The organism is Streptomyces siamensis, from assembly GCF_039543605.1.
Classification (GTDB): Bacteria; Actinomycetota; Actinomycetes; order Streptomycetales; family Streptomycetaceae; genus Streptomyces; species Streptomyces siamensis.
This window is the reverse complement of record NZ_BAABKB010000003.1, coordinates 1-114,100: the sequence shown is the minus strand read 5'-3', so window position 1 is coordinate 114,100 and position 114,100 is coordinate 1. Positions and strand designations below refer to the sequence as shown.

The window sequence follows — 114,100 nt, the reverse complement described above, 5'->3', positions numbered from 1 at the left end:
GTCGTCCCGGACGGCTTTCACGCCTTGCCGGTCGGGGTCTCCGCCAGCGAACGGGCTGCGGCCGCCGCGGAGTTCGTGCGTGGCCTGTATCCCGGTGGGGACAGTGAGCTCTGGCAGTCGACGACGCCGTACTACGAGCTCGTCACGGAGGCGATGGCCACGGCAGGACTCGCCTACTCCGCCTTCGGCCTCTTCGGCCTGGAGGAACAGGGTGTGGCCCACTGCTCCTTCACCGTCGCCGCCTACGCCTCCGACCACGCGGACCCGGACATCGCCGCTCAGGGCATCCTGGCGGTTCTGGCCTCCGACCCGCTCAACGACGCCCGTCGGCTCGACCTGCCCTGCGGGTCGGCCGTCTCCTGCATATCCGTACGCGAGTTGACCCTGAGCCCCGAGGTGACGGCCGGCGGCACGGAGGTCACGCTGACCACCGGGCAGATTCAGATCCACATCCCGTTCCCGACAGGTCCCTACACGGCCGTCGTCACGGTCGACACCGCCGCGATGGAGTACTGGGGCGAGTTCTGCGACATGACCACGGCCGTCCTGCAGACCGTGTCCTTCGCCGACACGGATCAGGAACCGCACCCGGCGCCGGACACCACCGCACCGCAGCGGACGGTTCAGCTGTGACCAGGGGACTTTGAGATCCGGCCACAAGCCGTCGACACGTCGCGCCTGAGGACGCACGCGTCGCCGGCGACCTGTCGCCGGCGTTCCGGGACGAACGCGGGGCGCATCGATAGCGGCCGCGAAGGGTCGCCCCCGCTGCCGAGCTCTCGGCGTCAGCCGTGCGCCCGTGCCCGACGTGTCGGAGACGGGCACCCATCAGAAACGGACAGTTGCCTGATTCGCGCACATTCGGCGCCTCCTGAAGGGCCTTTCGGAGACAGCTCGGCCTGGCGGAACCATCGGGCACACCTATATCGTCGTGGCTCTTGACCATACCTTTGTCATCCGAGGGGCCCGACTTGGAGCACCGCCCTTTGCACGTTGCTGCCGCGCTCGTTGCGACCACGACCGGACAGCCGGCCGCCTCGGACAGCGACGAAGCCGACGGCCTGCGAGAGAAGGGGTCTCAGTGGCAGAGCCGGACCTGACGGTCGACTACGACTTCCTCGCGGAGTCCGAGCGGAAACTCGGCCAGCTCCACAGGACGTTCAAGGACATCGAGAACCGTCGCGACGACATGCACCGGCACTGGGGCTCGGATGCGGTGGCCGATGTCATGGTCGACTTCGTCGACAACTGGGACGACTACCGGACCAAGCTCATCGAGAGCATCGAGTCGGTCGGCAAGCTCGTAGCCGGCACCAAGAAGGCCTTCGAGGATCTCGACGACGAACTGAGCAAGCGCGACGAGAAGAAGCCGAAGAAGTGACGACAGCGACATCCGAGCGACGCCCGGCCGACTGGCAGCCGCTGCGCGACACGGACCCGGTACCCGGCGACCCGGAAGAGATCCGTGCCGAGGTCCGGCACATGGTGTCGGTCGCCAAGAAGCTCCGGGACCAGGCCAAGAACCTCCAAGCCATCAGCAAGGAGGACAGGCTCAGGGGAAAGTATGTCGAGCGCCTGCGCGAGGACTCCTCCACGCTGGAGAAACACATGCGGGAGGTGGCCGGCCGCTACGAGCGAGTCCACGGCCATCTGACCACGTGGGCGAACGAGCTGGAGGACTTCCAGTCCGATGCCGACCGCGTGCTGCGCCGGGCCAAGGAGAAGCGGGACGAGATCGAGGCGGAAAGGGCCAGGGATTCCGGCTCCGGCGACAAGGGCGACCCGAAGCCGTCCGCGGGCGAACCCGGCGAAGACCCCCTTGAGACGTACCGGAACCAGCTGGACGCCATCACCGGCGAACGCGACACCCGTGCCGACCACCACGCGCGCAAGATCAGGGACGAGATCGACGACGTCATCGAGGACTCCGTCTGGGACAACATCAAGGGGTGGTTCCACGACAACGCGGACTGGATCAAGACGGTCCTCGACGCCCTCGGCTGGATCGCCACCATCGCCGGCATCATCGCCATCTGGATTCCCGGCCTGAACTTCCTGGTTCTCGGGATCGCCCTGCTGACCATCCTGGCCAGATCCGTGCTGGTCGCCTCCGGTGACGCGTCCTGGACCGATCTGGCCTTCGACATCGGTGGCCTGCTCCTGATGGGCATCGGCCGTGGCGGCATCAACATGCTCAAGGGCGCGAACAAGGTGACCACCGCCGCCGCCCAGAGCAGCCGGACCGCCGGGCTCAAAGCCGGACTGCGGTCCCACAAAGGGATGCTGAACGATCTGAGCAGGGCCATGGCGGGTGCTCAGGACGACGTCTCCCGCAGGTTCTTCTCGGACCTGCGCACCTTCACCCTCAAGAAGATCTCCCGGGACACAGGGCTGGTGGCCAAGGGCCCGACCCCGGTGTCCACGGTCTCCAAATGGCTGCACCTGGGGGACGACGAGGCGGCGGGGCTGTTCGGACAGTTCCGGGCGAACAAGGGAGTCTTCCCCGGGTCCGTGTCGGGCGGTGGCTCCGCACTCGGGCATCTGGGGTACGGGGCGTCCATGGGCGCCGCGTACGCGGGCATGGGCGTCGACGTCATGGACAAGTCGTTGAGCAAGAGCGACTCCGTCGGCTGGCTGAACGAGCACGGACTCCTCCCCGGCGACAAGCCGTACAACGACGGCTACAACACCTGGAAGGAGAGCGGCTGGATGCCCGCCGCGGACACGCACTGGTGAACGCTCGCGTGCGCACATGGAACGACGCCGGACGCGACAGAGAAAGGAGGAGGGATGGCTGAGTCCCTCCGCGAGCAGTTGGGCACCGGCCCGAATTTCCGGGTACGGGTGACCATCATCGGCGCGCTGGTCTCCATCGCCCCGCTGATCGTGGTCTCGCTCCTGATCCCCGATGCCGGCCGCGACGTCCTGTTCCCGGTCTACTGGGCCCTGTTGACGAGTTGCCTGCTCCATCTTCTGTGGATCCTGATCAAGAATCCCACGCCCAGCAGGAGGCCGCCGCTGCTGACCCGGGATCTCGCCATGGGATGGTCCCTTCTGCTTCCCAGCCTCATCAGCTCCTTCTGGCCGGGGATCGTCGCATCCCCTCTGTTCACCGTGCTGGTCGGCGTCACCTGGATCGCCGAGAAGATTCGGAACCGCAGTGTCGCTTCCTGAGCCCCCAGTGGAATCCGCCTGTGCCCCGAGCGGGTTCAACATCGTCCCGCCGCCCGGATGGGACACCGTTCCACTGCGCAACGGCACGAGCGAGGCCATTCAGCGGATCGTAGGGAAATCCGTGGCACAACTCCCAGCCGGATTCCCGAAGGACGACATTCCCAAGGCACGTCTGCGGCTGACCAAGGAGTTGAAGCAGACCGTCCGGCAGGCACGGAAGTCGCACGGACTGACGCTGTATCTCCCCGTCGAGCGCATGCACGGAATCATCATCCCGGCTTCGTTCGTCGCCTCGGAGCCGCTGGCGGCACCGACAGGCGACGTCGCGCCCGAAGCCGTACTCAGAGATCTCGCACGTGACGCCGAGGACGCCTCCGTTCGCGAGGTCGACGGGACGGCGGCCGTACGGACCCTGCGGCGGCTTGCTGCCGATCCGGACAACGGAGTCGAGGTTCCGACCTGGCGGGTGCAGTACACCGTGCCGATTCCGCACAGTGTCCCCGCTCAGTGGCTGACCTTCTCCTTCAGCACGCTGATCGCCCCCGACATGGGCACCGAATTCGCCGAGATCCTGGTCGAGCTCTTCGACGCCGTGATGACGACTTTCCGTTGGAGCTACGCATGATGATCGTAGAGACCGATGCCGATCCAGCCCTGTGGTTTCCCATGCCGCTGGGAGGCAGCAGATCCGAGTTCGGGCAATGGATGGACCTCCACCTAGATGCCGGTGCCCTGCTCCATCGGCGCAAGCTCACTTGGCGTGAGAAGCGGCAGACGAGGAAGTTCCTGGAAGGCTCGGCCACCATGCTGCGCGACCGCGTGCAGGCCGACCAGGCGTTCGTCTTCGGTGCCATGCCACTCCAGGCCGCGCCGTTGGTCTTCTTCACCAAGCAGTTCGCCTGCGACGAGGAGCACAGCGACCTGCACTTGAGCATGCTGGCCGAGCCCGATCCGGCGACCGCCGCCGCCGGCCGGCGCGTGGAGACGGTCCCCTTCGTCTCCCCTCACTTCGGCGAGGGTCTGCGCAGCCTGTGCAGTTGGCCGGGTCCCGACGGCGGTCTGATGCTCTCGGTCGCGTACGCGTGGAACGATCCGGAACACCGGATCGATCTGGTCCTCAAGGGCCACTACGACGACCCGGCGCTCCTCGAAGCCTCCTTCGACGCCATCGACGAATTCGCCAGAAGCCTCCACCTCAGCAACGAGCGATGACCGTCCGGTGGGCCGGGCGGGGGCCGCTGCTGAAGCCGATCCACGACGTGCGGGGCGTGAGTGGGGGCAGCGAGTCCCCGACGGTCGCCGCACCGGGCCGGGGTCCTTCGATGGGACCACGGACGCGCCGGGACACCACAAGTGCCCCGTCGCGCCCACGAATCGCCCCGGACGCGCGGCGCTACTTCCCCTTGACGCCCTTGGCCAGCTGGTCGTCCAGGTCCTCGTACGCCTTCGCGGCGTCGTCGAGGAACTTGGCCATGCCCTTGAGGCCCTCCAGGGTGTCCTTCATGCCCTTGGTGAACTCCTTGAAGGAGTCGTCGAAGGCCTGCGAACCCTTCGCGGTGGTGTAGCCGTCCGCGACCAGGGTGTCGATGTAGCTGTCGAGCCCGTGGAGCTTGTCCTCCATCTTCTCCTTCTCGTGGCCCAGACGCTTCGCAGCGTGGCGCATCTTCTCGTATGTGATGTCTGCGTCTTTGCCGCCGGCCATGTGGCGTCCTCCATGCTTCAACTCGCCGCAGGGCCAACCCCCGTGGCTCCTGATGCGGATGATGCGATCTTCCGCACTGAGCAAGCAGCTTACTTACGGCGCTTGCAGGAGCACACCCCGGTTCTGTCACGGGCGCGCTCCGGCCTTGTGCGGGCGGGCGCCGCATGGCCCGTGACCGGCGGCGGGTCTTCAAGGAGCCCTCACACGGCTCGTTGCCTGCGGGAAGGCGGGAGCGGCTATCGTCGTGGGCACTGTGGCCGGCGTTCCGGGAGCGGCCTCAGGTGGCTGGGGAGGACGAGAGTGCGCCTGACTCTGACCGTCGTCGATCCGCTCGGCGGTGCCACCGCCGACGTGGTTCTTGATGCGGATCCCGAGTCCTCGGTGGGGGACATCGCCAAGGAGCTGGCGGCGCACGTCGGGTACAGCGGTGGCGCGCAGATCATCCCGATCGGGCAGCACCAGGCCGCGAGCGGCGGGGCGCCCGTCGCGTACGTCGACGGGTATCCCGTCGATCCCGGCGCGACGATAGGGACCTCGCCGCTGCGCGAGGGCGCCGTCGTCAGCCTGCACGACCCCGCCGGGTGCCTGCCGGGCGAGCCGTCCGGGCTCGTCGAGCTGAGGGTCGCGGGCGGTCCGGCGGCCGGCGCGGTGCACCGGCTCGGGATCGGCCGGTACGACATCGGCAGCGGGCCCGCCTCCTACATCCGCGTCGACGACCCGGAGCTCCCGCAGCGGGCCCTGACGCTGTCCGTGGCGACGGACGGGACCTGCAAGGTCGCCGTGCACGGGGACGCGAAGGACAAGGAGGGCGTCACCCTCGACGGATCGGCCGTCGAGGAACGCGACAGTGACGAGTGGCCGCTCGGCAGCCAGATCGCCGTCGGCAACACCCTTTTCGAACTGGACCGTTACACGCCGCCGAACGCCGCCCTGAAGTGGTCGGACGACGGTGCGGGCCTCGACTACAACCGGCCGCCCCGGCTGCACCCGCCGGAGCGGGAGACCAAGTTCCGGCTGCCCAGCCCCATTCGTGACTACGAGGCCCGGCCGCTGCCGTGGCTGATGGCCGTGACCCCGCTGGTCGGCGCGGTCGTCTCGGTGATGATCTTCGGGCGCTGGTACTACCTGATCATGGCGTTGCTCAGCCCCCTGATCATGTTCGGCAACTTCTTCATGGACAAGAAGCAGGGACGCAAGTCCCATGCCAAGCAGGTCAAGGAGTACAAGGAGCACAAGGAGCGGATCGAGAAGGACGCCCAGGAGGCGCTGGTCGCCGAACGGCTCGACCGGCGGCAGGCCATACCCGACCCGGCGGCCGTCCTGTCGCTGGGCACCGGGCCGCGCACCCGGCTGTGGGAGCGCCGGCGCACCGACGCGGACCATCTGCTGCTGCGCGTCGGGACCGGCCGGCTGCCCTCCGAGGTCGTGCTCGACGATCCGGAGCAGGACGACCACAGGCGTGAGGTCACCTGGACCATCGAGGACGCTCCGGTCGCGCTCCCGCTGCGTGAGCGCGGGGTCGTCGGTATCGCGGGGCCCGGCGATTCGGCGCAGGCACTGGGGCGTTGGGCCGTCGCGCAGACGGCCGTGCTGCACAGCCCGCTCGACGTGCAGTTCTACGTACTGACGGAGAACAGCGGCCGGGAGGGCTGGGACTGGGTGCGGTGGCTGCCGCACAGCCGGCCCTCGGGCGCCCAGGACGCCAACGTCCTCATCGGTACGGACGCGGAGACCGTCGGCGCCCGCATCGGCGAGCTGACGCAGCTGCTCGACGCCCGGCAGAAGGCGGCGAAGCAGAACGGCAACAAGGCGTCGTTCAACGACCCCGACATCGTCGTCGTGTGGGACGGTTCGCGTCGGCTGCGTTCCATGCCGGGTGTGGTGCGGCTGCTGCGTGAGGGTCCCGCCATGTCGATGTACGCGATCTGTCTGGACGCCGAGGAGCGTTTCCTGCCCGGCGAGTGCCAGGCCATCGTGATCGCGGAGCCGAAGCCCGAGGAGCACACCGTCCCGCAGCAGCGGGTCGCGCCGGGTGCCCCGGCGGCCCCCGGTGGTTTCCCTTCCTTCCACGCCTGGCACGCCGCCGACGCCGACGACTCCGCGGCGGGCCCGGAGCAGGCACTCGAACTGCGGCTGCGCGTCCAGCAGACCGGCGTGGCGCGGGTCCGCGACGTACGGCCGGACTTCGTCTCGGCGGCCTGGTGCGCTCGGCTGTCGCGTGCCCTGTCCCCGCTGCGCGACATCAGCGGCGAGACCGAGGACTCGGCGCTTCCGGGCGCCAGCCGGCTGCTCGACGTGCTCCAGTTGGAGCCGCCGACCGGTGACGCGATCACCGCGCGCTGGCGGATGGGCGGTCAGTCGACGATGGCGGTCATCGGCGAGTCGTACGACGGCCCGTTCGGCATCGACATGCGCCGGGACGGCCCGCACGGTCTGATCGCGGGCACCACCGGTTCCGGCAAGTCGGAGCTGCTGCAGACCATCGTGGCGTCGTTGGCCGTGGCGAACACGCCGGAGAACATGACGTTCGTCCTCGTCGACTACAAGGGTGGCTCGGCGTTCAAGGACTGCGTCGAACTCCCGCACACCGTCGGCATGGTGACCGACCTCGACGCCCATCTCGTGGAGCGTGCCCTGGAGTCGCTGGGCGCCGAGCTGAAGCGGCGCGAGCACATCCTCGCCGCGGCCGACGCCAAGGACATCGAGGACTACCAGGACCTCGTGCGCCGCGACCCGTCGCACGCGCCGGTGCCCCGGCTCCTCATCGTCATCGACGAGTTCGCCTCCATGGTGCGTGACCTGCCGGACTTCGTGACGGGCCTGGTGAACATCGCCCAGCGGGGCCGCTCGCTGGGCATCCACCTGCTGCTCGCCACGCAGCGGCCGAGCGGTGTGGTCTCCCCCGAGATCCGGGCGAACACCAACCTGCGGATCGCCCTGCGTGTCACCGACGGCGGCGAGTCCAGCGACGTCATCGACTCCCCCGAGGCCGGGCACATCTCCAAGAGCACCCCGGGACGGGCCTACGTCCGCCTCGGGCACGCCTCGCTGGTGCCGTTCCAGTCGGGCCGTGTCGGTGGCCGCCGTCCCGGCGCCGCCGATCCGGCGGTGCTCGCCCCGTGGGCGGGCCCGCTCGACTGGGAGGACCTGGGCCGGGCGGCGCTGGTGAAGCCGAAGGCGCAGCAGCGCGAGGAGGAGGAGATCACCGACCTGAAGGTGCTGGTGGACGCGGTCCGCCGGGCCAACCAGGCGCTCGGCATCCCCGCCCAGCACAGCCCGTGGCTGCCCGCGCTGTCCGACACCCTGCTGCTCGACGAGATCCCGGTGCCGGCCTTCTCGGGCGGACCGGGCAAGCTGCCGCCCGCCCCGTTCGGTGTGGAGGACCTGCCCGCCGACCAGGCCCGCCGTCCCGTCGTCGTGGACTTCGCCTCGTTCGGTCACCTCCTCGTCGGCGGTGCGCCGCGCAGTGGCCGCTCGCAGATCCTGCGGACCCTCGCGGGTTCGCTGGCGCGGACGCACTCGGCGGCGGACGTGCACCTGTACGGCATCGACTGCGGCAACGGCGCCCTGAACGCGCTGACCCGGCTGCCGCACTGCGGGGCCGTCGTCAGCCGTAACCAGACCGAGCGCGTGGTCCGTCTCATCGCCCGCCTCAAGAGTGAACTCACCCGCCGTCAGGACCTGTTGGCCGACAAGGGGTTCGCGGACATCGGCGAGCAGCGGGCCGCGGTGCCGGAAGAGGAACGGCTGCCGCACATCGTGGTGCTGCTCGACCGCTGGGAGGGCTGGCTGCCGACGCTCGGCGAGTACGACCACGGTGACCTGACCGACCAGCTGACCGCGATGATGCGGGAGGGCGCGAGCGTCGGTCTGCACATGGTGATGACGGGTGACCGCCAGATCCTGTCGACCCGCATCGGCTCGCTCACCGAGGACAAGTACGGTCTGCGGCTCGCGGACCGCTCGGACTTCTCGCTGCTCGGCATCAACGCCCGCAAGGTCCCCGAGGAGATCCCGCCGGGCCGCGGCTACCGCAACGAGCACGGCACGGAGACCCAGTTCGCGCTGCTCTGCGAGGACTCCACCGGTCAGGGGCAGGCCGCGGCGATCGCCGCGATCGGCGAGGCCGCGACGGCCCGTGACGCGGATCTGCCGCGCTCGCGGCGCCCGTTCCGCGTCGACGTCCTGCCCACCCGGATCTCCTTCACCGACGCCTGGGAGATGCGCGACCCGGAGGCCTCCCGCTCCAGGCTGTGGAGCCTGGTCGGCATCGGCGGCGACGACATCATGGGCTTCGGTCCGGACCTCGCGCAGGGTGTGCCGACGTTCGTCATCGCAGGTCCGGCCAAGTCGGGCCGCAGTACGACCCTGATGAACATGGCGAAGTCGTATCTGGCGCAGGGCGTCCGCATCGTCGTCGCCGCGCCGCGCCCTTCGCCGCTGCGTGAGCTCGACGGCGTGGACGGCGTGCTGAAGGTCTTCGACGAGGACGACATCGAGAGCGACGACCTGCGCGAGGCCATCGACTCGGCCACCGTGCAGGAGCCCGTCGTGGTCCTCGTCGACGACGGCGAGGTGCTGGAGGACTGCGACGCCGAGACCGTGTTCAAGCGGATCGTGCAGCGCGGCGCGGAGCGTGGTCTCGGCCTGGTCATCGCCGGTGACGAGGACGACGTGTGCAGCGGCTTCTCCGGCTGGCAGGTGGAGATGAAGAAGGGCCGCCGCGGAATCCTGCTGTCCCCGCAGGACTCCTCGGCGGGCGAGCTCATCGGCATCCGCACGAACCGGAGCATGGTCGGCGGCCCGGTGGCCCCGGGCAAGGGCCTGCTGCACCTGGGCGACGGCGAGCCGCTGACGGTCACGACACCGATGTGATCCGCGCGGGCCCGGCCCGGGGAGTCCCCGGGCCGGGTTCCGGGCTCACACCGCGGGCAGGGCGTAGATCTCGAATCCGTGCGTCACCAGGAGACGGTTGCCCGAGAGGGCGACCTGCCAGGGTTCGCCCGGGGTCTTGTTGTCGCTGTAGACCCAGCGTGACGTGCCGGTCTTCGCGTCCATGGCGAAGATTCCGCCGCCGTCGACCGGGCCCGAGGCCCCGTACAGCGTCGCGCCGGCCTTCAGGAACGTCTCCGGGGCCTCGTCGGCGCCCGGGTCCTCACAGAGCCAGATCTTCTTGCCGGTCTTGAGGTCGACGGCCCAGACCCCGTCGTCGTAGTCGCAGGCGTACAGCACGCCGTCGATGGCCGTCGGGTTCATGAAACCGCGTCGGCCGTTCGGGGACAGTGTCCACCGGGTGTCGCCGGTCTCCAGGTCCACCGCGGTCAGCTGCTCGCCCGGGAGAAGGACGAGCCCTGCGGCGACCGTGGGCGTCCAGCTCCAGTCGTCGCCGACCTTCTTGCTCCACAGCTGATCGCCGGTGGCGGTGTCGCGCACGGTGAGGTTGTACTTGGAGTCCGTGTAGACCAGGTACTTCCCGTGGACCGCGCCCTCGACGTCCCAACTGCGGGTGCCCCAGTCCCGCTTCTGCGACCACACCTTCCGGCCCGTGGTGTGACTGATGGCCGCGACACCCGTGCGGTAGTCGGTGGCGCTGCGCGAGTCGCTGAGGTCCGTCGCCACGACGTAGACGTTCTTGTCGTCGACGGCGATCGTGCTCTCGATCTCCAGCTCCTTGCCCAGCCGGCTGCGCCAGGTCTCCTCTCCCGTGGTCAGGTCGCGGGCGACGAGCGCTCCGTCGTAGTCGCCGTCGGCCAGAAACACCTTGCCGTCCGCCACGAGCAGTTTGGCGCCGGCCCGGCAGGCGCCCGTGCGGGACCACCGTGTCCTGCCCGTCTTCACGTCGTACGCCACCAGCGGGTCGCCGCTGATCAGCAGCATGCTGTCGTGGATCAGCAATGGCAGGGCGTCGCTCGTGCTGTCCTCGGCGACCGACCTGTGCCACAGCGGCTGCGGGGCCGTCCCCGCCGGAGGAGTGGTGAACTCCTCCGCCACCGGCTCGCCCGAACCTCCCCCGCCCTTCGCGCCCGGGGAACCCTCGTCGGAGCCCGTGTCCCGTGACAGCCACCAGGCGGTGCCGCCGCCGAGGACCGCGACACCGGCGACGCCGGCCGTCAGGCCGAGGAGGCGGCGCCGGGAGGGTGCCGGGGCGGACGGGGGCGTGCCGAGGGCGACCGTGCCGGGGAGGGGGGTGCCGTCGCCGGGACCGGCGGGGACGCCGCCTGCCGGGGTGCCGTACGCGGGGGCGGGGGTGCCGTGGGCGGGCGGGTAGCCGTAGCCCGGCACCGGCGTCCCGGCCGGGGCGGGGGTGCTCTGCGCGGGAGTGCCCGGGGCCGGTGTGCCGCCCTGCATCGCCGGTGGCGGGCCGAAGACCGGTGCCGTGGCGGGGGCCTGTCCGGGAGCCGGCGCGTCCGGGGCCTCCAGGTCCAGGATGCCCGCCGCGTGTGTCGCGATGGTCGAGGCGACCGCCGACGGCAGCCAGTCGGTCAGCACGCTGCCGATGCCGCCCGGTGCGAGGGCCGCCACGAGTTCCCCGGGGGCGGGCCGCTGGTCCGGCTCCTTCAGCAGGCACGCACGGATCAGGCCGAGCAGGGACTGCGGTACGCCGGTGAGGTCGGGCTCGCCGTGGACGATCTGGTAGAGCATGGCCGCGTGGGAGGCCGCGCCGTCGCCGAAGGCGTTGTGGCCCGTCGCCGCGAAGGTCAGGACGGCGCCCAGCGAGAAGACGTCGCCCGGCGTGCCGACGTCGCGTCCCATGGCCTGCTCGGGGGGCATGTAGCCGGGCGAGCCGACCACGACTCCCGTCTGGGTCATGCGGTTTCCGTCCACGGCCCGCGCGATGCCGAAGTCGATGACACGGGGGCCGTCGGCGGCCAGCAGCACGTTGGACGGCTTGAGGTCGCGGTGGATGAGGCCGGCCGCGTGGATCTCCTGGAGGGCCGTCGCGAGGCCCGCGCCGAGCGCGCGGACGGTGCGCTCGGGCAGCGCGCCGTGGGCGTCGACCACGTCCGTGAGGTCGGGGCCGAGCACGTACGAGGTCGCCAGCCACGGCAGCGGCGCGTCCGGGTCGGCGTCGACGACCGGAGCGGTGTGCCGGCCCGAGACGGCACGGGCTATCTCCACCTCGTGCTCGAAGCGGCGGCGGAAGTCCGCGTCCGCGGCCAGGTCGGGGCGCACCACCTTCACCGCGACCGTGCGCCCGCCGGGTGAACGGGCCAGGTACACCCGTCCCATGCCGCCCGCGCCCAGTCTTCGCAGCAGCCGGTAGCTCCCCAACTCCCGCGGATCGTCCGGCTGCAGTGTCTCCATGGTCGGGCCTTCCCCGTTGTCGACGCCCTGAACGGCGTCCCGTCGCTGTGTGGTTGCGAGCGGTGCGGTGGTGTTCGCTATCGCAGACACAGTAGTGACGGGCGGGGCGGACGGGACGGGCAGGGCCGCCAGGTGCTTCGTTCGGATCAGCTCGGGTCCGCGCCGATCCGAACGAAACCCCCTAGTCGACCTTGGACATGCGGGCCACCGGGTCCCCCGCCTCCGAGTTGTCCGTCTCGTACCTGAGGTCGTCGCCGACGGGGGTGAGCCGCACCTCGTGCCGGCCCTTCGTGCACACGTCGCGGTTGGACTTGCTCGCGACGCTCGTCGCGACCAGCTGCTGCCTGCTGACCTTCTTCAGCACGAACACGGCGTCACAGATGCCGCCGATCTGGTCGGTCTGCCGGAAGGTGCCCAACTCCTCGCCCACGTCGGCCTGGTGGAGGGTGACACGGAAGGTGCCCATGGGGAGAGTGCCGCCGAGGGCGAGGGCGTCGCCCTCCCAGGTGCCGAGGTAGGCGGCGGGGACGGTGCCGGGGGCCTCGCCGGCGTCCGGGCCGGACGGGCGGGGGGTCGCGCTCGCGGTCGCCGCGGGACCGGTCTGCGCCGGGCCCGCACCCTGGTCGTTGGTGGCGTCGCCGCCGCCCGGCATCAGGTCGAACAGGAACGCCGAGCCCACCGTGACCGCCGCGAGAGCTCCCGCGACGGCCAGCGCGACGGTGCAACTGACCTTGCGTCCCCGTCCGTTCGCACCGGTGACCGAGGTCGCGGCGACGCTGACGGAGACCTTGCCGGGGTGGCCGGCGGAAGGGGGCGTCCCCGCGGGTGCGGCGTCCTGCGGCTGCCCCGGGCGCTGCTCGGGCAGGTGTGCCGGCCCGGGAGGCATGGTGGGCGGCGGCCCGAATCCGGCGGGCGGCGGCCCGAAACCCTGCGCGGGTGGCCCGAACGCCCCGCCGCCGGAGGGGGGACCGCCGTCGGCGGTCGCCGGGCCCGACGAAGCGGGCGCGCCCGTGGCGGAGCCCTGACCTGTCGGAGCGGACGTCCCCGGAACAGACGCCACCGGGGCGGAGGCCTGCCCGGGCCAGGAGGGCGCCGCGCCCGCGGCAGGGGCATCCGTGGCGGAGGCTGTGCCGGACGCGCCGCCCACCGAGGGGCTGCTGAACCCCACCGGCCCGGACGGCGGTGCGGTGTCCACCGCCTCCAGGTTCAGCAACTGCACGGCGCTGCGGCTGACTTGCTCCACCAGCGGTCCGGGCAGCCAGCCCGCCGTCACGAGCCGGGCCGCCCCGTCGGGGGCCAGGCGTCCGGCCACCTCGTCCGGGGCCGGGCGCGCGGCCGGGTCCTTGGCCAGGCAGGCCGCCACCAGTTCGCGCAACTCCCCCGGTACGGCGTCCAGTCGGGGCTCCTCGTGCACCACCTTGTAGAGGAGGGACGCGGAGGAGTCGCCGGGGAAGGGGGGTTCGCCCGTCGCCGCGTAGACGAGGACCGCGCCCAGCGAGAAGACGTCCGCCGCTCCGGCGACGCCTTTGCCGAGGATCTGTTCGGGCGACATGTATCCGGGGGAGCCGACCGAGACGCCCGTCGAGGTCAGGGAGGCGGTGCCGTCCGTGGCACGGGCGATACCGAAGTCGATGAGGAGGGGGCCGTCGAGGGTGAGCAGGACGTTGGACGGCTTGACGTCGCGGTGCACCAGACCGAGCGTGTGGACCGCCGACAGCGCCTCGGCGAGGCCGGCGCCCAGCACCCGTACCGAGTGCGGGGGAAGGGGGCCGCGGCCGTCCGTGACGGCGGTGGCGAGAGAGGGACCGGCCGCGTAGCCCGTGGCGACCCACGGGACGGACGCCTCCGGGTCCGCGTCGAGGACGGGCGCCGTCCACGCGCCGCCCACCCGTCGCGCGGCCTCGACCTCGCGGCGGAAGCGGGCGCGGAACTCCTCGTCGAGCGCGAAGTGCGGGTGCACGATCTTGACGGCGACCGTGCGGCCGCCCGTGCTGCGCCCCAGGTACACGCGCCCCATGCCGCCGGAGCCCAGCCGGCCGAGCAGCCGGTAGGGCCCCACGACGGTGGGTTCGTCGGCTCCGAGCGGCTGCATGGCGTCATCCCCTCCCCCGTACGCTCTGGACGCACTGCCCAGCAGCGTAGTTCCGTACGCGCCCCGGGCCCCGCCGCGCGGGGCCCGGGGACTCGGCGGACTCAGGCCTCCAGCAGCCGTACGTCCACGTCGGCCGGGAAGCCGGTGGTCGCGCCGACCCGGCGGGCGAACTCCCGTACGGCCTCCAACTGGGGGCCGCCGAACCGGAAGTCGAGCGTCGTGAAGTACTGCTCCAGTACCTGCTCGTCGAAGGCCTCCCAGCGGGCCGCCTGCTCGGCGACCTTGGTGACCTCGACGAGGGAGAGGTCCCGGGAGGACAGGAAGGCCTCGTGCACCTTGCGCGTGACGACGGGCTCGCGCTCCAGGTAGTCGCGCCGGGCTGCCCACACGGCGAAGACGAACGGCAGGCCCGTCCATTCCTTCCACAGGCTGCCGAGGTCGTGCACCTCCAGGCCGTACTTCGGGCCGTCGAGGAGGTTGGCGCGCAGGGCGGCGTCGCCGATGAGCACGGCGGCGTCGGCCTCCTGCATCATCAGGCTGAGGTCCGGCGGGCACGTGTAGTACGACGGCTGGACGCCGATCTTCTCGGCCAGCAGCAGCTGGGCGAGGCGCACGGAGGTGCGGGAGGTCGACCCGAGTGCGACCCGGGCGCCGTCCAGCTGGTCCAGCGGGACCTGCGAGACGATCACGCAGGACATCACCGGGCCGTCGCAGCCGACGGCGATGTCGGGGAAGGCGACCAGTTCGTCGGCGTGCTTGAGGAACTCGACGAGCGTGATGGGCCCGATGTCGAGATCGCCCTGCACCAGCTTCTCGCTGAGCTTCTCCGGGGTGTCCTTGGTGAGCTCGAAGTCGAGGAGCGTGCCCGTTCTCGCGAGCCCCCAGTACAGGGGCAGGCAGTTCAGGAACTGGATGTGGCCGACGCGCGGCCGGGTGCGAGAATTGTCCACATCGCGAGGCTAGCCCCCATGGGGTACCGTGCCGGCTTCAGGGTCCCCGGCGTATGCCGGAAAGTCCCTCGACCCCTTCTGTCAACCCTCGTGACACCGCTTCGTCAACCCGCTTCCCACCTGGGTCAAACATTCGGGTGACGTGATCTTGCCCTCTATTGCTTTCGGCTGCCTGCGTGCTAGGCTCGGCCGCAAGTTGCAGTTTGGTTTCCCTTGCAGTACAGAGCCTGCGGAGCATGTGACCGCGGGCTCTAGTCGTTTTCAGACGTATGCAGTTGTTTACACAATCGCAGGTTCTGGAGCAGGGCAACCCTTTGGGCCCAAGGAGGGCTTATGGCTACCGGAACCGTGAAGTGGTTCAACGCCGAAAAGGGCTTTGGTTTCATCGCCCAGGAAGGCGGCGGCCCGGACGTCTTCGTCCACTACTCCGCGATCAACGCGAACGGCTTCCGTTCGCTCGAGGAGAACCAGTCGGTTTCCTTCGACGTCACGCAGGGCCCGAAGGGTCCGCAGGCGGAGAACGTCACCCCGCTCTAAGCCTTCGGCTCCATGAGCCCGATGCTTTGATCCGGACCTGAGAGCAGTACCCAAGGAGCCCCGTGCCGTTCGGCAACGGGGCTCCTGCCTTTTCCCCTCCGCTTTCCCGCCCCCTCCGCTTTCCCGCCCCCTTCGCTTTCCCGTCCTTTCCCGCCGGGCGGGCCGGAGCGCCTCACACGTGCTGCATGACCAGGACGAAAGCCGTTCCGTCCGCAAGCGCCTCGTACGCGTGCGGAACGTCGCCCCGGTAGGACATGTAGTCACCGGCGCCGAGTTCGACCGTCTCGCCGCGCGGCCCCGCCGCCAGCCGTCCGGCGCCCACGATCAGATGCTCCACCGTCCCCGGGATGTGCGGGTCCGACTCACGGACCGCGCCGGGTTCCATCCGCAGGTGGTAGATGTCCCGCCGGGCCCCCGGAGGGCTCGCCGAGAGGAGGGTCGCCGCGTAGTCGGCGCGCTCCGAGTGGACGGTCGGCCCCTCGCCCGCGCGGATCACCTGGACGGCCGGCGCCGGCGGTTCGACCAGCGCGCTGAACGGCACGCCGAGCGCGACGCCCAGCGCCCACAGTGTCTCCACGCTCGGATTGCCGCCCGCCGTCTCCAGCTGGGACAGCGTGGACTTCGCGATCCCGGCGCGTTTGGCCAGCTCGGAGAGGGAGAGCCCGGCGCGGGTCCGTTCACGGCGCAGGGAGGCCGCGATCCAGTCGAGGGGAAGGCGGCTCGGGGGGCCATCGCGTCCGTCGGCCGGCTCGGTCATGATGTTCGCTCCATCGGTACGATCGTTCGGCTTGACGAACAGGTCCGTCACTGTTCATTGTAGAAAACATGCGTTCGCTTCTCCGAACATCCGCCGGTGCTCCGCCCGTCCTCGATCCACGGCTGCTGCGCGACGTCGGCCTGGTCTGTCTCGCCGGCGGGATCGTCGGGGTCTCGTTCGGGGCGATCGCCGTCGCGGGCGGGCTGCCGGTCTGGGTGCCGGTGGTGATGTCGCTGATCGTGTACGCGGGCTCCGCCCAGTTCAGCGCGGTGGGGATCCTGCTGGCCGGGGGCGGACCGTTCGCCGCGGCAGCCACGGGCCTGCTGCTCAACACCCGCACGGCGGCCTTCGGTCTCGCCGTCGCGGACGTCATCGGCCGCGGGCGCCTGGCGCGGCTGGCCGGCGCCCACCTCGTCACCGACGAGACGGTCGCCTTCGCCCTCGCCCAGTCCGACCCGGCCCGCCGCCGGGCCGCCTTCTGGATCTCCGGCCTCGGTCTGTACATCTCCTGGAACCTGTGCGTCCTCGGCGGCGCCCTGGCCGGGGGCGCGCTGGGCGACACCGCGCGGTACGGCCTCGACGCGGCGTTCCCGGCCGTGCTGGTGGCGCTGGTGCTGCCCGCGCTGCGCGAGGACACGGACGTTCGGCGCGCCGCGCTCGCCGGAGGGGCCGTGGCCCTGGCCCTGACGCCCTTCGTCCCGGTCGGCGTGCCGGTGCTGCTGGCGCTGACGGGCCTGCTCGCCTTCCGGAGGCCGGCGTGAGCGCGACGGTCGCCGCGATCCTGGCGCTCGCCGTCGGGACGTACGCCTTCCGGCTGGTCGGCCCCCTGCTCCACGGACGGGTCGAACTGTCCGCACGTGTCCGGCACTTGCTGTCGTCCGCGGCCGTGGTCCTGCTGGTCGCGCTGCTCGCCACGGGGGCGTTCACCGAGGCCCGGGGGTTCGCGGGCTGGGCCCGGCCCCTGGGAGTGCTGATGGGCGGGGTGCTCGCCTGGCGCCGGGCGCCGTTCGTGGTGGTGGTGCTGGGGGCGGGCGCCACGACCGCGGCCCTGCGGGCGGCGGGGCTGGGCTGACCGCGCCCCCCGGCCCTCACTTCGCGTACAGGCTCTCGATCGCGTCGGCGAAGTCCCGGGCGATCGCTTCCCTGCGCAGCTTCATCGACGGAGTCAGATGGCCCGCCTCCTCGGTGAAGTCCCGCGGCAGGACGGTGAAGCGGCGGATCGACTCGGGCCGGGAGACGAGCCGGTTGGCGTCGTCGACGGCACGCTGGAGGATCGCGAGCAACTGGGCGTCGTCCGTGAGGAGTTCCGCGGGGACGGCGTGCTTGCCGTTCATCCGCCGCCAGTGGGCGACGCCCTCGGGGTCCAGCGTGATCAGGGCGGAGACGTACGGGCGGCGGTCGCCGACCACCATGCACTGCGCGATCAGCGGATGGGAGCGCAGCCAGTCCTCCAGCGGTGCCGGAGCGACGTTCTTGCCGCCCGCGGTGATCAGGATCTCCTTCTTGCGGCCGGTGATGGCCAGATAGCCGCCGTCGTCGAGCTCCCCCAGGTCTCCCGTCGCGAACCAGCCGCCCGGCGCGGCGTCCACCACACCGCCCGCGTGCGGGTCCCAGTAGCCGCGGAAGAGCTGGCCGCCGCTGAGCAGGATCTCGCCGTCGGCGGCGATCCGCACCCGGGTGCCCGGCAGGGGCCAGCCGACCGTGCCCAGCCGGGGTTTCTGCGGTGGGGTGACGGTGGCAGCGGCGGTGGTCTCGGTGAGGCCGTACCCCTCGTATATCTCGATGCCGGCGCCCGCGTAGAACGCGGCGAGCCGGCGGCCGAGCGGGGAGCCGCCGCAGATCGCGTGACGGACCCTGCCGCCCAGCGCGTTGCGGATGCGGCGGTAGACCAGCGGGTCGTAGAGGGCGCGGGCGGCGCGCAGGCTGCGGCTGGGGCCGGGGCCCGTGCCGTGCTGCCGCGCCTCGACCGCCTCGCCGTAGCGGCGCGCTATCCCGGCCGCCCGGTCGAAGGAGGCGCCCCGGCCCATGCGTTCGGCCGTCGCGCGGCCGGTGTTGAAGACCTTCTCCAGGACGTACGGGATGGCCAACAGGAAGGTCGGCTTGAAGGAACCCAGGTCCGCGAGCAGGTCCTCCGTCTGGAGGCTCGGCGCGTGGCCGATCTTCACCCGTGCGCGCAGACAGGCGATCGCGACCATGCGCCCGAAGACGTGGGACAGGGGCAGGAAGAGGAGCGTCGAGGCCGCGTCGGAGGTCTTGGCCTTGAAGATGGGGTGGAGGAGTTCGATCGCGTTGTCGACCTCGGCGAAGAAGTTGCCGTGGGTCAGGACGCAGCCCTTGGGGCGGCCGGTCGTGCCGGAGGTGTAGATGAGGGTGGCGAGGGTGTCGGGCCCCAGCACCCCGCGGCGCACGGTGACTTCCTGGTCGGGGATCTCCTGGCCGAGTTCCGCGAGCCGCTCCACGTGCCCCTTCTCGAAGACCCACATGTGCCGCAGGTCGGGCATCCGGTCGAGTTCCGGGCCGAGTGCGGCGGCCTGGGCCACGGACTCCGTGGCGAGCGCGACGGCGCCGGAGTCCTGGAGGATCCACCGGGTCTGGAAGACCGAGGAGGTCGGGTAGACGGGCACGGTCACCAGCCCGGCGGCCCAGGCGGCGAAGTCGAGGAGCGTCCACTCGTACGTCGTGCGCGCCATGATGGCGATGCGGTCGCCCGGTACGAGCCCTTCCGCGATCAGCCCCTTCGCCACCGCGAGGACCTGCGCGGCGAACTCCGCGGCGGACACGTCCTTCCAGGTGCCGTCCTGCGCCTTCCGGCTGAGGACCACGTCGCCGGGCGCCGCGTCCGCGTTGTCGAAGGGGATGTCCGCGAGGGATCCGTGCCGCATCTGTCCGACCAGCGGGGGGACGGAGACCTCGCGCACCACGCCGTCCAGCCGCCTGATTTCGGGCTCCATGAGGGGAGGTACGGGGGAGTACAGGCTGGGCACGGGGCGGCTCCTTGTCGACCGGGGGCCAAGGTGGCGTGAGGGTCGCGAACCCTCATACGGCCCTGGGAGACGGGCGGTTCACGAGAGGTTTCGCGCGGGGCGCGGGGGTGTTCACGGGGAGGGGGGACGGGGGCGCGGAGTGGCGGCAACCACGCGAGACGGGGATCGTACGGCTCCCACGTGTGGGGTTTGTGGGGCTTTGGGGAGGGCGCGGTGCGAGTTACCCCTGGTATCCGAGGTTTCTCCCAGGCCCGGCCTTCGCTTCTGCGCTTCGGATACGTCTTCCGCCACAACACCCCTCCGCGTCCACATCTCCTCCACCACTGCGTGCCGCGGCTGCCCGCGACCGGACCGATGACGGGGCAGGCCGGCGCCGGCGGCGCGGGCCTGTCCGGGGGACGAACCGGCGCGGGCCGGACAGACGGCCCCTAGGGGGTTTCCAGAATGGCGGTGACGCCCTGGCCGCCCGCCGCGCACACGGAGATGAGCCCGCGCCCCGGCGCGCCCCGTTCCGCGAGGAGCTTCGCCAGCGTCGCCACGATGCGGGCGCCCGTGGCGGCGAAGGGGTGGCCGGTGGCGAGCGACGAGCCCGCGACATTCAGGCGGGAGCGGTCCACCGGCCCGAGGCCTCGCTTCTCCCATGCGGCCAGGGTGGCGAGGACCTGGGAGGCGAACGCCTCGTGGACCTCGACGAAGTCGAAGTCGCCCAGGGTGAGTCCGGCGCGTTCCAGCATGCGCGGAACGGCATGGGCGGGGGCCATCAGCAGACCGTCCTCGCCGCCCGCCACGTCGCCCCCGACGAAGTCGACGGCCGCCGTCTCGTACGCGGTCAGGTACGCGAGCGGCGCCAGACCGCGCGCCTCGGCCCACTCGTCGCTCGCGAGGAGGACCACGGCGGCGCCGTCCGTCAGGGGGGTCGAGTTCCCCGCCGTCATCGTCGGGTGGGGGCCGTCGAGCCCGAACACCGGCTTGAGGGCGGCGAGTTTCCCGGTCGTCGAACCGGGCCGCAGGTTCTGGTCGCGCTCCAGCCCCCGGAAGGGCACGACGAGGTCGTCCAGCAGCCCGCGTTCGTACGCCGCCGCCAGCCGCTGGTGGCTGACGGCCGCGAGTTCGTCCTGCGCCTCACGCGTCACGCCCCACGCGCGGGCGGTCACGGCGGCGTGCTCGCCCATGGACAGGCCGGTGCGCGGCTCGGCGTTGCGCGGGACGTCCGGGACGAGATGGGAGGGGCGGATCCGGGAGAGCGCGCCGAGCCGCGCCCGCACCGACTTCGCGCGGCGGGCTTCGAGGAGGATGCGGCGCAGCGCGTCGTTGACGCCGAGCGGGGCGTCGCTCGCCGTGTCGGCGCCTCCGGCGACCGCGGACTCCGTCTGACCGAGGGTGATCTTGTTGGCGGCGGCGACGACGGCCTGGAGGCCGGTGCCGCAGGCCTGCTGGATGTCGTAGGCCGGGGTGCGGGCGTCGAGCGTCGAGCCGAGGACCGTCTCGCGGGCGAGGTTGAAGTCGCGGCTGTGCTTGAGGACCGCCCCGGCGACCAACTCCCCCACCGCGCCGGGATCTTCGAGCCCGAAGCGCCGGACGAGACCGTCGACCGCCGCGGTCAGCATCTCCTGGTTGGAGGCGGTGGCGTAGGGGCCGTCGGACCGGGCGAAGGGGATGCGGGTGCCGCCGACCACGGCGACGGGGCGGGTGCGCGCGAGTCCTGGTGCCGGTCGGTCCTGCCGCGGCCGGTCCGGCTGCGGCCGGCCGGGCGTCGGGGGTTCTTGGGGGCTCATCTCGACCTGTTCCTTGCCCTTGACGTAGCCTTACCCTCGGTAACCTTACTCCAGAGTAAATTTACGCCCGAGCTGGGAGTTGGACAATGGCCGACCGCTATCTGAGCTTCACCGGCACCGCGCCCGGTCGCTTCCTGACCCGTCGGCTCGGGCTGCCGCAGCCCGCCGCGCTGCACCGCTGGTCGGCCGGACGCCCACTGCTGGAGGGCGGGTTGCTGCACCTCACGGCGGGCAGGCCGGGCCTCGACGGGCTGGCCGGCGTGCTGGCCCGCACGATGGCGCACGCGCAGACCGCGGACGGCCTCCTCGTGGACTCCGCCCCGCCCGCGGACGGGAGTTCCGGCAGCGGGGGCGACCGTCCCGCCGCCGTCGTCCTCGACGCGACCGGTGTCGCCGACGTGGACGCGCTCGCCGAGGTGCACGCGGCACTGCACCCCGTGCTGCGCTCGGTCGCCGACAGCGGCCGGGTGGTCGTCCTCGGGGCGCCCCTCGACCCGGCCGACCACCGGCAGGCCGCCGCCCAGCAGGCCCTGGAGGGCTTCGTACGATCGCTCGGCAAGGAGATCGGGCGGGGCCGTACGGTGACACTGCTGCGGCTCACCGACGCAGGCACCGCCGAGTCGACGCTCCGCTTCTTTCTGTCGCCCAGGTCCGCCTACGTCAGCGGCCAGGTCGTCGAGGTGACCGCGCCGAGGCCGGACGACAGTCCGGCCGGGGCACCCACGGACCCGGATCGGCCCCTGACCGGACGGACCGCGCTCGTCACCGGGGCCGCGCGGGGCATCGGCGCGGCCGTCGCCGAGACGCTGGCACGGGACGGCGCGCGGGTGGTGTGCCTGGACGTGCCGGCCGCCGGGGCCGGGCTCGACGCGCTCGCCGCGCGCCTCGGGGGTCTCGCGCTGCCGCTCGACATCACCGCCGCCGACGCGGGGGCGCGTATGGTGGCCGCCCTGCCCGACGGGCTGGACGTGCTCGTGCACAACGCGGGGATCACCCGCGACCGCAGGCTCGTCAACATGACCGCGGAGCGCTGGAGTTCCGTGCTCGACGTGAACCTGGCGAGTGTGCTGCGCACGACGGACGCGCTGCTCGACGCCGGGACGCTGCGGCCGGGCGGGCGGATCGTCGCGACCGCCTCGATCGCCGGGATCGCGGGGAACGCCGGGCAGACCAACTACGCCGCGTCCAAGGCGGGGATCGTGGGGCTGGTGCGGGCGCTGGCGCCCGGGGCCCTGGCGGAGCACGGCGTCACGGTGAACGCGGTGGCTCCCGGATTCATCGAGACGAAGATGACGGCGGCGGTGCCGCTGTTCATCCGCGAGGCCGGGCGCCGGATGAACTCCCTGGCGCAAGGGGGACTTCCGGTCGACGTCGCCGAGACGACGGCGTGGCTCGCGCATCCGGGATCGGGGGCCGTGAACGGGCAGGTCGTCCGGGTGTGCGGGCAGAGTCTGCTCGGCGCATGAGGGCACGCCCGGGGCCGGCCCGTCCGACGGCCGCACCCGGGAACCCGACGGCCTCCTCCCCCCGACCGCACCCCGGGGCCCGACGGCCTCCCCCCGACCGCACCCCGGGGCCCGACGGCCTCCCCCCGACCGCACCCCGGGGCCCGACGGCCTCTCCCCGAGAGCAACTCCGCGCTCCGGCCGCCCGTCCCCTCCTCGGCCCGAACGCCCCGTCCCCGAACGCCGGACCGACCGCGATCCCACTGGAGCCCTCATGGACACCCGCACGCTCACCTCCTCACCGGCCCTCCTCCCGGCACTCGCCCGGGGTGCGCTGCTCTCGCCCCTGCGGCGGCCCCGGTCCGACGCACCCGTGCCGTCGACCCGGCTCGTCCTGCCCGGGGTGCGCGTCGATCTCGCCCGGCTGGCCGCCTACGAGCGGGTGTGCGGCTTCGCTACGGGATCGCGGGCGCTGCCGCCGACCTATCCGCACGTGCTGGGCTTCCCGCTGGCCATGCGGATCATGGCGGGCCGGGGATTCCCGCTTCCGCTGCTCGGCCTCGTGCACACGTCGATCGAGATCACGCAGTGGAGCGCGCCGCCCGTGGCGGCCGAGTACGAACTCGCCGTGCACGTCGAGCGGCTGGTGCCGCACCGACGGGGCACCGAGGCGCGGGTGCTGACCGAGGCGCGGGTCGACGGCGGACTGGTGTGGGAGTCGAGGAGCACGTATCTGGCACGGCACCGTCGACGCGACGGGGACACGGCTCCCGAAGCCGCGACCACTGACCCTAGCGGCACGGGCGGCCCGAGCGGCACGAATGGGGCGGGCAGCGCAGAAGGCACGAGCGGCACGCCGGGCCCGTCGCTTCCCTCACGGGCCGAGTGGCGGCTGGCCGGGGACGTCGGGCGCCGGTACGCGGCCGTGTCCGGGGACCGCAACCCCATTCACCTGCACCCTTTCACGGCCCGCCTCTTCGGCTTCCCGCGCGCGATCGCCCACGGCATGTGGACCGTCGCCCGCTGTCTCGCCGAGTACGGGCCGCAGGGCGAGGTGACGGTGCGCGCCGATTTCAGGGCGCCGGTCCTGCTGCCGGGCACGGTGACGTACGCCGCCGAGGGCCCGGCCTTCGAGCTCCGGGGCGAGGACCGCGTCCACCTCACCGGCGAGGTGCGCCCGGCCCTGTGGTGATCAGTCCTGCGGCGGCGGGGACCAGGGACGGCCCTCCATCATGTTGCCGAGGCCCGACCAGGCGAAGTTCATGAGCGTGGCCGCGGCCTGCTTGGCGGAGATGCCGGGGGCGGCGTTGGCCCAGGCCGCGAGGGACTCGGCGGCGCCGACCAGGGCCTCGGCGAGTCCGGCGACCTCCCGTTCGGGCAGGGACGGGTCGCGGTGCGCCTCGCGGGCGGCGACGACGATCAACTGGGTGACGAAGACGACGAGTTCCTCGCGCATCGCCAGCACCTCGGCGGCGAACGGCTCCCCGTGCGTCCGGGCCTGGAGGTGCAGGACCGCCCAGCCGTCCGGGTTCTCGGCGGTGTGCGTGAAGAACGCCCGCAGCCCTTCCCAGAGTTGACGGTCGGCGGGAATGCCCGGCCGGACGCCCGCGCGGACGGCATCGGTGAGCGCCTTGGCCTCACGGCGGATACAGGCGGTGAAGAGGTCTTCCTTGGAGTTGAGGTACAGGTACACCAACGGCTTGGACACGCCCGCCAGATCGGCGATCTCGTCCATCGAGGCGGCCCGGTACCCGCGCTGACCGAAGGTCCGTACGGCGGCGTCCAGCATCTGCTGTTCGCGCACCGCACGCGGCATCCGCTTGTTCTTCACAGCACCCATGCGGGCAAGCGTACGATCGGCCGCCGCCGGGGCGGACCGAACGGAGCGCGAAGACCGGCCGCCGGAGCGGACCGCGCGGGGTCCTAGGAGGGCTGGCCCTGCGCCCCGCGGGCGGCGTCGTCGGCGATGTCCTCCTGGCCGCGGTTGCGTTCCAGGTTGGCCTTGGCGCGGTCCACGCGTGCGACGACCTGGGCCGAGGCGCGGTCGCGTTCCTTGCGCAGGACGACGAAGCTGATCGGCGCGGAGATCACCAGGGCGAGCAGGACGACCCACATGAAGTTGGAGTCGCCGAGGCCGCGGGGGGCGATCCCGGAGTAGACGAGGCCCCAGACGACCACGAGGCAGCCCGCGAAGATCCCAAGGCGCATCAGTGTGTAGCGGAGCATGTCCATCCACTCTTCCGTTCCGAGGGCGTCCTCCCGGCCCGGGCGGGGCCCGGAACCCGGGAAAACGTCCCAAAGGTCACCGTCCAGTGAAGCACGAGCGGACGGCGATCTTTCCGGGGGGTCCGTCTCAGGCCGCGAGCCGCGGCAGGGGCCGCAGCATCGTGATGTCGTCCCGGTCGTCGCCGGGCGCGACCCGGATGGCCTCGGGGACCCGGCCGACCTCCTTGTAGCCGCAGGAGGCGTAGAAGTTCTCCAGACCGAGGCCGCCGCGGCAGGTCAGCCGTATCGCCTCGACGCCGTCGAGGCCGGACGCGGCGTCCTCGGCGGCGGCCAGCAGGTCGCGCCCGTACCCCTTGCCCTGGTGACGCGGGTGCACCATCACCGTGTACAGCCACACCCAGTGCCGCATGAGCCGGTGGGTGTTGTGCGTGAGGAACGCCGTCGCGGCGACGGTGCCGTCCTCGTCCCGGCCGACCAGCAGCCGGGTGCGGCCCTCCACCATGGCGACGAGGTGCTTCAGGAGTTCGGGCCGTATGTCGTCCCGGGCGACGGGCGGCACGAAGCCGACGGAGCCGCCGGCGTTCGTGACGTCCACCCACAGGTCCAGCAGTTCGTCCCGCAGGGCGGGGGTCGTCGCGGGATCCAGTTCGAAGCTCAGTGCCACGTGCGTGTCACACCCGCATCGGCTGGGGCGACTCCCGGCGCGCCGGGTCGGGACCGTCGTACTCGCGGATGATCTCGTACCGGGTGTTCCGCTCCACCGGGCGGAAGCCCGCGTCGCGGATCAGGTCGAGGAGGTCCTCACGGGTCAGCTTGTTCGGCGTGCCGTAGTTGTCCGCGTCGTGCGTGATCTTGTACTCGACGACCGAGCCGTCCATGTCGTCGGCGCCGTGCTGGAGGGCGAGCTGGGCGGTCTGCACGCCGTGCATCACCCAGAACACCTTGACGTGCGGCACGTTGTCGAAGAGGAGACGGGACACGGCGAAGGTCTTCAGCGCCTCGACCCCGGTCGCCATCTGGGTGCGCGCCTGGAGACGGTTGCGGACCTTGCCGTCCTTCATGTCGACGAAGTCGTGCTGGTAGCGCAGCGGGATGAAGACCTGGAAGCCGCCCGTCTCGTCCTGGAGCTCACGCAGGCGCAGCACGTGGTCGACGCGGTGGCGGGGCTCCTCGATGTGCCCGTACAGCATCGTGCACGGGGTCTTCAGACCCTTCTCGTGCGCGAGCCGGTGGATGCGCGACCAGTCCTCCCAGTGGGTGCGGTGGTCGACGATGTGCTGCCGGACCTCCCAGTCGAAGATCTCGGCGCCGCCGCCGGTGAGGGACTCCAGACCGGCGTCGATCAGCTCGTCGAGGATCTCCGAGGCGGACAGCCCGGAGATCGTCTCGAAGTGGTGGATCTCCGTGGCGGTGAAGGCCTTCAGCGAGACGTCGGGCAGGGCCTTCTTCAGCTCGCTGAGCGACCGCGGGTAGTAGCGCCAGGGCAGGTTCGGGTGCAGCCCGTTGACGATGTGCAGCTCGGTGAGGTTCTCGCTCTCCATCGCCTTGGCGAGGCGGACGGCTTCCTCGATGCGCATCGTGTACGCGTCCTTCTCGCCCGGCTTGCGCTGGAACGAGCAGTACGCGCAGGACGCGGTGCACACGTTCGTCATGTTGAGGTGACGGTTGACGTTGAAGTGGACCACGTCGCCGTTCTTGCGGGTGCGCACCTCGTGGGCGAGCCCGCCGAGCCAGGCCAGATCGTCCGACTCGTACAGCGCGATGCCGTCCTCGCGGGTCAGCCGCTCACCGGCCCGGACCTTGTCCTCCAGCTCGCGCTTGAGCCCGACGTCCATGCTCTTACCTCTCCTCGTGACGAACCGTGACAACCGTACTCCCCCGACTTCGCGGCGGGATCGGCCCCCATCAGGTGCTTCGCGCCCTACTCCTCCTCGGGCAGCTCGCCCACCCGGTTCTCCCACTTGGTGGAGAGGACGATGGTCGTACGGGTGCGGGAGACTCCCTTGGTGCCCGACAGGCGCCGGATGGTCTTCTCCAGGCCGTCCACGTCGCTCGACCGCACCTTGAGCATGAAGGAGTCGTCGCCCGCGATGAACCAGCAGTCCTCGATCTCGCCGAGGTCCCGCAGCCGGCGGGCCACGTCCTCGTGGTCGGCGGCGTCGGAGAGCGAGATGCCGATCAGGGCGGTGACGCCGAGGCCGAGCGAGGCCGAGTCGACCGTCGCGCGGTAACCGGTGATGACACCGGCCGCCTCCAGCCGGTTGATGCGGTCGGTGACGCTGGGTCCCGACAGACCGACGAGGCGCCCCAGCTCCGCGTAGGAGGCCCGGCCGTTCTCCCTCAGGGCCTGGATGAGCTGCCTGTCCACCGCGTCCATGCGATCGATAGCCTTCCGCTGAAGAGTTCTGAAAAGTCCTGAATCGAACTGCCTGTACTGAATTGCCTGTACTGAACTGCCTGTACTGATCCGTCTGTGCTGATCCGTCTGTGCTGGACGAACCGCCTGGTGCGAACCGTCCGTGCCGCGCTGTCCGTGCTGATCCGACCGAGCCGTACCGTCCGAAGCGAGGTGCCTGCGCCTGCCGCGTGGGTGGTGCGGCCGTCTCAGGTGGCGCCGCCGCGGGAGCCGCCGCCGAGTTCGCCCTCCCACCGGCGGTACAGGTCGTGTTCCACGCCCGCCGCGTCGAGGACCCGGCCGGCCACGAAGTCCACCAGGTCCTGGATGTGCGTGGCCCCCGCGTAGAAGGCCGGTGAGGCCGGCAGCACGGTGGCGCCCGCGTCGTCCAGGGAGACCAGGTGCCGCAGCATCTGGCCGTTCAGCGGGGTCTCCCGGACGGCGACGACCAGCTTGCGCGACTCCTTGAGCGTGACGCTCGCGGCGCGTTGCAGCAGGTCCTTGGAGAGGCCGAGGGCGACCCCCGCCACACAGGCGGTCGAGGCGGGCACGATGAGCATGCCCTTCGCCGGGTACGAGCCCGACGAGGGGCCCGCCGCGAGGTCCCCCGCGCTCCAGTGGCGTACGCCGTCGACGCTCACGTCGAAGGTGCCGGGCTTGCCGTCGGCGCCCCGGGCCAGCCACTCGCGCAGGTCGTCCCGCCAGTGGGCGTCCCGGAAGGGCAGGCCGGTCTCGTCCAGCAGTGTGAGCCGCGAGGCCCTGCTGACGACCAGGTCGACGCTCTCCCCGGCCGCCAGGAGCGCACGCAGCACCGCGGCGGCGTACGGCGTACCGGAGGCGCCCGACACCCCCACGATCCAAGGCCGGCGCTGCGTCTGTCCTGGCTTCATGATGTCGAGCCTATCCGGCCACTGCCCGGTTTCAGACCGTGAGCCCGCGCACCAGCAGATCGAGCAGGGCGCAGACGAACAGGGCGATGCCGATGAATCCGTTGACGCTGAAGAACGCGCGGTTCAGGCGGGACAGGTCGTGCGGCTTGACGATGGAGTGCTCGTAGAGGAAAGCGCCCGCCACGATCACCAGGCCGAGCCAGAAGAACGCGCCGGCGCCGGTGGCGACGGCGTACCAGACGAACAGGCCCGTGGTGACGGCGTGGCAGCCGCGCGCGCCCCAGATCGCGGCCGGGATGCCGAAGCGCGCCGGTACCGACATGACGCCGATCTCGCGGTCGGTCTCGACGTCCTGGCACGCGTAGATCAGGTCGAAACCGCCGATCCAGATACCGACGGCGAGACCGAGGACGACGGCCTCCCAGGACCATTCGCCGGTGATCGCGAGCCAGCCGCCGACCGGGCCCATGGCCTGGGCGAGGCCGAGGATGGCCTGCGGGAAGTTCGTGAACCGCTTGCCGTAGGGGTAGACCACCATCGGGATCACCGCGACGGGGGCGAGGGCGAGACAGAGCGGGTTGAGCAACGCCGCCGAGCCCAGGAAGATCACGACGGCGATGAGGGCGCCCGTCCAGGCGTGCTTGACCGACATCGCGCCGGTGACGAGCTCGCGGTGGGCGGTGCGCGGGTTGCGGGCGTCGATCTCCCGGTCGATGATCCGGTTGACCGCCATCGCGAAGGTCCGCAGACCCACCATGCAGACGGTGACCAGCAGCAGCCGGCCCCAGTGGATGTTCTTGTCCCACTGGAACATCGCGGTGAGGGCGGCGATGTACGCGAAGGGCAGCGCGAACACCGAGTGCTCGATCATCACGAGGCGCAGGAACGCCTTGGTGCGGCCCGGCTGCGGGATCGCCGCGGAAGCTGAACTCACAGGCCGTACTCCTTCCAGCGGCGGTCGACCTTCGCCGCCGTCTCCGGGTCGGAGAGGACCATCTCGGGCCAGCCGCCGTCCCGGGTGTAGCCCTCCTCGGGCCACTTCTTCGTCGCGTCGATGCCCGCCTTGCCGCCCCAGAACTGCTGGTAGGAGGCGTGGTCGAGATGGTCGACCGGGCCTTCGACGACGCTGAGGTCGCGGGCGTAGTCCGTGTTGCCCAGCGCCCGCCAGGCGACCTCGTGCAGATCGTGCACGTCACAGTCCGCGTCGACGACCACGATGAGTTTGGTGAGGGACATCATGTGGGCGCCCCAGACGGCGTGCATCACCTTCTGGGCGTGTTTGGGGTACTTCTTGTCGATCGAGACGATCGCGCAGTTGTGGAAGCCGCCCGCCTCGGGCAGGTGGTAGTCCACGATGTCCGGCACGATGATCTTCAGCAGGGGCAGGAAGAACCGCTCCGTCGCCCGACCGAGCGGCCCGTCCTCGGTGGGCGGACGGCCGACCACGATCGACTGGAGCAGCGGCCGCTTGCGCATGGTGACGCAGTCGATGGTGAGGGCCGGGAAGGGCTCCTGCGGGGTGTAGAACCCGGTGTGGTCGCCGAACGGCCCCTCCGGGAGCATCTCGCCCGGCTCCAGCCACCCCTCCAGGACGACCTCGGCCTGCGCCGGGACCTGGAGCGGCACGGTCTTGCAGTCGACCATCTCGATCCGCTTGCCCTGGATGAACCCGGCGAAGAGGTACTCGTCGATGTCACCGGGCAGCGGGGCGGTCGAGGCGTACGTCACGGCCGGCGGGCACCCGAAGGCGATCGCGACCGGCAGCCGCTCGCCGCGGCGGGCCGCGACCTGGTAGTGGTTCCGGCTGTCCTTGTGGATCTGCCAGTGCATGCCGATGGTGCGCTTGTCGTGGCGCTGGAGCCGGTACAGCCCGAGATTGCGGATGCCGCTCTCCGGGTCCTTGGTGTGCGTGAGCCCCAGGTTGAAGAACGAGCCGCCGTCCTGCGGCCAGGTGAACAGGGCCGGAAGGGTGTCGAGGTCGACGTCGTCGCCGCGCAGCACCACCTCCTGCACCGGAGCGTCCTTGACCTTCTTCGGCGGCACGTGGGTCATCGCGCCGAGTTTCCCGAAGGCCTCGCGCACCCCGACGAAGCCGTGCGGCAGTTCGGGCCTGAGCAGTCCGCCGATCTTGTCGGAGATCTCGCCGTACGACTTCAGCCCGAGGGCCTTCAGCAGCCGCCGGTCGGTCCCGAAGACGTTCATCGCGAGGGGCATCGCGGAGCCGCGCACGTTCTCGAAGAGCAGCGCGGGCCCGCCGGACTTCTGCACCCGGTCGACGATCTCCCCGACCTCCAGATACGGGTCGACCTCGGCCTTGATGCGCTTGAGGTCGCCCTCGCGCTCCAGCGCCCGGAGCAGGGAGCGAAGATCGTCGTAAGCCATGTGTCCAAGTATCGGCCACCGGCTACCCTGTGCCCGTCACCGGGGCCCCTGTGCCGCCCCGCAACTGCTCACTGGGGGTTCGTTCGGGCATGGTCAGGTATCTGCCGTTCCTTCTGGTCCTGGCACTGTGGATCTACGCGTTCATCGACTGTCTGAACACGCCGGAGGAAGAGGTCCGTGGCCTGCCGAAGGTGGTGTGGGTGATCATCATCCTGCTCTTCGGCGAGGTGCTGGTCGGTCCCGTCGCCTGGTTGGTGGCCGGCAGGACCCGCCGGGCCCCGGCGGGCGGTTCCACCCCGTCGGAGTGGCACCGCAACGCCCGCACCCAGTACGTCGCCCCGGACGACAACCCCGAGTTCCTCAAGTCCCTGAAGACGGAGAACGCCAAGGACGAGGCACTCCTGAAGGACTGGGAGGCGGACCTGCGGCGCCGCGAGGAGGAGCTGCGCCGCCGTGAGCACGGCGAGGAACCGAAGGACAGCTGATGGAACTGCGGCTGCTGGTCACCTTCGAGAAGGTCGCGACGGTACTGAGCTTCACGCAGGCGGCCGCCGAGCTGAAGTACGCCCAGTCCAGCGTGACCGGTCAGATCCGTGCGCTCGAGTCCTCGCTGGGCACGGAGCTGTTCGACCGGCTGGGCAGCCGTATCCGGCTGACGGAGTCCGGTGAGCGGCTGCTGCCCTACGCCCGGCAGATCATCGAGCTGACCGAGGAGGCCCGGGCCGCGGTCGTGGGCGCCGAGGAGCCCTCCGGTGCGCTGACCGTCGGCACCATGGAGTCGCTGACCTCGTACCGGCTGCTGCCGCTGCTGGAGCTGTTCCACCACCGCTACCCGGGGGTGCGGCTGTCGCTGCGCACGACGATCGGGGACGAGACCCGTCAGGCGTTGCGGCAGGGCGCGTACGACGTGGGCTTCCTGATGGAGGAGGAGACCCGGCACGCGGGGCTGGACGTCGCGGTGCTGGCGGTGGAGCCGCTGGCGCTGGTGGCGGCGCCGGGCCACGCCCTCGCGGGAGTGCCGGCCGCGCGGACCGCGGATCTCGTCGGGCAGTCGCTGCTGGCGACCGAACCGGGCTGCGCCTACCGGGACCTGTTCGAGCGGGAGCTCAACTCCCTCGAACCGGCGGGCTCCGGGGTGTCCTTCACGGAGTTCGGCACGATCGAGGCGACCAAGCGAGCCGCGGCGGCCGGCCTCGGGATCGCCTTGCTGCCCGAGGTGACGGTCGCCGCGGAACTCGCGGAGGGAACGCTGGTGCGGTTGCCGTGGGAGGCGCCGTTCACGCTTCGGACGCAACTGGCGTGGCGGGCCGGGAAGCGGCTTCCCGGTCATGTGCGGCTGTTCGTGAAGCAGGCGCGGCGGCTCGTGTCCGAGGAAGGGTGACCCGCAGGCTCGCGGTCACGATCAGCGGGACACCGAGAGCCTGCACCAGCCCGATGTGGTGCCCGTAGACCACCCAGTCCATGACCATGGCGACGGCCGGGTACGTGAAGGCCAGCACGGCGATCTTCGCGGTGGGGAGCTTGGCGTACGCCGCGTACATCAGCACGTACATCAGGCCGGTGTGGATGATGCCGAGGCCGACCAGCCAGCCCCAGTCCGCGCCGGTGCCCCGCATGGCGCCGAAGTCGGCGAAGGGCAGCAGCAGCGGGATGCCGACGAGGACCTGGACGAGGGCGATGAGGTGCGGGCGGACGCCCGTGATGCGCTTGGTGACCAGTGTGGACAGGCCGTACAGCAGCGCGGCGAGGAGGGCCTGGCCGACGCCGAGGAGGTAGGTGCCGCCGCTGGTGAAGTCGGCGGGGGTGACGCCCGAGACGAGGACGAGTCCCGCGAAGGCGACCGCCACCCAGCCGATCTTCGAGGCGGTGAGCCGCTCGCGGAAGAGCAGGGCGCCCAGCAGGACCACGTAGAACGGCTGGGTGTGGTACACGACCGTGGCGACGGAGATCGAGGTGTTCTCGTACGACTGGAAGAGCAGGACCCAGTTGAAGACGATGAACACCCCGCCGAGTGCGGCGAGTCCGAGGGTGCGCGGGGTGAAGCCGTGGCCGCGGAAGTAGCCGCGGGCGAGGGCGTAGCCGCCGAGGGCGAGCGCCCCGAAGAGCACACGGAAGAAGACCACGTTGAAGGGGGAGGCTCCGGACTCCACGACGAAGACGCCGAGGGTCCCGGAGAGCATCATGGCGGCGGTGAGCTGGGCGGTGCCCTTGGTCTCGAGTGTGCTCCTGGAGGTCATGGACACGAAGGTAGGAGCGGGTGCCGGGGTGGGGCCACGGGCCAGTGGGGCGTCCTGCCGATGGCCCCATCGGGGGCGTCGATGAGTCCTCGTCGGGGCCCGGCGCCGGTCGCCGCCGTGGCTTCGACAGCGGTGCCGCGCGGGCCGGGGGCTGACTGCCGCGTGCCCCTCTCCCCCTGTGCTCCGGCGCCGAGAGAGCGGCGGCGGTCCGCCCGTTCCCCCCACCGACGGGCGGACGCGCCGTCGTCAAGGTCGAGTCTGGGCGACTGGACAGTAGAATTGGAAGCAGTTTCTAGAAACTTGCTCTAGAAATGACCAGGAACCGCACAGCAGGAACCGCACCAGTACGAGGACGGCCATCCGATGACCCCCAAGCAGCATCGCGGCGAGGTCACGGCCGACCTGCTCCTGGATGCCGCACTGCGCGTCTACGCCGCCGCGGGCGAGCAGGGCCTCACGGTCGGCGCGGTCACCCGGGAGAGCGGTGTCAGCCTCGGCAGCCTCTACCACCACTTCGGCAGCCTGGACGGCCTGCGTGCCGCCCTCGCCCAGCGCTGGCTGGGCCGGCTGCTGGACGCCATGGTCACGGCCCTGCGCGGCGCCGACACCGCCCGCTCGGGCATCGACGCCCTCGTGCGGTCCTATCTGTCGTTCGTCCGGGAACACCGGGACGCGGCCCTGCTCCTGCACTCCTCGGCCGCCGACCGGCAGAGCTTCGCCCAGGGCAAGGAACTGCGGGACGCGCAGGAGGCCCGGCTGTCCCCCTTCGCCGCGTGGATGAGCAGCCACATCGCGTCCGGCGAGGTCGCCGCACTCCCGGCGGCCCTCGTCGAATCACTGGTCCTCGGGCCCGTCGTCGCCGTCGCCCGCCGCTGGCTGTCGGGCATCGACGACGTCGACCTCGACGAGGCGGCGCGGGTCCTCCCGGAACGGATCTGGCGGTCGGTCAGCGCAGCGCCGCGGTGAACGCCGCCCACGCGGTCCGGGTGATCAACAGGACCGGTCCGTCAGGGGTCTTGCTGTCACGGACGGGGACGAGACCGGGGGTATCGGGGGCCACTTCGACGCAGTCGCCACCGTTGTCGCCGCTGTAGCTGCTCTTGATCCAGGTCTCCGCGTGCGGCTCGTGACTGCCCATGGCACTCGTACCCCTCCATCGCGTCGCCGATCAGAGCGGCGGACTCGCGAGCTGACGGAGTGTCCGCCCTGAGCACATCATAGGTCTGGCCGTGGCGCGTACAGACGGCCGGATCGTCGCTGAAATGGCCGCGGTCCAGGGATTCCGAGTAAACCCACTCGTGCCCGTCGGGCAGCCTGATCAGCGACATCGAGGCGTTGGGACGCACGACTCCGCCGAGGCCCGCCGGGGCGACCTGGATGTGAATGTTCGGGTGACCGCCGACGCGCAGCAGGTGCGCGCACTGGTCCCGCATGACCGCCGCGTTTCCCACCACGTTGCGCAGGCAGCTCTCGTCCAGCACGACGGCGTAGTAGGGGCCGTCGGTGTCCAGGAAGCGCTGTTGTCGGCTGAGCCGTGCCCGCACCCGCTCCTCCACTTCCTCCGCGCTCGCAAGGCGGCGGCCGTACAGAGCCCGTACGTAGTCCTCGGTCTGCAACAGGCCTGGAATGACACGCTCTTGATAGGCACGCAGGGCGACTGCCACAGCATCCATCTCCGCCCGGCGCCGGAACCAGTCCGGATGCTCCACCTGCGGATACCAGTCGATACGGCCCCACAGCCGCGTCAACACCCCGCCTGATCCCAGCAGTTCGTCGCACCGCTTGGCGAACGTGTCCTGCGGTACCCGCGTCCCCGCTTCGACGCGGGCCACGTGGGACCGGTCGCAGGGGATCTCGCGCGCGAGGCCTTCCTGGGTGAGGAGCGCGGCCTCGCGGAAGTGCTTCAGCACCTCGCCGAACACGGCGGCGGTGCTGGCCGCCGCCCCTCCCTCCGCATTGCGTCGGCTCACGGCGTCCCCCTCCGTGACAGTGGGCCACTGTCACGCGTCCGGCATTGATACCGACCGTTCCCCTCCGCGACGCTCGATACACACAGGGTGACCGATCGGTGCGGAGCGAACATGGCCGGGCAGACGAAGCAGTGGGAACCGGGAACGATCGTCCACGACCCGCGGACGGGCAGGGTGGGCGAATACCGCGGCCAGGCGGGCCCGTACGCGATGCTGCGGCCCGTCGGTGGCGGCCGGGAGTGGGAGGCGGACCCGGCGCTGATCCGGCCGGCGACGCCGGAGGAGCGGCTCGGCGCGGGCGTGCGGGCGGCCAACGCCCGTTCCGCGCAGGCCACGGCCAGGCGCCGCGTCTTCCGGTACGTGCCGTACGTGATCGTGCAGGACGCGACGGCGGAGCCCGAGTACGAGGCGCGCTGCGTCTCGGGGGACGAGGCCGACTGCGGCGCGGGGTCCGGCCCACGCCCGCACCCGGCCGAGGTCGAGGAGTGGCAGCGCCTGCACACCCAGGACACCCGGCACACGCGCTACCGGCGCCATTTCGCGGACTACGCGGTCCTGGAACCGGCCGAACCCGTCGGCGCGACGCTCCCGCCGACCGTCGTCACGGGCCCGCCGCCCGGACAAGGGCAGCACCCCGGTGCGCCTCAGCCGTCCTGAGCGTCCCGCAGCACGAGCGCGAGGAGGCCGGGGAAGCGGGTGTCGAACTCGTCGCGGCGCAGCCGGTTGACGCGCTTGGGTCCCTCGTCGCGCTGCTCCACGAGTCCCGCGCCGCGCAGCACCGCGAAGTGATGACTGAGGGCCGCCTTGCCGACGGGCACGTCGAAGCTGCCGCAACTGCGGCTCCACTCCGGGGAATCGGCCAACTCCCGTACCAGCGTGATGCGTACGGGGTCGGCGAGGGCGGCCAGGGCGGTCTGCACGGAGACCTGGCCCGGGTGGGTGTGCTCGGGCGCGGCCCGATGACTGGTGCCGGTCCGCTGCGCCACGCCGTGCTCCTCTCGTCGCCCCTTGCAGAGTGTTCGATGAAAACCATACACTCCCGAGTGTTCGCTTTTCGTTGAACACTGGCGGAGGGGTGTGCCATGCGCGCGGTCGAGTTCGAGGAGTACGGCGGTCCCGAGGTCCTTCGGGTCGTGGAGACGCAGGTCCCGGAGCCGGGACCCGGGCAGGTGAGCATCGACGTCGCGTACACCGGCGTGAACTTCGCCGACCTGAAGGCGAGGTCCGAGGGCTACCGGGTGCCGGGGCTCCCGTTCGTGCCCGGACTGGAGGTGTCGGGCCGGATCAGAGCGGTCGGGGCCGGCGTCGAGGGACTGACCGTCGGCCAGGAGGTCGCCGCGCTGACGGAGGGCGGCGCGTACGCGGACGTGACCGTGGCCGACGCGGTGACCGTGTTCCCGCTCCCGGCCGGGGTCGACCTGCGCACCGGCGCCACGCTCCCCACGGTCCTGCCGACCGCCTACGCCCTGCTGCACACCGTCGGCCGACTGCAGCCCGGCGAGACCGTGCTCGTGCAGGGCGCGGCGGGCGGTGTCGGCACCGTCCTGGGGCAGTTGGCGAAGGCGGCGGGCGCCGGGACGGTGTACGGCGTGGTGTCGGCCGCCGCGAAGGCGGAGTACGCCGCCGAGCAGGGCTACGACGAGGTCTTCGTGGGCTCCTTCACCGACGAGGTCCGCGCGGCGACCGACGGCCGCGGCGTCGACCTGGCCCTGGACCCGGTCGGCGGCGACACCCTGCGCGGCAGCCTCGCCTCCCTCGCCCCCTTCGGCCGCCTGGTCTCCTACGGGAACGCCGGCGGCGCGGAACCCTGGACGGTGGGCCAGCCCGAGCTCTACCCCACCGGCCTGTCCGTCGCGGGCTTCTCCATCCTCGGCCTGGCCCGGACGGCCCCCGCCGCACTCCGCGAGATCGCCCAGAAGGCCTTCCGTACGGTCGTCGACGGCACGGTGTCCCTGCCGGTGACGGCGGAGTTCCCGCTGAAGGACGCGCCGGAGGCGCACCGGCTGATGGGGTCCCGGACCAGCACCGGGAAGCTGCTCCTGACGGTGGCCGACTGAGCGCCGCGCCGACGGCGCGTCCGGTCCGGCGGAGTGAGCGGCATCGGACCGGCCCGGGTCCGTTGCCGGCGACGCGGCGACCGCACGGGTTCGAGAGCCCCGGAGAGGACCGAACGGAGGCGAGCATCGCGAGGCGAAGAAGGCACCGGGCGTGCAACCGTTCGGGACCGGCAGAAGTCTAGCGATCGCAGGGCTGTTCACCTGGAAGACACCGTTCGTTCGCCCGCGTCCCGACAGAGGTTCCCTCCATGCCGATGCCCCCACGCAACCGTCGCACCTCCGGTGCCGCAGTCGCCGCCCTCGGCGCTGCCGGCCTGATCATGCTGGCCGCGGCTCCCGCCGCCTTCGGCGATGAGAGCGCACCCGAATTGGTCGTCGGAGGCGTCAAGCCGATCGGCGGGGTGAAACCGGGGAGCGTCTTCGATGTGCCGGTCACCGTGGCGAACAAGGGCACCGTGGCGGCGGAGAAGGTGTGGGTCTCCTACGGCGTCACCCGGGGACTCGACTTCGCGGAGGTTCCCTCCAACTGCCGGGTACAGCATGTTCGGTCCTACGACGAGATGCCCGAGAGATGGATCGCGGCGTGCGCGTTCGACCAGGCGGTGGCGCCGGGCGCCGTCTACACGCTGGAGAAGCCTCTCCGCGTCAAGGTGCTGGACCGCGCGCTCAACGACGGGCTGCTCCTGCGGGTCGGGGACGCCGATCCCGGGGTCGACGAGAACGGCTATCCGCCGGTGCAGGGAACCGCACCGGCGGTGAAACTGATCGGGGGACCGGCCGGGGGCGCGGGGTCCGCACGAGTCGTCGATGTGCCCGTGACCGCCGTCAACACGGCCGACTACCAGGTGACGGGCGCCGCGTTGAAGGGGAGCGTCGGTGACACGGTGACGATGAAGGTGACGTTCACCAACGCCGGGCCCGCCTGGTGGCAGCCCAGGCCGGGCGATCGGTCCGTCAGTGTCAAAGTCACGCCTCCCGCCGGAACGTCGGTCGTCAAGCGCGGCCAGTTCTGCCGGGTCGAGGGCAAGCGGTACTCCTGCGGCATGCGGTCCCTGTACGAGGGCAGCGGGGAGACCTACACCTTCGAGCTGAAGATCGACAAGCGGGTGGCGGGCGCCAAGGGTTCGGTGGCGCTGAGCACCGAGCCGCGACCGTTCGACCCCAACAAGGCCAACGACAAGGCCGACATCACGCTGGACGTCACGGGTGGGGACTCGACGGGCGGTTCGACGGGCGGGTCGACCAACGGCTCCACCGGCTCGACCGGCAGCTCGACCAATGGCTCGACCGGCAGCTCGACCAATGGCTCGGACGGTTCGACCGGCGGGTCGTCGTCGACGGGCGGATCGTCGTCGACCGGTGGCGACGGGGCGACGACGAACGGCGGCAACCTGGCAGAGACCGGCTCCTCGACCCTGCCGATCGCGGGCGCGGCGGCAGCGGCGGTGCTCACGGGTGCGGGCGCACTCCTCGTCGTGCGCCGCCGCCGGACCCAGAGTCCGAGCTGACAAGCGTCCGATGCGCACGGTGGTACCCGCCCCGGGCCTCCGGTCCGGGGCCTCCGCGCTGCCCTGACCGGTGGCGCCTCGGCGCCGGCCGGGCGGTCCGGCCGACTCCGGAGATCGATCCGCCCTCCGTCGACGGGCAGCGCTCGGTCACACCTCATCCCTTCGGACCGCCTCCGTAGACGATCGGCCGACGACGGGCGCCCCGGACGGTTCCCAGACTGGGTGCACGACCAAGGGCATCGGGAGGCGCGATGGGAACGCGGGGGATCAACAGGGCACGGTTCCTGGGGCTGGCCGCGGGGGCCGGGGGCGCGGTGGCGCTGTCGGCGGGGGCCGCGGGACAGGCCCGGGCAGCCGCGGCGGCCCCGGCCGCGGCAGCGGGCCGGCGGGGGCGCGGGCTGTCGTACCGGGGAGTGGTGTACGAGGTCGGGGAGGGCGAGACACCGGCGACCGGGTGGAGTGCCCGGCGGATGCGCGCGGATCTGCGGGCCGTCGCCCACGACTTGCACGCCGACTCCGTCAAGGTGACCGGGGACGGCGTCGAGCGTCTCACCGCCACCGCGGGCGAGGCGGCGGAGCGCGGGCTCGGCGTCTGGCTCGAACCGACCCTCGGGGACGTGCCCGAGCGGGACATCCTCGACCACCTCGCGGAGACCGGCGCCTTCGCCGAGCGGCTGCGCCGGCAGGGCGCCCGGGTGCACCTCAGCGTGGGCTGCGAGTTCCTGCTGTACGTCCCCGGGATCGTGCCCGGCGCGAACATCCTGGAGCGGGTGGAGAACCTGCTCAAGGGCAACTACGACCCCGTACGCACGGCACGGGAACTGCGCCGGTTCACGGCGCGGGCCGCGTCGACCGGCCGGTCCGTCTTCGGCGGACGGCTCACCTACGCCGCCGCGCAGGACGAGGACGTGGACTGGCGGCAGTTCGACCTCGTCGGGCTCGACTACTACGGCCACTTCGGGCGGCGCGACCAGTACGTCCGCGATCTGGCCCGCTACCGCCGCTTCGGCAAGCCCGTCGCCGTCATGGAGTTCGGCTGCTGCACCTTCCGGGGCGCGCCGGAACTGGGCGGCATGGGCTGGGACGTCGTCGACCGCACGAAGGAGCCGCCCGAGGTGCGGAAGGGCCTGGTACGCAGCGAACGCGCCCAGGCCGCATACCTGACGGACGTACTGGCGGTGTTCGAGTCGATGGGGCTGTACTCGGCGATGGCGTACACCTTCGTCTCCCCGGACGCCCCGCACCGCCCGCACGACCCGCGCCACGACCTCGACATGGCGAGCTACGGCCTCGTCAAACCGATCGAGAACCGTCCGGGCGACCCGGAGTCCGGCTGGCACTGGGAACCGAAGGAGTCCTTCCACGCGTTGGCCCGGCAGTACGCGCGGTCCCGCGACCGCTGACCGCGGCCCGCCCGGCTGTCGGACGGCCGGGCGGGTTCGCGCCGTACTCCCCCAGGTGGAAGGCTGCTTCCGCCGCCGTCCACCCCGGGGACGAGGAGGCTCCCGCGCAGTCGGCCTCCGGGAGGGCCCGACACCGTCGTGCAGGTGGAGCCTCGGCCCACGGGGAACACGGCAGCATGGAAACCCCGTCCGAACCTCATGCTCAGGAGTTCTCGTGTCCGTTCCTGCCGGTGCCCGTCCGATGCGTCTGGCGCGCGGAGCATCGCCGTGGCTCGCCCCGACCGTGGCCACCGCGGCGCTCAGTCTCGTCCGCGCGCGCCGCTCCGGCGCCGCCAAGGCCGTGGCCGTGCCCGCCACCGCGCTCGCGGCCGGCATGCTGTGGTTCTTCCGCGACCCCGAGCGCGAGATCACCCAGGGCCGCGTCATCTCGCCCGCCGACGGTGTGGTGCAGAGCATCATGCCGTGGAAGGACGGGCGCACCCGCGTCGCGATCTTCATGAGCCCGCTCAACGTCCACGTCAACCGCGCGCCGCTGTCCGGCACGGTGACGTCGGTCGAGCACGTCCCCGGCGGGTTCGTTCCGGCGTTCAACAAGGAGAGCGAGAACAACGAACGCGTCGTCTGGCACTTCGACACCGAGCTCGGTGACATCGAGATGATCCAGATCGCCGGCACGGTGGCCCGCCGCATCGTCCCCTACGTCCCCGAGGGCACCAAGGTGGAGCAGGGCGAGCGGATCGGCCTGATCCGCTTCGGCTCGCGCGTCGACATCTACCTCCCGGAGGGTGTGGAGCCCGCGGTCGAGGTCGGCCAGAAGACCACGGCCGGCATCACCCGCCTCGACCGCGACTGAGGGCGGTCCGCGACCGGCGGCGCTGCACGACCACGGCGCGGCGCGACCGGCGGCGCGCGGCGTCGTTGCCCCGGCGTTCCGGCCACAGGAGAGTGGGGGCATGGAGCGCATCGATCAGGCACGGGCGCGCGCGTGGCTCGCCGTCGCCCTCGCGGAGGCCCGCTCCGGGCTCGCCGAGGGCGGCATCCCCATCGGGGCGGCGCTGTACGGCGCGGACGGCACCCTGCTGGGCCGCGGCCACAATCGCCGGGTCCAGGACGGCGACCCCTCGGCGCACGCCGAGACGGCCGCCTTCCGGGCCGCGGGACGGCAGCGGTCCTACCGCGGGACGACCATGGTGACCACGCTCTCGCCGTGCTGGTACTGCAGCGGCCTGGTCCGGCAGTTCGGCATCTCCCGGGTCGTCGTCGGCGAGGCGGAGACCTTCCACGGCGGCCACGACTGGCTCGCCCGGCACGGTGTGGAGATCGTCGTGCTGGACGACCCGGAGTGCGCCGCGCTGATGCGCGCCTTCATCGAGGACGACCCCGCACTGTGGAACGAGGACATCGGTGACTGACCCGAAGGCCCCGGCCGGCCCGCGCATCCCCACCATCGACCTGCGCCCCTGGCTCTCCGGAGACTCGGACGCCCGCGCCGCCACCGCCCGCACCGTCGACGACGCCCTCCGCACGGCGGGCTTCCTGCTCGTCACCGGGCACGGCGTCGACCCGGCGCTGCGCGCCCGCATCCGCGCCGCCGCCCGCGCCTTCTTCACCCTGCCCGCCGCCGCGAAGCAGCCGTACGCCGCCCGGGTCGGGGGGCGCGGCTGGCTCGGCCCGGGCGCCGAGGCCAACGCCTACGCGGAGGGCACCGAGACACCGCCCGACCTCAAGGAGTCGCTGACCTTCGCCACGCACGAGCCCTTCGAGGACCCCGAGGTCAACGCCGAGTGGTACGCGCCGAACGTCTGGCCGGCCGAGGTCCCGGAGCTGCGGGAGCTGTGCGAGGAGTACCTGGCAAGGATGGGCGAGCTGGAGAACCGGCTGCTCGTCCTGCTCGGTGAGGCCCTGGGGCTGGCACCGGACTTCTTCACCCGGCACATGGAGCACCCGACGTACGGCTTCAACATCAACTGGTATCCGGGGACGGAGGTGCTCGGTGAGCCCGAGCCGGGCCAGTTCCGCATCGGCCCGCACACCGACTTCGGCACGGTCACGATCCTCGACCGGCAGGCGGGCCGGGGCGGTCTCCAGGTGCACACGGACGAGGGAGGCTGGCAGGACGCGCCCTTCGAGCCGGCGGCGTTCACCATCAACATCGGTGATCTGATGGCCCGTTGGACGGGCGATCGGTGGCGTTCGGGGCGCCACCGGGTGCTGCCGCCGCCCTCGGACGCACCGGCGGAGGAGCTGATGTCGCTGGTCTACTTCGGCGAGTGCACGCCGGGGACGCTCGTCGAGTCCGTCCCCGCGCCCGTGGGCCGTGTCGTGTACGAGCCCGTCGACTCGCATGTCTACCTGCGCGAGAAGCTGAACTCGATCACAGTCGGCTGACCGGCGGACACTTTTCGTAACCCAACGGACACCGTGCGCCCTATCCCGAACCAACTCCCCCTTTTTACACGGGTATTGATACACCTCACAGCAGCACATCGGACCGGACCGCGCCAGGGGGAGATGCGGTGCACACAGGGCTGCACGGCCGGGGAGCGCTGTTCGACACCGATCCGCCCGGACTCGCGTCCCGGCTCGTCGGTCTGCGTCCGTACCAACTCCGCTCGACGCCGTACGAACACCCCGGCGAACCGCCCTTCGTGGTGTTCACGGGCGGGCGCGGGCTCGGCAAGAGCGCCGTGCTGCGGGAACTGCGCGACGCCTATCGCGGGCACACGCCCGTCGCGTTGATCGACGGCGAGGACCGCCAGTTCGCCGCCCCGCCGCCCGAGCGTCCGGCGGAGGCCTGGTCACCGGTCGGACAGGCGCTCACCACGATCGCCGAACAGCTCGCCGAGCCGGTGACGGGCGCCGGGCGGATCGGTTTTCCGAGACTGGCGGCGGGTCTGCTCGCCGTGGCCGCGGGCGGCTGGAGCAACCGCGACGTGCCGCGCATCCGGCAGGAGGCGGAACGCATCCTGCTGCTCAACGAGACCGGCACGTGGCTGTCGGGCTTCGCCGGACGCTGGGTGAGCAAGGTCATCTCCAAGCTCGTCGCCTCGATGAGCGGCACCGGCCCGGTGGTGGAACCGATCATCGAGGCGACCCTGGAGGCGTTCGCCGAGGGCGTCGCCCCGGCCCACCGCCGGCTGCGCAAGGCCGCCACGTGGTACCGGGACTACCCGAACGCGGGCGGCAGCCCCAAGCTGGCCCTCATCCTGCTGTCCCGGCACTTCCGGGCGGGCGGCGACTCGCTCCGGCACGCCGAACGCCATCTCGTGCGGGCTCTGCTCGCCGACCTCGACGACGCCTACTCGGGCGTCATGCAGCGTTCGCACCGGCGCGGGCGCCCCGTCGTCCTCATCGACAACGTGCAGGAACCGGCGGGCCTCGGCCTGCTGGAGCCGGTCCTGCGCGACCGCGCCGAGGGCATCGCCGACCAGGTCGTCTTCTGCGCGGCGCTGCGCGGCTACGCCCACCCCGCCCTGCGCAACGCGGGCCGCCGCACCCTCCCCGAGGAGGCCCGGGAGAGCGGCTGGGAGCCGGGCACCTCACCGTCCTCGCGCGCGTTGCTCGTCTCCCTGCCGCCGCTGACGCCCGACGACACACTGCACATCGTCGACACCGTCGCCCAGGGCACGTCCCCGGCACCCGGCGCCACGGACGTGCCCCCGCACCTCCCGCACGCCACCCACCGCCTGACCGGCGGCAGTCCCCTCGGCATCACCCTGCTCGCCGGCTCGGCACGCCAGAACCTGCCCCAAGGAGCCGACTCCCTCGGCCAGTTGCTCACCGCCGACGTCGCCCTGCACGAGGACCGGGACGGCCGCCCCACCTATCAGGAGCTCCTCGCCCACCTGGTGCCCGGCGGACGGCTCGACGAACTGACCGTGCTCGCCGCGGCGCACGACCGCGACTCGGCATGCGTGCTCGCCGAGGCCCAACTCCCTGAGGACTTCGGCGCGTCGGGCGTCCTCGACCTGGAGGAGCGGCTCGCCGCGGAGGGCTGGCCGACGGCCTCCGGACAGTTCGTCGGCGATCCGTTCCTGCGCGCCCTGCTCCTGCTGCGGCTGCACCACGGCGACCCGGACCACGCACGCTGGCGGGCCGCGCACCGCACCCTCGTCGACCACTACCAGGACACCGGCGAGGCGCCCGCGCAGGACGCCGCCCGCTATCGGCTGCACCACGAACTCGCCCTGGGCGATGCCGACTCCGCGGTGGCTCATCTGCGCGACAGCTTCCCGCGCACCGACACCCGGGCCTGGCTGTCGTCGCTGCTCTTCGTCGCGTCCGCGCCGTACTTCCACCCGCACGACCCGGACGGCCGGGACTTCGACGGCCACGACCACCGGGCCTCCGTCGCACTCGGCCACACCGACGCGGCGCAGCGGCCCCCGGACAGCGTGGACGCCGTGCTGCATCTGCGGGTGCGGCGGCTGCTGCACGCCGTCTGGCAGCTGACCGACCCACTGGTCCTGCCGGACCCGAAGGTGACCGAGCGGCTGCGCTTCGAGCTGGAGCAGCTGTCGAACCTGCGGCCGGCGGGCAACGCCCTGCTGTGGCGGGCCTCGCGGGACTGGCCGGCGGACGCCCGGGCCGGCCGGCCCTTCCGCGTCCCGGGCGACGACGACGAGATCGGGAACGGAGGCAGGTGATGGCGCGTGTGTGGACGTGGCTGCGCGAAGACCTCTGGGAGATTCGTTTCCGCCGGTATGTCGCGCTGACGCTCGTGGCCGCCCTCGTGGGCCTCGGCGTGTGGGGCGGCATGACGGCCGCCAAGGAGAACCGCTCCTGCGCACCGGGAGTCGTCCAGCCGAAGGGCAGCGACGAGTGCGTCGGCGTCTCGTGGACGACGTACGCCTTCGGCCGCCCGCGGTTCGCCGAGACCATCCGGGCGATCAACCGGGAGAACCACCGCCTGTCCCCCGGCAGTTACGTCACCGTAGCCCTGCTCGAACCCTTCACCGCGACCGACGCGGACAACCTCGGCGACGTGCTGCACGAACTCCAGGGCGCCTATCTGGCCCAGTACCAGGCCAACCACGACACGACCGGCCTCAAGCCGAAGATCCGGCTGGTGCTCGCCAACCCCGGTGCCGGCGGCGCGCACTGGCGGCACACCGTCGACCAGTTGGAGCGCATGACGAAGGGCCCCGACCGGCTGCGCGCGGTGACCGGGGTCGGTCTGAGCACCGACAACAACAAGAAGGCCGTCCAGGAGCTGACCCGCCGGGGCATCCCCGTGATCGGCAGCTCGATCACCGCCGACGACCTCGCCAACGGGCAGGACGGCAAGGACCCCTTCCCGGGGCTCGCCCGCGTCTCCCCCACCAACACCGACGAGGCCCGCGCCCTCGCCTCGTTCGCCAAGGTGTCGGCCGCCGACGCGTTCCTGGTCTACGACCGGACCGGCGACCCGTACACGCGCACCCTCCAGCGGTCCTTCGAGAAGATGCTCAAGGGCTCCCGCTACGAGGCACAGCCCTTCACCCCGCCCGCCGACCGCAGCAAGGAGGGCAGCACCGCCAATGTGTTCGCGCAGGTCAGCAACATCCTGTGCAACACGCCGAAGACCACGGACACCATCCTCTTCGCCGGCCGGCACACCCAACTGCGGCAGTTCATCAACGCGTTGGGGGCACGCGGCTGCGTCGACCGCCGGTTCACGGTCCTCACCGGCGACGAGGGCTCGTACCTGGCCGGGGACAAGGACCTCGACCCGGCCGCCCTCAAGGACCCCCTGCTGACCGTGCGGTACACGGCGCTCGCCCATCCGGACGCCTGGCCGAAGGACGGCGCGAGGACCGGCGGCAGTGCGGCCGACGCCAAGGTGCTCCGGGAGCTGCTGGCGAGTGCCGCGCGCGAGCCGGCCGGCCCCATCGGGAAGGTCGGCCTGGACGACGGCCAGCTGATCATCGCCTACGACGCCATGCGGCTCGCGGTGCACGGCATCCGCGGGGCGTCACCGACCGGCAAGGTCCCCGCGCTGCGGGACGTGGGGCTCCAGTGGCCGCAGGTGAAGGGCACACAGCTGCGGGTGAACGGGGCGAGCGGATGGATCTGTCTGGACGCCCACGGCAACCCGTACGACAAGGCCGTGCCGATCGTGGAACTCACCCCGGACAGCCGCACCCGCTTCGTGCGGATCGCCTGGCCGGAGGGGAAGCCACCGGCGAAGGAGTGCCTGCCGCCGTCGTAGGGGCGGCGGCGCGGGGCGCGCCCCGGGCACCGGGACGCGGCGGGTCCTGGGGCCTGTCCGACAATTCGCGGCGTCGCCCCGAAGGGCGGGCAGGCGGGATGTCAGACAGATCCTAGGCGCCGAGCTGCCGGGCCAGGCGTTCGAAGCGGGCCCGCCACTCCGGGTCCCGCTCCGCCTCGGTCTCATGGGTGAAGCGGACCGTGGTGCCCTCGGGCACTCCGTGCTCCAGATGGAACCGGACCCGGCCGCGCCCCTCGACGGTGTACTCCGCGATGCGCTCGACGTCCCAGGCGGTGATCCGTCCGGCGCCGAGCCCGCTCAGGGTGACGGCCCCGCCGAGCCGCGGCTCGAACGGATCGGCGGCGGCCAGCCATCCGCGCAGTCCCGCGGGGGTGGCCAGCGCCGCCCAGACCTTTTCCACAGGCTGGGGAAGACGCAGCAGGAAGTGCAGGACCCGCGCGTTCCCCCGCATCTCGGTGGCGCCCTCTTCGATCGGTGGCCGCTCGATGGGTTGGGTCATGACTCCAGCGTGGCCCGTGGCGGCCGGATCCGCACGCGTGACCACCCCTGACCTGCGTTTTCTTCGCTCAGGGTGCCCGGTCGGCCGCTTCGGGGCGGCCGGCCGGGCGACGCCGGCTAGACGCCCGCGTAGGAGTGCTTGCCGCTCACGAAGATGTTCACGCCGTAGTAGTTGAACAGCCAGCAGGCGAAGGCGATCAGGGCGATGTACGCCGCCTTGCGGCCCTTCCAGCCGGCCGTCGCACGGGCGTGCAGGTAGCAGGCGTAGGCGACCCAGGTGATGAACGCCCACGTCTCCTTGGGGTCCCAGCCCCAGTAGCGGCCCCAGGCGTCGCCCGCCCAGATGGCGCCCGCGATGATCGTGAAGGTCCACAGCGGGAAGACGGCGGCGTTCACGCGGTAGGAGAACTTGTCGAGCGAGGCCGAGGCGGGCAGCCGCTCCAGCACGGAGGTCGCGAAGCGGCCGGGCTTCCCGCCGCCGGCCAGCTTGTTCTCGTACGAGTCCTTGAACAGGTAGAGCAGCGTGCCGACGGCGCCCACGTAGAAGACGGCGCCGCACAGGATCGCGGTCGAGACGTGGATGTACAGCCAGTACGAGTGCAGGGCCGGGACCAGCTGGTCGCTCGCCGTGTACAGGACGGTGACGGCGAGACCGAGGTCGAGCAGGACCGAGGTGACCAGGAAGAGGCCCATCCAGCGCACGTTCTTCTTCAGGGCCAGCAGCGCGAGGTACACGCCCACCGCGACCGTGGAGAAGGTGATGTTGAACTCGTACATGTTGCCCCACGGCGCACGCTGCACCGACAGGGCTCGGGAGAGCACACCGGCGGCCTCGACGGCCCAGGCGAGCACGGTGAGGGACACCGCGATCCGGCCGTAGAGGTCGCCCTGCTCGTCGCCGCCGTGCGCGCCGGGCCCGTCGGGCACGTCGCGGGCGCCGGCCGCGGAGCGGGTGACGACCTTCGGCCGCTCCAGCACGGCGGTGCCGCCGGCCGTCTGCACGGTGACCGCGGGGGCGGTCGCGGCGCCCGCGCCCTGCTCGCCCTTGGCGGTGAGCGCCTGCGCGGTGCGGGCGACCTTGCTGCGGCTGCCGAAGAGCCACTCGGCGATGTGCGCGAAGAAGGCCAGGGTGTAGACGGCCATCGAGGAGTAGATCAGCACGTTGCTGATGTGAGCGAGATGTTCGTTGGTGGCGGTGGCGAGAGTCACTGCTTCTCAGCCCCTTCGGCGGCAGATACGGCGTGCGGGTCGGGGGTGTCCTGATCGGACCCGGGCGTGTCCGGGCCGGGTTCGGGGGCGCTGGGCGCCTGTTCGTGCACGAGCGCGGCGAGGTCGCCGAGCTCCTCGGGGAGCTTCGCGGACTCGCTGCGGCCGAGGCCGGCCATCTCGACGACGGTGACGCCGTCGGTACCGGTGGTGGCCCGCACCCAGACGCGGCGGCGCTGGATGAACAGGGATCCGGCGAGGCCGAAGATCGCGACGAAGGCTCCCACCAGCGCCCAGTCGCTGCCGGGCTGCTGGGTGACCTGGAAGCCCGCCCACTCCTTGATCCCCTTGTCGAAGGTGATCGAGCCGGCGCCGCCGGGCAGCTTCATGGTCTCGCCGGGCAGCAGCCTCGCCTTGAGGATGCCGCCCTTCGCGTCCTTGAACTGCTTCATCTTGGAGGTCTCGAGCTGGTACACGTTCTGCGGCAGGCCCGAGTCGACCCCGAGGCTGCCGTGGTAGGCGTTCAGCGCGAGCACGGGGAAGTCCAGCGCGGGGAACTGGGAGAACATGGTGCCCTTGCCGGCACCGGCGAACGTCGGCACGAAGACGGCGGAGAAGCCGAGCTGCTCGCTGCGGCCCTGCGCGTTCCGGTAGCCGTCCATCACCTTGATCGCGCCGACCGAGGTGACGTTCCCGTCCTGCGGCAGCAGCGGCACGGGCTGGTGGAAGACGACCTCGCCCTTGCCGTCCCGGACGGTGACGACGGGCGCGTAGCCGTGGCTGACCAGGTAGACCTTCGAGTCGCCGATCTCCAGCGGCTCGTTGACCTTGACGGTCTTCTTCTTCGGCTTGCCGTACGCGCCCTCGCTGTAGGTGACCTCCGCCTGGTACGTGCGCGGGGTGCCCTTGTTGGGCCCGGTCCGCTCGTAGGTGCCGGTGAAGCTCTTCAGGTCGAAGCTGAACGGCGTCAGGTCGTCGCTGCTGAAGAGATTGCCCGACTTGAAGTCGTCGTACTGGAGCAGCGTGTTGGAGAAGCCGTCGCCCTCGACGATCAGCTTGTTGCCCTCGGACTTGAAGAGCTGGCCCCAGGCGAAGGCGACGAGCATCACGACGAGCGCGATGTGGAAGAGCAGGTTGCCGGTCTCGCGCAGATAGCCCTTCTCGGCCGCCACGGCGTCGCCGTCGAGGTGGGCGCGGAACCGCCGCTGCTTGAGCACCTTGAGCGCGGCCTCGCGGACCTCCTCGGGCGCGGCCTCGGTGCGCCACGTGGCATACGCGGGAAGCCGCGTCAGCCGCTTCGGGGCGCCCGGCGGACGACCCCGCAGCTGCCCGACGAACTGCCAGGTGCGCGGCACGATGCAGCCGATGAGCGAGACGAACAGCAGGATGTAGATCGCCGAGAACCACACCGAGCTGTACACGTGGAACAGCCCGAGCTTGTCGTAGACCGGCCCCAGCAGGCTGTGCCGGTCCTTGAAGGCGGCCACCTTCGGCGCGTCGGTCCCGGACTGCGGGATCAGCGAGCCGGGGATCGCGCCGAGCGACAGCAGGAAGAGCAGGATCAGCGCGACCCGCATCGAGGTCAGCTGCCGCCAGAACCAGCGGGCCCAGCCGATGACCTCGCGTCCGGTCCAGGTGATCCAGCCGATGGCGCCGGGCGCCCGCGAACCACCGAAGGAGCCGGGCATCGCCGTCTCCACGGGCGCGGTGGACAGCTGCGAGCCGGCCGCGCCGAGCTCGCCCGCCACGTCCGCTTCCGTCGTCTTGCCGGTGTCAGTGGTGCTCATGGGTCAGATCCCTACCGTGAAGCCGTCGGACCAGGTTTGCATCTGCTGCACGATGCTGTCCCACGCACCGGTGAGCAGGAGCAGGCCGGTCACGATCATCATTCCGCCGCCGATCCGCATCACCCAGGTGTAGTGCCGCTTGACCCAGCCGAAGGCTCCGAGCGCCCTGCGGAAGGCGACCGCGGCCAGGACGAAGGGGATGCCGAGCCCGAGGCAGTACGCGACGGTCAGTATGGCGCCCCGTCCGGCGCTCGCCTGGTTCGCGGCGAGGATCTGCACGGAGGAGAGGGTCGGGCCGAGGCAGGGGGTCCAGCCGATCCCGAAGAGCGCGCCGAGCAGCGGCGCTCCCGCGAGACCGGCCACCGGCCGCTTGTGGAAGCGGAATTCGCGCTGCGTCAGGAAGGGCATGCCGCCCACGAAGAACACGCCCATGAGGACCATGAGCGCGCCGAGCACCTTGGACAGGACCGCCTGGTACTCGTGCAGGGTCGAGCCGAAGTAGCCGAAGAGCGCGCCGCCGGAAACGAACACGACGGTGAAGCCCAGCACGAACAGGCTCGCGCCGACCGCCATGCGCCCGCGTCTGGCCTCCGCCAGGTCGGTGCCGCTGACCCCGGTGACGTAGGAGAGGTAGCCGGGGACCAGCGGCAGCACGCACGGGGAGAAGAAGGAGACGAGCCCCCCGACCACGGCGATCGGGAAGGCGAGCAGCAGCGCGCCGCTGTAGACCGTCTCGTTCCTGCCGGTGGACTCGGCCAGGGACATGGCGAGGAGGGACACGTCAGGTCACTTCTCCGCGAGCACGGGGTCGAGCATCTTGCGCAGGTTGTCCTCGCTGAGCGCCTGGAGCGTCCGGGCGGCGACCTTGCCCTCGCGGTCGATGATGAGGGTGGAGGGGATCAGCTGCGGGTTGAGCGTGCCCTTCTTGAAGCGGAGCATCAGCTTGCCGGTGGGGTCGAACAGGCTCGGGTAGCTGACGCCGTGTTCCTTCTCGAAGGCGAGGGCCGGGCCGGTGCCGGCGTCGCGGGTGTTGATGCCCACGAACTCCACGCCCTGATCCTTGGTGTCCTGGTAGACCCGCTCGAAGTTGGCGGCCTCGGCCCGGCACGGCCCGCACCAGGAGCCCCAGACGTTGAGGACGACGACCTTGCCCTTGAAGTCGCGGACGTCGAGCTGCTTGCCGTCGACGGTCTTGCCCGACAGGTCCGGGATCGCGGTCCGGTGGCCCTTGGCCGCGGTGTCGACGCCGTTCTTGCCGGCGACGAAGTTGGTGTTGCCCGCTCCTCCCGACGTACCTCCGGAGGTGCAAGCGGACAGGACGAGCGCGGCGACGGCGGCCCCGGCGGCGAGCAGGGCGACGCGGCTGCGGGTGCGGTTCGGGCGCCGGTCGGCGCGGCAGGCGGCACTCATGTGAAAAGTTTCGCATGCCCGTTTCGGGGATCTTCCGCACCCCCCTTGCGGGCGGAAACCCGCATATCAGGCGGCCTTTCGGGCTCCTCGTCGACGCCCGTGCGGGTGCCCGCACCCGCACGGGTGCGATTGCCCCGGCTTGCGCCGTTTCAGGTGTCGCTGTCCGTGTCGGCCCCGGAGCCCCGGCCCGAATCCTTGCCGACGTCCCGCAGGAACGTCTTCCAGCCGCCCGCCGGCCGCTCCCCCACCTCCAACGACCGGAGCCTGGCGAGGACCTCGGGCCGCTGCACGTCCAGCCAGTCCGCGAAGTCCCGGAAGGAGACCATGCGGACGTCCTCGCCGTTCTCCCGCTGCCGGGCGACGTACGTGAAGGCCTGCTCGACGGCGTCCATGTAGATGCCGCCGTTCCACTCCTCGAAGTGGTTGCCGATGAAGAACGGGGCGCGGTTGGTCTCGTAGGCCCGCTGGAACCCGGAGATGTAGGACTGGGCGGCCTGGGTGCGCCAGGCCGGGTAGTTGTACGACGGCGCCCGGGTCGTGTTGACCGACTGGTTGGCGAGGATGTTGTAGTCCATCGAGAGGACCTCGAAGGTGTGCCCCGGGAAGGGCATCTCCTGGAGGGGCAGGTCCCACAGGCCCTGGTTCTTCCGCGGCCAGCGCTGGCGGCCGCCGGGCGAGGAGGCGTCGTAGCGCCAGCCGAGCCTGCGCGCGGTGGGCAGCAGGTTCTCCTGGCCGAGCAGGCACGGGGTGCGTCCGCCGACGAGCTCCTTGTCGTAGTCGAAGGGCAGTGGAGGCAGATCGGTCCAGCCCGTGTTGGTCCGCCACTCCTTCACGAAGGACTTGGCCTGTTCGATCTCGCTGCGCCACTGGGAGGGGGTCCAGTCGGCGACCGAACCGGAGCCGGCGCAGAAGTGGCCGTTGAAGTGGGTGCCGATCTCGTGGCCGGCGAGCCAGGCGCGGCGGACGAGCTTCAGCGTCTGCCTGATGTGGTCGTCGGTGAGGTAGCCGATGTCCGAGGCGCCCCTGAGGTTGTTGGGCGGGTCGTACATGCGCTTCTTCGACTCGGGCAGCAGGTACAGCCCGGAGAGGAAGAACGTCATCCGGGCGTCGTACTTCTCGGCGAGTCCGAGGAAGCGGTCGAAGAGGCCGGTGCCGACCTCGCCCGCGCCGTCCCAGGAGAAGACCACGAACTGCGGCGGGGTCTCGCCGGGCTCCAGGGGCTCGGGCCGGTCCGGCCGGCCCGGCTGCTCGCCGGTGAAGGCGGTGGAGCCGTCGCCGATCGGCTTGGCGGCCTGCCTCGGGGCGCCGGGGTGTCCGTCACCCCGGGAACCGCCGCCCCCGCCCGGAGCGTCCTGAGAGGCGGTACCGCACGCGGCAAGTCCCAGACCCGCCGCGGCACCTGCCCCGAGGCCGATCATTCCCCTCCGGCTGATGTCCCGCATGCGGTCCCCATTTCATCGCGCCCTCTCAGCTGGCTCTCAGCTGGCACTCCATGAGAGGGCACGACGAAGACGGGGGTTCAGTCCCACACGCACGTATTTATGTGATTTTACGAAGATACGCTCATATGGCAGGACGCCTTGGGGAAACGACGGGCCGTCAGGCGCCGAACGCCTTGCCCGCGCCCTTCACCGGCTTCGCGCCCGCGAGGAGATGCGCCGGCACGAGGTCCCTGGCGGGCTCGGTGTAGCCGACGGAAACGATCTTGTCGCCCCGGTAGGTGAACGTCGTCAGGGACGCCAGCGTGCACTGCCGCTTGCGCGGGTCGTGCCACAGCCGCCGCCGCTCGACATAGCTGCGCACGATCCAGATCGGCAGCTGGTGGCTGACCAGCACCGCCTCGTGCCCGCGTGCCGCGTCCTTGGCCGCGTCCAGCGCGCCCATCATCCGCACGACCTGGTCGACGTACGGCTCGCCCCAGGACGGCTTGAACGGATTGACCAGGTGCTTCCAGTTCTCCGGGCGCCGCAGCGCACCGTCCCCGACACCGAAGGTCTTGCCCTGGAAGACGTTGTCGGCCTCGATGAGCCGCCCGTCGGTCGCGAGGTCGAGCCCGTGCGCCTTCGCGATCGGGGTCGCCGTCTCCTGCGCCCGCTCCAGGGGTGAGGCGACGACGTGGGTGACATCGCGGGACGCCAGGTGGTCGGCGACCCGGTCGGCCATCTTCCGCCCCAGTTCGGACAGGTGGTAGCCGGGCAGCCGCCCGTACAGCACCCCGTCCGGGTTGGCGACCTCGCCGTGCCGCATCAGGTGGACGACGGTGATGTCCGTGGTGTTGCCGTTGTCACTCATGCACTGGCCTCCGCCGCTGCCCGCGCCGCCGCCGGAAGGGCGTCGGCGATCCGCTGAACCGCCTGCTCGTCGTGCGCCGTCGACACGAACCACGACTCGAAGGAGGACGGCGGCAGGTACACGCCCTGCGCCAGCATCGAGTGGAAGAAGGCGGTGTACCGGAAGGACTCCTGCGCCTTCGCGTCCTCGTAGTCACGCACCTCCCGCCCGGTGAAGAAGACGGAGAACATGTTGGAGGCGCTCTGCAGCCGGTGCGCGACGCCCTCCTTGGCCAGTGCCTCGGACACCAGCGTCCGGATCTGCTCGGAGACCGCGTCGACCTTCTCGTAGGCGGCGTCGTCGAGCAGTCGCAGCTGCGCGAGACCGGCGGCGGTGGCGACCGGGTTCCCGGACAGCGTGCCCGCCTGGTAGACCGGCCCGGCCGGCGCGAGGTGCGCCATCACGTCGGCACGGCCGCCGAAGGCCGCGGCGGGGAAGCCGCCGCCCATCACCTTGCCGAAGGTCATCAGGTCGGGACGCACGCCGTCGACCCCGTACCAGCCGGCCCTGCTCGTGCGGAAGCCGGTCATGACCTCGTCGGAGATGAACAGGGCGCCGTTCTTCGCGCAGGCGTCCTTGAGGCCCTGGTTGAAGCCGGGCCGGGGCGGCACGACGCCCATGTTCCCGGGCGAGGCCTCGGTGATCACACAGGCGATCTCGCCGGGGTGCGCGTGGAAGGCGGCGTTCACCGCTTCGAGGTCGTTGTACGGGAGGACGATCGTGTCGCCGGCCTGGGCGCCGGTGACGCCCGGGGTGTCGGGCAGCGCGAAGGTGGCGACGCCCGAGCCCGCCGCGGCGAGCAGCGAGTCGACGTGCCCGTGGTAGCAGCCGGCGAACTTGATCACCTTGGAGCGCCGGGTGAACCCGCGGGCGAGCCGGATCGCCGACATGGTCGCCTCGGTGCCGCTGGAGACGAGGCGGACCTGCTCGACGGGCTCGACCCGCGCGACGATCTCCTCGGCGAGCGCGACCTCCCCCTCACCGGGAGTGCCGAAGGACGTGCCGCGGGAGACGGCTTCCTGGACCGCCGCGATGACCTCGGGCCGAGAGTGTCCGAGAATCATCGGCCCCCAGGAACAGACGAGGTCGACGTACTCACGACCGTCGGCGTCCGTGAGGTACGGACCCGCACCGGACACCATGAACCGGGGCGTACCGCCCACGGCGCGGAAGGCCCGCACGGGAGAGTTCACGCCACCGGGCGTGACGGCCGCCGCACGGTCGAATAGGGCCTGCGAGGCCGGTGCTTCGTAGGGATAGGGCAGTTCGGTCATGACCTGCGACGTCTCCGACTCCGGGGGGCTAGTGACCTCCTCAGGGTAGGCCAGGCTCCGAGGGCGGCCGTGAGGGGAAGAGCACGCGGGCGTGAACGCGGGAACCCGGCACGACGTACGGCTTCTCGTAGGCGTCCCCCGACGGCTCCCCCTCCCGGGAAGCCGTACGGGACCGCGTACGTTGCAGGTACGCAAGGTCCCGGAATCGCGGGGATCCGGCGGGCCGGTGCCCGGCAGGAGGACCGGGCGGTGCCCCCGGCCATCTGCAAAACTGGGGCCCGGCAGGGACAGCTCACAGGAACGGTGGTGTTCAGGGGCCGCGAAGATCCCGCGGAACAGGTGTTTCAGCGCACGTTTCGGCGTGCGGCCGTGGGGGAGGTCACTGTCACGATGATCGGGTTGCGTGGCGGGGGTCGCGCGCCTTAGAAAAGCAGTCGGGTGGAGATATGCATCGCGGTGGCGGACTGGGCGAGGGGACCGACGACCTCGGGCCTAGGCGTGCCCGGCGGGGAAGGCACCGGCGCGAAGCGGAGGAAGCGGCCGAGGCACGCAGGACCCAGGGATCGCAGGGATCCCAGCTATCTCCGGGAGCGCAAGGTGAGCCCGAGCGGAGCGACCGCGGGGTCGATCGGCTGAGGGCCGGGAGCGGGAATGGTGGCCGGGTGGGGGTGACGTACAAATACTTCGGCGCGCCGGACGGCGCCACGGCGGCACGTGTCCCGATCTCGATGCGCCCCGAAGAACTCGGCGGCGACGAACTCGGCATGAACGGCATGTTCACCAAGATCAAGCCGGAGACGATGGCCGCGATGGTCCTCACCGGCATCGAGGGCGTCCCCCTGCACAAGGTGCCGCCCCTGGAACTCGTCGTCCTGCACCCCGACTACGCCGTCGTGAAACTCCCCATGACCGTCGTGGACCCGCTGCGCGGCATCGGCGAGGAAGCGGTCGGCGCGGCCGCCTTCATCTGGTCGACCGTCCCGGACCGGGGCGGCCCCCGGGACGCGTTCAACGTGTACCAGCTGCTGCACGAGTGGCAGGACTTCTCCCACCGCCTGCACGAGGCAGGTCACCAGCCGTACTGCCTGGTGTGGCCCTGAGCCTGTCGCAGTGGGCTCGTGGGACGTCGCCGGACACCGGCCTCCCGGGCCCCGTCGTGTGCGCGCTGCGTGCGCCGGCCGTCCGCGGACATGCCGATGCGGCGCAGGCCTGCCTATCGTCGAAGAGGGAGACCGCGGCGGACCACCCTCGGCCGGTCACGTCCTGACGAGCGAGTGCGTGCGGCCCGTCCCCGGCCCCACACCGCTACGAAGGGCTGGATCATGTCTGCTTCCACCGCTTCCGCCTCCACCGGCACCCTGCGTGCCGCGCAGGTCTCCGAGCCCGGCGGCACCCCGGAGCTCGCCCAGGTCGCCGCACGGGAGCCGGGTCCCGGGTCCGTGCGGATCACCGTCGAGGCCTGCGGGGTGTGCCACTCCGACCTGCTGATCGCCTCGGGCGCGCTGCCCGGGACCACGTTCCCGGTCACGCCGGGTCACGAGATCGCCGGCCGGATCGACACCCTCGGCGAGAACGTCACCGGCTGGCAGGTCGGGGACCGGGTCGCCGTCGGCTGGTACGGCGGGAGCTGCGGGCACTGCGACGCCTGCCGCAGCGGCGACGCGGTCATGTGCCCCGAACTGGCCGTCCCGGGCGTCGCCTACCCCGGCGGGTACGCCGACTCGGTCGTGGTGCCCGCCGTCGCCCTCGCGGCGATCCCGGACGAACTGACCGCGGTCGAAGCGGCACCGCTGGCCTGCGCGGGCGTGACGGTCTTCAACGCCCTGCGCCACACCACCGCCGGCCCCGGTGACACCGTCGCCGTACTGGGCCTGGGCGGCCTCGGCCACCTCGGTGTGCAGTTCGCGCAGAAGATGGGCTTCGACACCGTCGCCATCGCGCGCGGCCAGGAGAAGAGAGACCTGGCGCACAAGCTCGGCGCCGCCCACTACATCGACAGCACCGCCGAGGACGTCGCCGAGGCGCTCCAGGCGCTCGGCGGGGCCAAGGTGGTCCTGGCCACCGTCACGAACGCGGACGCGATGTCCGCCACCATCGACGGGCTCGGGCGCCACGGCGAACTCGCCATCGTCGGCATCTCCCCCGAACCGCTCCAGGTCAACGGGCTGCAACTGCTGCACGGGGCGCGGAAGGTCTACGCCCACGCCTCCGGCGCCGCCGTCGACACCCAGGACACCCTGCGCTTCGCCGCCCAGAGCGGTGTGCGCGCCTGGACCGAGGAGGTTCCACTGGAGGAGACGGCCGCCGCGGTCGAGAAGATGACGAGCGGTCAGGCCAGGTTCCGCATGGTGCTCACCACCGGCCACTGAGGCACCCGAGCGCGCGGTCGGGCACCTCCCGCTGCCCACGACTCCCTGACGGTCCGCCACACGCCATGCAGTACGTTGGCGGGCCGGGTCGGTGAAGCGCCGGGGGAAGGGCCTGACACGTGCGGGGACGAAGGCTGGACGACCGCTACGAACTGATCGAGCTCATCGGCTCGGGCGGCATGGGCGAGGTCTGGCGGGCCAGGGACGAGCAGTTGGACCGCGAGGTGGCGGTCAAGATCCTCCGTGCGGCGGGGGACGACGAGGCCGAGCGGACGGAACGACTCGGCCGGTTCCGGCGCGAGGCCCGGGTCGCCGCCGCCCTCGACAGCCCGCACATCGTCACCGTGCACGACCACGGGACGGACGGCGAGAGCCCCTACCTGGTGATGGCGCTCGTCGAGGGCCGCACGCTGGAGCAGATCCTGCGCGACAGCGGGCGGGTGCCGGTCGAGGACGCGCTGCGCTGGACCGCCGACGTGTGCCGGGGCCTGAGCGCCGCGCACCGTGCGGGTGTCGTCCACCGCGACATCAAGCCCGCCAACATCATGGTCACCGGCGAGGGCACGGCGTCCACCGCCAGGATCGTCGACTTCGGCATCGCGCGGTTCACCGAATTCCGCGCCACCGACGCGCGGTTGACGCACACCGGCCGACTTCCCTTCGGCAGCGTCCAGTACATGGCGCCCGAACGCTTCCGGCAGCTCCGGGGCGACGGCCGCACGGATCTGTACGCGGTGGGCTGCGTCCTGTTCGAACTCCTCGTCGGCAGGCCTCCGTTCGTCGGGGACGCGGCGGGCATCATGTACAACCACCTGCACGACGAGCCGCTGCGACCGAGCCGGGCCCGCGCCGAACTCGGGCCCGCCGTGGACCGGTTGGTGCTCGACCTGATGGCGAAGGACCCGGACGACCGGCCCGCGGACGCGGACGAAGCGCTCGCCCGGATCGAGGCGGTGGCGCAGCCGTCCGCCCCTGCCGCCGCGGAGCCGCCCCCGGCACCGGCACCGGCCCCTGCCGCGAATCCGGACCCGGAACCGGGTCCGGTCCCGGAATCGGCTCCGGCTCCGGCGGCTCGAAGGGCCGACGGCGCGAGCGAACCGGCCCCCGAGGACGCCGGGCCGCCGTCGCCCGCCGCACGGCCGTCGGCCCGGCACGTCGTCAAGGACTTCGACGAGCGGCGCGGAACACCGTCCCCGTGGACCCCGGCGGCCCCACGCCGCATCACCCGCCGCACCGTCCGGCTCGCGGTCGCCGCCGCGCTCCTCGCCGTCGGCGTCCCGGCCGCCATCGCCCTGAACGCGTCGTCCTCGGACCGCCCCGAGCCGCAGGGCCAGGGCCACCCGTCGGCCCCCGGAGGAACCTCCGCCGCCCCGACGACGTACACGCTCGGCGTCGGCTACGCCTGGGGCGACGACGAGGACGGCCGGGTGCCCGAGATCCGCGCCCGTGTCGTGCGAGCCGCCCTGAAGGAGGCCGAGCGCAGGGCGAAACGGAAGATCCCCGTGCGCGTCGTCGCGGTGGAGGACTACGGGCAGACGCCCGCGGAGAGCCTCCTGGAGCAGCACCCGGGGATGATCGCCATGGTCGGCGACATCGGGGACTTCGCGAGCGCCGAGGTGGACTGGTCGCCGCGCATGGCGATGGTCGACACCTGCGAGTCCGGGGGCGACCCGGACCACGAGTACGCCCTCCCGGCGGCCGAGTACGAGGCGGGGCGCCAGGCGGGCCGCTATCTGACCGGGGCGTACGGCGCGGGCCGGGTCGTGGAGACGTCGAAGAGCTACTGGGACACGGACACCGACAAGGACACCTTCGGGCACGGGCTGCGCGCCGCCGGGCTCACCGCGCTGCCGCTGCCCTCGCAGAAGGGGACCGAGGACATGAGCCGGAGCCGGATCGAGCGCGATCTCGGCACGGCCCGGCCGGACGCCCTGGTCGTCTCCGACCTGCGAGCCGGCGGCGGTGAGGAGAACCTCGTGCCCGCCGCCCGCGGGCGCGGCACGCCCGTCGCCGTCCACGACGTCTACGGATCCGCCTGCGACGTCTCCTCCGACCTGGAGATGTTCGCCCGGCAGGACCGGCAGCTGGCGGACGGAAGCCTGCGCTTTCGCACCTTCAACGACGAGCGGCAGAAGCCCGACTGCACGGACTTCCCGAAGCTGTGCACCGACTCGGCCGAGTTGCGCGCCCTGCTGAAGCACCGCGGCACGGCGGAGCTGTACGACGCGACGCTCGCCGTCGCCGCGGGCATCGACCGGGTGGCCGGGGAGGACGGGGAGGACGGCGACAGGCCCGCCGCGGACCTCGCCCGCACCCGGCTCCGGAGTGTCCTCGAAGACGTCGAGATCGACGGGCTCCTCGGGCACTACGCCTTCAAGGGCCACCAGGCGACGGCCCGTCCGGTGTGGGTCGACCGTCTGGTCGACGGCCGGTGGAAGCAGCTGGGGACCGTCCGGCGGCTCACCGGCTGACACCCCGCGGCAGGGCCGCCGGTGTCCTGCCACGACGACGCGCGTGGTCGTCAGAGTCCCGTCAAGGAAGGCCGCGCCCGGCCTCCCGTGGCTCTACCGTCGCTCCCATGGAACGCGGCAACGACGCGGTCGACGCATCCCCGCCACCGCCCACGGCGAACGGAACGGCACCCGAGACGGCCTTCGACCGGCACTGGTCCCGGGACCTGCTCACCTCGGTGCGCTGCTCGGCGCTGCTGCTCGGCCTGCTGCTCCTGGTCGACGGGGGCGCCGGCACCCTGACCGGTCCGCGCGCCGCCCTGTGGGTGGGCCTGGCGGCGCTGCTCTTCCTGGTGCTCTTCCCCACCCGGGTGTCGGCGGGCCAGGGCTGGCTGGTGTCGCGGCGGCTGCTGGGCGCGCGACGGGTGCGCACCGACGAGCTGGTGTCGGTGCGCTGTCTGGACGGGGTCGGTCAGCGCCTCGTGCTGCGGGACACCTTCGGCGTCCGGGTGGAGATCGACCCGCAGGTCCTGATCTCCAACCCCCCGCTGTGGCACCGGCTGGACGAGGATGCCCGGCTCTCCGCCCGCCGCGGCTCGCTGACGTGCGGGGCGACCGCGCTGCGCCGCATGGCGGAGAGGATCGACCGCGAGACGGCGCGGACGGTGTTCGAGGTGTCCGGGCTCGACTGAGGTCCGCCCGCCGGCCACCGGCCCGGCCGGTTGCTCCGAATGCACGACGGCGGCGGGATCCTAACGGGTCGCTTGCCGCCCGACGGCGCCGTCAGGCTCCCCGCGGGCCCCCGCCCCCCGGCTTACGCTCCGGCCGTGCTCAACGTGACGGCGATCCTGAAGCGGCTGGTGATCGGCCGGGCCATGCGCAGCGAGGAGCTGCACGAGACGCTGCTGCCCAAACGGCTCGCCCTGCCGATCTTCGCCTCGGACCCGCTGTCGTCGGTGGCGTACGCGACCCAGGAGATCCTGCTCGTCCTCACGCTCGGCGGGCTGACGTACCTGCACTTCACACCGTGGATCGCGGCCGCGGTCGTGGCGTTGATGACGGTCGTGGTGCTGTCGTACCGCCAGGTGGTGCACGCCTATCCGAGCGGCGGCGGCTCGTACGAGGTGGTCTCGACGAACCTCGGCCCGTCCGCCGGTCTGGTCGTCGCGGCCTCGCTCCTCGTCGACTACGTGATGACGGTGGCCGTGTCCGTCGCCTCCGGGGTCGACAACATCATCTCGGCCGTCCCCGGGCTCGTCGGCCAGCGCGTCCCGCTCGCGATCCTCTTCGTCGCGCTGCTCACCGCGATGAACCTGCGGGGCGTGCGCGAGTCGGGGCGGGCGTTCGCCACGCCGACGTACCTGTTCATCGGCGGCGTCCTGATCATGGTGATCACCGGACTGGTCCGCTACCTCTTCGGGAACGCGCCGGTCGCCGAGAGCGCGCGGTACGGCATCAGTCCCGCGCCCGGCGACGCTCATCTCGCCGGTCTGGCCCTGCTGATGCTGGTGCTGCGCGCGTTCTCCTCCGGGTGCACGGCGCTGACCGGTGTGGAGGCGATCTCCAACGGCGTACCGGCCTTCCGCAAGCCGAAGCCGAAGAACGCGGCCACCACGATGGCGGCGATGGGTGTCACCGCCATCGCGATGTTCGCCGGCGTCACCACCCTGGCGATGGTCTCCAAGGTGCACATCACCGACGACGCCTGCCGGCTGACGGGGCTGGACGGCGACTGCTCGTCGTACACCCAGCGCACGGTGATCGCGCAGATCGCGGCGGCGGTCTTCGGCGGCGAGCACAGCGTCGGCTTCTACGTCATCCAGGCGACGACGGCACTGGTCCTGATCCTGGCGGCGAACACCGCCTTCAACGGCTTCCCGCTGCTGGCGTCGATCCTCGCCCAGCACCGCTACCTGCCCCGCCAGCTGCACAACCGGGGCGACCGGCTGGCCTTCTCCAACGGCATCCTGGCCCTGGCACTCGTCGCGGGCCTGCTGCTGTGGGGCTACCGGGCGAACGTCACGAGCCTCATCCACCTCTACATCCTGGGCGTGTTCACCTCCTTCACGCTCTCCCAGCTCGGCATGGTCCGGCACTGGAACGGCGAGCTGCGCTCGGAGCGCGACCCCGCCACGCGGCGGCGCCACCACTCGGCACGGGTGGTCAACGCCGTGGGCGCGGTGGTCACCGGGCTGGTCCTCGTCATCGTCCTGGCGACGAAGTTCACCGAGGGCGCGTGGCTGGCGGTGCTCGCGGCGACGGTGCTGTGGGTGATGATGCGCGGGATCCGGCGGCACTACGACGCCGTCGGCGCGGAGCTGGCGGTCGAGGACCCCCGGAGCGAACTCGCGCCGCCGTCCCGGGTGCTGGGCATCGTGCTGGTCTCCCGGCTGCACAAACCGACCCTGCGGGCCCTGTCGTACGCGCGCGCCTTCCGCCCCGACCAGCTGGAGGCACTCACCGTCTCCGTCGACCGCGAGGAGGCGACGGCGCTGCGCGAACGCTGGGAGGAGTACGGCATCGACGTACCGCTGAAGATCATCGATTCCCCCTACCGCGAGGTGACCCGGCCCGTCGTCGAGTACGTCCGCTCCATCCGCCGGGAGAGCCCCCGCGACCTCGTCGCCGTCTTCGTCCCCGAGTACGTCGTCGGCCACTGGTGGGAGAACCTGCTGCACAACCAGTCCGCGCTGTGGCTCAAGAGCCGGCTGCTCTTCACCCCGGGCGTGATGATCACCAGCGTTCCCTGGCAGCTCAGCTCCTCGGAACGGGCGAACCACCCGACGCCCCGGGCGCCCGGCGCGGTCCGCCGCGGTGTGCCCCGAGGGACGCGGCGGGCCGGCTCGCGCGACGGACGACGCGGGTGACCGGCGCATCCTGACGCGAGTGACCGGCACGTCCTGACGCGGTTGACCAGTAGATCTTGACGCGGCCTTGACGCGTCTTAACGCGGTCTTGATGCGTTCGGCCCTCACATCCACGGGCCCCTGGATCACTCTCTGCTTACGCTGGTCTCGCCGTCTCCGCGATGGCCGGAACCGATCGCAGAGCCGCCTGTCAGGAGTGCGCACCGATGGCCACCACCACACCCGCCCGGGGGAACCGCTTGCGGGCCTGGATGCTGGAAGGCCTGTCCGACATGGCCAAGACCCCCCAGGGGGCGCACGCCACACCGGAGCAGGCCCACAAGGGCCAGCGGTGGTGGCGGGTGATGTGCCTGACCGGCGTCGACTACTTCTCCACCCTCGGCTACCAGCCGGGCATCGCCGCGCTGGCGGCCGGACTGCTGTCGCCCGTGGCGACCATCGTGCTGGTGATCGTCACCCTCGCGGGCGCACTGCCCGTCTACCGGCGGGTGGCCGAGGAGAGCCCGCGCGGCGAGGGCTCGATCGCCATGCTGGAACGGCTGCTGTCGTTCTGGAAGGGCAAGCTGTTCGTCCTCACCCTGCTCGGCTTCGCCGCCACCGACTTCCTGATCACCATCACCCTCTCCGCGGCGGACGCCTCCACCCACCTGGTGGAGAACCCGCATCTGACCAGCGTCCTGCACGACAAGCAGATGGTGATCACCCTGATACTCGTCGCCCTGCTGGGCGCGGTGTTCCTCAAGGGATTCCTGGAGGCGATCGGCGTCGCCGTCGTCCTCGTCGGGATCTATCTGTCCCTCAACCTCGTGGTCGTGATCAGCGGCCTGTGGCACGTCATCACCGCGGGCCATGTGATCACCGACTGGTCCAGCGCCCTCACCACGGAGCACGGCAACGTCTTCGCCATGGTCGGTGTGGCCCTCCTGGTCTTCCCGAAACTCGCGCTCGGTCTCTCCGGCTTCGAGACCGGCGTCGCGGTGATGCCCCACGTCGAGGGCGACCCGACGGACACCGAGGAGAAGCCGACCGGCCGTATCCGCGGCACGAAGAAGCTGCTGACCACCGCCGCCGTGATCATGAGCGTCTTCCTGATCTGCACGAGCTTCATCACGACGCTCCTGATCCCGGAGGACGAGTTCAAGTCGGGCGGCCAGGCCAACGGACGCGCGCTGGCCTACCTGGCGCACGAGTACCTGGGCAACGCCTTCGGCACGGTCTACGACGCCTCCACCATCGCGATCCTGTGGTTCGCCGGCGCCTCCGCCATGGCCGGGCTGCTCAACCTGATGCCCCGCTACCTGCCCCGCTACGGCATGGCCCCGCACTGGGCGCGTGCCGTACGCCCCATGGTGATCGTCTTCACCCTGGTCGCGTTCCTGGTCACCTGGATCTTCGACGCGGACGTCGACGCGCAGGGCGGCGCCTACGCCACCGGTGTGCTGGTGCTCATCAGCTCCGCCGCCATCGCCGTGACCATCGCCGCGCGCAAGGCCCGCCAGCGGGGCTGGACCATCGGCTTCGCGGTGATCTCCGCGGTGTTCCTGTACACGACCGTCGTGAACGTCATCGAGCGGCCGGACGGCGTGAAGATCGGTGCCTGCTTCATCGCGGGGATCATCCTGGTCTCGCTGCTGTCCCGGCTGGCCCGCGCCTTCGAGCTGCGCGTCACCAGCGTGACGCTCGACGACATGGCGGAACGATTCATCAGAGACATGTCCAGCCGCCGCATCCGGTTCATCGCCAACGAGCCCGGACAGCGGGACAAGGCCGAGTACCGGGAGAAGATCGAGCAGATCCGGCAGGACAACGACCTCCCCGTGCAGGAGGACTTCGTGTTCGTCGAGGTCACCGTGCTGGACCCCTCGGAGTTCGAGACGGGTCTCACCGTGCGCGGCGAGGTGCTGCACGACCGCTACCGCGTGCTGACCCTGGAGTCGGCGTCCATCCCCAACGCACTGGCCGCGCTGCTGCTGCACGTCCGCGACGCCACCCGGTGCACCCCGCACATCTACTTCGAGTGGACCGAGGGCGACCCGTTCACCAACTTCCTCCGCTTCTTCCTCTTCGGGCAGGGCGAGGTCGCCCCCGTCACCCGGGAGGTCCTCCGCGAGGCGGAGCCGGACCGCTCCCGTCGCCCCCGGGTCCACGTGGGCTGACCGGCGGGCTCCTCGGGGCACCGCGGCCGGTCATCGGCTACCGGCCGTCGTCCCCCGCCCGCTGCAGCCCCACCGTGAACCCGATCACCGTGCCCCCGCCCTCCCGCCGGAAGGCGAACGCCGCACCCCCGTGCGCCGTGGCCACCTCACGGACGATGGACAGACCGAGCCCGGACCCGGGCAGACTCCGCGCGTCGGCGGCCCGGTAGAACCGGTCGAAGACGCGGCCGAGGTCCTCGTCCGCCATCCCCGGCCCCCGGTCGAGCACCTCGACCCGCACGGGCCCGGGATGGCCCGCGCCCGGACCGGACGGGTCCACGCCGGCCTCCGCGCCCGGCCGCCGCCGGCCCGACACCACCACCTCGATCGGTGCCGCCCCGCCCCGGTCGAACTTCGCCGCGTTCTCGACGAGGTTGGAGACCGCCCGTTGCAGCCCGGTGGGCCGCCCGTCCACGGTCGTGTCGCCGCGCGCGGTGACCGTGATGTCCCGCCCGGACCGGCGCCGCGCGACGATCGCGACGTCCTCGGCGAGCTCCGCGAGGTCGAGCCGCCGGACGGGCTCGGTGTCGGACCGCCCGGCCGCCAGCGCGACGAGTTCGTTGACGAGGTCGGTCAGCTCGCGGGACTCCAGGGCGAGGTCGGCGACGAGTTCCTCCCGGACGCCGGGCGGCAGTTCGTCGATGCGCCGGAGCATGGAGATGTTGGTGCGCAGCGAGGTCAGCGGCGTCCGCAGTTCGTGGCCCGCGTCCTGGACCAGCCGCCGCTGGTCCTCCTCGGACTGGGCGAGCCGCACCAGCATCCGGTCGAAGGAGCGGCCGAGCCGGCCGACCTCGTCGTATCCCGTGACGGGCACCTGGATGCCGAGACGGCCGGTGCGGGCGACGTCCTCGGCGGCCCCGGCGAGCCGGACCAGACGGCGGGTGATGCGCCGGGCCAGCCACCAGCCGAACAGTCCCGCGGCGATCACGACGGCCGCGACGAGCAGCACGGTCCGCTGCTGGAGTTCGCGCAGCAGGTCCTCGGTGTCGCTGAACTGCTGGGCCACCTGCACCGCGCCCCGCCCGCCGCCGAGGGCGACCGTGGCGACCCGGTAGCGGTCCCCACCGACGTCGACCTCCTTGTGCTCGTCCAGCCCGCCCGCCGTCGCGTGGTCGGCGACGGCCCGGTCCGCTGCGCGCACGGGCAGGGGCGGGCTGCCCCGGTCGACGATCGCGCCGCCGGGGCCGAGGACCTGCACATCGGTGCGGCTGGGCCGGATGATGTCGTCGAGCGGCCCGTCGTGATCGGAGTCGGAGGCGGCGAAGTCGGCCGGGTGCAGGGCCCGCTCACGCACCTGGTCGCGCAGGTCCTGGACGACCTCCGCGAACACGGTCTGCTGGTCGACGCGCACGAGCCGGGCGGCGGCGTCGTAGCTGAGGAAGCCGACGAGGACGGTGACGGCGGCGGCGACGGCCGCGAAGGACAGGGTGAAGGTGGCCCGCAGGGAGGACACCCGCCGGAATCTGGTCCGGGGGAACCTCGTCCACCCCGCCCCGCCCGCGGTGGGCCGGCGCGGCACTCAGTCCTCCCTCAGCACGTACCCCACACCCCGCACCGTGTGGATGAGCGCCGGCGCCCCCGGCTGGTCGAGCTTGCGCCGCAGGTAGCCGACGTACACGGCGAGGTTCTTGGAGCCGGGTCCGAAGTCGTAGCCCCAGATGCGGTCGTAGATGGTGGCGTGGTCGAGGACGATGCCGGTGTTGCGGACGAGGAGTTCGAGGAGTTCGAACTCGGTGCGGGTCAGCTCCATCTCCCGCTGCCCGCGCCAGGCCCGCCGTGCCTGGACGTCCATCCGGATGCCCGCGGCGGCGACCTGCCCCGGGGTGTCCTTCGCGGCGGCGGCGGCCGGCTCGGGCGCCGGGGCCGGTGTCGCGCCGACGGCGCGGTCGCCGGTGCGGCGCAGCAGGGCGCGCAGCCGGGCGAAGACCTCCTCGACGTCGAACGGCTTGACCACGTAGTCGTCGGCACCGGCGTCGAGGCCGGCGATGCGGTCGACGGTCTCGACGAGCGCGGTGAGCATGAGGATCGGCGTGCGGTCGCCCTCGGCCCGCAGCACACGGCAGACCTGGAGGCCGTCGATGCCGGGCATCATCACGTCCAGCACGAGCACGTCCGGCGGGGTGCGGTGGGCCTGCGCGAGCGCCTCGACGCCGTCGGCGACGGCCGTCACCTCGTACCCCTCCAGCGTCAGCGCCCTCTCCAGGGCGTGGCGGATGGCGCGGTCGTCCTCGGCGAGCAGCACAGTCTGGGGCACCCCACCAGTCTGCCAAGCCCGTGGCGGCACACCACCTGATGATCATGGGAGCGGGGGGCTTCTTACCCGGATCACACCTCCGGGGCGAAGCCCGCCACGGGCCTCGCGGCGCTACGGCCGCAGCGCCGCGAGCTGCTGCTCGAAGGGGACGACCGTGAACGCGTCGGCCGAGTCCACCGAGGTGACGGCGCCCTTGAGGGAGCGCGGCGCGATGGCCGCGGCCGTGTCGGTGTCCGGGACCGCCGGGGCCGTCTCCGCTCGGGCCCCGGGAACCGTCCCGGCCGCCGACGCCCCCATGAACCGGGCCAGCTCCGCGCCGGCCCGTTCGATGCGCCCTTCCAGTCCCTCGTCGCCCCAGTCCTCCGAGGCCGCGTAGACGGCGGTCGGCAGGACCACGGCGCGCAGGTACGAGAAGAGCGGGCGCAGGGCGTGCTCGGTGACCAGGGAGTGGCGCGGGGTGCCGCCGGTCGCGCCGACGAGCACCGGCTTCCCGGTCAGCGAGTCCTTGTCGATGACGTCGAAGAAGGACTTGAACAGCCCGCTGTAGGACGCCGAGAAGACGGGCGTCACGGCGATCAGGCCGTCCGCCGCGGCCACCGCGTCCAGCGCGGCGGCCAGGCGCCGCGCCGGGAAGCCGGTGACCATGTGGTGGGCGATGTCGGTGGCCAGGTCGCGCAGTTCGACCACCTGGACGTCGACGTCGGCGTGCCGGGCGGTCGCCGCGGCGAGCCGGTCGGCGAGCAGCCGGGTGGACGACGGGGAGCTCAGCCCCGCCGAGACCACGACGAGCTTCATGCGACGGTCACCTCCTTGGCGGCGGCCACGCGGGCCGCGTGGGTGGGGGCCTCGGGCACATCGGCCGGACGCCCCTTGGCGAACTCCTCGCGCAGGACGGGCACGACCTCCTCGCCCAGCATGTCGAGCTGTTCGAGGACGGTCTTCAACGGCAGTCCCGCGTGGTCGATCAGGAAGAGCTGGCGCTGGTAGTCGCCGGCGTACTCCCGGAAGGACAGGGTCTTCTCGATCACCTGCTGCGGCGAGCCCACGGTCAGCGGGGTCTGCTCGGTGAAGTCCTCCAGGGACGGCCCGTGCCCGTAGACCGGCGCGTTGTCGAAGTACGGCCGGAACTCGCGCACGGCGTCCTGGGAGTTCTTCCGCATGAACACCTGGCCGCCGAGCCCGACGATGGCCTGCTCCGGGGTGCCGTGCCCGTAGTGGGCGTACCGCTGGCGGTACAGGTTCACCATCTGCTTGGTGTGGGAGGCGGGCCAGAAGATGTTGTTGTGGAAGAAGCCGTCGCCGTAGTAGGCGGCCTGCTCGGCGATCTCGGGGGACCGGATCGAGCCGTGCCACACGAAGGGGGCGACTCCGTCGAGCGGGCGCGGGGTGGAGGTGAAGGACTGGAGGGGCGTGCGGAACTTGCCCTCCCAGGTCACCACGTCCTCGTCCCACAGGCGGCGCAGCAGGGCGTAGTTCTCGACGGCGAGGTTGATGCCCTCGCGGATGTCCTTGCCGAACCAGGGGTAGACGGGACCGGTGTTGCCGCGGCCCATCATCAGGTCGACGCGGCCGTCCGCGATGTGCTGGAGCATCGCGAAGTCCTCGGCGATCTTCACCGGGTCGTTCGTGGTGATGAGGGTCGTGGAGGTGGACAGGACGAGGTTCTCGGTGCGGGCGGCTATGTAGCCGAGCATCGTCGTGGGCGAGGACGGGACGAAGGGCGGGTTGTGGTGCTCGCCGGTGGCGAAGACGTCGAGCCCGACCTCCTCGGCCTTCTGCGCGATGGCGAGCATGGCCTTGATGCGCTCGCCCTCGCTCGGCGTCCGGCCGTTCGTCGGGTCGGTCGTGACGTCGCCGACGGTGAAGATCCCGAACTGCATGGCTGCTCACCTTCCAAGTTGTTGACGGTTCAACTATACCCACAGAACCGCGCCCCGCCCCCACCTATTCCCCAGCCTCCGGACCATCCGGTCCCCACCCCCCGCCGCGTCGGCCGACGTACGATCCGGCCATGGCAGAACCCCGTCGCGACACCCGCGGGATCGTCGACCCGTCCGCACTGCTGACCCGCGTACGGTTCCGCCGCCACCCACCCGCCGAAGCCCTGCGCCGGCACGTGGAGACGTACTGGTTCATCGACTGGGACCTGCCGGAGCCGTACGCCTCGCACGTCGTCCCGCACCCGTCGGTGAACGTCACGTTCCAGTGGGACGAGGACGAGGGCCCGCCCTACGGCGAGGTGACCGGCGTCGCGCTCGGCCTGTTCACCCGGAAGCTGACCGGGCGGGGCCGGGTGTGCGGGGCGAAGTTCTGGCCCGGGGCCTTCCGGCCGTTCGCCCCGTGGGCGCCGGTGTCGCGATGGACGGGCCACGCGCTGCCGGTCCAGGACGTGTTCACGCGGGCCGCCTTCACCGCGGCCCCGAGGGACACCGCCCGCGCGGTCGTGACCCCCGCCGCCGACGTCGCCCGGGTGGCCGCGCTCGACGCCGTCCTGCTCTCCCTCGCCCCGGAGCCCGACCCGCAGGCCGACGTCGCCAGGGAACTGGTCGGCCGCATCCGCACCGACCGCGAGATGCGCCGCGTCGGCGACCTCGCCCGTTCGGCGGGCCTCTCGGTCCGCGCGCTCCAGCGGCTCTTCTCCGCGTACGTCGGCGTCAGCCCCAAGTGGATCATCCTGCGCTACCGCATCCACGAGGCCCTGGAGCTCGCCGGGACCCGCCAGGACGTCGACTGGGCCGCGCTCGCCGCCGACCTCGGCTATGCCGACCAGGCCCACCTGGTACGGGACTTCACGGCGACGGTGGGCGTGCCGCCGACGGTGTACGCGACCGCGCAGCAGACCTCCTGACGCACCCGTCATCAATGCGCTTGACCGCACCGCACCCCGTGCCGCACATTTATCTGTGTGACGCAGATACTGCACAACGCAAAAGAAACGCCCCGTCCGCCCGCACGGACCCGCTGGGCGATCCTGGCCGTCGTCCTCGCCGCCGACGTCCTCGACCTCCTCGACGCCACCATCACGAACATCGCGGCCCCGACGATCGCCGAGGACCTGCACGGCGGCACGAGCCTCGTCCAGTGGCTCGGCGCCTCCTACGCCCTCGCCCTCGGCGTGCTCCTCGTCCTCGGCGGACGCCTCGGCGACAAGTACGGCCGCCGCCGCCTCTTCCTCACCGGCCTCGCCGGTTTCACCGCCGCCTCGGTCGCCTGCGGCCTGGCGCCCGACCCCCGGACCCTCGTCGCCGCCCGCCTCGTCCAGGGCGCCTTCGGCGCGCTCGTCGTCCCGCAGGGCTTCGGCATCCTCGGCGCCGCCTGGCCCCGCGACCAGATCGGCAAGGCGTACAGCCTCTTCGGACCGGTGATGGGCCTCTCGGCCGTCGGCGGCCCGGTCCTCGCCGGCCTCCTCATCGACACGGACATCGCCGGCCTCGGCTGGCGCGCCATGTTCCTCATCAACCTGCTCCTCGGCGGAGCCGCGCTCGCCGCCGCCGTCCGGCTGCTCCCGCGCGACAGCGGCGACCGCGCCGTCACCGTCGACGGCCCCGGCTCCGCACTCCTCGCCGCCACCATGCTCGGCCTGCTGTCCGGCCTGATCGACGGCTCCGCACACGGCTGGACCCTCAGGAGCACCGCCCTGGTGACCGCGGGACTCCTCCTCTTCGCGGCCTTCTGCCACCGCCAGCGCACCGTCGCGACGCCCCTGATCCAGCCCTCTCTCCTGCACAACCGGGGCTTCACCTCCGGACTCCTGACCGGCGTCGTGTTCTTCGCCGCGGTCTCCGGACTCCTCTACGTCGTCTCCCTCTTCCTCCAGCAGGGACTCGGCCGGTCCCCCGCGGGCGCCGCGCTCGGCCTGACCCCTCTGTCCGCCGGCATCGTCGTCGCCTCGATCGCCTGCTACCGCCTGATCGGCGCACTGGGCCGCCGGCTGACCCTCGCCGGTTTCCTGATCACGTCCGCCGGGACCGGCTGGCTGCTCGCCCTCGTCGCCGGCTCCGGCACCGGCACCGGCGCCTGGGCCCTCGTCCCGCCCCTGCTGGTCGTCGGCCTCGGGATGGGCACCTGCTTCGGCTCCCTGTACGACGTCACCATCGGGGACATCGCCCCCGCCGAGGCCGGCAGCGCGGGAGGCTCGCTCGGCGCGGTCCAGCAGCTCGCCAACGCGATCGGCGCCGCCGCGGTCACCACCCTGTACTTCGGGACGGACGGCGGCGAGGCCCACGCCACCGCCGTGAGCCTCGCCGCCGTCACCGCCGTCGCCCTGCTGTGCTGCCCCCTCGTGCGACTCCTCCCCCGCAAGGCGCAGGAGGAGCACTAGTCCGGTCCTAGGGGACGAGCACCAGCCGCCCCCGCAGCCCGCCCTCCGCCAGCCGCGCGTGCGCCTTGGCCGCCTCGTCCAGCGGGTAGGTCTCGGCGACCCGCGTCGTCAGCACCCCCGCGTCGACGAGCCGCACCAGCTCGGCCAGACGCGCCCCGTCCGGCGCGACCTCCACCGAGCCGGTCCGCACCCCGCGCACGGACTCCGGGTGGGCGCCCGGGATGACCCCCACGAAGACGCCCCCGTCGCGCACCCACTCCAGCGCGGCGCCACCGAGCAGCGCCGCGTCCAGTACGCCGTCCGCACCGGCGGGCTGCGGCCCGAAACGCTCGGCTCCCAGCGACCGCACGAGGTCCTCGTCGGCGGCCCGCGCCACGCCCGTCACCGTCAGACCGCGATGGGCGGCGAGCTGGACGGCGTACCCGCCCACCGCGCCCGCGGCACCGGTGACCAGCAGGCTCTGGCCGGGCTCCAGGCCGAGCAGGTCGAGGGCCTGCGCGGCAGTCAGCGCGTTCAGCGGCAGCGTCGCGGCGTGCACGGCGTCGACCGAGCCGGGCGCCGACGCCACCGCGCCGGCGTCGACGACCACATGGTCGGCGTGCGTACCGAGCGTCTTGCCGGGCCCGTACGCCAGAGCCACCACCTCGTCCCCCACGTTCCACCCGGTGGCCACGCCCACCGCCTCGACGGTCCCGGCCACGTCCCAGCCGAGCCCGAGCCGCTTGCCCGCACCGCCGAAGACACCGGCCCGCACCCCCGCGTCGACCGGGTTGAGGGCGGCGGCGGCCACCTTGATCCGAACCTGACCGGCCCCGGGCTCGGGCACCTCGACCTCACCGACCTCCACGACGTCGGGTCCACCGAACCGATTCACCAGTACCGCACGCATGGCAACGCTCCCCACTTCCTGGGTCTCTTTTCCGTTGCAACAACCCTAGGAAGAGTTACTATCCATCAGTAAGTAGGCACCTGAAGGTGCGTACGTCACCCGGAGGTGCGCCATGGCGACCACGACCGCGGCCCAGCGGCGCGAGCAGGCACGCATCGAGTACGACGCGTTCATCAAGAGCTGCCCCACCAACCAGCTCCTCGACCGGATCAGCGACAAGTGGGTCAGCCTGGTCGTCAGCGCGCTCGCCGGGGGATCCATGCGCTACAGCGACCTCGGCCGCAAGATCGCGGGCGTCAGTCCCAAGATGCTGACGCAGACGCTGCGTTCACTGGAGCGCGACGGGATCGTCGCCCGCACGGTCACCCCGTCCGTGCCGGTCCGCGTCGACTACGAACTCACGCCCCTCGGCGCCAGCCTCAGCTGCCTGCTCTCCGCCGTGAAGGACTGGGCGGAACTGCACATCGAGCAGGTCAACGACGCCCGGGAGCGCTACGACTCCGCGCCCTGAAGGCCGCCGCCCCGCAGCCGGGCGATCTGCTCACCGGTGAACTCCACGGTGCGCCGCATGTGCCCGATGATCAGGGCGAGTTCCTCTTCCTCGAGCCCGTCGAACAGGGCGAACCAGCCGCCGCCCAGCCGGTCCCACATCCGCCCGAACTCGGCCATCTTCTCCGGCACGACCGCAACGAGCACCCGCCGCCGGTCGGCCGCGTCGCGCTCCCGCACGACGTACCCGGCCCTCTCCAGCCGGTCCACCAGCCGGGTCGCCGACCCGGTGGTCAGCCCGGTCAGCTCCCCGATCCGCCCGATCGTCACGGGCCCGTCCTCCAGGCTGAGCAGGTTCACGCACTGCAGATCGGTCGGATGCAGGTTCAGATGATCGGCGACGGCCTGGTTGAACAGCGCGTACGACGCCATGTAGCGCCGCGACACCGTGGCCAACTCCCCCATCAGATGCTCCCGAGCCGCCATCACCACACCTTTCAGCAGGACACACCATCGTAAGCACCACCACCGCACCACACGCCCCCGCACGAAAGGGACCCGCACCCCACAAGCACCCGCACCGGCCCACTCCCCGCCGGCCGTACGCCCGCAGGGACCGCCCCCCGCACGCACCCGCACCCGCCATCCCACCGAAGGGGCCGTGCCGGTGAATCAAATGCCCGTTGCGGACAGCAACAAGCACCCACCGAGGCCCTACCAGCACCGCCCCACACAAGGGCTGCAACGGGCGGATCACCGGCACGGACCCGACCCACCCACCGGAGCGGCGGCGCAACGCCCACCGGACAGACAGCGCAACGCCCACCGGACAGACAGCGAGACGCCCACCGGACAGACGCCGACCCACCGAACCAGCGGCACCCGGCCCGAACTCCTAGAAGGCGTAGAAGTCCCCCGTGTCCAGCACCAGCACCCGCTCCCGGTCATTGGCCCGGTTGGAATCCACCGCCCCGCCACCCCACACGGTGTCGATCCCCAGCGTCACCTCCGAGGGCGCCCCTTTCAGCAGCACCGACATCCGGATCTCCCGCCCCGCCCCGTCCGCGGACAGCGCCCCGGTCCGGCACACCAGGTCCCGCGCCCCCACCCGCGCACAGCCGTCCGGCAGCCACTGCGCATCGGCCAGCGCGGCCGACCAGCGCAGCCGCACGGTCGCGTCCATGACGGCATTCGGCCCGTGGTTCCGCGGCGTCAACCGCAGGGCAACGCGCCCCGCGTCCATGGACACCCGCCCGTGATAGGCGAGATCGGCCTCGGGAGCCGCCGCGCTCACCGGAGTCACGCCCGCCACCGCGAGCCCCACGCCCGCACCCACCACACACAGCGTCCGCACCCACATGACGTCATTACCTCCGCTAGGGCCACCGCGTCCGTCACGTGGATGTATCCCACCCCAGACCACCCCCAGGCGCCGTCCATCAGGTGAAGCCCACGCCCCGCGCCCCCACCCCCGCCGAGTCCACCCACGCACCCCGACCCTCCCCACACCCCCATGCAAGAGTGACCGCATGCTCATCGCCCGCTCGGCAGCTCTCTTCGTCGTCGCCGCCCTCTTCGAGATCGGCGGCGCATGGCTGATCTGGCAGGGCCTGCGCGAGCATCGAGGCTGGCTCTGGATCACCGGCGGCATCCTCGCCCTCGGCGCCTACGGCTTCGTCGCCACCTTCCAGCCGGACGCGCACTTCGGCCGCATCCTCGCGGCGTACGGCGGGATCTTCGTCGCCGGCTCGATCCTGTGGGGCGTGGTCGCGGACGGCTACCGCCCCGACCGCTGGGACATCACCGGGGCGGCGATCTGCCTGGCTGGAATGGCCGTGATCATGTGGGCTCCGAGAAACGGCGGCTGACCTCCCACCCCTCGGACCGTCGAGCCGCCCACCGACCCCGTCGCCTACCCTGACAGAGCCGATGCCGGAACCGATCGCCCCGCCAGGACCGATCGCCACGCACGGCGCACACCGCCGCGACACCACCGCGCCAGCCGAGGAGCCAGACATGACCGCGCCCGCCGCGCCCGCCGCCCCCTCCCGCATCGCCGTCGTGACCGGCGCGAGCAGCGGTATCGGCGCGGCAACGGCGAGGCAGCTCGCCGCGGCCGGCTACCGCGTCGTGCTGACGGCCCGCCGCAAGGACCGCATCGAGGCGCTCGCGGAGGAGATCGGCGCGGCCGGCGGCCAGGCGACGGCGTACGCGCTCGACGTCACGGACCGCGCGGCGGTCGACGAGTTCGCCACCGCGTTCAAGACGATCGGCGTCCTGGTCAACAACGCGGGCGGCGCGCTCGGCGCGGACCCGGTGTCGACCGGCGACCCCGCCGACTGGCGTCAGATGTACGAGACGAACGTCATCGGCACCCTGAACGTCACACAGGCCCTGCTGCCCGCGCTCACCGCGAGCGGCGACGGCACCGTGGTGGTGCTGTCCTCGACGGCGGGCCACGGCGTGTACGAGGGCGGGGGCGGCTACGTCGCGGCCAAGCACGCCGAGCACGTGCTGGCCGAGACCCTGCGCCTGGAGATCGTCGGCACGCCGGTCCGCGTGATCGAGGTGGCGCCGGGCATGGTCAAGACGGACGAGTTCGCGCTGACCCGCTTCGGCGGGGACACCCAGAAGGCCGCCAAGGTGTACGCGGGTGTCGCCGAGCCGCTCACGGCGGACGACGTCGCGGACACCATCACGTGGGCGGTGACCCGGCCCAGCCACGTCAACATCGACCTGCTCGTCGTCCGCCCCCGCGCGCAGGCGTCGAACACGAAGGTCCACCGGGACCTGTGATGCCGGACTCCGCCGAAGAACCCTCTGTCCCGGAACCCCACACCACCCCCACGCTCGAACAACGCCGCCTGGCCGAGGAGAAGAAGAACGAGCGGATGGTCTGGTACTACCTGGCGTACTTCCTCTTCGGCATCCACATCGTGGCGTTCGTCATGATCTACGCGGTGCGGCACGCGAAGTGACCGCACCCGACGCACCGTCCACGTACGCTCGCACGATGTGAACGGACACATACCCTTCAGGCGTCTGCACAACTTCCGTGACCTGGGCGGCCGAACGACCGCGGACGGCCGCACGGTCCGTCCGGGCCGGCTGTTCCGGGCGGACTCGCTGGGCAAGCTCGAAGGCGACGACTGGGACCTCTTCCTGTCGCTGGGCATCCGCACGGTGATCGACCTGCGCTACCCGTGGGAGATCGAGGGCAAGGGCCGGGTCCCCGAGCACCCCTCGCTCGCGTACCGCAATCTGAGCATCGAGCACCGCCCCTACGACCAGGCGGCGTTGGCCCCGTCCGTCGACCCGGGCCCGTACCTCGCGGCACGCTACGCGGAGGTCGCCGCGGACGGCGTGGCGGAGATCCGCGAGACGCTGGAGCTGATCGCGACGGCGGACGAGGGCCCCGTGGTCTTCCACTGCGCGTCGGGCAAGGACCGTACGGGTCTGGTGGCCGCGCTGGTGCTGTCGCTGCTGGGAGTCCCCGAGGACGCGGTCGTCGAGGACTTCACGCTCACCGAACGGGCGACGGCCGCGCTGCGCGCGGACTGGCGGGCGGCGAACCCGGACCGTTCCCTGACCTGGCCGGGCTACGGCCACGCACCGGCCGAGGTGATGACCGGTTTCCTCGCGGGCCTGAAGTCCCGCCACGGCTCGGTGGAGGGGTACGTCCGGGACGCGCTGGGCCTGGACACCGTGTTCGTCGAGCGACTCCGGGCGGCCCTCCTGGACGGGCCGCCCACCACCGTGCCGGTCGCCCCCGCGCCGCTCGCGTTCCGCCGCGCCGCCGAGGCCGACCTCTCCACCCTGGTCCGGCTCCGGGACGAAGCGGCCCGCTGGCAGCTGACCCGCGGCATCGACCAGTGGAAACCGGGCCATATGACGGAGAGCCACTTCCGCGCGCGTCTGACGGAGGGCGAGGTGTGGCTGGCGCTCCACGGCGAACAGGTGGTGGGCGCCTGGGAGCTGTGGTGGTCCGACCCGGCGGCCTGGGGGCCCCAACCCCCCACCGCGGCCTATGTCCACCGGCTGATGACGGACCGTTCGACGGCGCCGCCCGGCACGGGCCGCCACATGCTGGCGGAGGCGGAACGCCGCACGGCGGCCGCCGGACGCACCGCCACCCGCCTGGACTGCCTGACCGACAACCCGCGCCTGCACACCTACTACCGCGCGGCGGGCTACACCCCGGTCGGCAGGCAGACCGTGGCGGGCGGCTGGGACGGCCCGTACACGGTGACGCTCTTCGAGAAGCGTCTCTGACCTGCCTCTCTCTTCATCGGCCACATGGCAGAAGGCTCCCTCACAGCGGCGGATCGGCCATTCGGATGCGGTCGGCTCGCGTGCCCCGCCGGGTCGCGGTGTCGTGGACGCGGTGCCTGCCGACGCCCGGAGCGTGGGCGGCTCCGGCGTTCGGCCGGGCAGCGACTCGGCCGTGAAAGGACAGGGGATGCGAATATCCGGGCCCATGCCGGGCCGCAGAGGTCATGCCGCGTTCGTCGCCGCGGTGCTGGTCTGCTCGACGGCGCTGACCGGGCCGGACCCCGCCGCGGCCGGCGCCACGTCCGCCGCTTCCGTACCTGCCCCCCGGCTGGACTGGATCCCCTGCGTCCAGGGCAGCCCGTACGACTGCGCGACCGCGAAGGTGCCGCTGGACTACCGCGATCCGGGCGGTCGCCTCATCGACCTGGCGGTCATCCGGCACAAGGCGACCGGACCCGGGCGGCGCATCGGCACCCTGTTCTTCAACCCCGGCGGACCCGGCGGTCCGGGAACCGTGCAGATGCCGCAGAACTACGGGGCTTTCCCCCGCGAGGTGCGGGAGCGGTTCGACATCGTGAGCTGGGATCCACGGGGTGTCGGCAACAGCACCGCGGTGAACTGCTTCGCGAGCGCCGAGGAGGCCGAGGCGTGGGGCGCCGGCAAACCGGCCGGGTTCCCGGTGGGCGAGCGGCAGCGGACGGTCTGGGCCTCCGCGTACCAGGATCTGGCCCGGCGCTGTCAGCAGCGGGACCCCGAGCTCCTGCGTCATGTGTCGACCGCCGACACCGCCCGCGACCTCGACCAGCTCCGCCGGGCGGTGGGCGACCCGCAGCTCACCTTCATGGGCGTCTCCTACGGAACGATCCTCGGCGCCACGTACGCCGGGCTCTTCCCCGGCAGGGTCCGCGCCATGACCCTCGACAGCAACATCGATCCGCAGGCATGGACGAACCACGGCTCCGACGACGCCTCGCTGACGACGTTCCTGCGGATGGGCTCGGACCGGAGCGCGGCGGCGGTCCTGGACCGTTTCCTCACCCTGTGCGGGTCCGCCGGTGCCACCCGCTGCGCCTTCGCCGCCGACAGCCCGAAGGCGACCCGGGACAAGTTCGAGCAGTTGCTGCGGCGCCTCCGGGAGCACCCGGTGGGTGAATGGACCTACGCCCGCACGGTCGCCGAAGTGGTGAGCGGCCTCTACATCGTGCATCCGGGGTGGGCGGACCTCGCGACCCGGCTGCAGGGCCTGTGGCAGGGGCGTGCCCCGCAGGCGCCGGCGACTCCGCCCGCACCGCCGGTCCCGCATCCGAGTCCGTACCTGGGCGAGGAACAGGCCGCCGCGGTGCTGTGCGGCGACAGCCCCAATCCGCGTGACATCGCCGCGTACCCGGCGCAGGAGGACACCGCCGCAGCGCGTGCGGGCGACGTCGGGCGCTACTGGGCGTGGGCCGCCTCGCCGTGCGCCGTCTGGCCGGCCGTCGCGGCCGACCGCTACCGCGGCTCGTGGAACAAGCCGACGGCCCACCCCGTCCTGGTGGTCGGCACCACCTACGACCCCTCCACCCCGTATCCGGGTTCGCAGGGCATGGCCCGGGAACTGGGCGACGCCCGTCTGCTCACCCACGACGGGTACGGCCACACCGCGATGTACAACCCCAGCGGCTGCGTCGCGGAACACGAGAGCCGCTACTTGATCGACGGCGTGCTCCCTCCGGCCGGAACGCACTGCCGGCAGGACACTCCCCCCTTCCCGGCGCCCAAGCCGACCGGCGGGATGGCCACCGGCGGCGGAGCGACGGCCGACAGCACCTGATCCCTGCCGCCTGCGTCACCCGGCAAGGCGGCACCCGCCCGGGAAAGCGACACCCTGCCGACGTCGCCCGCCCCGGAAGCCGGCCTCCCCAACCGGTCCCCCGTACGACGAAGGGCCCCGGACCGTACGGTCCGGGGCCCTTCGGGCCGGTGGAGTGCCGGCCGTCAGCCCTTCACGCAGACGACCTGCTTGAGCTTCGCCACGACCTCCACGAGGTCGCTCTGCTGGTCGATGACCTGCTCGATCGGCTTGTAGGCGCCCGGGATCTCGTCGACGACGCCGGAGTCCTTGCGGCACTCGACCCCGCGCGTCTGCTCCTCCAGGTCCTTCGTGGAGAAGCGGCGCTTGGCCGCGTTGCGGCTCATGCGCCGGCCGGCGCCGTGCGAGGCGGAGTTGAACGCCTTCTCGTTGCCGAGGCCCTTCACGATGTACGAACCGGTGCCCATCGAGCCGGGGATGATCCCGTACTCGCCGGAGCCCGCGCGGATCGCGCCCTTGCGGGTGACGAGCAGGTCCATGCCCTCGTACCGCTCCTCCGCCACGTAGTTGTGGTGGCAGGAGATCTCCTGCTCGAAGGTCGGCTTCGCCTTCCGGAACTCCTTGCGGATCACGTCCTTGAGGAGGCCCATCATGAGCGCGCGGTTGTGCTTCGCGTACTCCTGCGCCCAGAACAGGTCGTTGCGGTAGGCGGCCATCTGCGGGGTGTCGGCGACGAAGACCGCGAGGTCGCGGTCGACGAGTCCCTGGTTGTGCGGGAGCTTCTGGGCGACGCCGATGTGGTGCTCGGCGAGTTCCTTGCCGATGTTGCGCGAACCCGAGTGCAGCATGAGCCACACCGCTCCGGACGTGTCGACGCACACCTCGACGAAGTGGTTGCCGCCGCCGAGCGTCCCCATCTGGAGGGTAGCCCGCTCCTGCCGGAACTTGACCGCTTCCGCGACCCCGTCGAACCGTCCCCAGAAGTCGTCCCAGCCGGCGGTGGCCATCCCGTGGAAGCGTCCCGGGTCGATCGCGGAGTCGTGCATCCCGCGGCCGACCGGAATCGCCTCCTCGATCTTGGAGCGCAGTCGCGACAGGTCGCCCGGGAGGTCGTTCTCGGTCAGCGAGGTCCTGACGGCGGACATTCCACAGCCGATGTCCACGCCCACCGCGGCGGGGCACACGGCGTCCCGCATGGCGATGACGGAGCCGACGGTCGCGCCCTTGCCGTAGTGCACGTCGGGCATCACGGCGAGGCCCTTGATCCACGGGAGGGTCGCCACGTTCTGGAGCTGGCGCAGCGCCACGTCCTCCACGGACGCCGGATCGGTCCACATGCGGATGGGGACCTTCGCACCCGGCATCTCTACGTAACTCATATCGTCCTCATTCCCCCGAAAACCATCAGAAGTCGTAAATCGCAAAACCGGCGCCAAGGTCGACGTATGGGACAACGGACCGGCGTCCACGGCCGTGCGTGCGATACACATTGTCTCCAGGTGTCGCCCTCGGGCGGCAACCGATTAAGCACTGGGCACCCCGGGCGGACGAGCCGCCGGGACGCGTCGAGAGGAGCCTGGCCGTGCGGCGGAAGGCATACGTACCCGGCGTCGCCGCGCTCCTGGCGGCGCTGCTGGCGGGCTGCACGGGCGGTTCGGCCGACGGCGGCTCGGAGACGGACTCCAAGGGCAGTGACACGGGCACGGTGGCGCCGGCCCGGCCCGGCAAGTACCGCACGCTCCCGGAGGCGTGCAGCGCGGTGAGCCACGACACCCTCGACACGCTGCTGCCCGGGATCGAGCAGATCGCCGACGAGAAGCAGCGCGAGAAGGCGTACGCGGGCGAGGCCACGCCCACCTACGACACGGACCGGCGCGACGGGTGCCGCTGGAAGGTGGAGTCGACGTCCGCCTCCGACCGCCTGCTCGTCGACTTCGAGCGCGTCGCCTCGTACGACAACACGGTGAGCGACGACAACAAGGCCCGGGAGATCTACGCGGGCAAGGAGACGGCGGCCGACCTGCCCGAGCCCGCCGGCTCCGGTTCCGCCTCCGGCCCCACCGCCGGATCCGGCACCGGTGCGCCCGGCGGCGACGCGTCGGCCTCGTCCTCCCCGTCCTCCTCGTCCTCCTCTTCCTCCGCCTCCGCCTCGGCCCCCTCCGCGTCCGCGAGCGCGACCCCGGCGGACCTCCAGCCCCGCACGCTCGACGACGTCGGCGACGAGGCATACCTCGACGACCGGCTGAGCGCCGCCGCGACGGCGCGGGCGCGCACGGTGACTGTGGTCTTCCGCACGTCGAACGTGATCGTGACGATCGAGTACGCGGAGCAGCCGACCGCCTCCACGGAGGCTCCGGACAGCAAGGAAATGCAGGACAGAGCGCGGAAACTGGCCCAGAAGCTGGCCGACACACTCGACGGTTGACGGGCCCGGGGCTCGGGTCCGCCTCCGTGGCCGAACCGCCCGAAGGGGAACCGCCGGGTCGCCCCACCGCGTACCGTGGCCCCTCGGACCCGACCGGTCGCACGCGCCACGTGCGGCCGTACCACGAGCCCTACGAGTGAAGGAACCATGCACCGACCAGCACAGCGAGCAGGCCGAGCACCGCGATTCACCCGCATCCTTGTCAGCGCAGCCGCCGTTCCGGTGATGCTCGTCGCCGCGGGCTGCTCCTCCGACTCCGGCTCCGGTGACGACGCGAAGAAGAGCGGCGGTGCGAGCCCGGACGCGAAGGCGTCGGCGAGTGCCAGTGCGAACGCCGTGCAGCCGGCGGCGTACGCGAAGCTCCCCGAGCCGTGCGCGGTGCTGTCGAAGAAGACGCTGGGCGAACTGGTCCCCAAGGGCGTCAAGTCCGGCAAAGAGGGCAAGTCCGACGACGTGTCGGCGCGGGGCAACTGCTACTGGAACAGCCTCGACAACAACGGCGTGAAGGGCTCGCAGTTCCGCTGGCTGAACGTGGCGCTGCTGCGGTTCGACTCGGACTCGCGCGGCGAGGGCGACCAGCAGGCGCACAGCTACTTCGAGAAGCAGGTCAAGGGCGCGCAGAGCGCGACGGGCGCGAAGAACACCAAGACCGAGCCGGTCTCCGGGACGGGCGACGAGGCGACCGCCGTCAGCTACGACCTGAAGAAGAAGGAAGGCTCCTTCAAGCAGCAGACGATCGTGGCGCGCGTCGAGAACGTGGTCGTCACCCTCGACTACAACGGCGCCGGTCTCGCGGGCGAGAAGTCCCCGAGCGCGGCCGACCTGCTGAAGGACGCGAAGAAGGCCGCGAAGGAGGCGGTGGCCGCGGTCACCGCCGCCAACAAGGACGGGGGCGCCGACGCGGGCGCCTCCCCGTCGGGGTCGGCCTCCAAGCCGGCGTCGAAGTCGGCGTCGCCGTCCAAGAGCTCCTCGAAGAGCGCGAAGCCGTCCGCCTCCGCGGCGAAGAAGAGCTGACGCGTTTCTCGCCCGGTCCACGGCCCAACTCGTGGTCCGGTAAGGGCTTTTGCCCGGGCCCGGTCCCTTTCGGGACCGGGCTCGTTCCATGCCGGGCGCCCGTGGGCCGCACACATGTGCCACCCTGTTGCGCGCAACAACACGCACTGGGAGGGGAGTACGGGTGGCCGCGCCACTGCAGCTGACACGGATGCACCGCATACTCATCGGCGTGGTCGTCACCGGTGCGGTGATCATCGCCGGTATCGGCTTCGCCGGTTCGTACGCCGCCGTCCGCGAGCTCGCGATCAAGAAGGGCTTCGGGAACTTCTCCTACGTCTTCCCGATCGGCATCGACGCCGGCATCTGTGTCCTGCTCGCCCTGGACCTGCTGCTGACCTGGATCAGGATCCCCTTCCCGCTGCTGCGCCAGACGGCATGGCTGCTGACGGCGGCCACCATCGCGTTCAACGGAGCGGCGGCCTGGCCCGACCCGCTCGGCGTCGGCATGCACGCCGTCATCCCGATCCTCTTCGTCGTCGCCGTCGAAGCCGCCCGGCACGCGATCGGCCGGATCGCCGACATCACCGCCGACAAGCACATGGAAGGCGTCCGCCTCACCCGCTGGCTGCTGTCCCCGGTGCCCACCTTCCTGCTGTGGCGCCGCATGAAGCTGTGGGAGCTGCGCTCCTACGAAGCGGTCATCAAGCTCGAACAGGAACGCCTCGTCTACCAGGCCCGGCTCCGCTCCCGCTTCGGCCGCGCCTGGCGCCGCAAGGCACCCGTCGAATCCCTGATGCCCCTGCGCCTCGCCCGCTACGGCGTCCCCCTCGCCGAGACCGCGCCCTCCGGCCTGGCCGCCGCAGGCATCGAGCCGGCCCTGCTTCCGCCGGCGCCGAAGCAGCCGGAGCTGGAGACGGCCGTCCCCGCCGCGGACGGCCGCGCCGCCGGGCAGGCGCCCGTCCCGCAGGCCGCGTCGCCCCAGGACCAGCAGCGCAGCACGCCGGACGACGACCGGCCCGCGCCCGCCGAGCAGCCGGAGTACGGGCAGCAGCCGCAGCCGGACGGCAACCCCTGGTTCGCCCAGCCCGGGCAGAACATCGTCTACGAGGGCGGCTACGACCCTGCCTACGAGCCGCCGTACGACCCCACGTACGCCGCCGAGCAGGAGGGGTGGCAGTGGCACGAAGAGCAGCAGCACCCGATGTACGAGCCCGGCCCGGAGGAGACCGGCAGCTTCCCGATCCCCGCGGGAGCCGGCGGCCGTACGCGGCAGCTGGGCGAGGGCGGCGGCACCCCGGAGCCCGAGCAGCTGCCGATCCCCTCGCCGCGTGAGGAGCAGTCCGCGCAGTCGGACGAGAAGGCCCAGGAGGAGGCGTACTACCAGGTGTTCCGTCAGTCGATAGACGGCAGCTTCCCCACGCCGCGCGTCCTCGGCGACAACATCGAGGCCACCTATGGCACGACGCTCAGCCCCAGCGCGCTGAAGAACCTCACGGACCGCTTCCAGAACCGCTTCAACGCGGAGCTGGAGGAGGACCACATCGCCTGAGGGGTGGCCGCGGCGCCCGGAGCCCGGGCGGACGTGAACGGACGGAAGGGGGGCTCCCGGTGATCACCGGGAGCCCCCCTTCGCCGTACCGTCCGGGGCGTTACGCGCCGAGCAGCTTGCGCACGCGCTCCTGCCCGACCGCGAGCAGCAGCGTGGGCAGGCGCGGGCCCGTGTCGCGCCCGACGAGCAGGTGGTAGAGCAGCGCGAAGAAGGTGCGCTGGGCGACCTTGATCTCCGGCGGGAGCTCCTTGGCGGTCGCGTCGGCGCTGTAGCCGGCCTGGACCTTGGGGACGCCGTAGACGAGGTGGGTCAGGCCGTCCAGGGACCAGTTCTCCTCCAGGCCCTCCAGGAGCAGGCGCAGCGAGGCGCGGCCCTGCTCGTCGAGGGACCCCAGCAGGTCGGCGTCCGGCTCGTCGCGGACGACGGTGCGCTCCTCGGCGGGGACCTGCGTGTTGATCCAGGTCTCGGCCTTGCCGAGCCGGGGCCGGACCTCGTCGAGCGAGCCGAGCGGGTTCTGCGGGTCGAGCTCGCTGAGGATGCGCAGGGTCTGGTCCTCGGCACCGGCGGTGATGTCGGCGACGGAGGCGAGCGTGCGGTAGGGCATCGGGCGGGGCGTCCTCGGCAGCTCCCCCGCGGCCGTGCCCACCGCGCGCGCGTACGCGGCGGCGTCGGCCGGGAGGACCGAGCCGTCGGCGACCTTGCCGGCGAGCTTGTCCCACTCGTCGTACAGCCGCTGGATCTCCTGGTCGAAGGCGATCTTGAACGACTGGTTGGGGCGACGGCGGGCGTACAGCCAGCGCAGCAGCTGCGGTTCCATGATCTGGAGCGCGTCCGCGGCCGTGGGCACGCCGCCCTTGCTGCTGGACATCTTCGCCATGCCGGAGATGCCGACGAAGGCGTACATCGGGCCGATGGGCTGCTTGCCGCCGAAGATCCCGACGATCTGCCCGCCGACCTGGAACGACGAGCCGGGCGAGGAGTGGTCGACACCGCTCGGCTCGAAGATCACGCCCTCGTGCGCCCAGCGCATCGGCCAGTCGACCTTCCAGACCAGCTTGCCGCGGTCGAACTCGCTCAGCCGGACGGTCTCGGAGAAACCGCAGGCGGAGCAGGTGTAGGTCAGCTCGGTCGTCTCGTCGTCGTACGCCGTGACGGTGGTGAGGTCCTTCTCGCACCGGCCGCAGTACGGCTTGTACGGGAAGTAGCCCGAAGTGCCGCTGCCGTCGTCCTCGGCGGCGGCGCCGGAACCCTCGGCGGCCTCCAGTTCGGCCTCGTCGACCGGCTTCTGGCCCTGCTTCTTGGCGGGGGCCTTCTTGGTCCGGTACTGGTCGAGGATCGCGTCGATGTCGCCGCGGTGCTTCATCGCGAAGAGCACCTGGTCGCGGTAGGCGCCCGAGGTGTACTGCTCCGTCTGGCTGATCCCGTCGTACTCGACGCCCAGCTCGGCCAGCGCCTCGACCATGGCGGCCTTGAAGTGCTCGGCCCAGTTCGGGTACTCCGAGCCCACCGGGGCCGGGACGGACGTCAGCGGCTTGCCGATGTGCTCCGCCCAGGACTCGTCGATGCCGGGGACGCCGGCCGGGACCTTGCGGTAACGGTCGTAGTCGTCCCAGGACAGCAGGTGCCGCACGGTGTACCCGCGGCGGCGGATCTCGTCGGCGACGAGGTGCGGGGTCATGACCTCGCGCAGGTTGCCGAGGTGGATGGGGCCGGAGGGCGAGAGCCCGGACGCGACGACGACCGGTTTGCCCGGGGCCCGACGCTCCGACTCGGCGATGACCTCATCCGCGTAACGGGAGACCCAGTCGGTGGTCTCGGTGCTCTGAGCCACGATCGGCACGTCCTTCTTTCTCATACGCCAGTACGGCTGACGCGTCCATTCTCCCAGCTCGGACCCGAACCGCGAAAACGGCTTTTCACCGCATGGGATACTGGGTTTTCTGTACTGAGAAACTCCCGGAACCCGAGCAGAACGGCACTCACTCCATGGCCTCGGTCACGTCCCTCACCGCTTCCGTCCACCAGCGCCTCGCGGACGCCCTCTCGGCAGCTCTGCCGGAGGCCGGTTCCGCGGACCCGCTGCTGCGACGAAGCGACCGGGCCGACTTCCAGGCCAACGGCATCCTGGCGCTCGCGAAGAAGGCCAAGGCCAACCCGCGGGAGCTGGCCACCCAGGTCGTCGCGCAGGTCGAGTCGGGTGACGTGATCCAGGACATCGAGGTCTCCGGCCCCGGCTTCCTGAACGTCACGATCACCGACAGGGCGATCACCGGGAACCTCGCCGCGCGGTACGAGGACGGCGCGCGCCTCGGCGTGCCCGTCGCCGATCACCCGGGCACCACGGTCATCGACTACGCCCAGCCGAACGTGGCGAAGGAGATGCACGTCGGCCACCTGCGGTCCGCGGTGATCGGCGACGCGGTCGTCCAGCTGCTGGAGTTCACCGGCGAGACGGTCGTGCGGCGCCACCACATCGGCGACTGGGGCACCCAGTTCGGCATGCTCATCCAGTACCTGATCGAGCACCCGCACGAGCTGGACCACAAGGGCGGCGCGGTCTCCGGCGAGGAGGCCATGTCGAACCTGAACCGGCTCTACAAGGCCGCCAGGACGGTCTTCGACTCCGACGAGGAGTTCAAGACCCGGGCACGGCGCCGGGTGGTCGACCTCCAGGCGGGCGAGCCCGAGACGCTGGCCATGTGGCAGAAGTTCGTGGACGAGTCGAAGATCTACTTCTACTCGGTCTTCGACAAGCTGGACATGGAGATCAGCGACGCGGACGTGGTCGGCGAGTCCGGCTACAACGACATGCTGGACGAGACGTGCCGCCTCCTGGAGGAGTCGGGCGTGGCGGTCCGCTCGGACGGCGCGCTGTGCGTGTTCTTCGACGACGTGAAGGGCCCGGACGGCAACCCGGTCCCGCTGATCGTGCGGAAGTCCGACGGCGGCTACGGCTACGCGGCGACGGATCTCTCCGCGATCAGGGACCGCGTCTTCAACCTGAAGGCGACGTCGCTCATCTACGTCGTGGACGCCCGCCAGTCCCTGCACTTCAAGATGGTCTTCGAGACCGCGCGCAGGGCCGGCTGGCTGAACGACGACGTGAAGGCCCACCAGCTCGCCTTCGGCACGGTCCTCGGCAAGGACGGCAAGCCCTTCAAGACGCGTGAGGGCGAGACGGTCCGGCTGGTCGACCTGCTGGACGAGGCGGTCGAGCGGGCCTCCGCGGTCGTGCGGGAGAAGGCGCTGGACCTGTCCGAGGCGGAGATCACCGAGCGGGGTGCCCAGGTGGGCATCGGCGCGGTGAAGTACGCGGACCTGTCGACGTCGGCGAACCGGGACTACAAGTTCGACCTGGACCAGATGGTCTCGCTGAACGGCGACACGTCCGTCTACCTCCAGTACGCGTACGCCCGTATCCAGTCGATCCTGCGGAAGGCCGGCGAGGTGCGCCCGGCCGCGCACCCGGAGCTCGAACTGGCCGGGGCGGAGCGGGCGCTGGGGCTGCACATCGACGCCTTCGCCGAGGTCGTCGCCGAGGCGGCCACCGAGTACGCCCCGCACAAGCTGGCCGCGTACCTCTACCAGCTGGCGTCGCTGTACACGACCTTCTACGACAAGTGCCCGGTCCTGAAGGCCGAGACGCCGCAGCAGGTGGAGAACCGCCTCTTCCTGTGCGACGTGACGGCCCGCACGCTGCACCAGGGCATGGCCCTGCTGGGCATCCGGACGCCCGAGCGGCTCTGACACCGCGGGCGTCCGGGCGGACACGGCCCGACGACGGCCCCGGCGGGACGGCAGCGACCGTCCCGCCGGGGCCGTCCGCCTGTCAGGCGTAGTAGTGGATGGTGCCCCGCAGCGCGGCGGCACCACCCTCGCAGTGCTGGACGAAGGTCGCCGCGAACGCCTCGACGGCGCCGTCGTCCCCGCGCGCCGGCCTGGTCACGGTGAACTCGCCGGTGGAGGTGGTGCAGCCGCGCCCGTCGCCGTGGACGTCGAGCCCGCCGCGCCCCCGCCGGGCACCCGCTCCTCCGATGCAACAACCGTCACCGGCAGCCATCGCGGCACTGACGCCGATCAGCCAACACCTCGTCCGTTCAACGGTGTTGCGGTCCGTTCGCCCGCCGCGGGGCCGGCCGGTCCGCCCCGCGGGAGGGGCGGGGCGCGTTGTCAGTGGCGGACCCTAGAGTCACCGGCATGGCGACACTTCCGAACGCGCTGCCGCAGCTCGCGGCCGACCCGAGCGGCGCCTCGCTCGGGCTTGAACTCCCGCCCGGGACACTGGTCGACGCGACCGACGAGGGCCCCTGGCACGAGCCGCTGCTGTGGCACGCCGACGTCCCGGCGCAACCCGGCGGCTGGGCGGCGCTGGAGCCCGCCCGGCGGACGTCCGGCCTTCTCCCGGTGCTCCTGGACGTGGGGGGCGACCAGGGCGGCCCGCAGGACTGGGCGTTGATGCCGGACGAGATGACGTATCCGGGCGACCACGACGCCGAGGAGGTGCTCGCGGAGTTCTGGGACGAGTACGCGGCGGACGCGCCGGACGCCGACGAGGACTACCCCGGCAAGGAGAAGGTCGTCGAGATCTTCGGCGAACCCCACACGTTCGACGAGACGATCGCGCCGTACGGCCCCGCGTGGCCGGGCCTCGCACCCGCCACCGGGCAGGGGGTCGACCCCGACGCCCGCGCCGCCGAGGTCGCCGGTGCCCTCGCGGACGGCGGCTCGTGGCTGAAGGACCCGCGCCTCGCGCTCGTACCGGCGCGGCGCAGCGCGGACATCCCTGCGGCGATCGGCTGGACCGGCCCGGTCAACCACGAGAACGACGTGGCGCGGCTGTGCACCGTCCTGCGCTCGTGGGAGGACCGCTTCGGCATACGCGTCGTCGCGCTCACCTTCGACCAGCTGGTCCTGTCGGTGGCCGCCCCGCCGAACACCCAGGCGGAGGCCGAGGCCGTCGCCGCCGAGCACTTCGCCTTCTGCCCGGACAACATCACGCAGGGCCATCACGAGGTCCTGCGTGACTACGCGGCGCACGAGGTGCTCGGCCGGCAGGTCTGGTCCTTCTGGTGGGACTGAGCCGCGGGTGAGGCCGACGGTGGCGCTCGGGTCGGCGGTCTAGCCGCGCAGCCCGGTCCCGAGCCGCCGCAGCCCCTCCGCGATCTCTTCCGGGGTCTGCGTGACGAAGCACAGCCGCAGCGTCGCCGGATCGGGTGCGGCGGCGTAGAAGGGGGCTCCGGGCACGTACGCCACGTCCTGCTCCACCACGCGCGGGAGCAGGGCCGTGGTGTCGTACGACTCGGGCAGCCGCGCCCAGAGGAACATGCCGCCCTCCGGACGGGTCCAGGACGATCCGGCGGGCAGTGCCTCGGCGATGCCGGCGAGCATGGCGTCGCGCCGCTCCCGGTACACGGCGGCGACCCCGGCCACATGGGCGTCCAGGTCCCGGTCGGCCAAGTACCGTGCGGCGGCGAGCTGGTTGACGGTCGGGGTGTGCAGGTCGGCGGCCTGCTTGGCGACGGCACACGCGCGGCGCAGTGCCGCGGGCGCCCGCAGCCAGCCCAGCCGCATCCCGGGCGCCATCACCTTGGAGAAGGAGCCCAGCAGCACGGTCCGGTCCGCCGCCCCGTCGTGGGAGGCGATCCACGGAACCCGCTCGCCCTCGAAGCGGAGTTCGCCGTACGGGTCGTCCTCGACGATCCACAGTCCACGCCGGGCGGCCACCGCGGCGACGGCGGCCCGCCGCTCGCCGGGCAGGGTGCGCCCCGTGGGGTTCTGGAACGTGGGCACGGTGTAGAGCAGCTTGGGCCGCTCACGGGCCGTCAACGCGTCCAGCGCGTCCGGGTCGAGGCCGTGCTCGTCACCCGGCACGGCCACGATCCGGGCCCCCGCGAAGGAGAACGCCTGGAGCGCCGCCAGATAGCAGGGACTTTCGACGAGCACCGTGTCGCCCGGCTCCAGCAGGGCGGTGGCGAGCAGGGACAGCGCCTGCTGCGAACCGGTGGTGACGAGCACGTCGTCCGCGCCGGTCGGCAGTCCGCGGGCGCGGGTCCGCTCGGCCAGCGCGGCTCGCAGCGCGGGCTCGCCCTCGGTCGTCGAGTACTGCAACGCCCGCTCGGGGACCTGTGCGAGCACGTCGCGGTAGGCGGCGGCGATGCCTTCGGCGTCGAACAGCTCCGGCGCGGGCAGGCCGCCCGCGAAGTTGATGACCTCGGGGCGCGCGGTGACCGCGAGGATGTCGCGGACCGGCGAGCCGCCGATCGCGGTGGCTCGTGCGGCGAGCGCGGGCACGGGTGCACTGCCGCTCCTGGCGGGAACGTTCTCGACGACGGTCACCATGGGCTCCTTGTCCGCGACTCCACGACGGCACTTCGTCCCGCACCCTACGGAGATCCCTGCCGTCTACACCTTTCAATTCCGCGATCCGGACGCCGGACGCCTCCCGGGCCGTGGATCTCGGCCCGGGACGGCCCGGCCGCACCGGGGTTCAGCGCTTGACGCCCGTGGCGGCGTACACGTTGATGTCCGCGTCCGTGACGTCGTTGATGTCGCGGTAGCGGACCATCTCGATGTCGTCGAGCCCGGCGAGACGGGCGGGATCGGCGGCCTCCGGCGCGGGCGCGGCCCCGTCGGGGCGCCAGTGGTGCGCGGGCACGACACCCGGCTCGTCCATCTCCAGCCCGCACTCCGTGAAGAACCGCTCGACCTCCGCCCGGGACCGCAGCACGAACGTGAACCCGCGTTCCGTGTAGGTGCGTTGCACGGCCCGGATGTTCTCCGGGTTGAGGTCCTCCGTGAGGTGGGTGAGCACGAGCCGGCTCCCCGAGGGCAGGGCGTCGACCAGCCGGCGCACGATCGGGTACGCCTCCTCGTCCTCGACGAAGTGCAGGATCGCCACCAGCACCAGCGCGACGGGCTCGTCGAGGTCCAGGGTCTTGGCGGCCTGTTCGAGGATCTGCCCGGGCTGCTTGAAGTCCGCGTCGATGTAGTCGGTGCGCCCCTCGGGCCCGCTGGTGAGCAGGGCGCGGGCATGCGCGAGGACCACCGGGTCGTTGTCGACGTACACGACGCGAGAGTCCGCGGCGATGCGCTGGGCGATCTGGTGGACGTTCTCCTGCGTCGGCAGCCCGGTGCCGATGTCGAGGAACTGGCGTATGCCCTCCTGCGCGGCCAGCGTGGTGACGGCGCGGCGCAGGAAGTCCCGGTTGTGCCGCACGTCGAGGTAGCCCCGTGGGTTCGCCGCGAGCGCCGCGGCGGCGGCGTCACGGTCGACGGGGTAGTTGTCCTTGCCCCCGAGGAAGACGTCGTAGACGCGGGCCGGGTGCGCCTTGGTGGTGTCGATCCTCCTTCTCAGCTCGGCGGGGTCCTGGCCGAGAGCATCACCGGGCATGGGGCCTCTCCCTGGGGAGTTCGGTCATCGAACGGGCAACAACCTAACTCCCGAAGGGACTTGATAGTGCCCGCTCCGGCACGACGGCATCGTGCCGGTACGGGCGGGCACTGTCGTCAGGACGGCTCGGAGCCGGTACGTCAGCGGTCGCGTCGTCAGGACGGCTCGGTCGCCGACACCGCGGTGACGGTCACCGTGTCGTCGCACTCGGCCAGGACGCCGTCGTCCAGGGCGACCTGGTGCGAACCGGCACCCGGGAGGCCGACCACCAGGGTCGGGTACGTGACGGGCGTCGAACCGGACTCGCAGTAGCCGTCGGCCTCGCCCTGGACCTGGACGAACGTCAGCTTCGTCCAGGCCTTGCCGCCCGGCGCGAGCAGCACCTTGGACGCGGCGCCCGAGGGCGTCACCGCCAGCGGGTGGTTCTTGTCCGGGGAGCCGTTGCCCGCACCCGCCACGGTCGGGTGGCCCTGGACGGTGCACGGCACGGCGGAGGTGTTGGTGAACCGGACGACCGCCGCGCCGGTTCCGGTGCCGTCGGGCCGGTCCTCGGCCTGGCGCATGGACGCCTCCAGGTCCGACACGCCACAGGCCTTGGCCGCCGCGGGCGTGGACGGCGCGGACGGCGAGCCCGCACCGCCGGGAGAGGCCTTCCCCGAGGGCGGCGTCGACGTGCCGGCGGACGGAGCGCCGCTGGACGCGGCGGGCTCGGCCGGTGGACGCGACGGCGAGGAGCCGGATCCCGCCCCGTCGTCGCCCGGCTGACATGCGGTCATGAACAGGGCGGCCGCCGACACGGTCGCCATCGCCAGCGCCGCCCTGCGGACACCCGTCCTGTACTGCGTCCCGTACTGCATGCGGTCCCCCGAGAGAAGTTCAGGCACCGGTCCTCACCGGCACTCGTCGCTTCAGAGCGCGGGACCGGTTCGCGGGGTTCACCTGCGGGGCGGTCTGTGACACGACGGTGACGGATTACGCCCGTAAGGCTGAAACTCCGGACAATCCCCATGCACGGCGCCGCGTTCCTCCGGCGCACCCGGCCGGCGCCGGCCTAGCCGACGGCCGCCGTCTGCCACTCGCTGCCGCCCAGCGGATAGTCGTACGCCGGCCGTCCCGCGTTCCCGCTCGTGCGGAACACCTTTCCCCGGTCGTCGATCCGCACGGTCCCGTGCCGGGTACCGCTCGACCACTCCAGCTCCAGGTACCAGCCGACGTCGTGCGCCCGCGCGTGCGCCATCACGTAGAAGACCTCGGGATCGGACTCGCTGACCTTGTAGGGGAAGTCGCGCTGGCCGTGCTGCGGCACGACCGACGGGCGCCCGTTGTCGAGGTCCACGCCGAAGGACTTCGTGGACACGTTGCCGCCGCAGCCCACGCCCATCGCGTAGTCGTTCCAGGGGAGCGGGCTGCCCTTGTGCACGACACGCACGTGCAGCGCCTCCAGCACGACGGTCGCCTTTCCGGTGCCCTGGACCGTGAGCGCGAGCATCTGGTCCTTGCCCGCGACGCCGCCCAGCGCGCCGACCCACCCGCGGGCGTCCTGCTCGCCGGGCGGCGGGGGCACCTGCGCGGGCTCCCGGTCCACCAAGTAGTGCTGGCTGCAAGGGTCTTCGAACCGGTACGGGTTGGTGGCGACCAGGGGCGCGGTGCCCTCGTCGGCGCCGGAGCCCGGTGCGGCGCCGCCCGGCGCGGGGCCGGACGCCGACGGGGCGCCGCCGCGCGAGGCCGCCGCCGAGGGCGACGGGTGCCGCGTGCCGGGCGCCGCGGTGGCACTCGCCGTGCCCGTCCCCGTCGCCGTGGTGCCGGGCGTGGCCTCGGCGGACGGCGCGACGGCCCCGGCGGACCGCTTCCCGCCCTGGTCGTCGCCCGTGCCGGGTACGAGGTTCACGACGAGAGCGGCGGCGACGGCAGCGGTGGCCACGGCGGCTGCGGCGAGCACGACGGAGCGTCGGCGCCGGGGCACCCGTACCCGCGCGGGCACGGACCCGCCCGGTGAGCGGGGGAAGGGGTCCGTGGCACCGGAGGAGCCGGCTCCGGCGTCGGCCGTCCCCGGGAGGCCGGCCTCGTCCTGCGCCTCCCCGACGGAGGAAGTCCCCGGCGCGTGAGCCGCCCCCGGTTCCTGCGCCGCCGGCGCCCCGTCGCCCGCCACCACCGTGTCGGCCACCATCATCGTGTCGCCCGCCATCATCGTGCCGGACACCGCCACCGTGTCGGCCGTCCCCGCCCCGTCGGCCACGACCGTCCCGTCGGCCGCTGCTGCCCGGTTCCCGGTCTTCGGCCCACCCGCCGCGGCCGGCGCCGACCCGGTGGAGGGCGCAGGCCCCGCCGACGCCTCCGGCTCCGCCGCTCCCTTGCGGCCCCGCAGCGCGTCCGCCCGCACCCACCTCCGGTGCAGCTCCAGCAGTTCGCCGGGAGTGGCCTTGCACAGCCGGGCGAGCCGTTCCACGGGCGCGTAGTCCGCCGGTACGGCGTCCCCGTTGACGTACCGGTGCAACGTCGACGCACTCACGTGCAGCCGTTTCCCCAGCACCCCGTAACTGAGCCCGGACCGCTCCTTCAACTCCCGCAGAAGCTCCGCGAAATCGTCCCGCGCCACCCTTCCCCCATCCCCCGCGTCCCGCGGCCGCGTTCCAGGGGCATGCCATTCCCCCAGGTCAGACCCCGTACAACCGTTCCGGCGTCCCGAATGCCCCGGTCACCGTGGCGGTCGGGACGGATCACCGCCCAAGCTGTTGTCATCCAAGCACGCCGCTCCCCTCGACCGGTCGAGCGGCCGCTCCAACCAGCCATACCTGCACAGGGGGACCACTCATGTCCGCACGCACCACCCGCACCCGCCTCCTCGCCGCCTCGACGGTCGCTCTGGCCGCACTCGCGCTCTCGGCGTGCGACAACGGGCAGGGCGTACGGGACGAGGGCCCGTCCGCCGCGTCCAAGTCCTCGGCGCAGCCGACCGGTTCGTCGTCCACCGGGGGTTCCGCCGCCGGCTCCACGAGCAAGCCGGCCAGGAGCACCGGCGGCACGACGGGCGGCACGGACGGCGGCACCACGGCCGGCGGTTCGGGCGGTGCCTCGGGCGGCACCTCGGGCTCGTCGGGAAAGACCTCCGGGGGCTCGACGGGCGACGGCAAGGCCGGCGGGTCCACCCGCAACGCCGCCTGCAACGGCTCCAACACGAAGACGACCGCCACCGAAGTCGCTCGCCCCCTCAACCACATGCTCCTCACCGTCACCAACACCGGTTCGAAGAACTGCGACCTGACCGGCTACCCCGTCGCCCGCTTCGGTGAGGCGCAGGCGGTGCCGCCGGTCGCCGAGGAGACCCACCCGCAGGCGGTCGTGACCCTCGCCCCCGGCGAGTCCGGCTACGCGGGCGTGCGCCTGTCCGCGGCGGACGGCAGCGGCGGCAACGGCTACACGGCCAAGACCCTGGTCGTCGGCTTCGACAAGGGCGCCTCCGCCCGCCCCGCGCTCCCCGCGAAGGGTGTGTACGTCGACGACAAGCTCCTGCTCACGTACTGGCAGCAGAGCCTGGACGACGCCCTGACGTACTGAGCACCGACGGGCGTCTTCTACAGCGGCGACGAACAGGCCTACCGGGCGCACCGGGGCACGCTCGCCGCGCTCGGCGGCACTCGCTGGACCGGCACCGACCCGGGCCTGGCCGCGCACGACCTGTCGCTGCTGACGGGCATGTACGGAATGGTCGCGGGCGTGGCCCAGGCGTACGCCCTGATCCGTTCGGAGGGCTCGGCGCCCGGGAGTTCGCGCCGATGCTGTCCGACCGGCTGGTCGCGCCGGCCGGCGGTCCGGTCCCGGGCACCGCGGAGGCCGTCGACAGCGGACGGCATCCCACCGATGTGTCCAGCCTGGCGGTCAGCCGGGCCGCGTTCCCGGAACTCCTCGCGACCGTCGCCGAACAGGGCCTGCGCACCGAACTCTTCACACCGATGCGGGACCTGCGGGACCGGGCGGTCGCGGAGGGGTACGCCGACGACGGGCTCTCCCGCCTGGTGGACCTACTGACGGCCCAGCGTCCGGGCGACCTCGGTGGCCCAGTAGGTGAGGATGTTCTGCGCCCCGGCCCGCTTGATGCCGGTCAGCGCCTCCAGGATGGCCTTGTCCCGGTCGATCCAGCCCTTCTCCGCGGCGGCCTCGATCATCGAGTACTCGCCGGAGATCTGGTACGCGGCGACGGGCACGTCGACCGCATCCGCGACGCGCGCGAGGACGTCCAGGTACGGGCCGGCCGGCTTGACCATCACCATGTCGGCGCCCTCCTCGAGGTCGAGGGCCAACTCCCGCATCGCCTCCCGCACGTTGGCGGGATCCTGCTGGTACGTCTTCCGGTCGCCCTGCAGCGAGGAGCCCACGGCCTCGCGGAAGGGACCGTAGAACGCGGACGAGTACTTGACGGTGTACGCCAGGATCGAGACGTCCTCACGGCCCATCTGGTCGAGCGCGTCGCGGACGACGCCGATCTGGCCGTCCATCATCCCGCTGGGTCCCACCACGTGCGCGCCGGCGTCCGCCTGCACCTGCGCCATCTCGGCGTACCGCTCCAGCGTCGCGTCGTTGTCGACGCGGCCCTCGGTGTCCAGGACCCCGCAGTGCCCGTGGTCGGTGAACTCGTCGAGGCACAGGTCCGACATGACGATCAGGTCGTCGCCGACCTCGGAGCGGACGTCGCGCAGCGCGACCTGGAGGATCCCGTCCGGGTCGGTGCCGGCGGTTCCCTGGGCGTCCTTGTCGGCGTCGTCCGGCACACCGAACAGCATGATCCCGGAGACCCCGGCCTCCAGCGCCTCCACGGCGGCCTTCCGAAGGCTGTCACGCGTGTGCTGCACGACACCGGGCATCGCCGCGATCGGCACCGGCTCGCTCACGCCGTCCCGCACGAACGCGGGCAGGATGAAGTCGGCGGGGTGCAGGCGCGTCTCCGCGACCATGCGGCGCATGACAGGTGTCGTACGCAGCCGCCGCGGCCGCGTACCGGGGAAGGATCCGTACTTCGTCATACCCCCCACGCTACGCCTGCCCCAAGGGCACCTATACCGACGCTTTGTCGGCGTTCGCGACCGCGGGGCGGCCCGGGACCGGCCCGTCGGGCGTCCGGGCACGAGGGCGTCCGGGCCGCGGCCGGGGCGCCGGGGACGGCAGCCTCGTGTCCACGGGACGGGCGGGGGCCGAGGGGGGAAAACGTCCCCCGGCCCCCTGCCGTCAGGTGGTACGGCGGCGCCGCGACCCGGGCCGGCGCTCGCTCGGCCGTGTCACCGGGTCACCGGCGTCCAGCGCGGCGGCCCGTCGGCGCAGCCCGAAGTCGGCCAGCGCCTCCGCGAGCTTGTGCACCGACGGCTCGGGTGCCATCACGTCGACCCGCAGTCCGTGCTCCTCCGCCGTCTTGGCCGTGGCCGGACCGATGCACGCGATGACGGTTACGTTGTGCGGCTTGCCCGCGATGCCCACCAGGTTCCGCACGGTCGACGACGAGGTGAAGAGCACCGCGTCGAAGCCGCCGCCCTTGATGGCCTCACGCGTCTCCGCCGGCGGCGGCGAGGCCCGCACGGTCCGGTAGGCCGTGACGTCGTCGACCTCCCAGCCCAGCTCGATGAGCCCGGCGACGAGCGTCTCGGTGGCGATGTCGGCACGCGGCAGGAACACCCGGTCGATCGGGTCGAACACCGGGTCGTACGGCGGCCAGTCCTCCAGCAGTCCGGCGGCCGACTGCTCACCGCTCGGCACCAGGTCCGGCTTCACGCCGAAGGCGATCAGCGCCTTCGCGGTCTGGTCTCCCACGGCCGCGACCTTGATCCCGGCGAAGGCGCGGGCGTCGAGCCCGTACTCCTCGAACTTCTCCCGCACGGCCTTGACCGCGTTCACCGAGGTGAAGGCGATCCACTCGTAGCGGCCGGTCACCAGGCCCTTGACCGCGCGCTCCATCTGCTGGGGCGTGCGCGGCGGTTCGACGGCGATGGTCGGCACCTCGTGCGGTACGGCTCCGTAGGACCGCAACTGGTCGGAGAGCGAAGCCGCCTGCTCCTTCGTACGCGGCACGAGGACCTTCCAGCCGAACAGCGGCTTGGACTCGAACCACGACAACTGGTCGCGCTGGGCGGCTGCGGAACGCTCACCGACCACGACTATCACCGGCCGGCCGCCGTCCGGGGACGGCAGCACCTTCGCCTGCTTCAGTGTCTGTGCGATGGTGCCGAGGGTGGCGGTCCAGGTGCGCTGACGCGTGGTGGTGCCGGCGACGGTCACCGTCATCGGGGTGTCGGGCTTGCGGCCGGCCGCCACGAGTTCACCGGCGGCCGCGGCCACGGAGTCGAGCGTCGTCGAGACCACGACGGTCCCGTCGGACGCGCCGACCTCGGTCCAGCAGCGGTCGGAGGCCGTCCGCGCGTCGACGAACCGGACGTCCGCGCCCTGCGCGTCGCGCAGCGGCACACCCGCGTAGGCGGGTACGCCGACGGCGGCGGCGATGCCGGGCACGACCTCGAACGGGACGCCCGCTGCGGCGCAGGCGAGCATTTCCTCGGCGGCGTACGTATCAAGTCCGGGGTCCCCGGACACCGCACGCACGACCCGCTTGCCGCCCCGCGCGGCCTCCATGACAAGATTGGCGGCGTCCCTCGACGCGGGGTCACCAACGGTTGTTGACGCGCCGTCAACAACCGTCAGCTGAGGCGTGCCCGTGCCCCTGTACGCATCCGGAGAAGTGTCCGGATCGGTGTTCAGCACGGCGACGCTTTGTCTGGCATGCACACGCACCACGTCGAGCACCTCGTGCTCGGCGACGAGAACGTCCGCGTTCGCCAGCGCCTCCACGGCGCGCAGTGTCAGGAGTCCTGGATCCCCGGGTCCGGCACCCAGAAAGGTGACGTGCCCGTGTTCCGGACCGGCGGGAAGGTTGGTGGGGCTCAAAGTGCTCGCTCCCCCATCAGACCGGCCGCGCCCTTGGCAAGCATCTCGGCGGCGAGTTCACGGCCGAGCGCAATCGCTTGGTCATGTGTCTCGGGCACGGGACCGGTGGTGGACAGCTGCACCAGCGTCGAGCCGTCGGTCGTGCCGACGACGCCGCGCAGGCGCATCTCCTTGACAATCTGCCCGTCGGCCAGCAGGTCGGCGAGCGCACCCACGGGTGCGCTGCAGCCGGCCTCCAGGGCGGCAAGCAGGGACCGCTCGGCGGTCACGGCGGCCCGGGTGAACGGGTCGTCGAGCTCTCCGAGCGCTGCGACGAGGTCCGCGTTGTCCGCGGCGCACTCGATCGCCAGTGCCCCCTGGCCGGGGGCGGGCAAAACAGTGTCGACCGACAGGAAGTCGGTGACCTCGTCGATACGGCCGAGCCGGTTGAGTCCGGCGGCGGCGAGCACGACGGCGTCGAGTTCCCCGCTGCGCACGTACCCGATGCGGGTGTCGACGTTCCCGCGGATGGCGACCGTCTCGATCGTCATCCCGTGATTGCGCGCGTACGAGTTCAGCTGGGCCATGCGGCGCGGAGAACCGGTGCCGATGCGCGCGCCCTCGGGAAGTTCGGTGAAGGTGAGACCGTCACGGGCGACCAGCACGTCACGCGGGTCCTCGCGCAGCGGTACGGCGGCCAGCGCCAGGTCGTCGGGCTGCGTGGTCGGCAGGTCCTTGAGGGAGTGCACGGCGAAGTCGACGTCACCGCGCACCAGTGCCTCGCGCAGCGCGGTCACGAAGACCCCGGTGCCGCCGATCTGCGCGAGGTGCTCGCGCGAGGTGTCGCCGTACGTCGTGATCTCGACCAGCTCGACGGGGCGCCCGGTCACCCGGCTGACGGCGTCCGCCACCTGCCCGGACTGGGCCATGGCGAGTTTGCTGCGCCTGGTCCCCAGCCTCAGCGCACCTTCTCGGTGGGTTCGCGGATCACTCATGATCGCCCTCGGTTCCTGGCGTTCTCGTTCTCGTTCTTGGGTTCGTCGTCGGCCCGCGAAACGGAGGCGACCGTCTCGGGGTCCAGGTCGAACAGGGTCCGCAGCGCGTCCGCGTACCCGGCGCCACCCGGCTCGGCCGCGAGCTGCTTGACCCGCACGGTCGGTGCGTGCAGCAGCTTGTCGACGACGCGCCGCACGGCCTGCGTGATCTCACCGCGCTGCTTGTCGTCGAGGCCGGGCAGCCGGCCGTCGAGCCGTGCGATCTCGCTCGCGACGACGTCGGCGGCCATGGCGCGCAGGGCCACCACGGTGGGCGTGATGTGCGCCGCCCGCTGGGCGGCGCCGAAGGCGGCCACCTCGTCGGAGACGATCCTGCGCACCTGGTCGACGTCCGCGGCCATCGGCGCGTCCGCGGAGGCCTCGGCCAGCGACTCGATGTCGACGAGACGCACGCCGAGCAGCCGGTGCACGGCGGAGTCGATGTCGCGGGGCATCGCGAGGTCCAGCAGCGCGAGCACGGGCGCGGGCCGGGGGGCCTCGGCGACGGGCTCGGGCCTGCGGCGCTCGGGGATGCGGCCCGCGGTCGCGACGGCGGAGACCAGCGCGGCGATGGCGTCGGCGTCGCCCTCCGGGTCGAGCAGCGTGGACACGCCCGCTTCGTGGACCGTGGCGGTGCCCGCGACGGCCGGACGCTGCGCGCGGCCCGCCGCGTCGCCCTTGTCCACCCATGCCGCGTGCTGCTCCAGCTCGGCCGCGGCCATACCGGCCACCGCCGCCTCGCCGAGCACCGAGAAACCGGCCGTGCTCTGCACTCCGGGCAGGTCGAGGGGGCAGCCCTCCTCGGCGCCGGCCGGCGCGAGCGGGGCGCCCGGCTGCGCGACGCGGGCCGCGGGTGACGGCGTACGGGCGGACTCGGCACCGGGCACGGACAGTCCCGTGCGGCCCTCCACGGCCGCCGCGACGGCCTCGGCCGTCAGGACGAGCCCGGTGGCGCCGGTGCAGGAGACGGCGATGTCGGCACGTGTCAGCTCGACCGGTACCGACTCCATCGGTACCGCGCGGGCCGACACGTCCGTGTCCTCGCTGTCGGTGAGGATCCGGGCCAGGCGCTCGGCACGTTCGAAGGTGCGGTTGGCGATCACGATCTCGCCGACCCCGGCGCGCGCGAGGGTGGCCGCGGCCAGCGAGGACATCGAGCCCGCGCCGATGACCAGGGCCTTCCTGCCCTTGGCCCAGGCCTCGACCGCCGCACCGGCGGACAGCTGCTCCAGGCCGAAGGTGACCAGGGACTGGCCCGCACGGTCGATGCCGGTCTCGGAGTGTGCGCGCTTGCCGACCCGCAGTGCCTGCTGGAACAGGTCGTTCAGGAGACGGCCGGCGGTGTGCAGCTCCTGCGCGGTGGCCAGCGCGTCCTTGATCTGGCCGAGGATCTGGCCCTCGCCCACGACCATCGAGTCCAGGCCGCACGCCACCGAGAAGAGGTGGTGGACCGCCCGGTCCTCGTAGTGCACGTACAGGTACGGGGTGAGCTCCTCGAGGCCGACCCCGCTGTGCTGGGCGAGCAGCAGGGACAGCTCGGCGACGCCCGCGTGGAACTTGTCCACGTCGGCGTACAGCTCGATGCGGTTGCAGGTGGCGAGCACGGCGGCCTCGGCGGCCGGTTCGGCGGCGAGGGTGTCCTGGAGCAGCTTGACCTGCGCGTCCGCGGACAGTGCGGCGCGTTCGAGGACGCTGACCGGAGCGCTGCGGTGGCTCAGCCCGACGACGAGGAGACTCATGCCGGCATCACGGCGGGGACGTCCCCGTCGGGTCCCTTCTCGTCGTCGTCCTGGTGGGCCGCGGCCACGGCACCGGCCTGCGACTCGGCTTCCTCGCCGGCCTTGCGCTGCTCGTGGAACGCCAGGATCTGCAGCTCGATGGAGAGGTCGACCTTGCGCACGTCGACGCCGTCCGGGACGGACAGGACGGTCGGCGCGAAGTTCAGGATGGAGGTGACTCCGGCGGCGACGAGGCGCTCGCAGACCTGCTGGGCGACGCCCGGCGGGGTGGTGATCACGCCGATGGAGACGCCGTTGTCGGAGATGATCTTCTCGAGGCCGTCGCTGTGCTGCACGGTGATCCCGGCGACCTGCTTGCCGGCCATCTCGGGGTCGGCGTCGATCAGCGCGGCGACCCGGAAGCCACGGGACGCGAACCCTCCGTAATTGGCCAGCGCCGCGCCGAGGTTACCGATACCGACGATCACAACCGGCCAGTCCTGGGTCAGGCCCAGCTCGCGGGAGATCTGGTAGACGAGATACTCGACGTCGTACCCCACGCCACGGGTCCCGTAGGAGCCGAGGTACGAGAAGTCCTTGCGCAGCTTCGCGGAGTTGACCCCCGCCGCGGCCGCGAGCTCCTCGGAGGAGACCGTGGGGACCGAGCGCTCCGACAGTGCGGTGAGGGCTCGGAGGTACAGCGGAAGCCTGGCGACGGTGGCCTCGGGAATCCCTCGGCTGCGGGTCGCCGGTCGGTGAGTTCGGCCAGTTGCCACGGTGCTCCTGCGGGTAGAGCGGGGCTGCAGGCGGTCACACGTACCTAGACCGCCCCGTCGAATGCAGGCTATGTCTTTGTGAACGCGTGCACAAAGATGGTGTCCGATTTGCCCGGCCAACGTGACCGGGGTCACGCGCGCCCGGCGCACACGTATGGAACCGGCGCACACGCATCTTCGTTCGGCACCTGAAGGGGGCAAAACCGCACACTCTCCTCAACGCATCCCGCCCCCGAGACCAATCGCCGTCGATCCTAGGCGACTTTCCGGACCACTTGGACTACCCAGTCAGGTCACATCGAGGTCACGGCGCGCCCACGGCGGGGCGGCACCGGCGTTCCCGCACGGGGTCCGCCGGGTGAATTCACCGTGTGAGGGCTTTGCGTAGACGCTCCTCGTCCACCCGCCAGAAGGTGTGCTGCGCGCCGTCCACCAGCACCACCGGGATCTGTTCCCAGTACTCGCGGTGCAGCGCCTCGTCCTCGGTGATGTCCTTCTGCTCCCAGGGCACGCCGAGGTCACCGCAGACCTTCTCGACGACCTGCTGTGCGTCATCACACAGATGACAGCCGGGCTTCCGGATCAGTGTGACGAGCCGGTCCTGGGGGTCCTTGCGTCGAAACATGGGACTCATGTCGGCCATTCTCGCCCCACGCACGGCGACACGGCCCCTCGGCGGGCACATCCGCGGCACCTCTCCTGAACACCCGCGGAGCCGCTCCGGCGCACCGGTGGGAGCACTTCTTTAACGGCTCGGTCGCGGAGAGTTCACAGCGCCGAATCCTCTCGACTCCGGAACCACCGAACAAACTGGCTATGCTCACGCCATGGCCGCTCTCGGATGGCTCACTCCCCGTAGGCGCTCCGCCACGGCGCGGAGCGTGTTGGCAGGCGAGGCCTCTGCGGAGGCCGCGCGCAAGTCCTCGCAGGAACTGTCCTCGCAGGAACTGGAAGAACCGGCACCCGACACCGCCGCGGAGGAACCGGAGTTCCCGGTCCTCGGCGACGACAGGGCCGCCGCGTTCTTCGACCTCGACAACACCGTGATGCAGGGCGCGGCCCTCTTCCACTTCGGCCGGGGTCTGTACAAGCGGCGGTTCTTCGAGACGCGCGACCTCGTCCGATTCGCCTGGCAGCAGGCGTGGTTCAGGCTCGCCGGCGTCGAGGACCCCGAGCACATGCAGGACGCGCGCGACTCCGCGCTGTCGATCGTCAAGGGACACCGCGTCTCCGAACTGATGTCGATCGGCGAGGAGATCTACGACGAGTACATGGCCGAGCGGATCTGGCCCGGCACCCGCGCCCTCGCCCAGGCACACCTCGACGCGGGCCAGAAGGTGTGGCTGGTCACGGCCGCGCCGGTGGAGATCGCCACGGTGATCGCCCGCCGCCTCGGCCTGACCGGCGCCCTCGGCACCGTCGCGGAATCCGTCGACGGCGTCTACACCGGCAAGCTGGTCGGCGAGCCGCTGCACGGCCCGGCGAAGGCGGAGGCGGTCCGCGCCCTGGCCTCGGCGGAAGGCCTGGACCTGTCCCGCTGCGCCGCGTACAGCGACTCCCACAACGACATCCCCATGCTGTCGCTGGTCGGGCACCCCTACGCCATCAACCCCGACACCAAGCTGCGCCGGCACGCCCGGGACTCCGACTGGCGCCTGCGCGACTACCGCACCGCCCGCAAGGCCGCCAAGGTCGGCATCCCCGCCGCGGCCGGAGTCGGCGCGGTGGCCGGCGGCACCGCGGCCGCCATCGCCCTCCACCGCCGCCGCCGCTGACCCACCCCGACGCCACAGCCCCGGCCCTCCAGGCCGGGGCCGTCCGCGTTTCCCGTACGCCGCCGCCGACTCCGGGCACTTCCGTCGGACGCCGGAGAGTCCCGGCGCGTCCGACACCGGAGAGCTCCGGCCCGTCCGGCGTTCGCCGCGCGCCTTTCCACCCGGCCGGTGCGCAAGAGTTCCGGCCCGTCCGGCGTTCGAGGACGAGGCCGTCCAGGCCGACCGTACTTCTGGGGGCGGATCCTCCAGAAGTACGGGACGGTCAACGGGCGGAGGGGGCGCGAACCGCCCGGGCCGGCCACCGTGCCACGCCCAATTCAGCGGGTTCTACCCGCACAGCCCCGCCGCCAGTCCCCTTGCCGCGAGACGGCCACAACACGCCCCGCACTCAGACGGAACACGAACTAATCCGATCAACAACTGTTCACCACCCGGCACTTGAAAAGGCCTCGATCGGTAACAGAAGCGACGTAATCGATGATTTGAGCAACTGGGTGTAGCGCTGCCTGTACGAAGCGTTATTCTCCTCAGACGCAAACCGGTACCCCTCCGTCGCCACGACGGGTGAACGGTCCCGCACTGCACGTGATGGAAGCTCTGCCTCTGGGAGTCCCGTGTACTCACACGTCGGGGTTGACGCCTCGGGCCTGGCTACGCTGCGCGCAACGGTCCTGGACCGTCTTCGCGGCTTCGTCCCCACCGCGTACGCCGTACCCGCCCTCGCCGCCCCCGCGCCCGTCGGCCCCTGCTACGCACTGGCCGACGGCAACGCGGCGGTCGGCAGACGGGGCCGCTCGAGCTCGGCCACCACCGCACGCCGCCCGGCGGCGGACAGTGACAGCGCCAGGATGATGGACCTCGTGGAGCGCGCCCAGGCCGGCGAGGCCGACGCGTTCGGACGGCTCTACGACCAGTACAGCGACACCGTGTACCGCTACATCTATTACCGGGTGGGCGGGAAGGCGACCGCCGAGGACCTGACGAGCGAGACCTTCCTGCGGGCCCTCAGGCGCATCGGCACCTTCACCTGGCAGGGCCGCGACTTCGGCGCCTGGCTCGTCACGATCGCCCGCAACCTGGTCGCCGACCACTTCAAGTCCAGCCGATTCCGGCTGGAGGTGACCACCGGGGAGATGCTCGACGCGAACGAGGTCGAGCGCTCCCCCGAGGACTCCGTCCTGGAGTCCCTGTCGAACGCGGCGTTGCTCGACGCCGTCCGGCGCCTCAACCCGCAGCAGCAGGAGTGCGTGACGCTCCGCTTCCTCCAGGGGCTCTCGGTCGCCGAGACCGCCCGGGTGATGGGCAAGAACGAGGGCGCCATCAAGACCCTGCAGTACCGGGCCGTCCGTACCCTGGCCCGGCTGCTCCCGGACGACGCGCGCTGAAGCCGTACCACCCATAGTGATCCCACACGTTCAGCGACGATCAACTCACCGTCTGTAAGAGTCTGTTGACTTCGCGGTCCGATCATCCGTCGTCCGTAACCCAAGTGCCGCGACGCTCGTTGTGCGGGATACAGGCTCCCTGTGGTCACCCCTTGGCCAGCACTGATCACTCGATCGTGTGGATGTGGTCAGGGAGTGCAACCCTCAGGACCCCCTGGGGAGTCGACCGTCATGACGAGAGGAGGTGCCGCCAGTGATCGCGAACGTATCGGCACACCGGCGGGCGAACGCCTTCGCCCAGGCTCTGGAGGAGCAGTCCGAACAGGGCCCGGCGGCCGAGCAGCCCGATGGATGGGCACCGTCCCCGGCTGCTGCGGAACGGACCGAGGAGGGCCTGCTCCTGGCCCTCGCCACCGGTCTCGGCGAGCTGCCCAAGCCGGAGCTGGACCCCGAGGTCAAAGTCGTGCAGCGAGCACAGCTCGTCGCCGCGATGGAGGCCATGCTGCTGGAGGGCACTGCCGGAGGCGAGGGCCGCGATCCCGCGGTGCCCGAGCAGCGGACCCACCGGGCCAAGGGCGCGCACCGGGCGAGCGGGCTGGGCAAATTGCGACCGCGGTCCCGGCTGTCGAAGGGGTTGGCCGCGGGCGGGCTCACCGTGGGTGTGGCCGCGGGAGCCTTCGGCGGCGTGGCCGCCGCCAGCTCCGACGCCCTCCCCGGAGACTCGCTCTACGGGCTCAAGCGAGGCATGGAGGACATCAAGCTGGGCCTGGCCCACGGCGACAGCGACCGCGGCGAGCTCTACCTCGACCAGGCCTCGACCCGGCTGAGCGAGGCGCGGCGGCTGATGGAGCGGGACCGCTCGGGCCAACTCGACCACGAGTCCCTGGGTGAGATCCGCCGTGCCCTGTCGGGCATGCAGCACGACGCCTCGGAAGGCCACCGTCTGCTGCACGAGGCGTACGCGAGGGACGGCTCACTGGGCCCCATCCAGGCCCTGTCCGCCTTCTCCCAGTCGCATCGTGAAGCCTGGGGCGCACTGCGCGACCGGCTGCCCGTGCAGCTCGGCGACGTCAGTGACCAGGTCTCGTCGGTCTTCGACGCCATAGACGAAGAGGTCGGCCCGCTGCGCTCGTTGCTGCCCCCGACTCCCTCCCCGGAGGGCACCGGCCGGCACCGCGGCAGGAGCGAGGAGGCCACCGCCTCGTCCGGGACGGACGCTCCGGCGCCCAGCACCGCCACCAGCGGCTCCTCGGCCGGCGGTCACAGCAGCGGCAAGCCGAAGCCGTCCAGCTCGGACAGCAGCAGCGACGGCCTCATCGGCGGCAGCACGGGTGGACTGCTGGACCCGCCCAAGGACACCGCCAGTTCCTCACCGTCCGGCAGCAGGAGCACCCCGGCGAGCGAGCCGGACGTCACCCTGCCCCCGCTCCTCCCGGGCCTCCTCCCGGGCCTGGGCATCGACAGCGAGGACGACAAGTAACGCACTACGCGGCTGGGGGCGCCCTTCTCCGGAAGGGCGCCCCCAGCCGCGTACAGGCGCGCGTACGAACCGGTCCCGCCGAAGGACTCGGCAGGACCCGAACCACTCAGAAGAACACGGACCGCCGCTGCACCAGCAGCTTGTACAGCGTGTGCTGGATCTGCTCCCTGACCTGGTCCGTCAGGTTGAACATCAGCATCGGGTCCTCGGCCGCCTCCGGCGGATAGCCGTCCGTGCGGATCGGCTCACCGAACTGGATCGTCCACTTCGTGGGCAGCGGAATCGCACCGAGCGGCCCCAGCCACGGGAAGGTCGGCGTGATCGGGAAGTACGGGAAGCCCAGCAGCCTCGCGAGGGTCTTCGCGTTGCCGATCATCGGGTAGATCTCCTCCGCGCCCACGATCGAGCACGGGATGATCGGGGTGCCCTGGCGCAGGGCGGTGGAGACGAACCCGCCGCGGCCGAAGCGCTGGAGCTTGTAGCGCTCGCTGAACGGCTTGCCGATGCCCTTGAAGCCCTCCGGCATCACACCGACCACTTCGCCCCGTTCCAGGAGCCGTTCGGCGTCCTCCGCGCACGCCAGGGTGTGACCGGCCTTGCGCGCCAGCTCGTTGACGACCGGGAGCATGAAGACCAGGTCGGCGGCGAGGAGCCGGAGGTGCCGGCCGGCGGGGTGGTTGTCGTGCACGGCGACCTGCATCATCAGGCCGTCCAGCGGCAGGGTCCCCGAGTGGTTGGCGACGATCAGTGCCCCGCCCTCGGACGGGATGTTCTCGATGCCCTTCACGTCGACGCGGAAGTACTTCTCGTACAACGGCCGGATCAGCGACATCAGGACCTGGTCGGTGAGTTCGGCGTCGTAGCCGAAGTCGTCGACCTCGTAGTCACCGGTCAGCCGGCGGCGCAGGAAGGCCAGGCCTCCGGCGATACGCCGTTCCAGGCCGCCGCCGTCCTGTGGCTGCTGGGGTGGCTGTTCCTCACGCGTCACAGGAACATCATCCTGTGGGACGGCCGGGCCCGGCAGGGGCTGGACCTCACGAACCACCACGGGCTCGCCCTTGCGCCGGCTCCCCGCGGCCCGGCGCCGCTGCGGGCGCTGCATCGCAGCCCCACGCGACCGGTCGTCATCGAACGGAATGACTTTGGCGTCCGCCATCGTTGATGCGCTCCTCAGTTGGCGCTCTGCGTCGGGGGGTGGCCGCCGCCCAGGACGGGCAGCGCGGCGATCCGGTCGACGGCCCCCGCAAGGGCCTCGGGGGGCAGGAGTCCGGGCCCCCGGCTGCGGGCGAAGTCCGCGAAGGTCTCCGCGGTCGTGTACTTCGGCTTGTAGCCCAGCGTTTCGCGCATCTGGTTCGTCGACACGACCCGGCCGTGCGTGAGCAGCCGCAGTTGCTCCGGCGAGAAGTCCGTCACGCCCAGGGTACGCACGGCCGTGCCGGCCCAGCTGAGCGCGGGCAGCAGCAGCGGCACCGTGGGCCGGCCGAGACGTCGCGCGCACTGTGAGAGCAACAGGACGCCGTCGCCCGCGATGTTGAACGTGCCGCTGTTGAGGGTGCCGCGCTCCGGCTCGTGCGAGGCGAGTCGCAGCACCTCGATCACGTCGTCCTCGTGCACGAACTGCAGGCGCGGGTCGTAGCCGAAGACGGTCGGCAGCACGGGCAGCGAGAAGTACGAGGCGAGCGGCGAGTCCGCGCTCGGCCCGAGGATGTTCGCGAACCGCAGCACGCACACGGCCACATCGGGCCTGCGGCGCGCGAACCCGCGTACGTAGCCCTCGACCTCCACGGTGTCCTTCGCGAAGCCGCCGCTGGGCAGCGACTTGGGCGGGGTGGTCTCGGTGAAGACGGCGGGGTCGCGGGGAGCGGAGCCGTACACGTTGGTACTGGACTTCACGACGAGCCGTTTGACCGTCGGGGACTTCTGGCAGGCACCCAGCAGTTGCATGGTGCCGATGACGTTGGTCTCCTTGACCGTGGTCCGGCTGCCGCCGCTCAGCGCCGTACCGGTCACGTCCATGTGCACCACCGTGTCGACGGTGTGCTCGGCGAGCACCCGCGCGATGGCCGGCTGGCGGATGTCCGCCTGCACGAAATCGGCGCCGCCGAGATGATGCTCGGGCGGGACCGCGTCCACGGCGACCACCCGGTCGACCTGCGGGTCACGCTGGATCCGTCGCACGAACCGGCCCCCCAGTTGGCGGGCCACTCCGGTCACGAGCACGACCTTCCCCAAGATCAGCGCCTTCCTTCCAGAACTGGACGTAGCTCTGCGCGTACCCTGCCGGGTTCCCCGTGTGCCGCCAACTTAGCGGTTGGATGTTGCGCTGTGATGACCGCCCGATGCATGAAGTGACGACAGCCACAGACGTACGACCAGACCCAGCCATTCGGCCTAAGGCTCACACACGTCCACGCCCCGCACCGGACCGGCCCCGAACCCGGGCCGGATCGACGCCCGCGGGCCGCGAGGACAACCCGCCCGCACGTCCGCGAGGACCCGCCCGCAGGCACATCCGCGAGGACCCGCCCGCAGGCCGCCCGGACACGCACGTGGCCCCCCACCGTCCGGTGGGGGGCCACGTCATGCGCTTGTGCGGCGCCGCTTACTTCTTGTTGCGACGCTGAACGCGAGTGCGCTTGAGCAGCTTGCGGTGCTTCTTCTTCGCCATCCGCTTGCGCCGCTTCTTGATAACAGAGCCCACGACTACCCTCGCTCACTTCTCTTTACTCGGTGCTGGGCTGCATGGGCCCACACGACCTATGAGGGGCCAGCCTACCCGTCCGAGCGCCGAGGTCGTAATCGAGGGGTTCCGGGAGATCTCCATCGATCCCCCGGAAACGCCGTCAGGCCGTCTCCACCCCCACATAGCTCTCACGGAGGTACTCGTGAACCGCTTGCTCCGGCACCCGGAAGGACCTCCCCACCCGGATGGCCGGCAGATGACCGCTGTGCACCAGTCGGTACACGGTCATCTTCGACACTCGCATCACCGAGGCGACCTCCGCCACGGTAAGGAACTGAACCTCGTTCAGAGGCCTCTCGCCAGCTGCAGCCATGACACACCTGAACCTTCCGCACTCGACGGCCACCGGCTTCCCCTTCCGGTGACTCTTCGTCGTTGCGTGCTCACTCCCCAATGTAGGGGCGGGTGATGCGAGTGGGGAAGAGGGGATGCCATCGGCCGCCTACTGTGACAGACACGCTCGATTGAGTACATAGCGAGTAAGCGGTCGGTAGTAATCAGACCGCACAGCGTCATCAAGCGGAACGACGACGGACACCTGCCCCTCTGCCTCTCCGACGAAGAGCGCAGGATCGTCCGTATCGGCCAGCCCCATCGCCTCGAACCCCAGCTGACCTGCCCCGCAGACCCATCCGTGGTCCCCGATGACCAGCTCCGGGAGGGGGCCGCCGGCCTCCGCGGCGGCCGCCAGAGCGGTCCGAACCGGGAGCGGCGAGTGGGTGTGCGCGCCGGTCGCACGCCCGGTGGCCTGCACGCCTGGTTCGCGCACCAGCGCGACACCTTGTACGTAGTCAAGGTTGTACGTGCGTAGGCCGAACCGGGTCGTTATGTCGACACAGCTACCCTGCGCGGGAGTGAGGACCGCACACCCCGCCGCCGACAGGGCGTCCGCGAGAGCGGCGTAGAAACCGATCAGCCGGTGCGGATGGCCGGTGCCGAGGAGCACCGGAGCACGGCTGCGGGCCGCCTCGCCGAGCCGCTGCGCGAAGGCGTCGAGCGCCACCAGGGTTCGCTCCGGATCGATCACATCATGCCCTGAAGTGTGCGCGGGATCGGCCGAAACCCCGCACTTGTCTGCCATCAGCTCGATCAAGTCCTGCTGCCGCCAGGTCCATTCGGGATCGAGGCCGAGCAGCATCCGGGGATCGCGGGCAGCGAAGAGCCGATAGCTGCGCAGGCTCTCCTCGCGCGAGGTGGCCACGGGCCCGGCCAACCGGGCGGCCAGCAGGTGTGCACGCATTGCTCCGGTGCTCAACACGTCAGCGATGCTGGCGCATCCACCGCCGCCGCAAGCCCAAAACGCAGAAAATGCCCCACAGTTGGCCTAATGGGGCCACAGGGCCGGCACAGCTTCCGGCCGGAAGTCGGCGAGTCGCCCTAGGCCAGCAGACCGCGCAGCGGGAACACGGCCCTGCGGGTGGCGACGATCGCCTGGTCCAGACGGTCCGCGGGGTCGTACCCCGCCTCCCAGTCCTTCCAGGGCACGGGCCAGCGACCGTCCGTCATCCGCGCCGGCGCCAACTGCCGGGCACGGGCGAAGACTTCCTGCCGCCAGCTCTCGGGGATCACCGTCTCGGGTGCCAGCGGCCGGCCCGCGGCGATCGCGACCAGGTGCGTCCAGGACCGCGGCACGACCTCCACCACGGCGTACCCGCCGCCGCCGAGCGCGACCCAGCGCCCGTCCGCGTACTCGTGCGCCAGGTCGTGACAGGCCATCTGCACGGCGCGCTGGGCGTCGAGCGAGACGGCGAGGTGCGCGAGCGGATCCTCGAAGTGGGTGTCGGCGCCGTGCTGGGTGACCAGGACCTGGGGCCGGAAGTCCGCGATCAGCTCGGGCACCACCGAGTGGAAGGCCCGCAGCCATCCGGCGTCCCCGGTGCCGGCGGGCAGCGCGACGTTGACCGCGGAGCCCGCCGCCTTGCCTGCGCCGGTCTCCTCCGGCCATCCCGTCTGCGGGAACAGCGTCCGCGGATGCTCGTGCAGCGAGATCGTGAGGACCCTCGGGTCCTCCCAGAATGCCGCCTGCACTCCGTCGCCGTGGTGCACGTCGACATCGACGTACGCGACACGCTCGGCTCCCAGTTCGAGCAGCCGGGCGATGGCGAGCGCGGCGTCGTTGTAGATGCAGAACCCGGACGCGGCACCGGGCATCGCATGGTGCAGGCCGCCCGCGAAGTTCACGGCGTGCAGCGCTTCTCCGCGCCACACCGCCTCGGCGGCCCCCACGGACTGCCCGGCGATGAGCGCCGACACCTCGTGCATCCCGGCGAACGCGGGGTCGTCCACGGTCCCGAGCCCGTACGACACGTCCGCGGACCCCGGGTCGGCGGACGCGGCCTTGACCGCCTCCACGTAGTCCTCGCGGTGCACGAGCCGCAGAGTGGAGTCCCCGGCGGACTTCGCCGCGACGACATCGACGTCACGGTCGAGCCCGAAAGCGCCGACCAGGCTCCGGGTCAGCGCGAGCCTGACCGGGTCCATCGGGTGCTCGGGACCGAAGTCATAGCCCGTTACTGCCTCGTCCCACATCAGCTGTGCGCGGCCGCTCATGACCGTCACCGTATCGGTTTGGTTCAGGGGCGAACGACCGGGCGTACCCCAGGGTCACCAGGACCAGCACCATCGGTACGAGCATGGCGCCCCGGTAGTTCCAGGCGTCCCCCAGCGCCCCCACCAACGGCGAACCGATCAGGAAGCCCACGTAGTTGAAGATGTTCAGGCGCGCGATCGCCGTGTCCGAGGCACCCGGGAAGAGCCGCCCCGCCGCCGCGAAGGTCTGCGGCACGATCACGCACAGCCCCAGGCCCAACAGCGTGAACCCGAGCATGCCCACCCAGGCACCGGGGGCGACCGCCACGACCGCGAACCCGAGCGCCGCCACCACCGCCCCGAGCCGCACCACGGCCACGGCCCCGAAGCGCCGCACCCCGAAGTCCCCGATCGCCCGGCCCAGCAGCGTCGTCACCATGTACACGTTGTACGGAACGGTCGCCAGCTGCTCGGAGCTGCCCAGCACGTCCTGAAGGTACTTGGCGCTCCAGTTGGAGACCGTCGAGTCCCCGATGTACGCGAACGTCATCACCAGGCACAGCGGCAGCAGCAACTTGAAGACGACGGGCCCGCCCTCGCCCGCCTCCCGCTGCTCGGGCGCGCCCCCGTCGACGTACCAGCGGCTTCCCACGAACGTGGCCGGGAGCAGCACCAGCGCCACCGGCAGGTAGGACACGAGCAGCGAGAGGTGCCAGTGCGCCCCCGCCCACGCGAGCGACGCACCCACGATCCCGCCCAGGCTGTACGCGGCGTGGAAGCCGAGCATGATGCTGCGCCCGTACGCCCGTTGGAGGCTGACGCCGAGCATGTTCATCGAGGCGTCGAGCGCGCCGACCGCGAGACCGAAGGCGCCCAGGGCGATCGCGACCTCCACGAGGTGGTCGCCGGCGCCGACGCCGAGCAGGGCGAGCAGGACGACCGGCTGGGACCAGCGCAGCAGACGGCCGACCGGTATCCGCTTGACCAGGTGCTCGGTGGTCACGCTGCCGACCCCGGCGAGGATGGGCACGGCAGCCAGGAAGACGGGCAGCAGCGCGTCGGATATCCCGTACCGGTCCTGGATGGCCGGGATGCGCGTCACGAGGAGCGCGAAGGTGGCGCCCTGAGCGAAGAAGCTGAACGCCAAAGAGGCCCTACCGCGCCGCAGCACATCTGTCATGGCGGCGAGCGTAGGGCCCCGGCTTACCGGTGGGTAGATCAAGCCGAAGATGAATTTTGCTCAGCTCTTCGGGTGAAGCGGTGGAGCGGCACTCCGTGTGTACCGGGCCGAGCCGGTCGAGGTGTACCGGGCGAAGCCGGTCGAGCGGCTTCTCGGGTGAACCGGGGCGGGCGGCCCCGCCGTTCAGCGGGTCCGGCCGGCCAGCTCCTGCTCCAGCAGCTTCTCCATCGGGACGACCGCGAAGCGCCCGCTGAGGAGGATGGCCAGGCCGATCGTGGCGACCATGACGACCGTGCCGAGCCAGACCATGGTGTCGACCGGCAGCGTGTACGCGCCCACCACCCGCAGCACGCACTCACCGAGCAGGGCCGCTCCCCAGATGAGGGAGAAGGTCCGCTCCGCCTGCCGGAACCGCTCGGAGCCGGCGAGCAGCCGCTCCCAGGCCGCGTTCTTGGCCGCGTCGCCCTTGATGAGGAACGGCTTCATTCCCTGCGTCATCATCGGCCGTCCGAGCCGCACCGACAGCAGGATGCCGATACCGACGACGCTGCTGACACCGCTGTCCTTCGCCAGCATCAGCCGCGGGTCGCCGGCGACCAGGCTGAGGAGCAGTCCGACGACGTTGACGAGGAGGATCAGTCCGGCCAGCCCGTTGAACGTGCGCTCCTTCACCAGGCTCCACAGCGTCCGCACCGCCGGCACCACGCTGCTCCAGGCCAGCGCCGCCACGGTGCTCATCCCGAACCCGTTCTTCAGGAGGTAGTACGACGCCAGGGGCACCGCCACGTCCATGATCAGCGGCAGGAAGCTGGGCTTGGCGGCGGCCGGGCCGGTCGCCGCGACGGCGGTCGCTTCGGTACTGGTCTCGATGGTCGTGGCGCTCATGATCGGGTCCCTCCGTCGTCGCTGTGTACGTCCCGTTTCGATGTACTCAGCTTCGCGGTCGGACCCCGTCCGCCGACAGAAACGATCGTCCGGAGCTCCGCATGACAAATGTCAGTCCCCGCACATGGACGCCGTCACCGGCGACGTCATACCAGCAGGTCAGCCAACTCGCCCATGTCGGAGAACAGTTGGGTGGCGCCGGCGAGCTTGGCGGCGGGTGTCATGGCGGTGAACCCGTACACGTCCATGCCTGCCGCATGCGCCGCCTGCACGCCCAGCGGGCTGTCCTCCACGACGACACACCGCCGCGGCGGTACGCCCATGCGCTCGGCGGCGTGCAGGAACAGGTCGGGGGCGGGCTTTCCCCGTCCCACGTCCTGCGAGCTGAAGACGCGCTCCGCGTCGAACCACTGGTCGAGCCCCGTCTTGCGGTGGCCCACCCGGATCCGTTCATGGCTCCCGGAGGAGGCCACGCAGTACGGCACACCGTCCGCGGCCAGCTTCTCCAGCACCTGCATGGCGCCGGGAACGGGCTCCAACTCCCGCTCGAAGGCGGCGAAGACGCGCGCGTGGAAGACGTCGTCGAAGTCGTCGGGAAGTCGCCGGCCGCTGCGCTCGTGCACGAGGTCGTGGATGCGGTGCATCGCCGAGCCCATGTAGTCCCTGATGGAGTCCTCGTACGAGGTCGGATGCCCCAGCTCGGTGAGATGGGCGGCCAGGATCGTGTTGGAGATCCGCTCACTGTCCACCAGGACACCGTCATTGTCGAAGATCACCAGGTCGTAGCGCATGGGTCGACCCTAATCGACCGCGAAACGTCACACAGGCAGCCCCTAAAACGCAGAAAACCCCGTACCGGTATCCCGGTACGGGGGTTTTCTTCAATATTAGTTCGGCGGCGTCCTACTCTCCCACAGGGTCCCCCCTGCAG

Annotated in this window: 102 protein-coding genes and 2 pseudogenes (1 of these 104 cut by a window edge); 48 read left to right on the top strand and 56 right to left on the bottom strand. The window is 71.7% G+C overall.

What is annotated here, in order from left to right; all coding sequences use genetic code 11:
- The 6 genes from ABEB03_RS09480 to ABEB03_RS09455 all read left to right on the top strand — a co-directional run.
- On the top strand, positions 1-633 hold the 3' portion of the coding sequence (locus tag ABEB03_RS09480) for a hypothetical protein (protein ID WP_345644500.1). The gene continues 63 nt to the left of window position 1, outside the view; only the last 633 of its 696 coding nucleotides appear in the window; its start codon lies off the left edge, out of view; the stop codon is at positions 631-633.
- Between the two features lie 448 nt (positions 634-1,081).
- The gene (locus ABEB03_RS09475; protein ID WP_345644497.1) at positions 1,082-1,381 is read left to right on the top strand and encodes a hypothetical protein; all 300 of its coding nucleotides are present in this window, start codon (positions 1,082-1,084) and stop codon (positions 1,379-1,381) included.
- Complete coding sequence (locus ABEB03_RS09470) at positions 1,378-2,736, top strand: hypothetical protein (RefSeq protein ID WP_345644495.1); 1,359 nt, start codon at positions 1,378-1,380, stop codon at positions 2,734-2,736. Before ABEB03_RS09475 ends, ABEB03_RS09470 begins: the two co-directional genes overlap by 4 nt.
- Positions 2,737-2,790: 54 nt before the next feature.
- Positions 2,791-3,174 (top strand): hypothetical protein, encoded by a 384-nt coding sequence (locus ABEB03_RS09465; RefSeq protein WP_345644492.1) that lies wholly within the window; start codon positions 2,791-2,793, stop codon positions 3,172-3,174.
- A gap of 121 nt (positions 3,175-3,295) precedes the next feature.
- Positions 3,296-3,799: a hypothetical protein gene (locus ABEB03_RS09460; RefSeq protein ID WP_345644489.1), complete on the top strand. Its 504-nt coding sequence runs from the start codon at positions 3,296-3,298 to the stop codon at positions 3,797-3,799.
- The gene (locus ABEB03_RS09455; protein ID WP_345644486.1) at positions 3,796-4,386 is read left to right on the top strand and encodes a hypothetical protein; all 591 of its coding nucleotides are present in this window, start codon (positions 3,796-3,798) and stop codon (positions 4,384-4,386) included. Before ABEB03_RS09460 ends, ABEB03_RS09455 begins: the two co-directional genes overlap by 4 nt.
- 181 nt (positions 4,387-4,567) lie before the next feature.
- Here the strand turns inward: ABEB03_RS09455 and ABEB03_RS09450 are convergent, their stop codons facing one another.
- Positions 4,568-4,876, bottom strand: coding sequence for a WXG100 family type VII secretion target (locus ABEB03_RS09450; RefSeq protein WP_345644483.1), 309 nt, complete (start codon positions 4,874-4,876; stop codon positions 4,568-4,570).
- A gap of 300 nt (positions 4,877-5,176) precedes the next feature.
- On the opposite strand from ABEB03_RS09450, the gene ABEB03_RS09445 reads away from it, so the two are divergent.
- Positions 5,177-9,751 (top strand): FtsK/SpoIIIE domain-containing protein, encoded by a 4,575-nt coding sequence (locus ABEB03_RS09445; RefSeq protein ID WP_345644480.1) that lies wholly within the window; start codon positions 5,177-5,179, stop codon positions 9,749-9,751.
- Between the two features lie 45 nt (positions 9,752-9,796).
- Here the strand turns inward: ABEB03_RS09445 and ABEB03_RS09440 are convergent, their stop codons facing one another.
- The 3 genes from ABEB03_RS09440 to ABEB03_RS09430 form a co-directional block, all read right to left on the bottom strand.
- Entirely contained in the window at positions 9,797-12,181 is a 2,385-nt protein-coding gene (locus ABEB03_RS09440; protein ID WP_345644477.1) for a protein kinase domain-containing protein, read from the bottom strand.
- A gap of 181 nt (positions 12,182-12,362) precedes the next feature.
- The gene (locus ABEB03_RS09435) at positions 12,363-14,273 is read right to left on the bottom strand and encodes a serine/threonine-protein kinase (protein ID WP_345644474.1); all 1,911 of its coding nucleotides are present in this window, start codon (positions 14,271-14,273) and stop codon (positions 12,363-12,365) included.
- A 101-nt stretch (positions 14,274-14,374) separates the two neighbouring features.
- A complete protein-coding gene (locus ABEB03_RS09430; RefSeq protein WP_095935888.1) occupies positions 14,375-15,223 on the bottom strand; it encodes a menaquinone biosynthetic enzyme MqnA/MqnD family protein in 849 nt (282 codons plus the stop codon).
- 333 nt (positions 15,224-15,556) lie between these two features.
- On the opposite strand from ABEB03_RS09430, the gene ABEB03_RS09425 reads away from it, so the two are divergent.
- Complete coding sequence (locus ABEB03_RS09425; protein WP_037627265.1) at positions 15,557-15,760, top strand: cold-shock protein; 204 nt, start codon at positions 15,557-15,559, stop codon at positions 15,758-15,760.
- A 172-nt stretch (positions 15,761-15,932) separates the two neighbouring features.
- Here ABEB03_RS09425 and ABEB03_RS09420 read toward each other — a convergent pair whose 3' ends face one another.
- On the bottom strand, positions 15,933-16,517 hold the full coding sequence (locus ABEB03_RS09420; protein WP_345644466.1) for a helix-turn-helix domain-containing protein: 585 nt from the start codon (positions 16,515-16,517) through the stop codon (positions 15,933-15,935).
- A 68-nt stretch (positions 16,518-16,585) separates the two neighbouring features.
- On the opposite strand from ABEB03_RS09420, the gene ABEB03_RS09415 reads away from it, so the two are divergent.
- Complete coding sequence (locus tag ABEB03_RS09415) at positions 16,586-17,278, top strand: AzlC family ABC transporter permease (protein ID WP_345644463.1); 693 nt, start codon at positions 16,586-16,588, stop codon at positions 17,276-17,278.
- Positions 17,275-17,589 carry an AzlD domain-containing protein gene (locus ABEB03_RS09410; protein WP_345644460.1) on the top strand — a complete coding sequence of 105 codons (315 nt, stop codon included), beginning with the start codon at positions 17,275-17,277 and terminating at the stop codon, positions 17,587-17,589. Before ABEB03_RS09415 ends, ABEB03_RS09410 begins: the two co-directional genes overlap by 4 nt.
- Positions 17,590-17,605: 16 nt before the next feature.
- Here ABEB03_RS09410 and ABEB03_RS09405 read toward each other — a convergent pair whose 3' ends face one another.
- On the bottom strand, positions 17,606-19,468 hold the full coding sequence (locus ABEB03_RS09405) for an AMP-dependent synthetase/ligase (RefSeq protein ID WP_345644787.1): 1,863 nt from the start codon (positions 19,466-19,468) through the stop codon (positions 17,606-17,608).
- A gap of 461 nt (positions 19,469-19,929) precedes the next feature.
- A complete protein-coding gene (locus ABEB03_RS09400) occupies positions 19,930-21,276 on the bottom strand; it encodes an acetyl-CoA C-acetyltransferase (RefSeq protein ID WP_345644457.1) in 1,347 nt (448 codons plus the stop codon).
- Positions 21,277-21,362: 86 nt separating this feature from the next.
- Between ABEB03_RS09400 and ABEB03_RS09395 the strand changes: the two genes are divergently transcribed.
- Positions 21,363-22,742: a 3-oxoacyl-ACP reductase gene (locus ABEB03_RS09395; RefSeq protein ID WP_345644455.1), complete on the top strand. Its 1,380-nt coding sequence runs from the start codon at positions 21,363-21,365 to the stop codon at positions 22,740-22,742.
- A 253-nt stretch (positions 22,743-22,995) separates the two neighbouring features.
- Positions 22,996-23,913 (top strand): MaoC/PaaZ C-terminal domain-containing protein, encoded by a 918-nt coding sequence (locus tag ABEB03_RS09390; RefSeq protein WP_345644452.1) that lies wholly within the window; start codon positions 22,996-22,998, stop codon positions 23,911-23,913.
- On the opposite strand, the gene ABEB03_RS09385 is transcribed toward ABEB03_RS09390, so the two are convergent.
- The 8 genes from ABEB03_RS09385 to ABEB03_RS09350 form a co-directional block, all read right to left on the bottom strand.
- Positions 23,914-24,561 carry a TetR/AcrR family transcriptional regulator gene (locus tag ABEB03_RS09385; RefSeq protein WP_345644449.1) on the bottom strand — a complete coding sequence of 216 codons (648 nt, stop codon included), beginning with the start codon at positions 24,559-24,561 and terminating at the stop codon, positions 23,914-23,916.
- Between the two features lie 83 nt (positions 24,562-24,644).
- A complete protein-coding gene (locus tag ABEB03_RS09380; RefSeq protein ID WP_345644784.1) occupies positions 24,645-24,947 on the bottom strand; it encodes a DUF4229 domain-containing protein in 303 nt (100 codons plus the stop codon).
- Between the two features lie 127 nt (positions 24,948-25,074).
- Positions 25,075-25,611: a GNAT family N-acetyltransferase gene (locus ABEB03_RS09375; RefSeq protein ID WP_345644446.1), complete on the bottom strand. Its 537-nt coding sequence runs from the start codon at positions 25,609-25,611 to the stop codon at positions 25,075-25,077.
- A 7-nt stretch (positions 25,612-25,618) separates the two neighbouring features.
- Entirely contained in the window at positions 25,619-26,782 is a 1,164-nt protein-coding gene (mqnE, locus tag ABEB03_RS09370; protein ID WP_028805065.1) for an aminofutalosine synthase MqnE, read from the bottom strand.
- An 86-nt stretch (positions 26,783-26,868) separates the two neighbouring features.
- Positions 26,869-27,324 (bottom strand): Lrp/AsnC family transcriptional regulator, encoded by a 456-nt coding sequence (locus ABEB03_RS09365; RefSeq protein WP_028805064.1) that lies wholly within the window; start codon positions 27,322-27,324, stop codon positions 26,869-26,871.
- Between the two features lie 227 nt (positions 27,325-27,551).
- A complete protein-coding gene (locus ABEB03_RS09360; protein ID WP_345644440.1) occupies positions 27,552-28,232 on the bottom strand; it encodes a UbiX family flavin prenyltransferase in 681 nt (226 codons plus the stop codon).
- 31 nt (positions 28,233-28,263) lie between these two features.
- Positions 28,264-29,166, bottom strand: a complete 903-nt coding sequence (mqnP, locus tag ABEB03_RS09355) for a menaquinone biosynthesis prenyltransferase MqnP (RefSeq protein WP_028805062.1) — start codon at positions 29,164-29,166, stop codon at positions 28,264-28,266.
- A complete protein-coding gene (locus tag ABEB03_RS09350; protein ID WP_345644435.1) occupies positions 29,163-30,614 on the bottom strand; it encodes a menaquinone biosynthesis decarboxylase in 1,452 nt (483 codons plus the stop codon). The genes mqnP and ABEB03_RS09350 overlap by 4 nt, the downstream gene beginning before the upstream one ends.
- An 89-nt stretch (positions 30,615-30,703) precedes the next feature.
- Here ABEB03_RS09350 and ABEB03_RS09345 point away from each other — a divergent pair, with 89 nt between their 5' ends.
- Both ABEB03_RS09345 and ABEB03_RS09340 read left to right on the top strand, forming a co-directional pair.
- Entirely contained in the window at positions 30,704-31,099 is a 396-nt protein-coding gene (locus ABEB03_RS09345) for a PLD nuclease N-terminal domain-containing protein (protein WP_345644432.1), read from the top strand.
- Positions 31,099-31,995: a LysR family transcriptional regulator gene (locus ABEB03_RS09340; RefSeq protein WP_345644429.1), complete on the top strand. Its 897-nt coding sequence runs from the start codon at positions 31,099-31,101 to the stop codon at positions 31,993-31,995. The genes ABEB03_RS09345 and ABEB03_RS09340 overlap by 1 nt, the downstream gene beginning before the upstream one ends.
- Here the strand turns inward: ABEB03_RS09340 and ABEB03_RS09335 are convergent.
- Complete coding sequence (locus ABEB03_RS09335; protein WP_345644426.1) at positions 31,892-32,851, bottom strand: DMT family transporter; 960 nt, start codon at positions 32,849-32,851, stop codon at positions 31,892-31,894. The two genes, ABEB03_RS09340 and ABEB03_RS09335, sit on opposite strands and share 104 nt — an antisense overlap.
- A gap of 363 nt (positions 32,852-33,214) precedes the next feature.
- On the opposite strand from ABEB03_RS09335, the gene ABEB03_RS09330 reads away from it, so the two are divergent.
- A complete protein-coding gene (locus ABEB03_RS09330) occupies positions 33,215-33,817 on the top strand; it encodes a TetR/AcrR family transcriptional regulator (protein WP_345644423.1) in 603 nt (200 codons plus the stop codon).
- Here ABEB03_RS09330 and ABEB03_RS09325 read toward each other — a convergent pair.
- The gene (locus ABEB03_RS09325; RefSeq protein ID WP_345644420.1) at positions 33,798-33,911 is read right to left on the bottom strand and encodes a DUF397 domain-containing protein; all 114 of its coding nucleotides are present in this window, start codon (positions 33,909-33,911) and stop codon (positions 33,798-33,800) included. The genes ABEB03_RS09330 and ABEB03_RS09325 overlap by 20 nt on opposite strands.
- Entirely contained in the window at positions 33,874-34,821 is a 948-nt protein-coding gene (locus tag ABEB03_RS09320; RefSeq protein ID WP_345644417.1) for a helix-turn-helix domain-containing protein, read from the bottom strand. The genes ABEB03_RS09325 and ABEB03_RS09320 overlap by 38 nt, the downstream gene beginning before the upstream one ends.
- Positions 34,822-34,932: 111 nt before the next feature.
- Between ABEB03_RS09320 and ABEB03_RS09315 the strand changes: the two are divergent.
- Positions 34,933-35,382 (top strand): annotated as a pseudogene (locus tag ABEB03_RS09315) (DUF7848 domain-containing protein); the annotation flags it as partial.
- Positions 35,383-35,465: 83 nt separating this feature from the next.
- Here the strand turns inward: ABEB03_RS09315 and ABEB03_RS09310 are convergent.
- A complete protein-coding gene (locus tag ABEB03_RS09310; RefSeq protein ID WP_345644414.1) occupies positions 35,466-35,807 on the bottom strand; it encodes an ArsR/SmtB family transcription factor in 342 nt (113 codons plus the stop codon).
- Positions 35,808-35,903: 96 nt separating this feature from the next.
- Here ABEB03_RS09310 and ABEB03_RS09305 point away from each other — a divergent pair, with 96 nt between their 5' ends.
- The 8 genes from ABEB03_RS09305 to ABEB03_RS09270 all read left to right on the top strand — a co-directional run bounded on the left by ABEB03_RS09305 (position 35,904) and on the right by ABEB03_RS09270 (position 45,979).
- Complete coding sequence (locus tag ABEB03_RS09305) at positions 35,904-36,878, top strand: quinone oxidoreductase family protein (protein WP_345644411.1); 975 nt, start codon at positions 35,904-35,906, stop codon at positions 36,876-36,878.
- 248 nt (positions 36,879-37,126) lie between these two features.
- A complete protein-coding gene (locus ABEB03_RS09300) occupies positions 37,127-38,386 on the top strand; it encodes an LPXTG cell wall anchor domain-containing protein (RefSeq protein WP_345644408.1) in 1,260 nt (419 codons plus the stop codon).
- A gap of 251 nt (positions 38,387-38,637) precedes the next feature.
- Positions 38,638-39,789, top strand: coding sequence for an abortive phage infection protein (locus tag ABEB03_RS09295; RefSeq protein WP_345644405.1), 1,152 nt, complete (start codon positions 38,638-38,640; stop codon positions 39,787-39,789).
- A 241-nt stretch (positions 39,790-40,030) separates the two neighbouring features.
- The gene (locus ABEB03_RS09290) at positions 40,031-40,642 is read left to right on the top strand and encodes a phosphatidylserine decarboxylase (protein WP_345644781.1); all 612 of its coding nucleotides are present in this window, start codon (positions 40,031-40,033) and stop codon (positions 40,640-40,642) included.
- 100 nt (positions 40,643-40,742) lie between these two features.
- A complete protein-coding gene (locus ABEB03_RS09285) occupies positions 40,743-41,201 on the top strand; it encodes a nucleoside deaminase (protein ID WP_345644402.1) in 459 nt (152 codons plus the stop codon).
- Positions 41,194-42,177, top strand: coding sequence for an isopenicillin N synthase family dioxygenase (locus ABEB03_RS09280; protein WP_345644399.1), 984 nt, complete (start codon positions 41,194-41,196; stop codon positions 42,175-42,177). The genes ABEB03_RS09285 and ABEB03_RS09280 overlap by 8 nt, the downstream gene beginning before the upstream one ends.
- Before the next feature lie 128 nt (positions 42,178-42,305).
- On the top strand, positions 42,306-44,435 hold the full coding sequence (locus tag ABEB03_RS09275; RefSeq protein ID WP_345644396.1) for a hypothetical protein: 2,130 nt from the start codon (positions 42,306-42,308) through the stop codon (positions 44,433-44,435).
- The gene (locus tag ABEB03_RS09270; protein WP_345644393.1) at positions 44,435-45,979 is read left to right on the top strand and encodes a hypothetical protein; all 1,545 of its coding nucleotides are present in this window, start codon (positions 44,435-44,437) and stop codon (positions 45,977-45,979) included. Before ABEB03_RS09275 ends, ABEB03_RS09270 begins: the two co-directional genes overlap by 1 nt.
- Before the next feature lie 112 nt (positions 45,980-46,091).
- Here the strand turns inward: ABEB03_RS09270 and ABEB03_RS09265 are convergent, their stop codons facing one another.
- The 8 genes from ABEB03_RS09265 to hemL form a co-directional block, all read right to left on the bottom strand.
- Complete coding sequence (locus ABEB03_RS09265; RefSeq protein ID WP_345644390.1) at positions 46,092-46,499, bottom strand: SRPBCC domain-containing protein; 408 nt, start codon at positions 46,497-46,499, stop codon at positions 46,092-46,094.
- A gap of 116 nt (positions 46,500-46,615) precedes the next feature.
- The gene (gene ccsB / locus ABEB03_RS09260; RefSeq protein ID WP_345644387.1) at positions 46,616-47,707 is read right to left on the bottom strand and encodes a c-type cytochrome biogenesis protein CcsB; all 1,092 of its coding nucleotides are present in this window, start codon (positions 47,705-47,707) and stop codon (positions 46,616-46,618) included.
- Complete coding sequence (resB, locus tag ABEB03_RS09255; RefSeq protein ID WP_345644384.1) at positions 47,704-49,491, bottom strand: cytochrome c biogenesis protein ResB; 1,788 nt, start codon at positions 49,489-49,491, stop codon at positions 47,704-47,706. The genes ccsB and resB overlap by 4 nt, the downstream gene beginning before the upstream one ends.
- Before the next feature lie 3 nt (positions 49,492-49,494).
- On the bottom strand, positions 49,495-50,256 hold the full coding sequence (locus tag ABEB03_RS09250) for a cytochrome c biogenesis CcdA family protein (RefSeq protein ID WP_345644778.1): 762 nt from the start codon (positions 50,254-50,256) through the stop codon (positions 49,495-49,497).
- A 21-nt stretch (positions 50,257-50,277) separates the two neighbouring features.
- Positions 50,278-50,901 carry a TlpA family protein disulfide reductase gene (locus tag ABEB03_RS09245; RefSeq protein ID WP_345644380.1) on the bottom strand — a complete coding sequence of 208 codons (624 nt, stop codon included), beginning with the start codon at positions 50,899-50,901 and terminating at the stop codon, positions 50,278-50,280.
- Between the two features lie 149 nt (positions 50,902-51,050).
- The gene (locus tag ABEB03_RS09240; RefSeq protein ID WP_345644377.1) at positions 51,051-52,343 is read right to left on the bottom strand and encodes a polysaccharide deacetylase family protein; all 1,293 of its coding nucleotides are present in this window, start codon (positions 52,341-52,343) and stop codon (positions 51,051-51,053) included.
- Between the two features lie 157 nt (positions 52,344-52,500).
- Positions 52,501-53,193 (bottom strand): histidine phosphatase family protein, encoded by a 693-nt coding sequence (locus ABEB03_RS09235; RefSeq protein ID WP_095935858.1) that lies wholly within the window; start codon positions 53,191-53,193, stop codon positions 52,501-52,503.
- Entirely contained in the window at positions 53,190-54,506 is a 1,317-nt protein-coding gene (gene hemL, locus ABEB03_RS09230; RefSeq protein WP_345644372.1) for a glutamate-1-semialdehyde 2,1-aminomutase, read from the bottom strand. Before hemL ends, ABEB03_RS09235 begins: the two co-directional genes overlap by 4 nt.
- A 446-nt stretch (positions 54,507-54,952) precedes the next feature.
- Here hemL and ABEB03_RS09225 point away from each other — a divergent pair, with 446 nt between their 5' ends.
- From ABEB03_RS09225 to ABEB03_RS09200, 6 genes are all read left to right on the top strand, one after another.
- On the top strand, positions 54,953-55,606 hold the full coding sequence (locus ABEB03_RS09225) for a hypothetical protein (RefSeq protein ID WP_179332520.1): 654 nt from the start codon (positions 54,953-54,955) through the stop codon (positions 55,604-55,606).
- A 222-nt stretch (positions 55,607-55,828) separates the two neighbouring features.
- Positions 55,829-56,875 carry an alcohol dehydrogenase catalytic domain-containing protein gene (locus ABEB03_RS09220; RefSeq protein WP_345644368.1) on the top strand — a complete coding sequence of 349 codons (1,047 nt, stop codon included), beginning with the start codon at positions 55,829-55,831 and terminating at the stop codon, positions 56,873-56,875.
- Positions 56,876-56,994: 119 nt separating this feature from the next.
- Positions 56,995-59,346 carry a protein kinase domain-containing protein gene (locus tag ABEB03_RS09215; RefSeq protein ID WP_345644365.1) on the top strand — a complete coding sequence of 784 codons (2,352 nt, stop codon included), beginning with the start codon at positions 56,995-56,997 and terminating at the stop codon, positions 59,344-59,346.
- A gap of 107 nt (positions 59,347-59,453) precedes the next feature.
- The gene (locus ABEB03_RS09210; RefSeq protein ID WP_345644362.1) at positions 59,454-60,017 is read left to right on the top strand and encodes a hypothetical protein; all 564 of its coding nucleotides are present in this window, start codon (positions 59,454-59,456) and stop codon (positions 60,015-60,017) included.
- A gap of 183 nt (positions 60,018-60,200) precedes the next feature.
- Positions 60,201-62,192, top strand: a complete 1,992-nt coding sequence (locus ABEB03_RS09205) for an APC family permease (RefSeq protein ID WP_425589214.1) — start codon at positions 60,201-60,203, stop codon at positions 62,190-62,192.
- A 206-nt stretch (positions 62,193-62,398) separates the two neighbouring features.
- A complete protein-coding gene (locus tag ABEB03_RS09200; protein WP_345644356.1) occupies positions 62,399-64,348 on the top strand; it encodes an APC family permease in 1,950 nt (649 codons plus the stop codon).
- A 37-nt stretch (positions 64,349-64,385) separates the two neighbouring features.
- Here ABEB03_RS09200 and ABEB03_RS09195 read toward each other — a convergent pair whose 3' ends face one another.
- The 4 genes from ABEB03_RS09195 to ABEB03_RS09180 all read right to left on the bottom strand — a co-directional run bounded on the left by ABEB03_RS09195 (position 64,386) and on the right by ABEB03_RS09180 (position 68,521).
- Positions 64,386-65,840 (bottom strand): HAMP domain-containing sensor histidine kinase, encoded by a 1,455-nt coding sequence (locus ABEB03_RS09195; RefSeq protein ID WP_345644353.1) that lies wholly within the window; start codon positions 65,838-65,840, stop codon positions 64,386-64,388.
- Positions 65,841-65,906: 66 nt separating this feature from the next.
- A complete protein-coding gene (locus tag ABEB03_RS09190; protein WP_345644350.1) occupies positions 65,907-66,641 on the bottom strand; it encodes a response regulator transcription factor in 735 nt (244 codons plus the stop codon).
- Positions 66,642-66,752: 111 nt separating this feature from the next.
- Positions 66,753-67,436: a CE1759 family FMN reductase gene (locus ABEB03_RS09185; RefSeq protein ID WP_095935851.1), complete on the bottom strand. Its 684-nt coding sequence runs from the start codon at positions 67,434-67,436 to the stop codon at positions 66,753-66,755.
- Entirely contained in the window at positions 67,433-68,521 is a 1,089-nt protein-coding gene (locus ABEB03_RS09180) for an LLM class flavin-dependent oxidoreductase (RefSeq protein WP_345644346.1), read from the bottom strand. Before ABEB03_RS09180 ends, ABEB03_RS09185 begins: the two co-directional genes overlap by 4 nt.
- A 131-nt stretch (positions 68,522-68,652) precedes the next feature.
- Here ABEB03_RS09180 and ABEB03_RS09175 point away from each other — a divergent pair, with 131 nt between their 5' ends.
- Positions 68,653-69,489: a helix-turn-helix domain-containing protein gene (locus ABEB03_RS09175; protein ID WP_345644344.1), complete on the top strand. Its 837-nt coding sequence runs from the start codon at positions 68,653-68,655 to the stop codon at positions 69,487-69,489.
- A 57-nt stretch (positions 69,490-69,546) separates the two neighbouring features.
- The gene (locus tag ABEB03_RS09170) at positions 69,547-70,962 is read left to right on the top strand and encodes an MFS transporter (protein WP_345644342.1); all 1,416 of its coding nucleotides are present in this window, start codon (positions 69,547-69,549) and stop codon (positions 70,960-70,962) included.
- A 7-nt stretch (positions 70,963-70,969) separates the two neighbouring features.
- On the opposite strand, the gene ABEB03_RS09165 is transcribed toward ABEB03_RS09170, so the two are convergent.
- Positions 70,970-71,851, bottom strand: a complete 882-nt coding sequence (locus ABEB03_RS09165; protein ID WP_345644340.1) for an NADP-dependent oxidoreductase — start codon at positions 71,849-71,851, stop codon at positions 70,970-70,972.
- Between the two features lie 112 nt (positions 71,852-71,963).
- Between ABEB03_RS09165 and ABEB03_RS09160 the strand changes: the two genes are divergently transcribed.
- Positions 71,964-72,362 carry a winged helix-turn-helix transcriptional regulator gene (locus ABEB03_RS09160; protein ID WP_345644338.1) on the top strand — a complete coding sequence of 133 codons (399 nt, stop codon included), beginning with the start codon at positions 71,964-71,966 and terminating at the stop codon, positions 72,360-72,362.
- On the opposite strand, the gene ABEB03_RS09155 is transcribed toward ABEB03_RS09160, so the two are convergent.
- Together ABEB03_RS09155 and ABEB03_RS09150 are read right to left on the bottom strand one after the other, a co-directional pair.
- Positions 72,344-72,826, bottom strand: coding sequence for a MarR family winged helix-turn-helix transcriptional regulator (locus tag ABEB03_RS09155; RefSeq protein ID WP_345644335.1), 483 nt, complete (start codon positions 72,824-72,826; stop codon positions 72,344-72,346). The two genes, ABEB03_RS09160 and ABEB03_RS09155, sit on opposite strands and share 19 nt — an antisense overlap.
- A 409-nt stretch (positions 72,827-73,235) precedes the next feature.
- The gene (locus ABEB03_RS09150; protein WP_345644332.1) at positions 73,236-73,700 is read right to left on the bottom strand and encodes a hypothetical protein; all 465 of its coding nucleotides are present in this window, start codon (positions 73,698-73,700) and stop codon (positions 73,236-73,238) included.
- A 169-nt stretch (positions 73,701-73,869) separates the two neighbouring features.
- Here ABEB03_RS09150 and ABEB03_RS09145 point away from each other — a divergent pair, with 169 nt between their 5' ends.
- The 5 genes from ABEB03_RS09145 to ABEB03_RS09125 all read left to right on the top strand — a co-directional run bounded on the left by ABEB03_RS09145 (position 73,870) and on the right by ABEB03_RS09125 (position 78,422).
- Positions 73,870-74,208 carry a YnfA family protein gene (locus ABEB03_RS09145; protein ID WP_345644329.1) on the top strand — a complete coding sequence of 113 codons (339 nt, stop codon included), beginning with the start codon at positions 73,870-73,872 and terminating at the stop codon, positions 74,206-74,208.
- Positions 74,209-74,356: 148 nt separating this feature from the next.
- Complete coding sequence (locus ABEB03_RS09140; protein ID WP_345644322.1) at positions 74,357-75,136, top strand: SDR family NAD(P)-dependent oxidoreductase; 780 nt, start codon at positions 74,357-74,359, stop codon at positions 75,134-75,136.
- Positions 75,136-75,318 carry a hypothetical protein gene (locus ABEB03_RS09135; RefSeq protein ID WP_345644319.1) on the top strand — a complete coding sequence of 61 codons (183 nt, stop codon included), beginning with the start codon at positions 75,136-75,138 and terminating at the stop codon, positions 75,316-75,318. Before ABEB03_RS09140 ends, ABEB03_RS09135 begins: the two co-directional genes overlap by 1 nt.
- Positions 75,319-75,355: 37 nt before the next feature.
- Positions 75,356-76,612 carry a tyrosine-protein phosphatase gene (locus tag ABEB03_RS09130; RefSeq protein WP_345644316.1) on the top strand — a complete coding sequence of 419 codons (1,257 nt, stop codon included), beginning with the start codon at positions 75,356-75,358 and terminating at the stop codon, positions 76,610-76,612.
- A gap of 205 nt (positions 76,613-76,817) precedes the next feature.
- Positions 76,818-78,422, top strand: coding sequence for an alpha/beta hydrolase (locus tag ABEB03_RS09125; protein ID WP_345644313.1), 1,605 nt, complete (start codon positions 76,818-76,820; stop codon positions 78,420-78,422).
- A 164-nt stretch (positions 78,423-78,586) separates the two neighbouring features.
- Here ABEB03_RS09125 and ABEB03_RS09120 read toward each other — a convergent pair whose 3' ends face one another.
- Entirely contained in the window at positions 78,587-79,780 is a 1,194-nt protein-coding gene (locus ABEB03_RS09120) for an RtcB family protein (RefSeq protein ID WP_345644310.1), read from the bottom strand.
- Between the two features lie 203 nt (positions 79,781-79,983).
- On the opposite strand from ABEB03_RS09120, the gene ABEB03_RS09115 reads away from it, so the two are divergent.
- The 3 genes from ABEB03_RS09115 (at position 79,984) to ABEB03_RS09105 (ending at position 83,371) form a co-directional block, all read left to right on the top strand.
- Positions 79,984-80,826 (top strand): DUF3558 domain-containing protein, encoded by an 843-nt coding sequence (locus ABEB03_RS09115; protein ID WP_345644307.1) that lies wholly within the window; start codon positions 79,984-79,986, stop codon positions 80,824-80,826.
- Positions 80,827-80,973: 147 nt separating this feature from the next.
- Positions 80,974-81,840 carry a DUF3558 family protein gene (locus ABEB03_RS09110; RefSeq protein WP_345644304.1) on the top strand — a complete coding sequence of 289 codons (867 nt, stop codon included), beginning with the start codon at positions 80,974-80,976 and terminating at the stop codon, positions 81,838-81,840.
- Between the two features lie 163 nt (positions 81,841-82,003).
- Positions 82,004-83,371 (top strand): DUF2637 domain-containing protein, encoded by a 1,368-nt coding sequence (locus ABEB03_RS09105; RefSeq protein ID WP_345644301.1) that lies wholly within the window; start codon positions 82,004-82,006, stop codon positions 83,369-83,371.
- A 100-nt stretch (positions 83,372-83,471) separates the two neighbouring features.
- On the opposite strand, the gene lysS is transcribed toward ABEB03_RS09105, so the two are convergent.
- Positions 83,472-85,211 carry a lysine--tRNA ligase gene (gene lysS, locus ABEB03_RS09100; protein WP_345644298.1) on the bottom strand — a complete coding sequence of 580 codons (1,740 nt, stop codon included), beginning with the start codon at positions 85,209-85,211 and terminating at the stop codon, positions 83,472-83,474.
- Between the two features lie 146 nt (positions 85,212-85,357).
- On the opposite strand from lysS, the gene argS reads away from it, so the two are divergent.
- Positions 85,358-87,118 (top strand): arginine--tRNA ligase, encoded by a 1,761-nt coding sequence (gene argS / locus ABEB03_RS09095; RefSeq protein ID WP_345644295.1) that lies wholly within the window; start codon positions 85,358-85,360, stop codon positions 87,116-87,118.
- Positions 87,119-87,200: 82 nt separating this feature from the next.
- Here argS and ABEB03_RS09090 read toward each other — a convergent pair whose 3' ends face one another.
- Complete coding sequence (locus tag ABEB03_RS09090) at positions 87,201-87,431, bottom strand: hypothetical protein (RefSeq protein WP_345644292.1); 231 nt, start codon at positions 87,429-87,431, stop codon at positions 87,201-87,203.
- 137 nt (positions 87,432-87,568) lie between these two features.
- Here ABEB03_RS09090 and ABEB03_RS09085 point away from each other — a divergent pair, with 137 nt between their 5' ends.
- Complete coding sequence (locus tag ABEB03_RS09085) at positions 87,569-88,450, top strand: DUF4253 domain-containing protein (protein WP_345644289.1); 882 nt, start codon at positions 87,569-87,571, stop codon at positions 88,448-88,450.
- 39 nt (positions 88,451-88,489) lie between these two features.
- Here ABEB03_RS09085 and ABEB03_RS09080 read toward each other — a convergent pair whose 3' ends face one another.
- From ABEB03_RS09080 to ABEB03_RS09065, 4 genes are all read right to left on the bottom strand, one after another.
- Entirely contained in the window at positions 88,490-89,710 is a 1,221-nt protein-coding gene (locus tag ABEB03_RS09080) for an aminotransferase-like domain-containing protein (RefSeq protein ID WP_425589208.1), read from the bottom strand.
- A gap of 148 nt (positions 89,711-89,858) precedes the next feature.
- The gene (locus ABEB03_RS09075; protein ID WP_345644286.1) at positions 89,859-90,761 is read right to left on the bottom strand and encodes an SAM-dependent methyltransferase; all 903 of its coding nucleotides are present in this window, start codon (positions 90,759-90,761) and stop codon (positions 89,859-89,861) included.
- 155 nt (positions 90,762-90,916) lie between these two features.
- Entirely contained in the window at positions 90,917-91,645 is a 729-nt protein-coding gene (locus ABEB03_RS09070; protein WP_345644283.1) for a DUF4232 domain-containing protein, read from the bottom strand.
- Positions 91,646-91,812: 167 nt separating this feature from the next.
- Positions 91,813-93,357 (bottom strand): helix-turn-helix domain-containing protein, encoded by a 1,545-nt coding sequence (locus tag ABEB03_RS09065; RefSeq protein ID WP_345644280.1) that lies wholly within the window; start codon positions 93,355-93,357, stop codon positions 91,813-91,815.
- A gap of 215 nt (positions 93,358-93,572) precedes the next feature.
- Here ABEB03_RS09065 and ABEB03_RS09060 point away from each other — a divergent pair, with 215 nt between their 5' ends.
- Together ABEB03_RS09060 and ABEB03_RS45310 are read left to right on the top strand one after the other, a co-directional pair.
- Entirely contained in the window at positions 93,573-94,316 is a 744-nt protein-coding gene (locus tag ABEB03_RS09060; protein WP_345644277.1) for a DUF4232 domain-containing protein, read from the top strand.
- A 218-nt stretch (positions 94,317-94,534) separates the two neighbouring features.
- Positions 94,535-94,729, top strand: a pseudogene (locus ABEB03_RS45310) (imine reductase family protein); the annotation flags it as partial.
- Positions 94,730-94,780: 51 nt separating this feature from the next.
- Here the strand turns inward: ABEB03_RS45310 and hemB are convergent.
- The 6 genes from hemB to ABEB03_RS09030 all read right to left on the bottom strand — a co-directional run bounded on the left by hemB (position 94,781) and on the right by ABEB03_RS09030 (position 101,835).
- Positions 94,781-95,779, bottom strand: coding sequence for a porphobilinogen synthase (hemB, locus tag ABEB03_RS09055; RefSeq protein WP_345644274.1), 999 nt, complete (start codon positions 95,777-95,779; stop codon positions 94,781-94,783).
- A 202-nt stretch (positions 95,780-95,981) separates the two neighbouring features.
- Positions 95,982-97,685, bottom strand: a complete 1,704-nt coding sequence (locus tag ABEB03_RS09050; RefSeq protein ID WP_345644271.1) for a bifunctional uroporphyrinogen-III C-methyltransferase/uroporphyrinogen-III synthase — start codon at positions 97,683-97,685, stop codon at positions 95,982-95,984.
- Complete coding sequence (hemC, locus tag ABEB03_RS09045) at positions 97,682-98,659, bottom strand: hydroxymethylbilane synthase (RefSeq protein WP_345644268.1); 978 nt, start codon at positions 98,657-98,659, stop codon at positions 97,682-97,684. Before hemC ends, ABEB03_RS09050 begins: the two co-directional genes overlap by 4 nt.
- Complete coding sequence (locus tag ABEB03_RS09040) at positions 98,656-100,437, bottom strand: glutamyl-tRNA reductase (protein ID WP_345644265.1); 1,782 nt, start codon at positions 100,435-100,437, stop codon at positions 98,656-98,658. Before ABEB03_RS09040 ends, hemC begins: the two co-directional genes overlap by 4 nt.
- A complete protein-coding gene (locus ABEB03_RS09035) occupies positions 100,434-101,192 on the bottom strand; it encodes a redox-sensing transcriptional repressor Rex (RefSeq protein WP_345644262.1) in 759 nt (252 codons plus the stop codon). The genes ABEB03_RS09040 and ABEB03_RS09035 overlap by 4 nt, the downstream gene beginning before the upstream one ends.
- Positions 101,193-101,556: 364 nt before the next feature.
- Positions 101,557-101,835, bottom strand: coding sequence for a glutaredoxin family protein (locus ABEB03_RS09030; RefSeq protein WP_345644259.1), 279 nt, complete (start codon positions 101,833-101,835; stop codon positions 101,557-101,559).
- A 184-nt stretch (positions 101,836-102,019) separates the two neighbouring features.
- Between ABEB03_RS09030 and ABEB03_RS09025 the strand changes: the two genes are divergently transcribed.
- The 3 genes from ABEB03_RS09025 to ABEB03_RS09015 all read left to right on the top strand — a co-directional run bounded on the left by ABEB03_RS09025 (position 102,020) and on the right by ABEB03_RS09015 (position 105,832).
- On the top strand, positions 102,020-102,967 hold the full coding sequence (locus ABEB03_RS09025; RefSeq protein WP_051371535.1) for an HAD family hydrolase: 948 nt from the start codon (positions 102,020-102,022) through the stop codon (positions 102,965-102,967).
- Positions 102,968-103,581: 614 nt separating this feature from the next.
- Complete coding sequence (locus ABEB03_RS09020) at positions 103,582-104,352, top strand: ECF subfamily RNA polymerase sigma factor, BldN family (RefSeq protein WP_028805573.1); 771 nt, start codon at positions 103,582-103,584, stop codon at positions 104,350-104,352.
- A gap of 253 nt (positions 104,353-104,605) precedes the next feature.
- On the top strand, positions 104,606-105,832 hold the full coding sequence (locus ABEB03_RS09015) for a DUF5667 domain-containing protein (RefSeq protein ID WP_345644249.1): 1,227 nt from the start codon (positions 104,606-104,608) through the stop codon (positions 105,830-105,832).
- Between the two features lie 106 nt (positions 105,833-105,938).
- Here ABEB03_RS09015 and ABEB03_RS09010 read toward each other — a convergent pair whose 3' ends face one another.
- The 9 genes from ABEB03_RS09010 to ABEB03_RS08970 all read right to left on the bottom strand — a co-directional run bounded on the left by ABEB03_RS09010 (position 105,939) and on the right by ABEB03_RS08970 (position 113,960).
- Positions 105,939-106,988, bottom strand: coding sequence for a lysophospholipid acyltransferase family protein (locus tag ABEB03_RS09010; RefSeq protein WP_345644246.1), 1,050 nt, complete (start codon positions 106,986-106,988; stop codon positions 105,939-105,941).
- A 14-nt stretch (positions 106,989-107,002) separates the two neighbouring features.
- Positions 107,003-108,064 carry an NAD-dependent epimerase/dehydratase family protein gene (locus ABEB03_RS09005; protein WP_095935818.1) on the bottom strand — a complete coding sequence of 354 codons (1,062 nt, stop codon included), beginning with the start codon at positions 108,062-108,064 and terminating at the stop codon, positions 107,003-107,005.
- 370 nt (positions 108,065-108,434) lie between these two features.
- Positions 108,435-108,533, bottom strand: a complete 99-nt coding sequence (locus ABEB03_RS09000; RefSeq protein WP_003948845.1) for a 30S ribosomal protein bS22 — start codon at positions 108,531-108,533, stop codon at positions 108,435-108,437.
- A gap of 142 nt (positions 108,534-108,675) precedes the next feature.
- Entirely contained in the window at positions 108,676-108,888 is a 213-nt protein-coding gene (locus tag ABEB03_RS08995) for a helix-turn-helix domain-containing protein (RefSeq protein WP_004984898.1), read from the bottom strand.
- 129 nt (positions 108,889-109,017) lie between these two features.
- A complete protein-coding gene (locus tag ABEB03_RS08990) occupies positions 109,018-109,833 on the bottom strand; it encodes a phosphatase (protein WP_345644239.1) in 816 nt (271 codons plus the stop codon).
- A 119-nt stretch (positions 109,834-109,952) separates the two neighbouring features.
- Positions 109,953-111,125, bottom strand: coding sequence for an acetoin utilization protein AcuC (locus ABEB03_RS08985; RefSeq protein WP_345644236.1), 1,173 nt, complete (start codon positions 111,123-111,125; stop codon positions 109,953-109,955).
- Positions 111,076-112,284, bottom strand: coding sequence for an MFS transporter (locus tag ABEB03_RS08980; protein ID WP_345644233.1), 1,209 nt, complete (start codon positions 112,282-112,284; stop codon positions 111,076-111,078). Before ABEB03_RS08980 ends, ABEB03_RS08985 begins: the two co-directional genes overlap by 50 nt.
- Before the next feature lie 183 nt (positions 112,285-112,467).
- On the bottom strand, positions 112,468-113,169 hold the full coding sequence (locus tag ABEB03_RS08975) for a VC0807 family protein (protein WP_345644230.1): 702 nt from the start codon (positions 113,167-113,169) through the stop codon (positions 112,468-112,470).
- A gap of 146 nt (positions 113,170-113,315) precedes the next feature.
- Complete coding sequence (locus ABEB03_RS08970) at positions 113,316-113,960, bottom strand: HAD family hydrolase (RefSeq protein WP_345644228.1); 645 nt, start codon at positions 113,958-113,960, stop codon at positions 113,316-113,318.
- Between the last annotated feature and the right edge of the window lie 140 nt (positions 113,961-114,100).

Excerpts from the sequence above, each read along its gene's own strand:
- ABEB03_RS09060 (WP_345644277.1), top strand. The coding sequence starts at position 93,573 with ATGTCCGCACGCACCACCCGCACCCGCCTCCTCGCCGCCTCGACGGTC.
- ABEB03_RS09110 (WP_345644304.1), top strand. The coding sequence starts at position 80,974 with ATGCACCGACCAGCACAGCGAGCAGGCCGAGCACCGCGATTCACCCGC.
- ABEB03_RS09145 (WP_345644329.1), top strand. The coding sequence starts at position 73,870 with ATGCTCATCGCCCGCTCGGCAGCTCTCTTCGTCGTCGCCGCCCTCTTC.
- ABEB03_RS09450 (WP_345644483.1), bottom strand. The coding sequence starts at position 4,876 with ATGGCCGGCGGCAAAGACGCAGACATCACATACGAGAAGATGCGCCAC.
- ABEB03_RS09285 (WP_345644402.1), top strand. The coding sequence starts at position 40,743 with ATGGAGCGCATCGATCAGGCACGGGCGCGCGCGTGGCTCGCCGTCGCC.
- ABEB03_RS09250 (WP_345644778.1), bottom strand. The coding sequence starts at position 50,256 with ATGTCCCTGGCCGAGTCCACCGGCAGGAACGAGACGGTCTACAGCGGC.
- ABEB03_RS09270 (WP_345644393.1), top strand. The coding sequence starts at position 44,435 with ATGGCGCGTGTGTGGACGTGGCTGCGCGAAGACCTCTGGGAGATTCGT.
- ABEB03_RS09085 (WP_345644289.1), top strand. The coding sequence starts at position 87,569 with ATGGCGACACTTCCGAACGCGCTGCCGCAGCTCGCGGCCGACCCGAGC.
- ABEB03_RS09425 (WP_037627265.1), top strand. The coding sequence starts at position 15,557 with ATGGCTACCGGAACCGTGAAGTGGTTCAACGCCGAAAAGGGCTTTGGT.
- ABEB03_RS09265 (WP_345644390.1), bottom strand. The coding sequence starts at position 46,499 with ATGACCCAACCCATCGAGCGGCCACCGATCGAAGAGGGCGCCACCGAG.
- ABEB03_RS09140 (WP_345644322.1), top strand. The coding sequence starts at position 74,357 with ATGACCGCGCCCGCCGCGCCCGCCGCCCCCTCCCGCATCGCCGTCGTG.
- ABEB03_RS09025 (WP_051371535.1), top strand. The coding sequence starts at position 102,020 with ATGGCCGCTCTCGGATGGCTCACTCCCCGTAGGCGCTCCGCCACGGCG.
- ABEB03_RS09300 (WP_345644408.1), top strand. The coding sequence starts at position 37,127 with ATGCCGATGCCCCCACGCAACCGTCGCACCTCCGGTGCCGCAGTCGCC.
- ABEB03_RS09040 (WP_345644265.1), bottom strand. The coding sequence starts at position 100,437 with ATGAGTCTCCTCGTCGTCGGGCTGAGCCACCGCAGCGCTCCGGTCAGC.
- ABEB03_RS09245 (WP_345644380.1), bottom strand. The coding sequence starts at position 50,901 with ATGAGTGCCGCCTGCCGCGCCGACCGGCGCCCGAACCGCACCCGCAGC.
- ABEB03_RS09175 (WP_345644344.1), top strand. The coding sequence starts at position 68,653 with ATGGCAGAACCCCGTCGCGACACCCGCGGGATCGTCGACCCGTCCGCA.
- hemL (WP_345644372.1), bottom strand. The coding sequence starts at position 54,506 with ATGACCGAACTGCCCTATCCCTACGAAGCACCGGCCTCGCAGGCCCTA.
- ABEB03_RS08980 (WP_345644233.1), bottom strand. The coding sequence starts at position 112,284 with ATGACAGATGTGCTGCGGCGCGGTAGGGCCTCTTTGGCGTTCAGCTTC.
- ABEB03_RS08995 (WP_004984898.1), bottom strand. The coding sequence starts at position 108,888 with ATGGCTGCAGCTGGCGAGAGGCCTCTGAACGAGGTTCAGTTCCTTACC.
- ABEB03_RS09120 (WP_345644310.1), bottom strand. The coding sequence starts at position 79,780 with ATGAGTTACGTAGAGATGCCGGGTGCGAAGGTCCCCATCCGCATGTGG.
- ABEB03_RS08975 (WP_345644230.1), bottom strand. The coding sequence starts at position 113,169 with ATGAGCGCCACGACCATCGAGACCAGTACCGAAGCGACCGCCGTCGCG.
- ABEB03_RS09440 (WP_345644477.1), bottom strand. The coding sequence starts at position 12,181 with ATGGAGACACTGCAGCCGGACGATCCGCGGGAGTTGGGGAGCTACCGG.
- ABEB03_RS09160 (WP_345644338.1), top strand. The coding sequence starts at position 71,964 with ATGGCGACCACGACCGCGGCCCAGCGGCGCGAGCAGGCACGCATCGAG.
- ABEB03_RS09295 (WP_345644405.1), top strand. The coding sequence starts at position 38,638 with ATGGGAACGCGGGGGATCAACAGGGCACGGTTCCTGGGGCTGGCCGCG.
- ABEB03_RS09010 (WP_345644246.1), bottom strand. The coding sequence starts at position 106,988 with ATGGCGGACGCCAAAGTCATTCCGTTCGATGACGACCGGTCGCGTGGG.
- ABEB03_RS09435 (WP_345644474.1), bottom strand. The coding sequence starts at position 14,273 with ATGCAGCCGCTCGGAGCCGACGAACCCACCGTCGTGGGGCCCTACCGG.
- ABEB03_RS09030 (WP_345644259.1), bottom strand. The coding sequence starts at position 101,835 with ATGGCCGACATGAGTCCCATGTTTCGACGCAAGGACCCCCAGGACCGG.
- ABEB03_RS09340 (WP_345644429.1), top strand. The coding sequence starts at position 31,099 with ATGGAACTGCGGCTGCTGGTCACCTTCGAGAAGGTCGCGACGGTACTG.
- ABEB03_RS09390 (WP_345644452.1), top strand. The coding sequence starts at position 22,996 with ATGGACACCCGCACGCTCACCTCCTCACCGGCCCTCCTCCCGGCACTC.
- ABEB03_RS09455 (WP_345644486.1), top strand. The coding sequence starts at position 3,796 with ATGATGATCGTAGAGACCGATGCCGATCCAGCCCTGTGGTTTCCCATG.
- hemB (WP_345644274.1), bottom strand. The coding sequence starts at position 95,779 with ATGACGAAGTACGGATCCTTCCCCGGTACGCGGCCGCGGCGGCTGCGT.
- ABEB03_RS09180 (WP_345644346.1), bottom strand. The coding sequence starts at position 68,521 with ATGCAGTTCGGGATCTTCACCGTCGGCGACGTCACGACCGACCCGACG.
- ABEB03_RS09080 (WP_425589208.1), bottom strand. The coding sequence starts at position 89,710 with ATGGTGACCGTCGTCGAGAACGTTCCCGCCAGGAGCGGCAGTGCACCC.
- ABEB03_RS09200 (WP_345644356.1), top strand. The coding sequence starts at position 62,399 with ATGGCCACCACCACACCCGCCCGGGGGAACCGCTTGCGGGCCTGGATG.
- hemC (WP_345644268.1), bottom strand. The coding sequence starts at position 98,659 with ATGAGTGATCCGCGAACCCACCGAGAAGGTGCGCTGAGGCTGGGGACC.
- ABEB03_RS09205 (WP_425589214.1), top strand. The coding sequence starts at position 60,201 with ATGCGCAGCGAGGAGCTGCACGAGACGCTGCTGCCCAAACGGCTCGCC.
- ABEB03_RS09350 (WP_345644435.1), bottom strand. The coding sequence starts at position 30,614 with ATGGCTTACGACGATCTTCGCTCCCTGCTCCGGGCGCTGGAGCGCGAG.
- ABEB03_RS09155 (WP_345644335.1), bottom strand. The coding sequence starts at position 72,826 with ATGGCGGCTCGGGAGCATCTGATGGGGGAGTTGGCCACGGTGTCGCGG.
- argS (WP_345644295.1), top strand. The coding sequence starts at position 85,358 with ATGGCCTCGGTCACGTCCCTCACCGCTTCCGTCCACCAGCGCCTCGCG.
- ABEB03_RS09150 (WP_345644332.1), bottom strand. The coding sequence starts at position 73,700 with ATGTGGGTGCGGACGCTGTGTGTGGTGGGTGCGGGCGTGGGGCTCGCG.
- ABEB03_RS09240 (WP_345644377.1), bottom strand. The coding sequence starts at position 52,343 with ATGCGGGACATCAGCCGGAGGGGAATGATCGGCCTCGGGGCAGGTGCC.
- ABEB03_RS09360 (WP_345644440.1), bottom strand. The coding sequence starts at position 28,232 with ATGAAGCCAGGACAGACGCAGCGCCGGCCTTGGATCGTGGGGGTGTCG.
- ABEB03_RS09420 (WP_345644466.1), bottom strand. The coding sequence starts at position 16,517 with ATGACCGAGCCGGCCGACGGACGCGATGGCCCCCCGAGCCGCCTTCCC.
- ABEB03_RS09305 (WP_345644411.1), top strand. The coding sequence starts at position 35,904 with ATGCGCGCGGTCGAGTTCGAGGAGTACGGCGGTCCCGAGGTCCTTCGG.
- ABEB03_RS09385 (WP_345644449.1), bottom strand. The coding sequence starts at position 24,561 with ATGGGTGCTGTGAAGAACAAGCGGATGCCGCGTGCGGTGCGCGAACAG.
- ABEB03_RS09405 (WP_345644787.1), bottom strand. The coding sequence starts at position 19,468 with ATGGAGCCCGAAATCAGGCGGCTGGACGGCGTGGTGCGCGAGGTCTCC.
- ABEB03_RS09165 (WP_345644340.1), bottom strand. The coding sequence starts at position 71,851 with ATGCGTGCGGTACTGGTGAATCGGTTCGGTGGACCCGACGTCGTGGAG.
- ABEB03_RS09075 (WP_345644286.1), bottom strand. The coding sequence starts at position 90,761 with ATGCCCGGTGATGCTCTCGGCCAGGACCCCGCCGAGCTGAGAAGGAGG.
- ABEB03_RS09380 (WP_345644784.1), bottom strand. The coding sequence starts at position 24,947 with ATGCTCCGCTACACACTGATGCGCCTTGGGATCTTCGCGGGCTGCCTC.
- ABEB03_RS08985 (WP_345644236.1), bottom strand. The coding sequence starts at position 111,125 with ATGAGCGGCCGCGCACAGCTGATGTGGGACGAGGCAGTAACGGGCTAT.
- ABEB03_RS08970 (WP_345644228.1), bottom strand. The coding sequence starts at position 113,960 with ATGCGCTACGACCTGGTGATCTTCGACAATGACGGTGTCCTGGTGGAC.
- ABEB03_RS09395 (WP_345644455.1), top strand. The coding sequence starts at position 21,363 with ATGGCCGACCGCTATCTGAGCTTCACCGGCACCGCGCCCGGTCGCTTC.
- ABEB03_RS09290 (WP_345644781.1), top strand. The coding sequence starts at position 40,031 with ATGCGTCTGGCGCGCGGAGCATCGCCGTGGCTCGCCCCGACCGTGGCC.
- mqnE (WP_028805065.1), bottom strand. The coding sequence starts at position 26,782 with ATGGACGTCGGGCTCAAGCGCGAGCTGGAGGACAAGGTCCGGGCCGGT.
- ABEB03_RS09330 (WP_345644423.1), top strand. The coding sequence starts at position 33,215 with ATGACCCCCAAGCAGCATCGCGGCGAGGTCACGGCCGACCTGCTCCTG.
- ABEB03_RS09210 (WP_345644362.1), top strand. The coding sequence starts at position 59,454 with ATGGAACGCGGCAACGACGCGGTCGACGCATCCCCGCCACCGCCCACG.
- resB (WP_345644384.1), bottom strand. The coding sequence starts at position 49,491 with ATGAGCACCACTGACACCGGCAAGACGACGGAAGCGGACGTGGCGGGC.
- ABEB03_RS09415 (WP_345644463.1), top strand. The coding sequence starts at position 16,586 with ATGCGTTCGCTTCTCCGAACATCCGCCGGTGCTCCGCCCGTCCTCGAT.
- ABEB03_RS09185 (WP_095935851.1), bottom strand. The coding sequence starts at position 67,436 with ATGAAGCTCGTCGTGGTCTCGGCGGGGCTGAGCTCCCCGTCGTCCACC.
- ABEB03_RS09220 (WP_345644368.1), top strand. The coding sequence starts at position 55,829 with ATGTCTGCTTCCACCGCTTCCGCCTCCACCGGCACCCTGCGTGCCGCG.
- ABEB03_RS09125 (WP_345644313.1), top strand. The coding sequence starts at position 76,818 with ATGCCGGGCCGCAGAGGTCATGCCGCGTTCGTCGCCGCGGTGCTGGTC.
- ABEB03_RS09135 (WP_345644319.1), top strand. The coding sequence starts at position 75,136 with ATGCCGGACTCCGCCGAAGAACCCTCTGTCCCGGAACCCCACACCACC.
- ABEB03_RS09365 (WP_028805064.1), bottom strand. The coding sequence starts at position 27,324 with ATGGACGCGGTGGACAGGCAGCTCATCCAGGCCCTGAGGGAGAACGGC.
- ABEB03_RS09400 (WP_345644457.1), bottom strand. The coding sequence starts at position 21,276 with ATGAGCCCCCAAGAACCCCCGACGCCCGGCCGGCCGCAGCCGGACCGG.
- ABEB03_RS09235 (WP_095935858.1), bottom strand. The coding sequence starts at position 53,193 with ATGAGTGACAACGGCAACACCACGGACATCACCGTCGTCCACCTGATG.
- ABEB03_RS09335 (WP_345644426.1), bottom strand. The coding sequence starts at position 32,851 with ATGACCTCCAGGAGCACACTCGAGACCAAGGGCACCGCCCAGCTCACC.
- ABEB03_RS09465 (WP_345644492.1), top strand. The coding sequence starts at position 2,791 with ATGGCTGAGTCCCTCCGCGAGCAGTTGGGCACCGGCCCGAATTTCCGG.
- ABEB03_RS09345 (WP_345644432.1), top strand. The coding sequence starts at position 30,704 with ATGGTCAGGTATCTGCCGTTCCTTCTGGTCCTGGCACTGTGGATCTAC.
- ABEB03_RS09090 (WP_345644292.1), bottom strand. The coding sequence starts at position 87,431 with ATGGCTGCCGGTGACGGTTGTTGCATCGGAGGAGCGGGTGCCCGGCGG.
- ABEB03_RS09225 (WP_179332520.1), top strand. The coding sequence starts at position 54,953 with ATGCATCGCGGTGGCGGACTGGGCGAGGGGACCGACGACCTCGGGCCT.